The sequence below is a fragment of the Escherichia sp. E2586 genome (assembly GCF_005781105.1).
Taxonomy (GTDB): domain Bacteria; phylum Pseudomonadota; class Gammaproteobacteria; order Enterobacterales; family Enterobacteriaceae; genus Escherichia.
The window spans coordinates 1-112,138 of the sequence record NZ_VATN01000009.1 but is presented as its reverse complement, the minus strand read 5'-3'; the positions used below and the strand labels follow the sequence as shown (position 1 = coordinate 112,138).

Genomic DNA, 112,138 nt, shown 5'->3' with positions numbered 1-112,138 from the left:
TTCAGGCCCGATAAGCTTGCGTATCGGGCACTTTTTTTGACATGAAAATCCCCCAGAGCCAGGGGAGTTTCATTACGGCAGCGGCGTCGGTAACGGCGCTTTTTCCAGCGCGGCGGCACACTCTGCCGTCGGACGAGCCACGCGTTCCATCGTCATGCCATCATACTCAATAGTGTTACCGTCACGCTCAATCTCGTACAGCTCACGTTTCACAGTAACGTTAGTGAGAGAATCAGACATCAGCGTCAGCTTACCCGGTAACGCAATCACTCGCTGCCATTGACGGCAATCCAGGGTATCACCCTCTTTAGTGACAATCAGGCTACCAATCGCTTCCGGGCTGACCAGCGCACGTTGCGGCCCTTTGGTCTGCCAGTACCCTGCCAACCAGTCTGGCGCAGGGGTTTTTACAACATTATTATAGTTTTCGACTTCGGCACAGCCCGCCAACAACATGAGTGCGCCTGCAATTGCGAGTTTTTTCATCATTCGTCCTGCATGAGAAGAAAAGTGGATTGTGGCATTAAAGCCCTGACGCTGCCACCCTTTCCAGGCCCAAAGAGAAATTTGATCTAACTATTATTTTTGTGAATTATTGCCGCGCAAATAAATTCTCCTGATGTATGATTCGCGACTCTTGTTTAAACCTTCTGAGTTCAGAGGCTACATACATGTCATGGCAGCAATTCAAACAAGCCTGGTTGATTAAATTCTGGGCGCCAATCCCTGCGGTCATCGCGGCGGGCATTCTCTCCACTTACTATTTTGGCATTACCGGCACCTTTTGGGCAGTTACGGGTGAATTTACCCGCTGGGGCGGTCAGCTCCTGCAACTGTTTGGCGTCCATGCTGAAGAGTGGGGCTATTTTAAAATCATCCATCTGGAAGGATCGCCATTAACCCGCATTGACGGGATGATGATTCTCGGTATGTTCGGCGGCTGTTTTGCCGCGGCATTATGGGCCAACAACGTCAAACTACGCATGCCGCGTAGCCGTATCCGCATTATGCAGGCCATTATTGGCGGGATTATTGCTGGTTTTGGTGCGCGTCTGGCGATGGGCTGTAACCTGGCGGCGTTCTTTACCGGCATTCCTCAGTTCTCGCTGCACGCCTGGTTCTTTGCCATCGCCACCGCCATCGGCTCATGGTTTGGCGCGCGCTTTACCCTGCTGCCTGTCTTTCGTATCCCCGTGAAAATGCAGAAAGTCTCTGCCGCCTCACCGTTGACGCAGAAACCAGATCAGGCGCGGCGCCGTTTTCGTCTCGGGATGCTGGTCTTTTTCGGCATGCTTGGCTGGGCGCTGCTGACGGCGATGAACCAACCAAAGCTGGGGCTGGCGATGCTGTTTGGTGTCGGCTTTGGCTTGCTGATAGAACGTGCACAAATCTGCTTTACTTCGGCGTTCCGCGACATGTGGATCACCGGACGAACCCACATGGCGAAAGCGATCATTTTCGGTATGGCGGTTAGTGCCATCGGGATTTTCAGTTATGTACAGTTAGGCGTAGAACCTAAAATCATGTGGGCGGGTCCGAACGCGGTAATTGGTGGATTACTGTTTGGTTTTGGTATTGTGCTGGCGGGCGGCTGCGAAACGGGATGGATGTACCGCGCGGTGGAAGGCCAGGTGCATTACTGGTGGGTCGGTCTGGGCAACGTTATTGGCTCCACGATTTTGGCGTATTACTGGGATGATTTCGCCCCGGCACTGGCAACCGACTGGGACAAAATCAACCTGCTAAAAACTTTTGGTCCAATGGGCGGCCTGCTGGTGACATATTTACTATTGTTCGCTGCGCTGATGTTGATTATCGGTTGGGAAAAACGCTTCTTCCGCCGTGCGGCGCCGCAGACAGCTAAGGAGATCGCATGAAAAATATCGTTCCTGATTACCGTCTTGATATGGTGGGCGAGCCCTGCCCTTACCCGGCGGTTGCAACCCTTGAGGCGATGCCGCAGTTAAAAAAAGGCGAGATCCTCGAAGTGGTCAGCGATTGTCCACAGTCGATTAACAATATTCCGCTGGATGCGCGTAATCACGGCTATACGGTACTGGATATTCAGCAAGACGGGCCGACCATTCGTTATCTAATTCAGAAGTAATCTTTTCTCCCGCTGTTTCAGGCAGCGGGAGTCACTTGCTACGAATACTCCGTTGTCTATTTTCCGTACCGCAGTTGGATTATTATTGATTCACACAGACACAGCATTAAGTGATCGGACCAGATTGAAGGAATAACACCGATCATGCAAACTACTCTCCCTCACAACTGACGAGAGATTATTTCCCTGATGGATCAGGTTGCTAATTTTCAAAAGATGTTTGAGCAAGTGAGAACGGAGCTAAACTTTTCTTGGTTTTATGCTGAGTTAAAACGTCATCGTATTGCACATTATATTTATTATCTTGCCACAGATAACATCAGGATCGTCACGCACGATGACAATGTTTTGTTAATCAGAGGGAGCAGAAGTCTATTAAAAGTCAGTGCCATCAAGGATCCTGAGCAAGTCAAAAAAGCAGCCCGGACTCACATTTCAAGACAGTCAACATTTCGGGAATATTGTATAACGCTTGCAAAGGCTGGCGTTTTTCGGTGGGTTACTGACGTTGGTGATAATAAGCGTCGTTACTATTCTATCGATAATACACTCTTATATATTGAAGATGTCGAGAACAACAAACCACTCATTTAGCTGTTCTCGCCAGCTCAGCCCTGACAGTGACTGGTTATTAATAAAATTTTTTAAATGAACGGTTCTGAAATAGCGATTAACTAACGCCTTCATGTTCATGCCTGTGACCATGTATTTTTCGGTGACGACAAAGAAAGCCCTGGGGCGCACCAGATAACAGGCGGGGTGAATTATCAAGCATCATCGTTCACCGTAGAGCCCGCGGTGTGTCATACCCTATACACGCCCATCACTCGATGGGCATTCTGAAAGCAAGTTACTGCGAAGCGTTCTTCCAGCGATGGCTCCATACAATGGTGAGCGGTCATTTTTTACAAACAGAGCTGTGTCATAAGAAACATCTATTAGACAAAGATGTTTTCGCCTGTTGGTATGTTGTAATTAGACAACCAACAAGAAACAATCATGTTCACTGTCAAAACAGATGATCTCTCCCATCCTGCAGTACAAGAATTAGTGAATTACCATATTTCCGGTATGCAGGAACAATCTCCACCAGAAAGCATCCATGCTTTGGACGTACAAAAACTACGTGATCCGGCAGTGACATTCTGGTCAGCATGGGAAGGAGATCGACTCGCCGGAATTGGCGCGCTGAAGTTACTGGATGATGAACATGGCGAGTTGAAATCAATGCGTACTGCGCCAGACTTTTTACGTCGTGGCGTTGCAAATCTGATTTTACGGCATATTTTGCGGGTTGCACATGACAGACGCCTTCATCGCCTGAGTTTAGAAACAGGAACACATGCTGGATTTACGGCCTGCCATCAACTTTATCTCAAACATGGCTTCACTGCCTGCGAGCCCTTCGCTGATTATAAACCGGATCCAAATAGCCGTTTTATGACCTTGAACTTATATGAAAATCATCAATTGTCATGACTGGTAGCCCAACCAACTGCGGCAGGGAATGCTGATTATGTGTTTGCATTAACTAACCGCCGCCCCAGGTTTCGTAGGCCTTTTTTTGTTTTATCGCCTCAGTTACAAAACCTACACCTGCATGGACATCATTTCCTGGTACGCCGCCACCAGCTTATTACGCACCTGAATCCCCATTTGCATTGAAACTGAGGCTTTTTGCATATCGGCCATCACATCGTTTAGCGCTACGCCGGGTTCGCCGAGGGTGAATTTTTCTGCCTGGGTGCGGGCGGCGGTTTGCGTATCACTTATACGATCGAGCGCGGCATGAAGCTGTCCGGCAAAACTGATGCCAGGTTGTGGTAGTGATTCCTGCGCACGGGCACTCATCGCCGTAGCCTGTAACTGGCTGATAACCCCTTCAATCCCCTGTATGGCTGACATATTCATCTCCTGGACCATTTCTGGTAGCAGAGATTAACAGTAAGTCAATAAGATAAAGGCGTTAAATAACGATAAAAAACCGGGTTAATTGGCGCATAGAAAAAAATAAAACCACAAATAATGAGGCCGTCAATTTTTCGAGTTTGCTGACCCGGGAGTGCGTCTTGTTCCACTTTGCCAATAACGCCGTCTTTCATCTGCCGCGAGGTGCGCGATGAATACGACTGCAGCCCAGACAAAATCTCTTGAGTGGCTTAATCGCCTACGCGCGAATCCGAGAATCCCTTTGATTGTTGCTGGTTCCGCTGCAGTGGCAGTGATAGTCGCGTTAGTTCTATGGGCAAAAGCCCCTGATTACCGCACGTTATTCAGCAACCTTTCCGATCAGGATGGTGGCGCGATTGTCAGCCAACTGACGCAGATGAACATCCCTTACCGCTTTAGTGAAGCCAGTGGTGCAATTGAAGTTCCGGCGGATAAGGTTCACGAATTGCGTCTGCGTCTGGCGCAGCAAGGCTTACCTAAAGGCGGAGCGGTCGGCTTTGAGCTGCTCGATCAGGAAAAGTTTGGTATCAGCCAGTTCAGCGAACAGGTGAATTATCAGCGAGCGCTGGAAGGCGAACTTTCTCGTACCATCGAAACCATCGGCCCGGTAAAAGGGGCGCGCGTGCATCTGGCGATGCCGAAACCGTCTTTATTTGTCCGTGAGCAAAAATCCCCTTCCGCATCGGTAACGGTGAATTTATTGCCAGGACGAGCGCTGGATGAAGGGCAAATTAGCGCCGTTGTGCATCTGGTTTCCAGTGCAGTAGCTGGGCTGCCACCGGGTAACGTTACACTGGTGGATCAAGGTGGGCATCTGTTAACCCAGTCCAACACCAGCGGGCGCGATCTCAATGATGTTCAGTTGAAATATACCAGCGATGTCGAAGGCCGCATTCAGCGTCGTATTGAAGCAATTCTGTCGCCTATTGTCGGCAACGGCAATATTCATGCGCAAGTCACAGCGCAGCTGGATTTCGCCAGTAAAGAGCAAACAGAAGAGCAGTATCGCCCTAATGGCAATGAGTCGCAGGCGGCGCTTCGTTCCCGTCAACTGAATGAAAGCGAGCAGAGCGGTTCCGGTTATCCGGGCGGCGTGCCGGGGGCATTATCTAATCAACCCGCGCCCGCAAATAACGCGCCGATCAGTACGCCTCCGGCAAATCAAAACAATCGCCAGCAACAGACGAGCACCACCAGCAATAGTGGACCGCGCAGCACACAGCGTAATGAAACCAGCAACTACGAAGTCGATCGCACCATTCGTCATACCAAAATGAACGTCGGCGACGTGCAACGTCTGTCTGTCGCGGTAGTGGTGAATTACAAAACGCTGCCGGATGGCAAACCGTTGCCACTGAGCGCCGAACAGATGAAACAAATTGATGATCTGACCCGCGAGGCTATGGGCTTCACGGAAAAACGCGGTGATTCGCTCAATGTCGTCAACTCGCCGTTTACCAGTAGTGATGAAAGTGGTGGTGAGTTGCCGTTCTGGCAACAACAAGCGTTTATCGATCAGTTACTGGCTGCCGGACGCTGGTTGCTGGTGATACTGGTGGCGTGGCTGCTGTGGCGTAAAGCGGTGCGTCCGCAATTAATCCGCCGCGCTGAGGTGGTGAAAGCCGTTCAGCAACAGACACAAACTCGCCAGGAGACGGAAGATGCAGTGGAAGTACGCCTGAGCAAAGACGAACAACTGCAACAACGCCGCGCTAACCAACGTCTGGGGGCTGAGGTAATGAGCCAGCGCATCCGCGACATGTCTGATAACGATCCGCGCGTAGTGGCGCTGGTCATTCGCCAGTGGATAAATAACGATCATGAGTAACCTGACAGGCACCGATAAAAGCGTCATTCTGCTGATGACCATTGGCGAAGACCGGGCAGCAGAGGTATTCAAGCACCTGTCCCAACGAGAAGTGCAAACCCTGAGCGCGGCAATGGCGAACGTCTCGCAGATCTCCAACAAACAATTAACTGAAGTACTGGCAGAGTTTGAACAAGAAGCCGAACAGTTTGCCGCACTGAATATTAACGCCAATGATTATCTGCGTTCAGTGCTGGTCAAAGCGCTGGGCGAAGAGCGTGCCGCCAGCCTGCTGGAAGATATTCTCGAAACCCGCGACACTGCCAGCGGTATTGAAACGCTCAACTTTATGGAGCCACAGAGCGCCGCCGATCTGATTCGCGATGAACATCCACAGATTATCGCCACCATTCTGGTGCATCTGAAACGCGCTCAAGCCGCCGATATTCTGGCGTTGTTCGATGAACGTCTGCGCCACGACGTGATGCTACGTATCGCCACCTTTGGCGGCGTACAACCTGCTGCACTGGCTGAACTGACAGAAGTGCTGAATGGCCTGCTCGATGGCCAGAACCTCAAACGCAGCAAAATGGGCGGCGTGAGAACAGCAGCCGAAATTATCAACTTGATGAAAACTCAGCAGGAAGAAGCGGTTATTACCGCCGTACGTGAATTTGACGGCGAGCTGGCGCAGAAAATCATCGACGAGATGTTCCTGTTCGAAAATCTGGTGGATGTCGACGATCGCAGCATCCAGCGTCTGTTGCAGGAAGTGGATTCCGAATCGTTACTGATCGCGCTGAAAGGTGCAGAACAGCCACTGCGCGAGAAATTCCTGCGCAATATGTCGCAGCGTGCCGCCGATATACTGCGCGACGATCTCGCCAACCGTGGTCCGGTGCGTCTGTCGCAGGTGGAAAACGAACAAAAAGCGATTCTGCTGATTGTGCGCCGCCTTGCCGAAACCGGCGAGATGGTGATTGGCAGCGGCGAGGATACCTATGTCTGATAATCTGCCGTGGAAAACCTGGACACCGGACGATCTCGCGCCACCACAGGCGGAGTTTGTGCCACTGATGGAGCCAGAAGAAACCGTCACTGAAGAGGCCGAACCCAGCCTTGAGCAGCAACTGGCACAACTGCAAATGCAGGCCCACGAGCAAGGTTATCAGGCGGGGATTGCCGAAGGTCGCCAGCAAGGCCATGAACAAGGCTATCAGGAAGGTCTGGCTCAGGGGCTGGAACAAGGACTGGCACAAGCAAAATCCCAGCAAGCGCCGATTCATGCCCGGATGCAGCAACTGGTCAGCGAGTTTCAGACCACCCTTGACGCGCTGGATAGCGTGATTGCTTCACGCCTGATGCAGATGGCGCTGGAGGCAGCGCGTCAGGTGATCGGCCAGACGCCAACGGTGGACAACTCGGCACTGATCAAACAGATTCAACAGTTGTTGCAGCAAGAACCGCTATTCAGCGGCAAACCGCAGCTACGCGTGCACCCGGATGATCTGCAACGTGTTGATGAGATGCTCGGCGCAACCTTAAGTTTGCATGGCTGGCGCTTGCGCGGCGACCCGACCCTGCATCCTGGCGGTTGTAAAGTCTCCGCTGATGAAGGCGATCTCGACGCCAGTGTCGCCACCCGCTGGCAAGAACTCTGCCGTCTGGCAGCGCCAGGAGTGGTGTAATGACCACGCGGCTGACTCGCTGGCTAACCTCGCTGGATAACTTCGAAGCCAAAATGGCGCAGTTGCCTGCGGTGCGTCGCTACGGGCGATTAACCCGCGCCACCGGGCTGGTGCTGGAAGCCACCGGATTGCAACTGCCGCTCGGCGCAACCTGTGTCATTGAACGTCAGAACGGCACTGAAACGCACGAAGTGGAAAGCGAAGTGGTTGGCTTTAACGGTCAACGGCTGTTTTTAATGCCGCTGGAGGAAGTGGAAGGCGTGCTGCCCGGCGCGCGCGTTTACGCCAAAAATATCTCCGGCGACGGACTACAAAGCGGCAAGCAGCTACCGCTCGGTCCGGCGTTATTAGGTCGCGTTCTGGACGGCGGTGGTAAACCGCTCGATGGTCTTCCCTCCCCCGACACGACTGAAACAGGCGCCCTGATTACCCCGCCGTTTAACCCGTTGCAACGTACACCGATTGAGCATGTGCTGGATACGGGCGTGCGCCCAATTAATGCCCTGCTTACCGTTGGGCGCGGGCAGCGTATGGGGCTGTTTGCCGGATCTGGCGTTGGTAAAAGTGTGCTGCTGGGAATGATGGCACGCTACACCCGTGCCGATGTGATCGTCGTTGGTTTGATTGGTGAACGTGGGCGAGAAGTAAAAGATTTTATTGAAAATATTCTCGGTGCCGAAGGGCGTGCGCGCTCCGTGGTGATTGCCGCTCCGGCGGATGTTTCTCCGCTCCTGCGAATGCAGGGTGCCGCCTATGCCACGCGCATTGCCGAAGATTTTCGCGATCGTGGTCAGCATGTATTGCTGATTATGGACTCCCTCACCCGCTACGCGATGGCCCAGCGTGAGATTGCGCTGGCGATAGGCGAACCACCCGCCACCAAAGGTTATCCGCCGTCGGTATTCGCCAAATTACCGGCGCTGGTCGAACGTGCCGGAAACGGAATCAGCGGCGGCGGCTCGATTACCGCGTTTTATACCGTGCTCACCGAAGGCGATGACCAGCAGGATCCGATTGCCGACTCCGCGCGGGCGATCCTCGACGGTCACATTGTGCTTTCTCGTCGTCTGGCGGAAGCCGGGCACTATCCGGCAATTGATATTGAAGCCTCAATCAGCCGTGCAATGACGGCGTTGATCAGCGAGCAGCATTACGCGCGGGTACGCACATTCAAGCAGCTGTTGTCGAGTTTTCAACGTAACCGCGATCTGGTCAGCGTCGGCGCGTATGCCAAAGGCAGCGATCCAATGCTCGATAAAGCTATCGCCTTGTGGCCGCAGCTGGAGGGCTATTTGCAACAAGGCATTTTTGAACGCGCGGACTGGGAAGACTCTCTCCAGGGGCTGGAACGTATTTTTCCGACGGTGTGATTACGCAGGAGATAACAGCAGATGGCAGAACATGGCGCCCTGGCGACCCTGAAAGATCTGGCAGAAAAAGAGGTGGATAATGCGGCCCGCCTGCTGGGTGAAATGCGTCGCGGATGTCAGCAGGCGGAAGAACAACTCAAAATGCTGATCGATTATCAAAACGAATATCGCAGCAACCTGAACAACGACATGAGTGCAGGAATGACCAGTAATCGCTGGATCAACTACCAGCAGTTCATTCAGACGCTGGAAAAGGCCATTACCCAGCACCGCCAGCAGCTTAATCAGTGGACGCAGAAAGTTGACATTGCTCTGAACAGCTGGCGAGAAAAGAAACAACGTTTGCAGGCCTGGCAGACCCTCCAGGAACGGCAATCCACGGCGGCCCTGTTAGCAGAAAACCGCCTCGATCAGAAAAAGATGGACGAGTTCGCCCAGCGCGCCGCCATGAGGAAAACTGAATGATTCGTTTAGCGCCCTTGATTACCGCTGACGTTGACACATCCACATTGCCCGGTGCTAGCGCCACTGACACGGCACAGGATTTTCTTGCGTTGTTGAGCGGGGCATTAGCAGGAGATGCAGCACCAGGCAAAGCTTCGCCATTGCTTCAGGTTGCAGTGGATACCCCACACGCGCAAGGTAAAGAACGCGCCAGCGAAATTCTGGCCGGGGTATTGCCGTCTGATTTACACATCGCTACTGACGAAACGCTGGCTGAAATAACCGCAGCACGACCCGATACAACGCCGCTGACGACGGCTCTGGTTAATACGCTGGCAGCCATGCCAGAAAAGGAGACGGTCGCCGACGATAAAACGGATGACCTTAATGAAGATGCTGTCGCCAGCCTGAGCGCCCTTTTTGCTATGCTGCCCGGTTTTGACAATACCCCCAAAGTGACTGATGCGCCTGTCACAGCGTTACCGACGCAGAAGCAAGCACTCTCAACAAAACTGACTACCGCGCAACTCGCAACAGCACAACCTGACGACGCCCCTGGTGCGCCAGATCAGCCATTAACACCGCTGGTCGCTGAAGCCCAGAGTAAAGCGGAGATCATCAGCACGCCTTCACCTGTTACTACTGTCACCAGTCCGCTAATTACTCCGCACCAGACGCAGCCACTGCCCACCGTCGCAGCGCCTGTTTTGAGCGCACCGCTGGGTTCCCACGAATGGCAACAATCCTTAAGCCAGCATATTTCGCTGTTTACCCGCCAGGGGCAACAAAGTGCCGAACTGCGTTTGCATCCGCAAGATTTAGGCGAAGTGCAAATCTCCCTTAAGGTGGATGACAACCAGGCGCAAATTCAGATGGTTTCACCGCATCAGCACGTGCGCGCCGCTCTGGAAGCGGCTTTGCCGGTACTGCGCACACAACTGGCAGAAAGCGGAATTCAGTTGGGGCAGAGCAATATCAGCGGTGAGAGTTTTAGCGGTCAGCAGCAGGCAGCTTCCGAGCAACAACAAAGTCCACGCACAGCAGGCCATGAACGCCTGACAACCGAGGATGACGATGCATTGCCAGTTCCAACAACTCTTCAGAGAGTTTCATCGGGCAATGGTGGCGTCGATATTTTCGCCTAACGTCAGAGGTAGCACCTTAATCCGCGTCTTTTCCCCGCTTTGCCACACTTAAGACGCAGGATAATTAGCCGATAAGCAGTAGCGACACAGGAAGACCGCAACACATGACTGATTACGCGATAAGCAAGAAAAGCAGGCGATCGCTTTGGCTCCCGATCCTGGTATTCATCACTCTCGCGGCTTGTGCCAGCGCGGGTTACAGCTACTGGCATTCGCAACAAGTGACCGCTGGCGACAAAGCGCAGCAACACGTCGTGCTCTCACCTGTCTTCTATGCGCTAGACACTTTTACGGTCAATCTTGGCAATGCAGATCGCGTGCTTTATATCGGTATAACGCTGCGACTGAAAGATGAAGCCACCCGTTCGCGGTTGAGCGAGTATTTGCCGGAAGTCCGCAGTCGCTTGCTGTTACTGTTTTCGCGCCAGGATGCCGCCGTGCTGGCAACGGAAGAAGGCAAGCAACAACTGATTGCCGCAATTAAAGCCACACTTTCCCCCCCGCTTGTTGCCGGGCAACCGAAACAGGATGTCACCGACGTGCTGTATACCGCTTTTATTCTGCGATAACGACATGGGCGATAGTATTCTTTCTCAAGCTGAAATTGATGCGCTGTTGAATGGTGACAGCGAGGTCAAAGACGAACCGACGGCTAGTGTTAGCGGCGAAAGTGACATTCGTCCGTACGATCCTAATACCCAACGACGGGTTGTGCGCGAACGGTTACAGGCGCTGGAAATCATCAATGAACGTTTTGCCCGCCATTTTCGTATGGGGCTGTTCAACCTGCTGCGCCGTAGCCCGGACATTACCGTCGGGGCCATTCGCATTCAGCCGTACCATGAATTTGCCCGCAACCTGCCGGTGCCAACCAACCTGAACCTTATCCATCTGAAACCACTGCGCGGCACAGGGCTGGTGGTGTTTTCGCCGAGTCTGGTGTTTATCGCCGTGGATAACCTGTTTGGCGGCGATGGTCGCTTCCCTACCAAAGTAGAAGGTCGTGAGTTTACTCATACCGAACAGCGCGTCATCAACCGCATGTTGAAGCTGGCACTTGAAGGCTATAGCGACGCGTGGAAGGCGATTAATCCGCTGGAAGTCGAGTACGTGCGTTCCGAAATGCAGGTGAAATTTACCAATATCACCACCTCACCGAACGACATTGTGGTTAACACGCCGTTCCATGTGGAGATTGGCAATCTGACCGGCGAATTTAATATCTGCCTGCCATTCAGCATGATCGAGCCGCTGAGGGAATTGTTGGTTAACCCGCCGCTGGAAAACTCGCGTAATGAAGATCAGAACTGGCGCGATAACCTGGTGCGCCAGGTTCAGCATACACAGCTGGAGCTGGTTGCCAACTTTGCCGATATTTCGCTGCGCCTGTCGCAGATTTTAAAGCTGAAGCCCGGCGATGTCCTGCCGATAGAAAAACCCGATCGCATTATCGCCCATGTTGACGGCGTTCCGGTACTGACCAGCCAGTACGGCACCATCAACGGTCAGTATGCGTTACGGATAGAACATTTGATTAACCCGATTTTGAATTCTCTGAACGAGGAACAGCCCAAATGAGTGACTTGAATAATCCGGCCGATGACAACAACGGCGCAATGGACGATCTGTGGGCTGAAGCGTTAGGCGAACAAAAATCAACAAGCGGCAAAAGCGCGGCTGAAGCCGTGTTCCAGCAGCTTGGCGGCGGCGACGTCAGTGGAACATTGCAGGATATCGACCTGATTATGGATATTCCGGTTAAGCTGACCGTCGAACTGGGCCGCACACGAATGACCATCAAAGAGTTGTTGCGTCTGACGCAAGGGTCAGTCGTGGCGTTGGACGGTCTGGCGGGCGAACCACTGGATATTCTGATCAACGGTTATTTAATTGCTCAGGGCGAAGTTGTCGTAGTCGCTGATAAATATGGCGTGCGGATCACCGATATCATTACCCCGTCCGAGCGGATGCGCCGCCTGAGCCGTTAGTGATGAATAACCACGCTACTGTACAACCTTCCGCGCCGGTTTCTGCTGCTCCGCTCCTTCAGGTGAGCGGCGCGCTAATTGCCATTATTGTCCTGATCCTCGCTGCAGCCTGGCTGGTAAAAAGGCTGGGATTTGCTCCCAAACGTAATGGCACGAACGGACTGAAAGTCAGCGCTAGTGCCTCGTTGGGGACACGTGAACGGGTTGTGGTGGTCGATGTGGAAGATGCGCGACTGGTGCTCGGTGTTACTGCCGGGCAAATCAATCTGCTGCATAAACTTCCCCCTTCTGCGCCAACGGAAGCGTTACCTCAAGCCGATTTTCAGTCGGTCATGAAAAATTTTCTTAAGCGTGGCGGGAGAGCCTGATGCGTCGTCTCTTGTCTGTCGCACCGGCCCTTCTCTGGCTGCTTACTCCCCTCGCCTTTGCTCAACTGCCTGGCATCACCAGCCAGCCGCTGCCTGGCGGTGGACAAAGCTGGTCACTCCCAGTGCAGACGCTGGTGTTCATCACCTCGCTGACTTTTATTCCGGCAATTTTACTGATGATGACCAGCTTCACCCGCATCATCATTGTTTTTGGTTTATTGCGTAACGCACTGGGAACGCCCTCCGCGCCGCCCAACCAGGTTTTGCTGGGGCTGGCGCTGTTTTTGACCTTTTTTATTATGTCTCCGGTAATCGACAAAATTTATGTCGATGCGTACCAGCCATTCAGCGAAGAGAAAATTTCAATGCAGGAGGCACTGGAAAAAGGGGCGCAGCCACTGCGTGAGTTTATGCTGCGCCAGACCCGCGAGGCGGATTTAGGGTTGTTTGCCAGGCTGGCGAATACCGGCCCGTTGCAGGGACCTGAAGCAGTACCGATGCGCATTTTGCTCCCGGCCTACGTGACCAGCGAGTTGAAAACCGCCTTCCAGATAGGCTTCACGATTTTCATTCCGTTTTTGATTATCGACCTGGTTATTGCAAGTGTGTTGATGGCATTGGGGATGATGATGGTTCCCCCCGCGACCATTGCCCTGCCGTTTAAACTGATGTTGTTTGTACTGGTGGATGGCTGGCAATTGCTGGTCGGCTCGCTGGCACAAAGCTTTTACAGCTAGAGAGGCCAAATGACACCCGAATCGGTCATGATGATGGGGACAGAAGCGATGAAAGTCGCGCTGGCACTGGCTGCCCCGCTGTTGCTGGTGGCGCTGGTCACCGGTCTTATCATCAGCATTTTGCAGGCCGCCACGCAGATTAACGAAATGACGCTGTCGTTCATTCCGAAAATCATCGCCGTATTTATCGCCATTATTATTGCCGGACCGTGGATGCTCAACCTGTTGCTGGATTACGTTCGTACCTTATTCACTAACCTACCGTATATCATCGGGTAATCGATGTAATGTTGCAGGTAACAAGCGATCAATGGCTTTCCTGGTTAAGCCTGTATTTCTGGCCATTACTGCGCGTGCTGGCGCTGATCTCCACCGCGCCCATTTTGAGCGAACGCAGCGTGCCAAAACGGGTAAAACTGGGCCTCGCAATGATGATCACGTTCGCCATTGCTCCGGCAATACCCGCCAACGATGTGGCTATTTTTTCGTTCTATGCCCTATGGCTGGCGGTGCAGCAAATCCTGATTGGCATTGCTCTCGGCTTTACCATGCAATTTGCCTTCGCCGCTGTGCGCACCGCTGGCGAAATTATCGGTCTGCAAATGGGGCTGTCATTTGCGACGTTTGTCGATCCTGGCAGTCATCTCAATATGCCCGTCTTAGCGCGCATTATGGATATGCTGGCGCTACTGTTGTTCCTGACATTTAACGGTCATTTATGGCTGATTTCGTTGCTGGTCGATACATTTCACACTCTACCCATTGGTAGCGAACCGCTGAACAGCAATGCATTTCTGGCACTCACCAGGGCAGGGAGTTTAATTTTTCTTAACGGGTTGATGCTGGCGTTACCGCTCATTACCCTGTTGCTGACGCTGAATCTCGCATTAGGTTTACTGAATCGTATGGCCCCGCAATTATCAATCTTTGTTATTGGTTTTCCATTAACGTTGACTGTCGGCATCTCATTAATGGCGGCATTAATGCCGTTAATTGCTCCTTTTTGCGAACATTTATTTAGTGAAATTTTTAATTTGCTGGCAGATATTATCAGCGAATTACCTGTAATATGATTCCCTAATGTTTATCTTGTTATCCTAAGGATTATCCGAAAAATAATACCAGCGAACATCTTCCAGGATACTCCTGTGGCGAAATATTTGTTTTAACCTCACTCACATATCGCAACATTTACTTTACTTTAAGACAATTCCAGGCAAATTATACAACGCTTTACGGGATAGTAAGTCCGCCTGAAAAATCGCGAGAGTGGCGCATTAGGTGACCCATGTCGTTCCGTTTAGTCATGATGAAATATTCAGGTAAGGGGAATTATCGTTACGCATTGAGTGAGGGTATGCCATGTCAACGATTATTATGGATTTATGTAGTTACACCCGGCTGGGTTTGACCGGGTATCTGTTGAGTAGAGGGGTGAAAAAAAGAGAAATCAACGACATTGAAACCGTTGATGACCTTGCCATCGCTTGTGATTCACAGCACCCTTCAGTGGTGTTTATTAATGAGGACTGTTTTATCCACGATGCTTCTAACAGTCAACGTATCAAGTACATCATTAATCAACATCCCAATACGTTATTTATCGTTTTTATGGCAATTGCCAATGTTCATTTTGATGAATATCTATTGGTCAGAAAAAACTTATTGATCAGTTCCAAATCGATTAAGCCAGAATCTCTTGATGATATCCTTGGCGATATTCTGAAAAAAGAGACAACGATGGCCAGCATTTTAAATATGCCAACGTTATCATTAAGCCGGACCGAATCAAGTATGTTGCGAATGTGGATGGCTGGCCAGGGAACGATTCAAATATCCGACCAAATGAATATTAAAGCCAAGACCGTTTCATCGCATAAAGGCAATATTAAACGTAAGATCAAAACGCATAATAAACAGGTTATCTACCATGTCGTCCGACTGACGGATAATGTGACAAATGGTATTTTTGTTAACATGCGCTAAGGCATACTGACTGGTGGGATACCACCAGTCAGGCTGGCAGAAATTACTCGGCTTTCTCCACAAAGATACCATCCTGATGCCCTGCTTCATTAAAGAACCAGATGCCGAGCGGGTAGTCTTCCAGCGAAACCAGGTACATTGTGCCTTCACTAAACTCCTCAACTGCCAGTACCACGCCAGGACGACGCGGACCGCCATCCGTTTTGACTGTTACCCGATCATTCACCTTCATCGTTTTCCTCCTGTGGCTTTGTGCCAGTTTAGAACAATTTCGTTTTTCTGACAGCGCTGGGCGCGTGCGAGTGCTGATTTTCTCAACGGTCTATACTTAAGAAATGCCTGGCTGACATGACGTGTCGGCAGCAACATATAAGCAACGGTTGCGAGGAAAGATGATGAAAACCGCAAAAGAGTACAGCGATACCGCAAAACGTGAAGTCAGCGTCGATGTCGATGCCCTGCTGGCGGCGATCAATGAAATTAGCGAAAGCGAAGTTCATCGCAGCCAGAACGATTCGGAACACGTTAGCGTCGATGGCCGTGAATATCATACATGGCGTGAATTAGCCGATGCCTTTGAACTTGATATTCATGACTTTAGCGTCTCTGAAGTGAATCGCTAAATGCGTGATAAAAAAATCCCGACCCTTGTTGGGGTCGGGATCAAACTTGCTTAAGCAAGAAGCACTTAAAAAATTCGTTACACCAGGAAATCTGATGCGTTCATCACCTTATCCGCAATTTTTTAGGCTGACAAGAAAATATTCTTGATATGAATGATTAACGTCACTAATGAATGGAAGTGTGATCCGCGTCACCCCTTGGAGGCTATGGCGTTCACGTGATCGCTCCCAAAAAACGATTTTTTATTATTCGTGCTGTTTTAAGAAATATCCGGCAAAGGGAGTACTGCGCGATCATGCTTTCAATTCATCAACCGCTGCTGATTTTCACCGATCTTGATGGCACCCTGTTGGACAGTCATAGCTATGACTGGCAACCTGCCGCCTCCTGGTTAATCCGCCTGCGGGAAGCGGAGATCCCCGTGATCCTGTGTAGTAGTAAAACCTCGGCTGAAATGCTGTACCTGCAAAAGATGTTAGGTCTGCAAGGGTTGTCACTCATTGCAGAGAACGGCGCGGTGATCCAACTGGATCAACAATGGCAGGATTTGGACGATTTTCCGCGCATCATCTCGGGTATTGCTCATAGTGAGATCAGCCAGGTATTAAATACGCTGCGTGAGAAAGAACACTTCAAATTCACCACCTTTGATGACGTCGATGATACAACCATCGCTGAATGGACTGGCTTAAGCCGCAGCCAGGCCGCACTGACGCAGTTGCATGAGGCTTCGGTCACGCTTATCTGGCGCGACAGTGACGAGCGGATGGCACAATTTACCGCTCGCCTGAATGAACTGGGCTTGCAGTTTGTGCAAGGTGCGCGTTTCTGGCATGTGCTGGATGTCTCAGCCGGGAAAGATCAGGCAGCCAACTGGATCATTGAGGCATATCAGCAATCGCGTGGAAAACGTCCGACCACGCTTGGCTTAGGCGACGGCCCAAATGACGCACCATTACTGGAAGTGATGGATTATGCGGTGATCGTAAAAGGGCTAAACCGGGAAGGCGTGCATTTGCAAAATGAGGATCCGGCCCGTGTCTGGCGGACACAGCGAGAAGGACCGGAAGGCTGGCGCGAAGGGCTGGATCACTTTTTCACGGCCACTTAAGGGCTATCGCTCGCGCAGACCTGATTGCGCCCCGCTTGTTTTGCGAGATACAACCGCCGGTCGGCCAGAGACTGTAATTGCTCAAAATCATAATCGCCGGTTTCCTCGCTGCTACTCACCCCCAGCGAAGCACTGATGCGTAGGGTCGTGCTCTTGGCGATCAACATCTCTTTTTCATTCAGCTTCAGGCGAATACGTTCGGCCACTTCCGTTGCCTGCGCCAGGTTAGCGCCAGGCAGAATCACACAAAACTCCTCGCCGCCCACGCGGCCTGCAACGTCCTGTGAACGCAATGAACGACTGATTAATCCGGCAGCATGCGACAGCACACGATCGCCTGCCTGATGACCAAAGCGGTCATTAATCGCTTTAAAATGGTCAAGGTCGACCTGGATGACAGAAAACGGATGTTTGTGTATCTGACACAATTCGGCAAGCGGACGCGCTTTTTCGAACAATGCGCCACGGTTATACAAGCGCGTTAAGGTGTCATGCCACGCCTGCCACTGCAACGAGCTTTGCAGGACATACATATTGCTGACCATCTGGCGAATCACATACCAGGAGATAAGTAACATCGTCGTAAAGAGCGCCCACAGAAGGGTTAACGCAATGCTGATGCTGCCGAAATCACCACGCACACCTTCACTAAGCGTATGAATGCGCACTAATGCGCCGTCAAAATGGTCCAGTCGCTCCCAGCTAACATAGCGACTGTTCATCCTAATACCACCGCGCGTATCGTGTTCCATAGCCTGCGCCAGAGATGCCAGCTCTCGAGGATCAAAAAGGTCCTCCGCCGAGTGTTCCGGGTTAGATGAAGTCAATAATTTTAGTTTGCTGTCGTAGAGCTGGTATTCGCCATCCAGTTTTTTATCAATAGCGTTTTTTAGAAATTGCTGCATCGAGCGCACAGGGATACTCATTCCCAACACGCCATACCAGTAATTATTACTGTCGACCGGTACGCTTACGGTGACCTGCGGTTCAGTAACATTGTTATGGTCATGCTGAGAGGTAAACCAACGTACGCCACGTTGACGATTTTCTCGTTCTGATTGGCCGATAAACCAGGGTTGTGTGACAAATTCGTAGTAACGTGTAGGGATATTTCGGGTAAACAACGTCGGCTGCGTCGAAACGTAGAATCCGGCGCGTGAGACATACATTGCCTGTTCAACCATCGAAGTAGAGTTGTGCGCCAGTCGTAGTAAGTAGCCGACTTCCAGTGCGGCAGTAATTTCATTGTCGAGTAATTCATTTTCGCGAGAAAGCTGATTTCCCTCGCTCACTAACGCATCCGAGACACCGTTTACTGACAGAGTGCGTCGTCTGTTGAGTTCGATTTGCCAGGCGTGCTCGTCGCGATGTTGTTCAAACTCGACAACAGCGTTACGCATAGAGGTGAAATCCAGCGGCGCAACAAGGGCTTCACGCATTCCATTACGCAAAAAAATCAGTTTATCGACGTTATATTGCAATTGCTTGTCGAGCGCGTTGGCAACGTTTTCCAGATGATTACGCTGACTGGAGATATAGGCGTCTTCCAGCACCACGACTTCACGCCAGGTGAGCAAAGTGGAGAAGATCAACACCACGATAAAACACAGATTAACGACATGACCTGGCCCCAGGCGGCGCGCGAGTTTTTTTAGCCAGCTCTGGTTTTCCATTTTTGTCTCGTGCTGCACCCTGACGACTCCCAACCTGCTTTTTAATGATTCTGGCATAACCTGGCGATAGCGTACCGCCAAACAACGATAATTTTATAATGTTGGCATGATACGAGGCATCAGGCCTTCGATATTGACGCTGGCAGGACTGCCGGATGCGGCGTGAACGCCTTATCCGGCCTACTTTTGATTCTATCGCCAGATATCGATTATTTGTATAACCCAGGCATGATAAGACGCGACAGCGTCGCATCAGGCACTCCATACAGACGCTGGCACAACTGCCGGATGCGGCGTGAACGCCACATCCGGCCTGGTGTTAATTGCACATTTTCAAACTTCTTCCGACGAACAACTCCCCTCCCCCGGAACAAGCTCGGTTTCATGAAAAGCTTCCCGCTTGACCCCATAACCGTCATACCACCGGCACTCAACCATACCGCTGGAATACCCGGTGACAATCATCCGCGGGCCGCCCTCTTTTACCGTGACTTCCTCACTAACCATAAAGCTCATACTCGCCTCCTTTTTTCGAGTGAAACTTGTTCACCTTAGTCGAGGATGGCGAATTTTGCATAACAGCCAATGTGAATTTTAATGTGCCTGGCCGCGCATTTTCGCTACCACTTTCACTCCCAGCACCACGATGCCACCGATGATAAATCCAAGAATCAGATTTAAAACAGTCGGTAATATCATCGCCACCAGCGCGTTCTGCTGTCCGGCAAAATGTTCAATGGCATGATGCAGTGGCGCGATGCCATGCACCACAATGCCGCCACCAACCAGGAACATCGCCAGCGTGCCGACAACCGATAATGCTTTCATCAGCCAGGGCGCGATAATCAACAGCCCCTTACCCAACGCCTGCATCAACGTACTGGACTTTTCTGCCAGCCAGTAGCCCAGGTCATCAATCTTAACGATAATCCCCACCAGGCCATACACGCCAATCGTTACCACCAGAGCAATCCCTGAGAGCACCAGCACCTGATTAATCAGCGGCGCTTCCGCCACAATACCCAGCGTTATGGCGACAATTTCCGCAGACAAAATAAAATCGGTGCGAATGGCCCCTTTTATTTTGTCCTTTTCAAACTTGAGCGGGTCTTGCTCCGCCAGTTTTTCCAGACGCTGCTGACTCTGCGCCGGATCCTCTTTGTGTTTACGCGCCTCCAGCATATGTAGCACTTTCTCTACCCCTTCAAAGCAGAGAAACGCACCACCAATCATCAACAGTGGCGTAATTGCCCACGGGATAAATGCACTGATGATCAGCGCCAGCGGCACCAGAATCACTTTATTGATTAGCGATCCCTTCGCCACGCCCCAGACCACAGGAAGTTCCCGGTTGGCACGCACGCCTGAAACTTGTTGCGCGTTGAGCGACAAGTCATCCCCTAATACGCCGGCGGTTTTCTTCGCCGCCAGCTTGCCCATCACGGAGATATCGTCCAGCAAAGTGGCGATATCATCGAGCAACGTCAATAAACTACTCCCGGCCAAAAGCATTCCCTCTCATTTTTTCGTTGACGCGCTAAGTATGAAGCAAAATCGGCTTGCCTGATACTGTGCTTCACAGGTCAACATTTTTTTAACAATCAAGCACAATTATATCTCTCGCCAGCAGAATGATTTTCACGTTTACTATGAACCACCTTTTTATTTCCACCGTGAGGGATTATGCGTTTCCGCCAGTTGTTACCGCTTTTTGGCGCGCTGTTTGCGTTGTATATCATTTGGGGCTCGACCTATTTTGTCATTCGGATTGGCGTTGAAAGCTGGCCACCGTTAATGATGGCGGGAGTGCGATTTTTGGCAGCAGGTCTTTTATTGATGGCGTTTTTACTGCTGCGTGGGCACAAATTGCCGCCGCTGCGTCCCCTGCTCAACGCCGCGCTTATTGGCCTGTTACTGCTGGCTGTCGGTAACGGTATGGTGACGGTTGCCGAACATCAAAACGTCCCTTCCGGCATTGCCGCCGTGGTGGTGGCAACTGTGCCACTCTTTACTCTTTGCTTCAGCCGCCTGTTTGGCATTAAAACGCGCAAACTGGAATGGGTGGGTATCGCCATTGGGCTTGCCGGGATCATCATGCTCAATAGTGGCGGTAATTTAAGCGGTAACCCGTGGGGGGCAATGCTGATTTTAATCGGCTCAATTAGCTGGGCGTTTGGGTCGGTTTATGGCTCGCGCATTACCTTGCCGGTAGGGATGATGGCAGGCGCCATTGAGATGCTGGCAGCAGGCGTAGTGTTAATGATTGCGTCGATGATTGCGGGTGAAAAACTGACAGCAGTCCCTTCGCTTTCTGGTTTCCTTGCAGTCGGCTATCTGACGCTGTTTGGCTCGATTATCGCCATCAACGCTTATATGTATTTAATCCGCAATGTCAGTCCGGCTCTGGCCACCAGCTACGCCTATGTTAATCCCGTGGTCGCGGTATTGCTGGGTACGGGTCTGGGCGGCGAAACGCTGTCGAAGATTGAATGGCTGGCGCTAGGAGTGATTGTTTTCGCCGTGGTGCTGGTCACGTTGGGGAAATATCTCTTCCCGGCAAAACCCGTTGTCGCTCCCGTCATTCAGGATGCATCAAGCGAGTAAATGAATCCCCAGAGTGTCGATCTGCGCGCTGGCGCCCTCGCCGCAGATCCACTCTTCCAGACGCTCGGTAAGTGCCGCGTCCGTTAATTTCTCCCGCCCGCGTAACGCACATTCCCAGACAATCAACACACGCCAGCCGAGTTCCTGCAAACGACTGATATCGCGCCGATCGCGCTCGACATTTTTACCTATCTTCTCAAGCCAAAAATCTGTTCGCGTGGCGGGGACGTTAAACAGATAGCAATGGTGATGGTGCCAGAAGCAACCGTGGGCAAATATCACACAGCGAAATTCATCAAGGACAAAATCCGGACGTCCGGGAAGACTGGCTTCCTGAACACGAAACGCCAGCCCCTGCTCAGTTAACAGGCTGGCGAGACGTTTCTCGATTGCCGTATCGCGCGTGGCAATCGCGCGCATATTTTTGCTACGCGTGGCCTTATCGTGAACGTCGGCCATGTTGTGTTTCTCGCTGACGCAACGCCACCGCTTGTCTGATTTTTGGCTCGAGCAGTTTTGCCACCGCGGCAAAAACCGGTACTACCACCGAATTACCGAACTGACGATAGGCTTGCGTATCAGAAACCGGTATACGGAATTTTGCTTCTCCCGGCGCTTCAAAACCCATCAGGCGCGCGCATTCGCGAGGCGTTAATCTGCGTGGGCGATGTTGCTGATTCTGCGGATCGTCAAAGTCTTTCTCACCTGTCGCCATATCCCAGCCGCGATCGATTAAGATTTCCGCGCCGTCTTTATAATAACGGGCAGAAAGCGTGCGCGTGACACTTTGCGGATTGTTCGGATAAACCATCCCATAACCGAAGCCGTTACCGCGCGCCTGATGCTTTTTCGCATAGCGATAGAGATACTTCCATAGCACCGGCGTCAGGATATATTTCGCATCGACCATCGGGTCCAGCAACTGCGCCAGCGTCACTCGCTGCACCGGGAAACAATCGCTAATATCACGCAGGGTGAAATCTTCTTTCAGATTAAGATCGCGACGGAAGCCCACCAGCACGATGCGCTCGCGGTGCTGCGGTAGAAAATGTTTGCCATCGATGATTTTCGGATCGTCCGGGCCGTTATCTTCTGCGTCGGCAACGTCATAGCCCAGTTCGTCCAGCGTCTGCATGATGATGCGGAACGTTTTACCCTGGTCGTGGCTTTTCAGGTTCTTAACGTTTTCGAGCACAAAAATCGCCGGACGACGAGCGTCGATGATGCGCACCACATCAAAGAACAACGTCCCCTGGGTATCGCAGGCAAAACCGTGCGCCCGCCCAAGCGAGTTCTTTTTCGATACGCCAGCCAGTGAAAACGGCTGGCAAGGAAAACCGGCCAGTAAAACATCGTGTTCAGGAATGTGCTGACGGATATGTTCCGCCGCCGCGTCATCACTTACGCCCTCTTTATGGCTCAGGGTAATGTCGCGGATATCTTCATTAAAATGATGAGTCGCCGGGTCGCAATAATGGTTGGCTTTATAGGTGCGCACCGCATGTTTATTCCATTCACTGGTAAATACGCACTGACCGCCAATTGACTCAAAACCGCGACGGATACCACCAATCCCGGCAAAGAGATCGATAAAGCGAAACGCATAATGCGGATGATGTGCTGGCGGTTTGGGTAGCAACGTTTGCAGGTGGGCGAACTCATTTTCACTTAAACGGTGCCATACCGAATCATTCGCCAGCGCACGTTTTAAAATCGCCGCACTCCAGTGGTTCTCACCCACACCATTAAGTTGCGCCACCAGCGTTTTAACATCATAAATTTGCAGCAGTTTCTCCAGCATTGCCTGTGCGGCATTCCCGGTGCTGTATGAATCGGTTACTGAAATATTTTCCTGCATAGATTTAACCGGCCATATGAGATGGCCGACAGGTTAACATAATTACATCGGTTTAGGGCCACGCGCGCAGTCAGCTGGCGAAAACGCATCAATCACGTTGTGATCGATACCTTCATTCTCCCCCGCCAGTTCAGCACTAAGTTTGGCCATAAACTCCACCAGAAAACGGGCGTTGTGTTGCGCCAGTTGTTTACCTTTTGTGGTTTGCATCGTTTGGGGTAGTTTTAGCAGCTTGGTCTGGAAGTGGTCCAGCGCGTAACGTTTATCATCGAGCGGGCGATGCTGCGCGAACGGATCTTCGCCATCAAACAGCGCCACACCTAACGCGCCTGAAACCGCAAACACACGCGCCAGGCCAATCGCGCCTAAGGCTTCCAGCCGGTCCGCATCCTGCACGATTTTAGCTTCCGCCGTTAAGGGCGTAATTTGCGCACTGAAACTGTGTGCGGCAATGGCATGACAAACGGGCTCTATTTTCTCCGCTGGAAATTGCGCAAACTCTTCACATAGCAGGCGACGCGTCTCTTCTGCTGCCAGCATTGAAGATTGCTGCCGTTGCGGATGATTTTTCGCCAGACTCACGATATCGTGAAAATAACAGGCGGTTAAAATCACCAGCATGTCCACGTCTTCATCTACCGCCAGTTTTTGTGCCGTCGCCCAGACGCGGCGAAAATGACACAGGTCATGGGCCGCGTCCTGATACTGATGATGGCTCTTCAACCAGTTCTCGAATTGTGCCTGCCAGTGTTGTAAGTCCATATGCGCTCCGCGGCCAAAGAGTCGCAACCTTAGCAGTTTTTACTCATAGCGTCTGCTACGTACGGGGCGAGGTCGCGTGTACCAGGCAATGCCGCCTAACAACGCCCCGACCATGGCCATAAACAAAAACCCCACTAACGCGCCTAACCACTTTCCCGCAGTTGAACCTAAATCACTTTCAAATCCAGACACGGGGGCATCGGGGATGCGGCTCATTACCCAGATGTAACGCGCCATTACCCAGACAAAATAACCACACCAGGTATAGAAAGCCCATAAAGCCAGTTTGCCGCCAGGGCTACGAGAGAGTCTTTCTTCCATTGCTGTCGAACCATACTCCATTTTGAGATAACCCGGAAAATTCAGACTTATACTGTTATGTGATAAAAGTCACATTTTTCCACATCGGTCGAGCCAGTCAAGTCTCACTCATTTTTTGAACAAATATATGAATCTTAACCACTGACATTATGTGCAGAAAAAACAAGTCGGAAGGCATTTGTTTTTTGTTTGGGCATAATTGATTAATTCATATTTTGAATATATTGGCATTGAATACAATTATACCTTTTTTGTTTTCTGTGTCATGATGACTACGTTATTAGCCTTTTATCGTCTTGTTTATATTTTTTGGGCCGGCATGATGCCGGCTTTTTTTATGCGTTCATTAATGTGCAGTAGATCACACTCAGTCTTTAGTTCAACAATCATTGATGTAATCCATCCTTCCAAAAGAACAATAACCAATTGATATACAAATATAAATATGATGAATGCTTATGTCTGAAATTCATAATTATGAATTATATTAAATAGAATAGAAACATTTTGAAATCTTTTAAATACATTTGTTACATGTAATCTTTAAAATAAAATGAACTTCATAGAATAGTATCCAAATGTGCTTTTTTTTGGATAACGGCACTTATTGATATATTCATGAAGATTATAATCACAAGGGAATACATAATGAAAAGAAAAGTTCTGGCAATGCTGGTCCCGGCGTTATTAGTTGCTGGCGCAGCAAATGCGGCTGAAGTCTATAATAAAGATGGTAATAAACTGGATTTATACGGAAAAGTAGCAGGTCTGCACTACTTCTCTGATGACTCAGGCAGTGATGGCGACATGTCATATGCCCGTATCGGTTTCAAAGGTGAAACCCAGATCGTTGACCAGTTCACTGGCTATGGTCAGTGGGAGTTTAACATTGGCGCAAATGGCGCTGAGAGCGACAAGGGCAATACCGCAACTCGTCTGGCATTTGCAGGCTTAGGTTTCGGTCAGAACGGTACTTTCGACTATGGTCGTAACTACGGTGTCGTATATGACGTTGAAGCATGGACCGATATGCTGCCAGAATTTGGTGGCGATACCTACGCTGGTGCCGACAACTTCATGAACGGTCGTGCTAATGGTGTTGCAACCTACCGTAACAATGGTTTCTTTGGTCAGGTTGATGGCCTGAACTTTGCTCTGCAATATCAGAGTAATAATGAAAGCAGTGGACCATTCGGTCAGGAAGGTTCTGGTAAGGGACGTAGCATTACCAAAGAAAATGGTGATGGTTTCGGTATGTCAACTTCCTATGACTTCGACTTCGGTTTAAGTCTGGGTGCTGCATATTCTAACTCTGACCGTACCGATAACCAGGTTCACAAAGGTTTGCATGATACTCGTTACGGGGATCGCTTCGATGCAACTGCTGGCGGTCAAACAGCAGAAGCATGGACCGTTGGTGCAAAATACGACGCTAATAACGTTTACTTAGCAGCCATGTATGCTGAAACCCGTAACATGACTGGTTACGGTGATGCTGATGCTATCGCTAACAAAACCCAAAACTTCGAAGTTGTTGCTCAGTATCAGTTCGACTTCGGTCTGCGTCCGTCCATCGCTTACCTGCAATCAAAAGGTAAGGATTTAGGCGGTGTAAATAGTGATAACTTTGACAGCCAAGGTAATCATCATTACACCAACAAAGACCTGGTTAAATATGTTGATATCGGTATGACCTACTATTTCAACAAAAACATGTCCACCTATGTTGATTATAAAATCAACCTGCTGGACAACGGCGACGACTTCTACAAAGAAAACGGCATCGCGACCGACGATATCGTTGCTGTGGGCTTAGTCTACCAGTTCTAATCAGCCAACGCGCCGCGGCACGTAACTGTAAAACATAATATCGGCCTGAGTTCGTCCCTCATCGAACTCAGGCTTTTTTATATCCCACATCAAATCACCAACAGCGGCACGCTAAACTGCCGTAGCATGTCGATAAACCCTAATTCCTGCGTAGCTCCCAGCACAATAACATCAGCCAGTTGTTGTTCAGCAAGTTCCTTTATCCCTTCCGGAAGAGTGCCGAAATGAACATATGTATGAATAAATCCTTCAGGCAAAACCAGTTGTTCTGCTATATGAGCTAAACGGCACACAGCCTGCCCACGTAGACCTTCTTTAAAACGATGCATATCAGAAATATACCCACGCTCGAGAACTCTTAAATATTCCGGTATAAAGCCAAGTAAGTGAACATGTCCAGAAGAAACATTGGCGAAAAATTGCGCGTGCAAAAACGCTTGCTCTCTATCATCCCGAGAAAAAACATTCACCGGAATAACAATATTTCGGTACATAGGTATTCCCTGAAAAAATTCAATATAATCAACTGCACTTGAATTATTAGTGCATATTTCTAATACTATATTTAAGTCGTTTTTTTGGAAAAGTTATCGTTGCTGCCCCACTTTAGTCTCCAGGCCATTCCCTCTGACAAATTGTGCAAAGAGTACATCTGATGACAAGTAATTAATCATATCTGTCATCAGTTAAACCTTAATCTGGATCATCATTCTTTCGCGATAATCTCTCGTGCCAGACAGTTTTACGATTATTTTTTTGCTAATAATCTCATTTTCTTAACTTACACTCTCATAGCATGGCCCGGCGAGATTCTTCGCTTCAGCATTTACCTGTTTTAAGCAGGCCTCAGGCGAATCCTCCTATTGTAGGCACATCTGGCGCCGCTCTAAACTTCACGTGAGCACAAAAAATCACCACAATTAAAAATTGTGCTACCGTGAATCAATATCCTGATTTCTGAAAAATAGACTAAAATAAATTAACACCAATTACGACCACTTTACGCAATAAGGAGAAATCGGCATGATTAATATTCGACACAAGTGCAGCATAATCATCGCACATTCCCCCCTTGCATACCGCTTTCGATATATTGACTCCAATTTACCACCTGGTTAAAAATAGCAACCAGCTCAGTCGCGAATATAGTGACTAACCTACATAAGTAACAACAAGGAATACACTATGACTGTTCAACAAAGTAAGAATCCGCAAATCGATATGGCTGAAGATAATGCTTTCTTCCCGTCAGAATATTCGTTAGGCCAATATACCAGCCCGATTTCTGATCTTGATGGGGTAGACTATCCAAAATCGTATAGCGGAAAGCAAAAAATTCTGGTAATCGCCGCCGATGAACGCTATTTGCCAACTGATAATGGTAAGCTCTTCTCAACAGGAAACCATCCGATTGAAACGTTGCTGCCGTTATATCATCTGCATGCTGCTGGTTTCGAGTTCGAGGTTGCGACGCTTTCTGGCCTGATGACAAAATTTGAATATTGGGCTATGCCGCGTAAAGATGAAAAAGTGATGCCATTCTTTGAGCAGCACAAATCTCTGTTCCGCAATCCGAAAAAATTGGCAGATGTTGTTGCCAGCCTCAACGCAGACAGCGAGTACGCAGCAATCTTTGTTCCTGGCGGTCACGGTGCACTCATTGGTTTACCAGAAAGCAAAGACGTGGCTGCCGCTCTGCGGTGGGCAATCGAAAATGACCGTTTTGTTATCTCCCTTTGCCACGGTCCGGCAGCCTTTCTGGCGCTTCGCCACGGCGATAACCCATTAAATGGTTATTCAATTTGCGCATTCCCTGACGCTGCAGACAAACAAACACCAGAGATTGGCTACATGCCGGGTCATCTGACCTGGTACTTTGGTGAAGAACTGAAGAAAATGGGCATGAACATCGTCAATGATGATATTACCGGCCGGGTACACAAAGATCGTAAACTTTTAACCGGTGACAGTCCTTTCGCAGCAAATGCGTTAGGCAAACTGGCAGCACAGGAGATGCTGGCCGCATACGTAGGTTAATCGGCTGACACTTACTGTGGAATAAAAGTGGGGGTAACTCTCCCCCACTTAACAAACATGAAAACGACCACCTCCAATTACTGACGTTTTAACGCTTCCCTTCACTTTATGCACCCCAGACTGAAGAATGCGACACAAGCTGTTTTTAAACAAAATGATAATTCTCGAAAATGATTAACACATAAACAATAAATATATAGTATATTCCACGTTATTATTTATCGATTTTAGAAATCAATCATTTCTGTTAAACTTCACCACGTTTTAACCAGAATGGAAGCGAGGTTGGAAATGTCATTTGTATCATTTTTCAGACGTATTGCATTTGCGTATTATGATTATCGCTGCAAAAATACTGATATTGCAAAAAGTGAATTCGTAGTTATTCACATTCCCGATCAAATTGGGGATGCAATGGCTATTTACCCAATAATCCGATCGCTTGAAATGCATAAAATAAAACACTTATTAATTGTCACATCAACAATTAATAAATCTGTTTTTGATGCACTTCATCTGGAACAAACAAAATTAACATTGATCAGTATGACAATGCAGGATCATGCCAGTATTAAAGAAATAAAAAAATTAGCAAAAAACATCAATGAACAATATGGAACTCCTGATCTTTGTATTGAAGCAATGCGCAAGAAAAACCTGAAGACGATGCTATTTATTAGCCATTTACGAGCCAATACAAATTTACAGGTTGTGGGTTTAACAATGAAATGTTATTCACCGATATGTAAGTCAGCGTCGAAAATGGATCAGTCACTACGCGCCCCAGTACCGCTGACATGGGCCTTCATGATGCGAGAAGTAGGATTTCCGGCGCCCCCGCCCATATTTGAATTGCCCCTCAGCGAAATAGTGCTAAAAGAAGTACGTTGTGAGATGCATTCATTAGGTTCATATATTGCTCTTAATTTAGAAGGTAGCGTGCAAGAGAGAACATTTTCATTAACAATGGCACAAAAAATCATTGAGATGATTAAAATGCAATCAGATATGCCAATTGTCATTGTTCATGGTCCGAAAGGTTCGGAAACAGCCCTGGAACTAACCCGGCATTTTGATAACGTTTATCATTTGTCGTTATCACCTTCAATAATGCGGTCTGCAGCAATCATAAGAGATACCTTCCTTGCAATAACGCCAGACACATCTATTTTACACATGGCAAGTGCTTATAATGTTCCTGTCATCGCCGTGTATGCTGATTATAAGACTCGCTGGCCTGCCATGGCCGGCATTTCAGAGACGATTGTGGTAGGAAAGGCTATTGATCATCTAAATTTGGATGAATTCAGCAATACGCTGAAAAGGATTATCGCGAAAATTTCAGTCACAGCGTAATGAAAGCTCTAACAAAAATTCAAACACTAAAGCACGTTTGCAGAAAAGCAAAAAGCCCGCTCGAAAGCAGGCTTTTTTGAATTTGGCTCCTCTGACTGGACTCGAACCAGTGACATACGGATTAACAGTCCGCCGTTCTACCGACTGAACTACAGAGGAATCGTGAGAACGAGGCGAATATTACTTAGCAGCGCAGCGAGTGTCAACACTAAAATTCGTAAGTCATTTCAATCGGTTAATTAAGCAACAAAATTTATATTTAATGAACATTTGGTACTGAATTGGTGTCTCGCCCATTGGCATTTCGTAGCCGTTGTAATGGATCCTGCTTATAAAATTGGCAGAAACGTTGCCACAGCGAGGGGAAGCGTGGCGCAAAAAGTTCCGGTGCACTAAAAAAGTATTCGGAAAGTACGGCAAAACATTCTGCAGGGTCACTAGCAGCATAAGCATCGATGCTGGAGGCATTTTCGCCCACTAACTCAATTTCTTCCTGAATGTTATCCATCGCCGCATGAAGATCGTGTTCCCATCCAGCGACTTCACGCAAAGAAATGAAGGGAACCCCACTGGCGCGATCGCCATTTCGTGTATCCAGCTTATGTGCAACTTCGTGGATAATCAGATTAAAGCCCGAGGCATCGAAAGAATCTTGTATATCGAGCCAGTTCAGCACGATTGGGCCTTGCTGCCAGCTTTGTCCTGATTGAACGATACGTTGATTATGCACCAGCCCTATATCGTCTTCCCATTCATCGTCTACCACAAATGGCGCAGGGTAAATTAGCACTTCATGAAAACCATCCAACCATTCCAGTCCAAGCTCCAGAACAGGCAAGCAGAAAAGTAAGGCGATGCGACTACTTTTCAATGCATCAAGTTCAAATCCTTGCAGCGGGACCAGTCTTTTTTGCTGCAAAAAACGTTCGGCAAGAGTGACCAGTTTGCTTTGCTCCTGCTCTGTCAGACATGTCAAAAGAGGTATCGCCAGAGCTTCCTTCCATGGCAGCGTATCTTCATGATCTGTTTCTTGTACTTTCCAGGGCCACTTAATCATCGTTTTGCTCGCAAACTCGTCACTTGAACAAAATTGCACGGACAGGGACTGTTAAAATGCCAAATTTCCTGGCATCATGGCAACCATCTGAACGGAGAGATGCCGGAGCGGCTGAACGGACCGGTCTCGAAAACCGGAGTAGGGGCAACTCTACCGGGGGTTCAAATCCCCCTCTCTCCGCCAATCATTCAAGCAATTAGCTCGCCTGGTGTCAGTGACACAAATCCCATTAGGAAAATTCAAAAAAATCCATCAGAGAAAAATAGCATCAGCCGGGCATGCGTTGCGGCTTTAGCGTTCACATTTTTCTGTTCAACGCGGTTGTGATATGTAACTGCCCCCCTCCCGGCCCTTCATCCTCAGTTCCTGGCATAAAAACATTTGCAGATGCTTTCTGTCGCGGTAGTCTCATAAGGTTCGTTTATAGATCGACGGCAATGTGAGTTACCTTTTCCATACTAATTATAAAAAGACAGTACAAACAGGATCACTATGGACTCCACGCTCATCTCCACGCGTCCCGATGAAGGAACGCTTTCGTTAAGTCGCGCCCGACGCGCTGCGTTAGGCAGTTTCGCGGGTGCCGTCGTCGACTGGTATGATTTTTTACTCTATGGCATTACTGCCGCATTGGTGTTTAATCGCGAGTTTTTCCCGCAGGTAAGCCCGGCAATGGGAACGCTCGCTGCATTTGCTACCTTTGGTGTCGGTTTCCTTTTTCGTCCGCTCGGTGGTGTCATTTTCGGCCATTTCGGCGACCGACTGGGGCGTAAACGCATGTTGATGCTTACCGTCTGGATGATGGGCATCGCCACAGCATTGATCGGCATTCTCCCTTCGTTTTCAACTATTGGCTGGTGGGCACCAATTTTGCTGGTGATACTGCGAGCTATTCAGGGATTTGCTGTTGGCGGAGAATGGGGAGGCGCTGCGTTGCTGTCCGTTGAGAGCGCGCCAAAAAACAAAAAAGCCTTTTACAGTAGCGGCGTGCAGGTTGGTTACGGAGTAGGTCTACTCCTTTCAACCGGACTGGTTTCATTGATCAGTATGACGACAACTGACGAGCAATTTTTGAGCTGGGGTTGGCGCATTCCTTTCCTGTTTAGCATCGTACTGGTGCTGGGTGCATTGTGGGTGCGCAATGGCATGGAGGAGTCCGCTGAATTTGAACAACAGCTGCATAATCAAGCGGCGGTGCAAAAACGCATCCCGGTTATCGAAGCTCTGTTACGACATCCCGGTGCTTTCCTTAAGATTATTGCACTGCGACTGTGCGAGTTGCTGACGATGTATATCGTTACCGCCTTTGCACTCAACTATTCGACCCAGAATATGGGGCTGCCGCGCGAATTATTCCTCAATATTGGTTTGCTGGTGGGTGGATTAAGCTGCCTGACAATTCCCTGTTTTGCCTGGCTTGCCGATCGTTTTGGTCGCCGTAGGGTTTATATCAGCGGCTCAATAATCGGAACGTTAAGCGCATTTCCTTTTTTTATAGCGCTTGAGGCACAGTCCATTTTCTGGATCGTTTTCTTCTCCATTATGCTGGCGAACATTGCGCATGACATGGTGGTTTGCGTGCAACAGCCGATGTTCACCGAGATGTTTGGTGCCAGTTATCGCTACAGCGGCGCTGGCGTCGGATATCAGGTTGCCAGCGTGGTAGGCGGTGGATTTACACCTTTTATTGCTGCTGCTCTGATTACTTATTTTGCAGGAGACTGGCATAGCGTCGCCATTTATTTGCTGGCAGGCTGCCTGATTTCCGCAATAACTGCGTTGTTAATGAAAGACAATCAACACGCTTGATAGCCTGGCGAAGATCGTCCGATCTTCGCCTTACACTTTTGTTTCACATTCCTGTGACATACTATCGGAAATGCGGTAATTGTATGGAACAGGAGAGACGTATGAATAATAAGGGCTCCGGTCTGACCCCTGCTCAGGCACTGGATAAACTTGACGCGCTATATGAAAAATCTGTAGTCGCTTTACGCAACGCCATTGGCAAATATATTAAAAGTGGCGAACTGCCTGATGAAAACGCCCGAAAACACGGTCTTTTTGTCTATCCATCGCTGACCGTGACCTGGGACGGTAGCGCAACAAACCCTCCCAAAACACGCGCGTTTGGTCGTTTTACTCACGCTGGCAGCTACACGACCACCATCACCCGCCCTGCTCTCTTTCGTTCATATCTTAATGAACAATTAACTCTGCTGTACCAGGATTATGGTGCACATATTTCCGTGCAACCGTCAGAGCATGAAATTCCTTATCCCTATGTCATCGACGGCTCAGAGCTGACGCTTGATCGCTCAATGAGTGCCGGATTAACTCGTTATTTCCCGACAACCGAACTGGCACAAATTGGCGATGAAACGGCAGACGGCATTTATCATCCAACGGAATTCTCCCCGCTATCGCATTTTGATGCACGCCGGGTAGATTTTTCCCTAGCACGGTTACGCCATTATACGGGTACGCCAGTCGAACATTTTCAGCCGTTCGTCTTGTTTACCAACTACACACGTTATGTGGATGAATTCGTACGTTGGGGGTGCAGCCAGATCCTTGATCCTCATAGCCCCTACATTGCCCTTTCTTGTGCTGGCGGGAACTGGATCACCGCTGAAACCGAAGCACCGGAAGAAGCAATTTCCGACCTCGCATGGAAAAAACACCAGATGCCCGCATGGCATTTAATCACTACCGATGGTCAGGGTATTACTCTGGTTAATATTGGCGTGGGGCCGTCAAATGCCAAAACTATCTGCGATCATCTGGCGGTGCTGCGCCCGGATGTCTGGTTGATGATTGGTCACTGCGGAGGATTACGTGAAAGCCAGGCTATTGGAGATTACGTACTTGCGCATGCTTATTTACGCGATGACCACGTGCTTGATGCGGTTCTGCCTCCCGATATTCCTATTCCGAGCATTGCTGAAGTACAACGTGCACTTTATGACGCCACCAAACTCGTCAGCGGCAGGCCGGGTGAGGAAGTTAAACAGCGGCTACGCACTGGAACTGTAGTAACCACTGATGACAGGAACTGGGAGCTACGCTACTCAGCTTCTGCACTGCGTTTTAATTTAAGTCGGGCCGTGGCAATTGATATGGAAAGTGCCACCATTGCAGCACAAGGATATCGTTTCCGCGTACCATACGGGACGCTACTGTGTGTTTCAGATAAACCGTTGCATGGTGAGATTAAACTTCCCGGTCAGGCTAACCGTTTTTATGAAGGCGCAATTTCCGAGCACCTGCAAATTGGCATTCGGGCGATAGACTTGCTGCGCGCAGAAGGCGACCGACTGCATTCGCGTAAACTGCGGACCTTTAATGAACCACCGTTCCGATAATGAGTTCAGATCCTTTGCGTCAGGAAAAGATGTGAAGGATTTGATTAAGTAACAAAGCAAAAAGCCCGCTATAAAGCGGGCTTTTCAGAAATCTGGCTCCTCTGACTGGACTCGAACCAGTGACATACGGATTAACAGTCCGCCGTTCTACCGACTGAACTACAGAGGAATCGCGAGAACGGGGCGAATATTAACGATGCCCATCCACAATGTCAAAGCCTGTTTTTTAATTTTGAATTCGTTTGCTGAAATAATCTGCGCTTTGTCGTTTATTCCGACACATCTGGCTTTTTTTCATACTATTTATGCTCAGGACGAGGGTATTTCCATAGCCATCGCCCTGTCACCATTCGCCAGTAAAACAGCACCGCCCGCACGGCCCAGTCGGCAAACATCCCCATCCAAACGCCAACCACGCCCCAGCCAAGCATAATTCCCAGCACATAACCGACTACCACCCGGCATCCCCACATGCTCAGCATAGAAACCCACATGGCGTAGCGAGCATCTCGAGCACCTTTAAAACCAGCAGGTAGTACCCAGGAGGCGGACCAAATCGGCATAAATAAAGCATTCAACCAAATCAGAATCACAACGACATGTTTAACCTGCGGATCCTGGGTATAAAACGACGCCATAATCCCGGCAAAGGGGGCGGTTAACCAGGCTATTGCCGTTAATCCAATAGTGGACAGCCAGAAAACATGCCTCAATTGAATTTCTGCTTGTGCTATCTGCCCTACCCCCAACCTTCGACCCGTAATGATTGTAGAAGCAGATCCAAGTGCACTTCCTGGTAAATTGATAAGAGCTGCAATCGAAAAAGCGATAAAATTCCCGGCAATAACACTCGTCCCCATCCCGGCAACGAACATTTGTGTTAATAACCGGCCACTGGTAAATAATACGGATTCCACACTTGCAGGAATACCAATACCCATGACTTCCCAGATAATGCTGAAATTCAATGGCTTAAAATAGCTTTTTAACGAGATCCGTAGCGCAGGATTAAAACCAATCGCCAGAACCCACAAAATGGCGACTGCGCCAATATAACGGGAAATAGTTAATCCCAGTCCTGCCCCGACAAACCCTAACCCCTGCCAGGAGAAAAGACCGTAAATCAATATGCCGCTAATGATGATATTAAGGATATTCAAACTACCATTTATAAGAAGCGGTATTTTCGTATTCCCTGCGCCGCGAAGTGCTCCGCTGCCAATCAAGGTGATTGCCGCCGCAGGATAACTGATGACTGTCAGCTCCAGATAAGTCAGCGCCAGTGCTTTTACCTCCGGTGTGGCCTCACCTGCAACAAAATCGATAATTTGCTCACCAAAATGATGAATAAGCGCTGCCAACAGTACGGCAAACAATATCATGATCACTAATGACTGCCGTGTCGCTACCCTCGCTCGCCGTCGATCACGCTTACCGAGACTAAATGCCACAACGACTGTAGTACCAAGGTCGATAGCTGCAAAAAAAGCCATAATGACCATATTAAAACTGTCCGCCAACCCAACGCCTGCCATCGCATCTTTTCCCAGCCAACTGACCAGAAACGTGCTCAGTACGCCCATCAACAGGACACAGGCATTCTCCATAAAGATAGGAACAGCAAGCGGGGTTATCTCACGCCAGAACAACACCTTGTAGCTCTTACGTTTTGCGTGCCAGCGAGTGCCGTGAACAAACTGGCGTAAAGCTGAGGAGATATTCAAAACTGACCTTAATTGCAGAAAGTGAAACCACATTTCAAATAATGAGGGAGAATCAGCAAAGCTGCAAAGATTTTCGCCAGCAAATTGTCTGCAAATGCAACAAACTGTTGATAGAAACGGCAAACGGTTGAGAAATTTAAAAATCAGGTTTGACAAAAGATTTTTCGCCGTTAAGATGTGCCTCAACAGCGATTCCTCTGTAGTTCAGTCGGTAGAACGGCGGACTGTTAATCCGTATGTCACTGGTTCGAGTCCAGTCAGAGGAGCCAATTTAAGGAAAGCAGACGTTCACTGACGTCTGCTTTCTGCATTTATATCAACTGGTTATCCCCTTCTTCACGTTCACCCTCGTTCGTTAAAAACCGCTCGAATCCACACTACTTTGCTGGTAAAAATGCTGGTAAAGCTGGTTCGATTTGCGTTTTACCAGCACGCGGAGGGAACCGTCATGTCACTTACTGATACTAAAGTAAAAAATGCCAGACCAGCGGAAAAAGCCGTCAAGCTCACTGATGGATTTGGTCTCTACCTTCTTTTGCATCCCAATGGTTCAAAATACTGGCAGTTAGGCTATCGCTTCGATGGTAAACAGAAAGTGTTTTCCATTGGTGTTTACCCTGCGGTTTCTCTTGCTGATGCCAGACAACGACGTGATGAAGCAAAAAAGCTGCTTGCTCAGGGAATCGATCCTAACGCTAAAAAACAGGCTGATGAAAAAGCTCTGCAGGAAAAGCGGGATAAAACCCGTTCGTTCCGTGTCGTCGCCAGAAGCTGGTTTGCCACCAAAACAAAATGGTCTGAAGATTACGCCGATACGGTATGGAAGCGCCTTGAGACCTATGTATTCCCGGATATTGGTGACAGCAACGTTTCAGATCTGGATACGGGTGATCTGCTTGTTCCGGTAAAAAAAGCAGAAACGCTTGGCTATCTTGAAATTGCCATGCGGATCAAGCAATACATCACTGCCATCCTGCGTCACGCCGTCCAGCAAAAACTTATGCGCCATAATCCTGCTTACGATATGGAAGGTGCTGTGCAGAAACCAGAGACTGAGCACCGTCCCGCACTGGAGCTGGAAGAGATCCCCCTGCTACTTGAACGTATTGATGCCTACAAAGGCCGTGGACTTACCACACTGGCGATTAAACTCAATCTGTTGATTTTCATTCGTTCCAGTGAACTCCGCTATGCACGATGGTCAGAAATCGACTTCAACAGTAAGTTATGGGTGATACCAGAAAAGCGTGAAGTGATTGAGCGCGTCAAATATTCCACGCGTGGCGCAAAAATGAAACGCCAGCACTTTGTTCCCCTTTGCAGGCAGGCTCTTAAGATACTGAAAGAGATCCGTCAGCTTACCTATGAAGAAGGTAATGACGCCGGATTAATTTTTACTGGATGTTATGACTCATTCAAACCCATGAGTGAAAACACCATCAACAAGGCGCTGCGTAAGATGGGCTATGACACCACGCAGGACATCTGCGGTCATGGTTTCCGAACACTGGCATGTAGTGCTCTGATTGAATCAGGGCTATGGTCTAAAGATGCGGTAGAACTTCAGATGAGCCACAAGGAAAGCAACAGTGTGCGTGCTGCCTATACCCATAAGGCCAAACATCTTGAACAGAGAAGATTGATGTTACAGTGGTGGGCAGATTATCTTGATGCAAATCGGGATGGGATGGTCAGGCCGTTTGAGTTTGCTCAATAAAAGTAAACATGGTGGTCAAAGGTTGCTTCAACTTCAATGCGGCTAAAGATATTAGCCGCATTAATACTAAATCGCTAACAGTTCTGTTTTCCAGTATTCACTACCACTTTTATCACAGACATGTGAATATAATATCCTATCCATAATCCTAACAATTTCTTTAACATTATTTAGCTTATCAATAACAGTATCTTTTGAAAGATTAATTGAAGAATATGAATGGGCTAACTCCGTGCGGCTATCAGAGAAAGACTGGAGCATGAACTCATAATCTTTTTTACCTTTCGCAGTCATTGCTTTTAATATATCTTTGATACCAAATCTATTAAAAAGAAGTTTGATATTTTTTTTGGAAGGATATTTTTTATCCATTATCAGCTGTTTTGGGACAATAACAGGCTTTACAGGAGAATTAGGTGACGATAACGCCTGAAGTTTATCCTTACACTTATTTAAGTCACTCATCATTATTGACTCAGAACCATGAGAAACGTAATTTATAAAATTTTTCTCTTGGTTTTTGAATAAAGAAAACAAGATAATTTCATCAGGTAGATGCGAAAGGCATCCGTTATTTTGGTTCAGCATGTCAATCCAATCTTCCAAAACATCTTTAATATAATCTTCGAATGCAGCAGAAACTCGAAATATCGCGTTATTATAAACACTATGTATAATATCTGTTCTTAATTCTTTTATTTTTGAAACATAACGAACCTGTTCAAGCAAATTGGAATGAATCTGCTCGAATTGTTTTCTAGATGCGCTTTTAATATATGCCATCAGTTGAAATACCGTTCAATGAAATTTTTCATTGTGCTAATACGATAATGAACCGATTGCGTCGCCGAAGTGCCAGAAGTAATCGACTCATTAAAACGCTCCTCTGATGTTATTCTTTGAAACTCTATTAAGAAATCCTTAAGTTTTGTTGCATCAAGTTCGTTTATCATATCCTGATTAAATTTTGATACCATAAACCCGACAATTAGAGCATCAAATAAAGCAGAATTGAAATTTCTTACTTGAGGCTCTAAGTTTTCATTTAGAATTCTAAATGCTTTTTTACCAAACAATTTATTAATACAGTTTAATGCACCAAGAAATCTACTACGCCACTCCAAGGCAACATCAGGTTCAATATTTTGTTTTTCAGAACTAAAATCATTAAGGAATTTCTTTAATGGTTTTTTATATGGTGTCACAGAATATGAAAGTGCGAATGCTCTCAATATGAGTTCATTATTCTTCATTCGTGTGTCATTTTTAATTCCTGTTAAGTCTCTCCATACTTTCTCCTCACTTATTTCGTCAATCATAGTAAATAATGGACCATGATAAACTCCATGACGTACCTCCTGAGGATTTAATTGTACTGCACCTGTATTTATTCTTTCAAAAACATCAATTTTAATTTGAGGGTGAGTTTCTTTTAATATGGTTATGCATCTCAATGTGCGATTTAAAATATGCCTACGGAATCTCGCGTCCAGTGATGAAAACGAATTCCCCTCCAATTCTGGATATGCTGTCAATCCCTGTAATTCAAAACCATCCTCAATAAATAGTTTAATTGAAGTCAACCGTTGATTACCATCAATAACAGATAAACTCTCATCTTTCTCTTGGTTTAAATAAATAACAGGGATAGGACACTGGATTATTAAAGACTCAATTAATCTTGATGCCTGCCCTCTACTCCAAACATATTTCCTTTGAAAATCAGGAATAAACACAGTACCATTTTTCAAATAGTCGACGAGTGTTGATATTGAAAAATCGTAAGTCTCGGTATGCAATCGACGCTGCTCAGGGGGAATATCAACGATAGAAATATCATCATCATCAAATATTGGGAAAAGTTTATCCGCAAGTTTTTTGGCATCATTAACAGACATAATAGAACCTCATAAAAATAATTTTAATATATATTACATTAATGATCATTAATAATAAACACCATCAGTAAAAGATAAAAATTACCCGTAAACTATAAATGCGCTTATCATTGCATATGTTATATATATCACAATAACAATAAGTATTTCAATACCTTAGATTACCTTCTACATGCGAAATTCTGATGTTGATAAAAAGTAATGTTAAAGAATACCAAGGAATGTGCCAACTCTGTATCAAGTGTGACGAATGCCATTGAAAGGGCCAAGGAACTATCAGGACTCGTCGTATCACGATTAAAATCCGAAGGCATGTATGCGGTTGGTAATGTGGATGGTTTATACCTTCGCATCCGAAATCAGTCCCGTGCATGGGTTCTTTGCGTGGCTATGGGAACCCGAATCAACAATCTCGGTAGAACAGTTCCAAGACGTTTGAATATGGGGCTTGGCCCTTACCCGGAAGTCTCCTTAGCCGAAGCGCGTGACAAAGCGCGTGAGCTACGTAAACAAATCCGTAATGGTATTAATCCCCTTCAAGAAAAACACGAACAAAAAGCCCGGCAGGAAATACTGGCCCGGAAGAAAAAGACCTTTGCCGAATGTTGTGAAGAAGTGCTGGAGGTCAAAGACAGTGAGATGAAGAACAAAAAACATCTCGCGCAATGGCGTTCCACACTGGAAACCTATGCCTACCCTTTCATTGGCAAAAAGGCCGTTAGTGAAATCACCAAAGTCGATCTTCTGGCAATACTGGAACCTATCTGGTTAACCAAGAATGAAACTGCCAGTCGTCTACGTGGACGTATTGAAACAGTGATCGATTACGCCAAGGCCAAAGAATACTTTGAAGGTGATAATCCTGCCGCATGGAAAGGTATGCTGAAACCTCTGTTGCCTCAGCCAAGTAAAGTTCAGATCACCAAACACCATGCGGCCCTTCCCTATAACCAGATCGGCTCTTTTATGAAAGAACTACGTGAACGAAGCGGCGTTTCTCCTCGTGCGCTTGAGTTTGCCATACTGACCGCAGCACGCTCAGGTGAAATTCGTGGTGCCGAGTGGTCAGAGATCGATCTTGAAGGTAAAACGTGGACCATACCTGCAAGCCGAATGAAAGCAGCGAAGGAGCATCGAGTTCCTCTGTCTGATGCTGCTGTTGCCTTGTTAAAAGCTTTACCACGCTTTAAGGGTATCAGTTTTGTATTCCCTGCCACTCGGAAGGGACAACTCTCGGATACGGCTTTACTGGCAGTCCTAAAGCGAATGGGATATACCGATTTAACACAGCATGGGTTTAGATCGACATTCCGTGATTGGGCTGGTGAAACGACCAACTATCCGCGTGAGGTAATTGAACATGCGTTAGCTCACCAGTTGGCAGATAAGGCAGAGGCTGCGTATCAACGTGGGACGTTATGGCCTAAGCGGGTGGCGTTGATGGATGAGTGGTCGGGGTTTTGTCTTGCCAATGTTTAGCGGTCTGATTGAAAACATGATCAACAAGGCGCTGCGTAAGATGGGCTATGACACCACGCAGGATATTTGCGGTCATGGTTTCCGCACACTGGCATGTAGTGCTCTGATTGAATCAGGGCTATGGTCTGAAGATGCGGTGGAACTCCAGATGAACCACAAGGAAAGCAACAGTGTTCGTGCTGCCTATACACATAAGGCCAAACATCTTGAGCAGCGAAGGTTGATGCTACAATGGTAGGCAGATTTTCTTGATGCTAACTGGGATGGGATGGTCAGGCCGTTTGAGTTTGCTCAGAAACAATAATCGCCTTCCAGCAAGCAGACAATCGCAGTAAATAAAAAACGCAGGGAGGTTTTACTCTCCCTGTTACTTATCACTTACGCCCTTTGTTTGATTGTGCCAAAACAGAGGCTGCAAGTTGCTTCGTTAACTTGCTGGAACGTGGATTATCAAGAGCTGATGATGCCTTATGCTCCATTTGCCCACTTGTCTGGTTTGATGTCCCACGTTGCGAAAGCGCAGAACCAGCGAGGCTTTTCTGGATGGCAGAAGCATTAGGATTAGCCAGCGTTTTTGCAGCAGTAGAAGCCACATTTTCAGAAGTCTGTTTTACGTTTTTACTCATGAAACGAATCCCCAAGAAGTTATGAATATCCCTTATGTAGTACTTACATTCCTAAAGAAACACCACATACAGTGGCATCAACAGATTTTATAATCCTTTGTTTTCCTAAAAACAAGTCTAAAACTGTATAAAAACACAGTTATGATATAGTCTATTGTTTTTAATGAATAAAAATAACTAATCGCGTTTAACGAAGAGAAACTAAAAGTTAGCCACTGCTATGAAAAAGAGCTCTTGACAGCAAATAACTTTCAGAAATCTATAGCGATCTTCATCTTGAGAGAGGCTTGTACTTAACCCGCAAAAGGTATAGGTATATAATTATTATCAGCTTATACCAAATGGTTATCAATGATAGGAATAAAAATGATTTTAGTTATAACATCTAGCTTTGATAAAACAATTGATTACATAGTAAAAAAACATAGCATTAACAATTTTTACAGGTTAGATGTTGATAATTTCTCTGAATATAAATTTTCTTACACTAAAAAAGGATTCAGTATTGTTAATAAAAATAATAATGAATTGCTCGAGAGTGAATGCAGATCCATCTATTATAGAAAACCAACTCCTGAGAATATTATCAATAAAATTGATTCAAAATATCATAATCATTGCTTTCGAGAAGTATTCGCTTTTGTTGAAGGGATTGCTGAGTCGTTTACTGGAAAATGCTTATCCAAGCCATCAATTATAAAAAGAGCAGATAACAAAGTATTGCAAGCAAAAACTGCAATTGATATTGGATTCACAATTCCTGATTTTATATTGACAAATAATTTCGATTGTTTCAAAAACACTTTGACAATCAATAGCATTGTCAAACCGTTATCAAGTGGATTGATAGAAAATCAGAAAGAAAAGGAATTTGTTCAAACAAATATGGTTGACATGAATAAAAACACAGAAACATTAAAATATTGTCCAGCTTATTTTCAATCGTATACAAAAAAAGAATTCGAGGTGAGATCAACATTCATAAATGGTAAAGATTATTCGGTAAAAATAATATCTAAAAATAAAATTGACTGGAGAAAAGACAATAACGAAATATTCTATTCAACAATAAAAATGCCTGATACTATAAAAGAAAAATGTCTGAGGTATATGTCAGTCATGAATATTTCTTTTGGATGTTTTGATTTTATAGTTTTTGATGGTGAATGGTTCTTCTTAGAGATGAATGCAAATGGTCAATGGGCATGGCTAGAAAATGAAACGAATATTAATGTGTCAAGTGAGTTAGTGAGGTTTTTAAATGAAGTATAATTTCATTTACTTTATTATAAAATTATTAAACTTTTCATTATTATTCCACACATCATTAGATGAGAATTTTGATACTATTGAAAAAAGAAATGTTATTAATTCTACGTCATTAAGAGTATCTTTATTATGTTTTCCTGTGGGGAGTAAAATAATATATTTATTAACTTTCAATAAAAAATCAAACCGTATTTTGGATAAATCTAACTTCCAGTTTTTTACGAGCATACACTATGATACACTTTGCCCAAGAATATCGGGCACAAAAATTGAAGAATATGTCATGGCGTATAGTCAATATATTAAATCAATTCTACCTAAAAGAAGGAAGGAACAAGAAGATTTTTTAAAGCAGCGCCTTTCCGAAAATAACGATAGTTTATCTAATCTTCAAAGTAAGATAACACATTATACTACTATCACTATTGCCCTCACAGGGGCAGTGGTTTATCTACAAACCATTCTACCATCCGCAAATACAAATTTTGCAATAAGATTTATTTCCTATTATTTATTTTTTATATTGCTTGTTGATATAATTAATTTATTTCTTTTTCTAAGAAAAGGAATGATGGTAAGTAGTTTTTCTCAATCAAGTTTTAAATCATTAAAATTTGATAACAGTAATTATGCCTTAACGAAGGCTATATATCGTGACTGGATAGCAAGAAAAGATGACGTCAGATATTTTGCAGGTATAGTTAGAAATGCCGAAAAATATCTATACAGATCGATTTTAGTTGGAATCACGCTATACATGTTTTCCATTTCACTGCAATATTATAGCGATAATCCAGTGAATGAAATCATATTCACGCCGTCAGGCATGTTTTTAGCTGTAAATTAAAAGGATATAATATGAAACCGTATACTATGCTCTATAGTGAATCTTTCGAAATAAACGCATCAACAATTTCAAGTAAAACAAACTCTACCGTAAAAACATTTACCACAGAACCTAATGATGAAGATTATCTCAACACTTGGACAACGCATACAAGAGTCATAGAGAACCAAGATGAGGATTACAGTTTAGCCCCCAGCAACTGTGAAAGAAAATACGAAATATCTAATGAAAAGCAGTCTGCTATGGATACATTTTTTACAGAATCTATTGAAAATAATGATGATGATTTTATAGTATGTAGAACATTTGTAACAAATGTCGTTGAATCAGGTGATGATGATTTCTATTTTAACTAAATAGATTCTGGTGAAACAAACGCCTTAATTATAAAGGGCCTTCTTGGCCCTTTTAATTTACCATGACATATGATAATGGCAATTATCACCATTTAAATAAAATGGACAGAAACATTATCTACACGCATATAACCTTCTTATATTACTATAACAGTGCTCGTTCTTACTACCACTACAACGTCGTTCATCGTATTCAGCGATTAAAGTTCCAGATATATAACCAAACTGAGGACTATACGTTGATCCCGGGCAGGCACATGTCCCAGTGTCACTATTCGGTATAACGCATTTATAACCAGAGATTTGATCTGTTATTGTGATAAAAATACCTTTCAGACCATCACCACTTGCTGTCTGCCATTTACCACTGACACACGATAACATCCTACCCGCACTGTCTCGCCCCACCAGACCATTAGGCGTACATTTCGCATTTAACGTTGCCTGACCATTCAAATGAAGATATTCACCTGCTTTGATTCTGCCTGTTGATTCAATTGTTCCGTTGGATTTTATCGTTCCGGCAGTAAGATTACCTGAAGCATAAATATTACCCGCATTATTCATGTAAGCTTTAACTGTTTTCCCGGTTCCTACACCAACAGTCCCTGACGCATATAAATCATAGGTGCGAACACCGCCAGCCCAGCCAGCAGGCAGATCGTTTGGATTAAGTCCATTCGTCGCGATACGACTACCAAACTTCGCCAGACCTGTTGTTGAAAGCGTGTTCAGATAGGTATCGGATTTTACCCTCAGATTGTTGTTGATATTTACAGGACCATTAAGGGTCGAGGTTCCACCCACACTCAGATCTGATGCAACAGACGCATTACCCGTTGTCTTAAGTGCTCCCGTTGTTGTTGTTCCTGATGCCGTCATATCTTTGATGTTTTTGATGCTCTTACCACCAAGATTCAGATCACCCGTCATCGGCAACGTCCCATCACGGCGCAGGTAAACAGAATACATTGAAGAGTTATACCCCACGCGGTAAGCCAGCAATCCACCACCCGTGATGTTATTGTAGCTGTTAGAGTTCTCACTCCACTGACCACCATAACCAGAAGCGATCTTGGTGCTTCTGCTCATACCACCATCAACACCTGCCGCCTGAACCGCTTTACCTAACAGGTCATAACGAATACGACCACCTTCTTCCCACGGGCTGGCGGTTGTTATAAGGCCATTAATCACGTAATTAGGCGCGGTTCCTGAACGCTTTAACACAATTTTGTAAGATGCTTTTTGCGCGTTAGTTCCTGTATAGCCTACAGGCAACAAACCTTCATTAATTAACGTCTGGTAAGTGATTTCACAGCCATTAGACGTACAGGTTCTTGGCCCCGGATCGCTGCTTTGATTATTGGATGATGACAGTGTGGATATCTTGTCATAGCGAATACTGATATAGCGGTTAACCGCTTCACCAAGCTGTTTAATCTGTGTTCCGACATTATCAGCCAATACCGCTTCCTGATCGTTTCTCATATCCTGAAACTTCATAAAAGCAATAAGCGTTCCAATACCTAACACAATAGTCACTTCCAGTAAGGTAAATCCTTTTTTCTTTATCATAATTATCTCCCTGTTTTAGCAATAAGAAAGAAAAGGGCCTGCGCCCTCTTCATTAAATAGACGTGAAAACTAATGTATTACTTGTGGCATTCGTACATGCTGCTGCCGTAGCTGCCACATCGAGTGTTCCTCCTGCGGCTTTAACAACCTTGGTTCCTACCGTAGTAATATAAAAATTACCGGCTGCCGCTGTCGCAATCTTCACACATTCCGCTGCTGGCACATTATCGTATGTGATAGTGAAAGAAGAGCCCGCTGCTGATGACGGACCTGTAGCTGTAGCCGCCAGCGTCACATTACCTTTAAAGGCATTGATGGGTTTAGCTGCCGTTCCTGACCCACTTAACATATTGTCAGGGAAGATTTTTGCCTGAACAGCCACAGTATTTGTCAGGCCAGTAAAGCTTGATGCCGACGTGTATAACGCTTTAACACCTGCCTGTATGGTGGCAATGTTATTGGATTCTGCCTGCGCTCTTTGTGAAGCCTGAACCTTGGGATAAACGATAAAAGCCGCTACCACTAATGCAGCAATGATGCCCAAAACAAGTAATAGTTCGAGTAGTGAGAAACCTTTCTTGCTTTTTCTTTTGTTATTTAATAAAACCATTATTATCTCCTTTTTTGTTTTAATGATACCTCCTGTTATAACGCTTCTCTCATATCTGGCAATAGAAATAGCAAGATATATTTAACTCTATCTGACAGACGGATGAATTAAAAAAGGCAAAGATTTCTCTTTGCCTTCCGGGAGATTTAAAAACAACATTTGTTATCACTACTACTGTTATTATTACTTCCTCATGGGATATTTATCATATCTGATAAAAAAGTAATAATAACGTTCACTACATAAAGATAAAAATTAACAGATTACTGGTCGAACAGAACGCATGACTGAAAAGGAAAAAATATTAATAAAGGATTATCCTGCGTTCTGTTCTTTTATATAGATAACAGATAATAATTAGATATCAATACCTGAAGCAAAATAAATTTAGTTTTTTTATTTTTGTCTTCCATCCATTTGTGCGAGAAACTTCCTGCCTGCTTTTATATGCGTTATTTTTTCAATGTCATTCAGGTCAGATGCTGAAAGCAAAATCCCCATAACGAGTTCTTTATCCACCTGTTCGATATCGCAATGCATAGCTTTAGCCACTTCCGCGCCAAGAATAATCTTTAGCCTTGTTTCAACTTTCTTTCGTTCTGATTTTTCCAGAGACTTAAGACGGTTAAGTTCAAGCTGAGCAAAAGCGACCTTTTGCTTTAATGTTTTTTCTGTTCTTGGTCTTTTTATATCATCATCCATAGTTATCACCTCTTGCTGTTTACACGTATTTAATTATCACAAGGAGAAATAATGTCAAATTTACACAATTTTGTTAGAGTGAATGATTCTGATACATTTCTTTATAAATATGTGCAACGCATATGATAGTAATCACTAACTTAAAATACCTCGCACTCTCCGCGTTACTTATTTTTGCGCATTCGTGATTTTATTTTCACCTGTTGATTTTTAACTCTATTTTCCAATCTCAACCTGTGAATTGTGCAACACATAACACTCCCTGTTTTATTAGCTTTTTTCTTCAATTAAAGCTGTCCCGCCTTACGGCGGGAATAATTAATACTTCTTTTTCCCTTACGGGCCTTTTCTTTACTCTTTTTGTCCTACGGACGTGAAACCTACACCTTTAATCCAGTTTGCGCCGCTTATTCCGGCGTATTATTTTACAACCATACATATATTTCGTATTAATTAATAAGAGGAGCATTTTACATTGGTTTATTTTTTTAAAGACAATGCCCACCTATACACTGCTACGCAATGTGTGGGGTCTACCGACGGTTGCCTGCCGCAGGCTAAAAGCAAAACCAAGGTCAACCCCGAAGTTTTTCTGGCGAAAAACTAACAGCAGCATTTTTATTTGAGGTTATATTTTTAATGGCGATTTTTCATCTGGATTTTAAAATTGTGAAACGAAGCGAGGGCATGACTTCCGTTGCGAAAGCTGCCTATCATGCCCGTACACGTATTACAGATGATCGCATTGGCGAAACATTTGATTTCAGCCACAGAACAGATCTTCATGGTCATATTATATTAGCCCCTGTTTCCACACCTGCTCATATTATTGAAAGCTCCCCAGCACTCTGGAATGAAGTTGAAAGAGTGGAACGCCAGAACAACGGGCAAACAGCCCGTTATTTTGATGTCGCTATTCCCGTAGAACTCAACAACGATGATAAGAAAAAATTGGTTGCCGAATACTGTCAGAAGAACTTTGTTGATAAAGGAATGATTGCTGATATCGCATTTCATGACTTGGATAGTAAGAATCCCCATGCTCACATCATGTTAACTCTGAAAACCATTGGTCCCGAAGGCTTCGGTAAAAAAGACAGAAGCTGGAATGATAAGAAGATAATGATCCAATGGCGTGAGTCATGGGCCACGATGTCAAACAGCTACCTTGAAGCCGCAGGCAGTGAAGAACGTATCGATCACCGTTCTCTCAGAACGCAATGTGCCGATGCCCTTGCTCAAGCAGAAGAAGCATTCAGTGTTGAAGAGAAAGCATTCTGGCTTGCCAAAGCAACGGAAACAAACCGCCCGGCAATGCAGCGTGTTCATCGTGCTAAATGGAATAACACCGAGTCTCAGGAACAACGAGCTGCTGAACAAGCTCAACGCGATCATCAAATTAAAGAAGCAAAAAAGGTCTACACCACATTCAGTGAGCTACCACTGGAAATCGTGGTTGATTTCAGAAGCTTTACGATTACACATCTTGCTGAACCCGAAGAGATTGTTCTTCAAGACTACCCGGCAACAGGAGAACAGCAGCCGATTGTGGCAACAGCAACTACAAGCAGAAGACCAGCAGCAAAATCTTACCGTGATCCTAATAAAGTTAGTAAAGTAAATGTTTCAGGGAAGAAATCCCCTGTTCTGGTTGTTCCTGAACCAAATACATCCACTAAACTGAAAACCCCTTCTTCTCGAAAAACCAGAGCGAAAAAACGCGTTCCTATTAAAACCAAAAGCAGAAAGGTTCAGCCGCGTCAGAGTGGTTTGTTTAAGCGTTTTACTTTGTTAGTCATCGGTTTATTCAAAGAAAGATTTGTATGGGCTAAAAGGAAACCCGATACCACTGATGCTGACCATGATAAGCGTATCGCAGAAAACTATATCTATGATGAAGTGTTGGGTATCAATGTTCCACGCTCGGAGTTTGAAAAACGCGCTAAATTTAACAATGACCAAAAATCACCAGAAGCAGAGTTCTGTGGAAATGTATCAGATAATGACAAGACCGTTCGTTTTCCAAGTCGTCAGAAAAACGAAAAGAATAACGTTAATAGTGATATGCCTTTTACTCCCCCCACAAATGGGAACGACAATAATAATTCACCACGGCTGAGACCTTCGAGTTATCGATCTAATAAATAATGTAATTGCTCATTTATACAAACATGTAAAAAATACTGACCATTAAGAATTGCCTTGCATTATCCCTTCAATTATTTATTAAGTTTGCTTTTACAGTTTTCATATTCAACATCTAAAATGGCCGATACACTTTTAGATGAATTACCTAATGGTTTTAACTTTGAATACAAAAACCTTAATTTCTTAATATCTCTAACTTTTCTTATTTGCCTTATTGATTTTATTGCATCCTTTTTATCAACACCAGCTATAATCTGATTAGCTTGCTTTATATACTCTGCATGATTTTTATCACCTTGCTGCTTTAATGTATTTATTAATCCTCTAATTTTAAAATACATCGTAAGAACATCCATAACACTTTCCTTTTCAATCACTTTTTTCTTCAAATTAAAAAGACACATCCTTATATTATCTTTTCTTTTTTGTGTTGGCCTAAGCTCTTTGATTACCTTTACACCATGTACGATTTTGGACTGACCATTTCTCAAAATTTTTGATTTCTTTCTATTTAATCTAATTCCACTTTTGAGCGCCATTGACAAAATCATTGTTTTTATTTTTGAAATATCTTCATTATTAACTCCCGATTCGAAACTAATAGTTATGTCATCGACATATCTCGTATAATTTCCACCTAATTTTCTGACTTCCTCACTGATAAGAGCCTCTTCTTCTAAAAATATTAAGTTGGCAATGTCCGTACTTAATTTAGTTCCTTGAACAAGTGAGCCTTCAAGTGTTGATAGATTGGCTATTAATGAAGAAACTTCAGGAGAGAAATTCATGTAATATTGAAATGCTTTAGCTATCAACTCTTCTTTTATAGAAGGAAAGAAATCCTTCATATCTTCTTGAATGATAATTGATTTATTACGATGAGATATACAATCATCTATATAGCTGACGCCTTTCCTACCGCCAGTAATATACTCCGGAAGTGATATCTTCGAAAAAATACGCTGTTTTATAAACTCATGTATCTTTAATAACTCACCAACTACTTTATACGTCGTTCTTTTTTTACCTTTTCTGATTACCGGTACCGTTTTGAAAAAACTTTTTTTGTTTTTTAAAAGATAAGTGAGCCTCCATTCATTTGTTTCCAGAATTTTGAATAGAGACTCTAAATTAGCAAGTGGTCTATTTGAATAATTCCAATTCTTATACATTAACTAATGAATCCATTATAGCTTTTTTGAGCATGTTATTGATGTCAGAAAACTCATCATTTGTCTCTTCACTTTCAGAAAGAAGGATGATGAGATTTAGAGGGATATGTAGCGCTAATGATATTTTTTCTAGCGCTGAAATAGTAGGATCTCTTTGATTGTTCTCTATACGAGATAGATAAGATTTCGTTAAATCCGTTCTATCTGATAGTTCTTGTAAGGTGAGCTTACGTGCTTCACGGCATAGTTTAATGGTTGAACCAATATCTAACATAGTGCACCTCAGATAATGGGATTGACATGGCTGGCTGCTCGTTCAGAAAATGAAGATGGATACATAACAAATCTCCTTAGTAGGTAGATATTAATGAAAATCAGAATCACCGCTAAGAAGTTTAATTAAAGCAAAGATCTTAGCGATATAAGAAAGATAATCTAAGGCTCTGTGGCCTTTAGAATTCTCCTCGATTCTCTTTTCAAGGGTCAGAATCGCATCATCCAGTTCTTTCAAAGAGCTATTGTCTACAGTGTGTTTGCTCTTTTCACGCACTTGGCGCAAAGTGTCTAAAACATCTTTCATAAAATCCTCTCATTTTAACAACACGATGCAACTTGCATCCCCGCCAAAATGTCTTGTGGATCGTGTTGCACACCGTAGACAAAGCCAGCCAACACCCATCCAACACAACTGATTGGATACCCCGCCATTTCAGCATTAAACAATGCCGTATCGTAGATATACGATTGCAATATACATTTCGCATTAAGTTACGATCACAATGAAGAGGGACATGGGCCACGTCTCGTATTGGAGAAATGGTTGACTGAAAGTTTCACTCAGTCCTTTACCGATCCTAGAGGTTTTTAAAGAGCAAAGACAAACGAGTTCGTTCGTCCATAATTAAATGATAGCCAGTTGTTGCCTGACAGGCAACACACTCATTTATTCTATTTTGAAATATAAAATATTTTTTTATGCAAAAAAACCATATCCAGATTCGCAGACATGGTTTCTTTGCATTTACATTAAAAGAGGTTTTACATCCTTCTTCTGAACACAACATTATCAGAGAAAATTGCCTTACCAGCGACAAACCCAATAGCTGCAATGATTGGTAGGCTGATAGTAGCCCCGGCCATGCCTGTTGACATACCAATGATAATAGACAGACCAAAAGCCAACAACAAAACAACAGCAGCATACCAGCCGGGATAAGTGCCATATAACACCGTCGCTAAACAGCCTGTACAGACGTGAACCCCACGCTGACTCTCTTTGAAGCAAAACGGGCATTTGATGGTATTGTTTTCCATGATGGCGTCCTTAATTGGCTTTCCAGCCATTACTGGTTTTAACAAGATTCATGGCACTATCAGCAGGTTCATTCATTCCTTTGACGCTGGTGAACGCTTTTTTGTCAATCCAGCCCGGAACATCAACCAGCTTCCACGTATAGGTCACGCGAACTACTTTCTGATTACCCTTTCCCGGCTCAGTCCATTCCTTAATCTCGTCAACAGCACGACGACCAACACAGGCACCGTCTCTTGTGCTCCAGACTTTGGCTTTTTTGCCTTCCTCTGTTATCCCTAATACGTTCGAGTCATAGCCCTGTTCAAAAACCATCAGGCCCTGCTCAATAAAACCGTCGAGGATCACTGAATTCGTTCCTGTGCCAGTCGAATCAAGTCGTGGCTTGGCAAGACGGATGGGGAAACTGGTGTTATTGTTATCCAGCGAGAAGCAGTATTTGTCCTGCCCAATCTTGGCATTGATCGCTTTCTCAAAATCACCTTTCTCACCACATCCCGCCAGTGCCAGAGCTGCGCCAGCAACGAGTAAAATCTTCTTCATCTGCTTATCCATCCTGATAATCAAAGTGCCTAAATTTTTGACCTAATCCGGTCAGGGCTAGAGTTGTTGCGGGATCCGGCTGATATCACATGGAAAAACCACCGCTTAACCAATTGATAGGATTCAATTCTTTTAGCGTCTCGTCATATCGTTTAAAACGATCAAAAACAATCTTGTGATAGTTATTAACTATCATAAATAGATATTCGATCGATTATAACAATTAATTGCCGATCGATATCGCACATTCAATCGTTATAACCTATTAATAACTCATTATCGATCTTTTATATCGATCATAATTTCAAGTTCTGATAGCCTTGCAACGCCGAGACCGATGCCATGAGTTTGGTGTCGTAGAACGTATAAAACGAAGCAAAGCTCTGTGAGCGGGTTCAGTCTCTTTAACTCATTTACATGGAGGAAGTAGGAGTGGAAGCAACAGGTATCGTGTTTTTAGTGGTGCTCTTCGTTATCATCATGGCAGTAGTAGATATACAAAAGAAAAAGCACTACAACAGCTTCACGGAAGTTCTGGACGGCGACATTCTTTCGTATGAATGCCAACAGACAGGTATTGTTATTGATACTCAAAAATATACTGTCCGTATTTTCAATAAAGATAGCACATATACCTTTGATCAAATTCGAGAAATAAATTATACGCTTTCAGAAGGTGGTAAGTTTTATGGCAATGGAATATTACGATGTATGAATAATGCGGCTATTGCTAACTGGAGAGAACAACTTTCAGCAAACAAACGGTCTGGTCTAAATATTTTAACCGATGATATTAAAAATCCCATGTGGAAAGTTAATGTTCCCCTGAAAAATAAAAGCACCTCAAACCACGAACTTTGCGAGCGATGGATGCTGGTATTTAAAAAGTATGTTTTCTAACCTCTCCCTTTTATCTAATTATGGAACAAAATGAAAAAATTATTACTTGCTATTTTTATCATATTACCACTTGGTGGTTGTACCGTTCATGGTAATAAATCCCTAACAGATGAAAATCATCAGACGGTTAAAGTTAAAATCGTCAAGGGAAAAACAACCCAACAAGAAATTCTTGCTGCCTTTGGAGAGCCTCAGACACGCGCTACGAATGATGGACAGGAGATGTGGAACTACTCAAGTATGACGGGAGAAAGCCAACTATCTAACTACATACCGGGCCTTGCTCTGTTGACCAATAGCAGCACAGCACACATTAAATCACTGGATATCTGGTTTAAGGGTGATGTTGTGGAACGTTATAATTTTAGTCAGACAGCCAGTAAAATTACACGAGGTATGATTGATTAGTGGTTTCATTTGATTTTTATGAAAACTAACTTCATGAGTAAGATCATTTCCCAAGGAAGTGATCTTACTCTATATGATTAGATTATATTCTTTCTAACACTCAATACTTTTTCAACATAATCAGTTTCGAATCTACTAACAGATGCAGTCCCATAAAAGAATTCATTATTATAAATCATTCGATGCTTAGCTACAGCATCAAGAATAAACCTAAAACTAAATTGCCTCTCGATATCCATCATCCCACTATAAAACATATCAAGTGAAGGCATCCAATCGTATAGGTAACGACATTCATCAAGCACCAACATATCCATATACATATTGGTGTCTTTTGCTTTGTATTTCCATCTCAGTGTTTTTTCCATATTTACATGATAAGGTACGGATAACTGTCTGAATAAAACCTCTTTAATTTGATGAAACAAAAAAAGATCACAAAATGGATAAACTTTTTGATACCAATTTATTTTATTGAGATTTCGCAGAGAATCACTATAGAAATTATTCTCTGTACGCCCTTCATTTAATAGAAAGTGCATGTTAGAAATATTTTTTATTAAATCATGAGCATTACCATTAGCACTCATTTGCGATAAAAAAGACTGAGCATAATCGTTAAAATCATCATCGCAATAAATATCTTGATAGTAATTTTTATCTTTATTATTGTATTTTTTATCTATTGATGCAATTGTCCAAAGGATTGGAAATAGCCCTGAATCAACTATAATATCCCCACCATTCCCATTACTATCAAAATGAAATAAATCATTTACGCTTTTAGTTAGATCGTTGTAATTAGAAATTTTAAACATATTTTTATATAAAGAATGCGATGAGGTGAAATTATCATATGGAGAGATCACCGAAATCAGATCAACTAATAATCTCGTTATATACTGCCCATAGAAATCTTCAATTTCACATTCAACTTTTTTATGCCACTCATCAAGGCTATAACCTTCAGAAATTGCACCATCAGTACAGTTCCATTCAGGATTATTACTCTCCAGTGTTGATTTTGGATAGAGATAACTCGCAACTAAATTTACGATATTTTTATGTTCATTCGCGTTTTGTTCTTTTGACGGTAGACTTACATTTGTTATCATAACACCAAGAGGTGAAAGTGCATGATATTTTAATATTGATGTTATTGCCTTTAATGTTTTCTGACCAGCTTTCTTACTCGGCAATGGCCCACAGAAATCAAGATATATAAGATCAAATTTCTGCGGTGACACCGCAAAAAAATCCCCAATATTAGCTTTAATTAATTTTATAAACGGAAATTTTGAAGAAAGTGCTGAAATGACAGCCTCATTATATATTTTAGCATCACTTTCAAATGCCCAAATATTTTCTGGCAAAAGCCCCATATCAGTCATTTCAGTTAAATCATTTTCAGGGTTAGGCCCAGATAAATATGCGACTTTAATACTACGTGCAGTCCTATCCTGAATCACTGAATCATAGAATTCCTCCCACCGAATTATTGTTTCCTCCGATAACTCATCAACAATAAATGCACGTGGATCACTCTCGTCTTTCCTATAAAACGCTTTAACTTTTCGAATATAGTCTTTAGGAGCTAAAGTCGAGTCTTTTCTACGCAAAGTAAGCGCCTCAATCGCAGCTTTTAAAACACTTTTACGAGCTATATTTTTATTTTCTTCTTTATACATTATTAAATTCCACTCTATGATTTAGCATTCACATTTTAGTAAAAATATCAACTAAGGTATAATCTGAATAGACTCAGACATTTTAATGTTGCCAATGCGTATGGGCAACCCACCTTCTTGCTGGCATAACTTCTTAATGGATTGCCACTCCGCTTTTTCAGACTCCATGTGAGCAGCGAGCGAATCAAATGCACCGTCGGCTACGACGATGGTAGGTTCTTCATCTGTTTCATTGCCAGTCGGCACCTCATTGGATTTTTCAGCACGTTCTTGTTCCAGTTCAGCCAGACTCGCTTTCAGCTCATCAAGACTGCTGGCGGCGTCTTTTGGTGCATAGAAGAACAGCCCGCTAATGAAGATGGCTTCCATAACCTCACTGAAAGAAAACGAGGTATCGCCATAAACGAAGCAACTGTGCTTGGAACTCTTCACACCCGATACGTTTTTCTTCAGCAAACCGTCTTTCGGTGAAGTCATCAATGTCTGTTTGCTATAGAGGATTACAGGGAGATTCTTTATCTCGTGAACATCACCACTGATGCTCCAGCGTTCTTTATCACCTTTATTAAAGCCAGAAGCCTCACAGCCACTTTCAATCTCAAATTCATCGGTCAGAACGCGTTCCCGGTTTAAATAGTCAGAAAAATCCTCACCATCCTGCATCTCCTGACGTTTATAAGCGCGGTAAACCATGCTACGGCGATCAATCCCAATCCATTCAATATCCCATGTCGTTGGCCCGGACAGTTTTCTTACCTCATCTATATAAGCACCAACATCTCTGTCCAGATAAGCTGCTAACAAAGCCTTCCATGGTTCTATTGCCAGAAAGATACTTACCAGCGTTGTTCCTTCTTCAATCAGAACGGTATGGTGGAAGAACCGGAGAAGAAAGAACGGATCGGTATTGGCTATGACGTTCTGGATGGATAGCAATGGAACGGCAGCGGTTTCATCGTAATTGGATTGAAACCGTAGTATTGCATCGGAACAAAAATTAACTTACCTTCCATCGCTCATCCTCCTCCTGTAGTTATCAGACTAAATATTTTACCAGATCATAGGTTGTTATCGCATTTTGATTTTTACTGATTCATATTCGTTGATGTGATCATTAAAAGTGCTTATTGCTTTGGGCAATGACCTGTTAAGTAATCCATTAACTTCTTGTGATGCTTTTCCGTTTCTGACTACCACGATATATCCAAGAGTTAGATCTTGTCTTATCATCGGATTTAATGGTTCTATGCCTATGCTAATCCCCGTGTTTTTATATTTAGCAACCGGATATCCAAGTGAACTATGGATAACAATATTACCGCTATCTGCAAGCCTTGATAACATTCTGTCGCTGTATATCGTTTTTCTTAAATCCTCTAAAACAGGAATATACTGTTTATCCATACTTCCTGTTAAAGCTGTAGGCAAGTAGATTTTTGTTTTTATTTTTCTCATGATATTTTCCTGTTATTGTTTTTATTTAATACCATGCAACTAATCGTAATATCAAAAATATTTATTATGCTTTTATAGATGTTTTATAACATCTGTGATTTTATAGTTTCTTCACTCATCTGTGTGAGTTCTGAAACCAAACGGATATAAATATTTTTCACCCTGTCTTTATCACAACGACTTACAGACTCTGATAACAGATAATGGTCATAGTTATTGACACAAATGCTGTTGCCGTTTTCAAGAGTTAATTTCAATCCAAGTTCTGTATCTTCTACTGTGTTTACAATACAGATCATAAATGGTATTTTGTCATGTGGATGGAAGAGTGTGATCATTTTGATATTATTCATTATATTTTCCTTTTTTTATTTATTACTGTTTAATACTCTATCGCAAGTGTAAAAATAAAATATATTTTCATTTATTAATGATTTTACTTCTTATTATTAAACTTCTTTTTGAAAAGATTTTTATCTCTGTGCTTATGCACGGCTACGCCCTAAAACTGACATTTTGTATTTTATTTTACTACTATGAGCTAATAAGCGAATGTATTCGCTCATAGTCAGATCTATTTTTCTTTTAACTTTTAATTCGGATCCTATGTTTAAACATAGCATTCCCCCTCTGACATATAGCATTTGCTCTTAAATGTATAGGAAAACTATATCTTTAGTAGCAGCACTTCGTGATTGTTGGCAACAATCACTCTGCTGTGAGGAGCTTGTCTCCGATAATGATGGATTTATCCAAAAAAAGATCGCGTCGAAGACGCATATAAAGCAAAAGGAATATTAATTAAGCTCTCACAATAAAAAGCAGCGGTTCGTGATTGTTCCACACAATCACTTCGCTGTAATAGCATAGTCGAAAAAATAAAACAGATAACACCACTGGTGCCATTTTCATAAGGCACCAATCAACCAAAAAGAAGAACTGTTTTCTATATTTCATCCTTTTAAACGTCATCCAAAGCTTCGCTATTTGAATAATGAAGAAGAAAAATGCTCTCAAGTCAGCTATAGCTTAAAACAAAGTACGCACTCTCGGGAGTTAAAGTCCCGAATCCCGGTACTTAAGATGATAATCATTATCAATAATAAAAAACAATACAGCTTCTATTTTTACTTATTTCAGAACTTGAAGTTTTTAGTAACCAAACTTCAAGTATTATTATTTTTATAAAAACTGCACTTAAAATATTGACTAACTAAAAATAGTACGTTATCTACTTTATATAAAAATAATAAGAGGACAAGTTCTATGTTAGATAATAAAATAAAGAAATCAAGAAGAGGTCTCCCACGTCATACTAAAAATCCATTTCTTAATGATACAAGTCTACATACAAAAACTGGTGTCAGACGTATTACTACAGGAAAAGATCGATTAGCATTAGTTAATGAAAATACTGGAGAGCAAGTTGGTAATGGTGGTTTCTATCAGTCTATGGAAGTAGACAAGACACAGTTCGTAAAGCTTTATGTGGATGGCGTATCAGCTATTGAGGGGTTATCCTCATCCGGTAAGAAAGTATTTAAGATACTGTATCTTGCTATTAGAGATAATAAAGATACAGATACGATATTGATGTCATTCGATATTGTTGATCAAGAGATTGTAAAAATATCAAGAACGACATATTTCAAAGGGATGAAAGAACTTGCTGACAAGAAATTTATTGCTGAGACCATGATACAGAACTATTATTTTATTAATCCAGACTATATGTTTAATGGTGATCGCTTAACCTTCATGAAAACTTATTACTTGAAGGATAAAAATACAAAAACCAAAAAGAAAATAGAAGATAACAAAAATTAGTTGCCGATAGAAAAAATAGTGGTTCCGAATGGTATTCTTCCTCAAACTGAGACTATCTGAAAACTGCTCTACAAGAAAAAACAGGAAGTAAACCATCTTTTTCTTTTAAAGTGCTATATACAAATCAATTTTATATGCGATTGATTTTTGAACAAAACACATGTATAATAGGAAGAGTGTAAGATTTTATTGAGAAGGAGATAAATGATGGATATTGAAGAACTGACAAAAAAGGTGAAAGAAAGAGCGGCTAAGCGAACTGATGAAGAGCGGTTCAAATTATTAGTCGACGCTAAAATACTGACTAAAAATGGCACTTTTAACTCTCGTTTCTTTTCAAAAGAAACGGTTAAAAAAAGCAAAGAAATCAAGCTGGCAGCCGGTTAAATGTATTCATCTAAACCTACTTTTGTTTATGGATTTCACGGTATAGATAAACGGGCTGCCTTACGTATTCTTCTACAAAAAGACAACTTTATACATAGTAATAACTCATATGACTGGCTTGGTAATGGTGTTTATTTCTGGGAAAACAACTATGCAAGAACTATTCAATATGCCGAAGAAGACAAAAAAAGGAAAAACTCTAAAGTTAAAACACCTTTCGTATTGGGTGCTGTAATAGACCTTGGTCATTGCCTCGATCTCTTGGATCAGAAATATATTGACTTCCTCAAGGTAGCTTACGATGACATGATTTCTTCTTTAATCGCATCAGGTAGTCCGATTCCGCAAAATGCTGCCTTTGGTAAGAGTGATTTTGATTTCATGCGACGTGAACTTGATTGTGCAGTAATACGTTATGCCTGTAATATTGCCAAGGAGGCAGGAATGCCTTTTGATTCTGTTCGTGCTGCATTTCTTGAAGGTAATCCTTTATATGACGGTGCGAAATTTTATGAAAAAAATCATATTCAAATCGCCGTAATAAATCCTGATTGTATTAAAGGTATTTTCTTGCCAAGAGAGAAACATCGCTAATTTGACACCTGAACCATATCTCGTAATATAAATATATCCACTATTTTATTTCCGAGGTATTGTTTATGAGAAAAGTAAAAACAGACAACAGTGATTTAATCGAATACGTAAATACAGTCAAAGAACTAAAAAATCATATTTCGATAGAAGAATACAGAAATGAATATCGCAAACTACGTTCCGATGAAATACCATTGATTAAGGCGCAAAAATTTAAATCTGCACATACCGAACTTCGCAGACTTGAAAAAAAGAGAGAATCTCTTATTGAATACTTTATTGACGAGTTAAATCCCATCAGCAGTTCAAAAGCTAACACATCAGCCAAATCATCAGGTAATCTCGATTTATTTAACGAACGCGTGTTATACCGTAAGGCCATTTCAGATAAGAGTGATGAAGAAATAGTAGCCTTAGTCATAAAACAACGCACAGAAGCCGCTGTTGAGTTCCAGCGTTCAATTGAACAGAGTCTTGAGCAACTATCTCGTATCTCGTCAGAGTTCGAACCATCAAACCAAAAGCGCAGGAAAATGTCTCTTTAAAACGCCCCTATGCTATTCGTGTGAAATGGGATGTATTAGATTGCTTAAACGATAATGTTTACTATATTATTTACTGACTGTTTTTTTGATTTTTCCAACAGCACCGTAAGCATTATTTTTATTAATCGCCCATTTTAAAACACCGGATGACATACTATGAGTGAAGCTCTTAAGGCACTGAACAATATTCGTACACTTCGCGCACAGGCTCGTGAAACAGATCTGGCAACTCTGGAAGAGATGCTGGAAAAACTCACCACAATCGTTGAAGAACGCCGTGAGGAAGAAAATTCAGCACGTAAAGAACAAGAAGAACGTCAGGCTAAACTGGAAGCCTTCCGCCAGAAACTGTTAGAAGACGGTATCGATCCTACAGAACTACTCGCTTCAGTTGGTTCATCCCAGCCTAAAGCCAAATCAACTCGTGCTCCTCGTCCTGCTAAATACAAATATACAGATGAAAACGGTAATGAGCAGACTTGGACGGGTCAGGGCCGTACTCCTAAAGCGATCGCTGCTGCTATCGAAGCTGGTAAAACGCTGGATGACTTCGCGCTCTGATCACAAATAAAGCCGTCAATATAATTTGGCGGTTTTAAAAATATTACTTGATGGAAAAGCGTCTGGACTGAAAAGAACTTAAACTAAATGTAATCTGACAGATATATATAAATAACCGATAACTGTCAGATCTGGTTTGAGCTAATACAGATTAGTTCATCTATGGATTCATAAATTCATTTACGTTTCAATTCAGTGGGAAGGAATTTATCAATTTCCTCATCAGAGAAAGTCATATCTTCAAGTTCCTTCAGCGCCTTTTGAGCCATTGAATATGCCTTGTAATTCGTGGATGGTGCTCCCATATAAATTGCAGAAAGTTCATTCATCAGAGCATCTCTTTCGTGGAGAATTTCCTCTATACTTTTAGTTTGCATTTTCAAGTCAGTAAGCAGAGATAAATATCTCTCCCTAATTAACCACATATCTCCAGCAGCTTGTCTGTGCTTTTGAGCTATAGTTCCTAAATCATAATCCTTCAAATATGAATTTAGAAAGAGAAGTATAGCGGAAAGTATTGACCCAATGATAGCACCTATTTTAGCATCACCCACTACAGTGGTTATAAAACTACCGGTAGTTATTGCTAAAAGAACTAGCTGTAAATTTTTCATGCAGCTTAGTTTGTTTTGAAGAATATCTGCACATTTCTCATGAGTTTTATGTGTGTAAACGACCCTTCCATAGCACTCTCTTAATTGCCCTTCTAATATATTTTTGTCCATCTGACTCACCATTATGATATGTTAGGTTAATGTTAGTTTAACACTAACCTAACATAAAGTGGGACTAATTATGTATAGGTACGTCGATTCTATCTCTTGCTACGACTTGGTTGCCATAAATAACATAACATTCAACAAAATGAGGTCCTGAGAAATCTGCGGTCTCGAAACGCTCAGAACCTCCTTCATCGTCTAAAATTTCACCTCTAAAATTTCCTCGGCGCTCAGCTTCATCACCTACATTTTTTATTTTCCATTTAATCTTATATGGGTGAGATATATTATTTATCTCATCAACATAGAATCTTAACTTGCGATTTGTGCTAATATCATGCCCTTCGCCAAGAAGATTTGAAAGAAGAGCTTCCAATAAATTATTCTTTCTAATCTCACATTCTATCGAAACATGACCATATAAATTCATCTCATATTGATCTTCAATAAACTGTTCAGATACATTGACATTACTGAGTGATTTTGTCGTATAATTTGGAAAAGGCCTGCCAAAAACTTTCTTCCAAGCTAAGTTTCTTGAGTTTTCACTTGTAGCAGATAAAGCTTCTTCACAATATTCTTTTGTTAATTTTGCTACTTTATTAAATGATTTTTTTACGCTCACTTTTGAGCGACTACCGGGAGCATAATAAAATACTCGATCACCTTCATTCTCTAAGAAAGTGAAAAAATCAAGCGAAAGTTGATCATAACTTTTGAAACTCTTATCATCATATTCAGTTAGATTAGAGAAAAAATTATAACACAGTGTATCAATTAAGAATCCACTTATCTCAACTTCATGACGAGCTTTCCACGCTCGAATCATTTTAGATAGACGTCTCAGATGTCCCTTCCTATCATCATTCAGTGCCCTAAAAGACGACATTTCGGCCCTAGGGTTACATACCTTCCACGATCCACCATCATGTGTATCCGGGTATGTAAAAGTTCCATCTTCATTACTGAATACAGGAACTACTTCAACCTCTTGATTCTTAAATTTAACAACAACAACTTGCCCATCACCGCGAATATCCGTATTTTTGAAAATTTTCTTGATTTCTGTTTTCACAACCTGTAATAAATACGATTGTCGATCTCGGAATCTTGGCCATGAAGTTGCAGGTAGAAAGTAAAGCATATCAAGATCAGAGATCCCCCGAATCCCTGTGAAGCGCCCATAGGAACCAACCTGTAGTGAATTGGCTGTCTTAGAATCTAAGTTATAAAAGTATTGGTTCAAAGCCTTAGTTATACGGCCATACCTTTTACTAATCTGGCCTGCATTATCTATTTTTATATTGTCGAGGAGTGTCTTAAAGTCAGTTGCAGTGCTCATGTAATATCCTTGTTAAGGTCATCAATTACATATGCTTCCATAAAAGAGATTATCAATGTGTCATACGCTAATTTTCCATTAAAAAATGATCTCAATCAAATTTATAGTTACAAATAGAGTGCCCTGACCAGTTCTCAGGCATTGGTTCAACCTTCGAACAGCAGCAAAACAAGTCTCTCCACAGAACAGCACCTTAATCGTCCGATTATCAGCCCCATGAAGGGGCCAATAGACGTCAGTACATATCAACATAATGACTCCGCCAGAACGGTGTAATGCATTTTGGCTAATGCCTGCTTTACCTCTTTAAAATCCACCTCAGACAGTTTTTAAGTAGCATTCTTTTTCCATGCTTTTTTCAGAAGATGTTTCTCAGCATTTCTCATCGCCAGATCGATTAGCCTACTGACAAACTCATGATCCATTACATGCGTTATAATCATATTACTGGTTATTTTATCCTTTGAGTTAAAAAGCTCCGCGTAGATATGCAATGACACAACATAAAAGATTTCAGTGTTTTTATTTTTAAATGTATTCATTTTTATTTCCTCTTTAGTTTAATATTGGAATAGCAAAATATTTGTATAAGTATTAGCGATATACACACTTATAGACAATCCAAAGCTGACGAAGGTGTTGCTTTACCTTACAGTGGCTTACTTCTCCATAAATCCGATTCCTTTTGCCTTCTTCAGTGTCATCATAAAAATGATATCTCGTTTTTTTAATGATACTTTCCATAATGTCATTCATATTGTATTTATTGTTGATAAAATAATAAAAATCATCTGGTGCATTCCTTCGCAATCCGTCCATATAGCTCCTGAAATAATATTCGGCTTGTTCAATAAACTGTTTTGTCGTAATAAGTTCTATCTTCATAATCTTCTCCATTATTGTTTAGGATAATAATATTCCCTGTGCGAACAGTTATCTGTTCGACACGAGATCTTGTTTCTTTTTTTTATGCAGCGTTCTGGCGTGAGTTTCGAATAGTCGCGTCAATCCATTCATCAATCTCACTTTCAATGAATGCCACCGCTCTTATCCCTGTTTTCACCTGCGATGGAAACCGTCCGGCCTTAATCAGTTCGTAAATCCACGTTTTACCAAATCCGGTGCGTTTTATTACTTCTGGCAAACGGATAAACGTTGTCTTTGCTTTTATTTCACTTTTAACCATATTTATCTCCTGTGTTATTTGATGGAGATAATTGTAGGGAGATCGCTTGTGAAAAACTAGGTTGGTTCACCAGCCCTGAACCAGAGGGATGTTCAGGACCAGTGAATTCAGGGGATGTTTATAGGATATGAATACAGGGGAAGTTCAGGATTAGTGGATGTCCCTTGTTTTCTTTTTTGTTTCTGGTTTGTCATTCATTGCAATGACATCAAGAATAGGCGAGTTTTTCACCAGATTGTTTTTTATGAAAAAATCATTCAATGACTTGAAATAATTGTCATTGCTTAAAAAACCGTGAGCAAGCGGATAATCAGTGTCTTTGATTTGCTCGCTACCTCTGGCATAACGCATATCGGGGTGTAGGATACCAGCCAATACAGGGTATTTGATTTTCTGGTTGTTGAGCTGTTCCCAAGCGATGAGGTCCATCAGAGGGATAATCTTGTAATCGAGTATCTTCTGGAATGTTTTATGACCAAACCGGAAATCTTTTTCCGGTGGTTTAGGCACTTTCAGGTGCTTTTGCCACTGACTGATAAGCACTTTCAGGTGTTCAGCCAGATCGTCACTGCTGGCTTCTTCCAAGTCAATTTCAATCAGCATCTTGTTCGCAGGGTTCAGACCTCCCTGTTTCAGGTATTCAGAGATGTAATCCGAACTCACTGAAACATTTTCTTCTGGAGGCGAATTCTCCAGCCGATACATTGCCCGTCCATAGTTAAACAGTGAATTCCTTGTCATTGGCCTGACAGCATAGCTATGAGACAGCATGTGGCTTTCAGAGATCCATTTATCCTCCAGCAAGACCCTACCAGAGTGGATCATCGCATCATGGTGAATAACGGCATTACGATGCTTATCGTCCAGTGTTTCCCATTGCTGTCTGGCTTTATAGACAAACATGCGCCTTTCCAGCTCTGCATAAATTTGTTCCAGAGTGAGGTCTTTCAACGCATCATAACGGCTAACATCAAACCATTTGCTTAATGCTTCCACTATCTCTGCGACATGCATTCTTTTGGTCATTCTTTTCCCTAAAAATGTTGATATTCATTACATTGACGTTAACGCATCCGGCAGCATAGAGAAAGGGAATAATGATAACTGGCGGTCTCAGCATTGGTCATAGAGTGTTCTTCTGTCTTTAGTTATCTTTCCGGGGGTAAACATATCGGGTAATAGCAGTAATCTGTTGAATCAGCGATTGAAGATTTGTAGCAGAACAGGGAGTTCGTTCAGTGAGGTTCAGTGAAGTGTGTTGTCATAACCAATTGATAATAATTGACTTTATGGTGATATGGCATTAAAAATGCTGGTAAATATGATGGTAAAAACAGACGCCATTTTTTGAAAGCCACTAACAGCAGGAGATACAGATGAAGTTCGAGTCCAGTCAGAGGAGCCAAATTTCTGAAAAGCCCGCTTTATAGCGGGCTTTTTGCTATATCTGATAATCAATTTCCTCTTCACTATTTTCCATCACCTGTCGCTTAATATCCTCAACCGACAGTCCTGCATTGCACAGTTCCAGAAAACGCCAGACATAGTTACGCTGTAATTGTCCTCGTTTTAGTCCCAACCAGACGGTATTAGCATCGAAAAGATGGCGCGTTTCCAGACGAATTAAATTCTCTTCCTCTCGTTCGCCACTGGATTGTTCTGCTACTAATCCAATCCCCAGGCCAAGGGCTACGTAGGTTTTGATAACATCAGAATCCTGCGCACTCAATACAATATCTGCCAGCAAACCTTTGCGGACAAATGCGTCATCAATCCGCGAGCGACCAGTAATCCCCTGTCGGTAAGTGATCAACGGCCACTTCGCTATTGATTCCAGCGTCAATGGCGTAATTTTTGTTAAGGGATGATTATCTGGAACGAGCAAACTATGATGCCAACGAAACCATGGGAAGGCGACGAGTTGCGGATCATTGCTCAGACGCTCACTGGCGATGCCAATATCGGCCCCGCCATTTTGCAGCAACGTCGCAATTTCCTGTGGTGTTCCCTGGATAAGCTCAAGCCGCACTTCCGGGAAAAGTTCGCGAAAGGCTTTAATGACCTTTGGCAAGCTGTAGCGTGCCTGAGTATGCGTCGTTGCGATAGTGAGAACGCCAGATATATTGTTGGTAAAGAGATCGGCAAGTCGACGAACATTACTGGCTTCATTCAGAATGCGTTCTGCAATTACCAGCAATGCTTTGCCCGGTTCAGTCATACCAAGCAGTCGTTTGCCTCGACGAACGAATATTTCTATACCAAGCTCATCCTCCAGCTCTCGAATATGACGGCTGACACCTGACTGTGAGGTAAAAAGCATATTCGCAACCTCTGTCAGGTTGTAATCCTGACGTGCAGCCTCGCGGATTATCTTTAGTTGTTGGAAATTCACGGTAAACTCCGGGCAGATCAGACATTCCGCTATTGTTAAAGTCTAACGCCCGGCATAACAAATAATAAAAACCCGCATCTTATTCCATCCAGATATAACGTTTAGCTAACCAATTGCCATTGTCTTTTTTCCATGACTGGAGGAGTGATCACTGACAATAACAGCTCTTTCACTGCTTGTGCCTGTGGCGACAGTTTTGCTCTGGCAGGTAAATTTAATGACAAAGAGAGACTCATTGACGGTGTGGTAATACGTGACATCCATCCGTTAACTGCGTCACATAACGAGCGCGCGGCTGATTCGGGTAACACTGCAACCCCCATGCCGCTGGCAATCGCTGCGGTAAGCGTGGCGATAGACTCAATTTCACCGATGACTTTTGCCGTGAGTCGCCGTAAAGAAAAAGCCTCATCAACGCGGAGTCTTACGGCACTGTAATCGCTGGGAAGAAAGAGATTCATTTGCGCTATAGCATTAACATCAACGCTTTGCCCTGGAAAATCCTGAGTTCCGACAAGAAAAAGATCTTCTTTTAACAAAGCCTGGCTGGATACACCTGCCACAGGGGAATGCTCGTAAATTATCGCCATATCAAGCTGGCTATTTATAAGTTTATCATTAAGAACAGCGCCGCTGTTTTCATGTAGATAGATAATCACTTCCGGAAATTCGGCTCGTACCGCCTGTAATAAGGGCATGGTGATAGACGACGCGGCGGTTCCTGGCGCAAAGCCAATTGAGACTTGACCCGATAATGTCTGACCTACGTTATGAACTGCCAGTTGGGCCTGTTCACACTGACGTAAAATTGCCCGCGCATGGGTATAGAGAATTTTTCCGGCATCTGTTGGAGTAACGCCACGTTTAGTGCGAATCAAAAGTTGTTGATCCAGCTCGCCTTCCAGTGTGGCGACCTGCTGACTGAGCGCAGGCTGCGCGATATGTAACACTTCAGCAGCCTGGGTCAGGCTACCAATGTCTACAATTTTTACGAAGTATTTCAGGCGTCTGAAGTTCATGTTGCCTCCGGTTTTTAAAAATCGGCCCAAGTGCCGGTATTACTCACAACCAGATTGCAAGATGCTTGCCAGTTTAAGTTTGGCACTAATGCGAAAGCTAATCGCCTGTCAAATAAGAGATTATGATTGTTTTGTCCTTTCGTTCGGGTTACAGAACGAGCGTTCATTGCCCCATAAAAGGATGGCATGCACTACAATGGAACATTACAAAAAAGATTGAATGTTCATCGCTTTGTCGAAATTGCCAGCAAACGAACAAAAAAATGCATTTCCCCCTTTGACATCGCGGAACGCTGCCATTAATATGCGCCCCGTTCACACGATTCCTCTGTAGTTCAGTCGGTAGAACGGCGGACTGTTAATCCGTATGTCACTGGTTCGAGTCCAGTCAGAGGAGCCAAATTCAAAAAAGCCTGCTTTCAAGCAGGCTTTTTGCTTTCTACGTAACAACTATTTTAAAACATCTGTCTCGCCCCAGAATTAATTTGCACTGGTATTCCTGAACGACGCTGCAAAGCTGCGTTTGCGCGATTTACATCAACTTCTTGTCCGTTGATAAACGCCTGCAATGAAGGTGTTACCGGCAATGGCACTTTTCTGTCGGACTCATATTCCGCCCGATTGCGCGATAACGGTTCATGAACTTCCAGCCACTTTGAGCCATCCAGTTCCGTTGTGTATTTCACCGGCTGATCAATAATTTGTACACGAGTACCTACAGGCACATTATCAAACAGATATTTGATATCGTCATTGCGCAGACGAATACAGCCCTGACTTACCCGGAGCCCAATACCAAAATTGGCATTGGTACCGTGGATGGCATACAACCTGCCAATATAAATCGCGTACAGCCCCATAGGATTATCGGGACCCGCAGGGACAAATGCTGGCAGGCTCTCCCCTCGTTTCGCATATTCGCGCCGAGTGTTAGGAGTTGGCGTCCAGGTTGGAGCTTCTTGTTTACGTTCAACGGTAGTCACCCAATTGCGCGGTGTTTCGCGCCCGGCCTGACCGATACCGATAGGAAAGACCTCCACAGTATTACTGTCTGGCGGGTAGTAATAAAGACGCATCTCAGCGACGTTAACCACAATCCCTTTACGAACAGTGGCGGGCAAAATCAGTTGCTGCGGAATGGTGAGTTGCGAGCCAGACTTCGGCAAGAAAACATCAGCGCCCGGATTCGCTTCCAGCATATTACTCAGACCTTGCCCATACTGTGCAGCAAAGGTTTCCAGCGGCTGGGTATTGTGATCAGGAACCGTTATTGTCAGTGGTTGCCCGACTAAACGGCTACCCTCTGGAGGGAGTGGATAAGTTACCGCCAGACTATTATGGCTGGCAAAAAGCAGAACAAATGAACAAAGAATATTTACACGACGCATCATGTCCCTTTCCTAAGTCGCGAAAGCTATCCGATAATTATAGCTTTTATCTGACTTTTCGTTTTTAACTGTTCAATTCAGAAGTCGTCTTCCCCGGTAGAACAATATTACTGGCGGCAAGTTCTCCCATGTTGCTGTATATCGCGCAGGCGGCTTCGATGATGGGCATCGCCAGCGCTGCGCCACTCCCCTCACCTAAACGCATTTCCATATTGAGATAAGGCTCCAGCCCCAAATGTGACAGCGCTATACGCGCCCCTTTTTCTGCCGACAGGTGAGAAGGAATGAGATACGGTTTGATTGCAGGACACATCCGGCAGGCGGCAAGTGCAGCGGCGTAAGAAAGAAATCCATCCAGCAACACGGGTAAACCGCAGGAAGCGGCACCTAACATTACGCCAGCCATTCCGACCAAATCAAACCCACCGACTTTGGCCAGCACATCAATACCATCCAGTGGATTCGGTTGATTCAATGTTATTGCCCGACGAACAACATCAACTTTATGCGCCAGTTTATCTGTCGGCAGGTTTGCACCAATACCGACCACTTCTTCAGGATCGCGTCCAGTAATCGCACTGACTATCGCCGCTGCCGGTGTGGTATTTGCCATCCCCAGTTCCCCCACACCAAACAGCGTGACGCCATTTCTCGCTAACTCGCGCGTATATTGTATGACGTCCAAAAGCAACTCTTCAGCCTGACAGGGGCTCATTGCCGGACCCGAGGCAATGTTACCGCTACCTCGTGCGACACGCATGTTAATAAGCCCAGGGATAGGCTCAACGGTATCAATCCCAACATCAATCACGTGAACTTTAGCGCCCGCTAGTGCTGCCAGCACACACACACCAGTTGTTCCACGTGTCATATTTTCAGCCTGGATGGCTGTCACTGCTTTCGGAGAAATAGCGACACCTTCATCCCAGACGCCATGATCGGCACACATAACCAGCACTGCTTTTTGGCCCACATGAGGCACACCATTCAGTCCCGGCATTCCTGCCAGTTGTACGGCAAGCGCCTCCAGTCTTCCCAGACTACCGACAGGTTTGAGTAACCCATCAATATACCGTTGGGTACGCGACATAGCGGCAGGATCAATGGCAGGGATCGTATTCAATAATTCGGCGAGTGTTTGCATGTAGCGTCTCTTCGGTAATCAGTCTTATAGCAGTGCCAGCAGGAAGACCAGTTCACCAAGTTCTATGGCTGCTCCTAGCGTATCGCCGGTTTGCCCGCCCAGAGTCCGTTTGAGAAGCTGGCCGAGGATGAAAATCGCCACCATCGTCACCACCATAGCAGCCACACCATGCATACCCGGCAATAATACGGCAGCAAAAATAGCGGCTAAACCGAGGGTGACATAGGTTTGTCGCCCGTCAATTTTGCCAATGAACACATTACCAAGCCCTTCTTCCCGGGCATAACAATGACGATACATCAACAATGCGGCAGTCCCACGGCTAACCGCACATGCAGCCGCCAGCGATGCAAGGATCGGTTCGCCACGCAGTGCCAACTCGCTTAGCACCAGAATCTTTGCCAGAACCACAAAAATCAGCGCCAGACCACCGTGGGTACCCAAACGGCTATCACGCATGATTTCCAACATGCGATCGCGGCTACGTGCAGAAAATACGCCATCACAGGTATCTGCGAGGCCGTCCAGGTGGAATCCCCCTGTCATCAGCGCCAGCACCAGCACGCTAAACAGTGCCGCCAGCGGTATGCCACACCATGCCTGCAACGCCATGAAGACCAGTCCACTAATGGCGCCAAGCAATAAACCAATTAAGGGAAAAGCAATGATACCGCGAGAATAATGCTCGAAATCCAGCCCCTGGGACCAACGACGCGGTACAGGCAGACGCGTAATAAAAGAGAGCATCGCCCAAAATAATTTACTCATTTGATTTTTACTCCAATACCCGAAACCACCAGCCATACTTCATCTGCCGCAGCGGCCAGCTGCTGATTTACCCGCCCGGCAATATCACGAAAATGTCGCGCCAGACGATTCTCCGGCACAATCCCCATGCCCACTTCATTGGTCACTAATACGACCTTTGCAGTACAACGTTGACAGGCGGCAATCAACGACTGAATCTCACCGTTAATCGCCTGCTCCATCGCGTCATAATCCCATTTTTCAGGATCTTTATCGCCGCTATATTCAAACAAAAGATTAGTCACCATTGTTGTAATGCATTCCAGCAATACGGCAGCCTGCGGGTTAATGTCTGCGTTAATTAACTCATCAAGATTTTGCCAGCGTTCCACCGTGTGCCAGTGCGCCGGGCGGCCTTGCCGATGGTGTTCAATCCGTGCGGCCATCTCATCATCAAAAATTTGCGAAGTAGCGATATACAGGACCTGTGGAGTGTCCCCAATAAGCGCCTCGGCGTGCCGGCTCTTCCCGCTCCGTGCGCCCCCCGTCACCAAAATCATCATACGGACTCCCGGTTCAATTGTATGATGGTATTCATTGACCAGAGCAATGGATGTTCCACTGTTACTGACCGTAATAACATTTCTTCGATTAATACTGCGCGTATTAAAAATAAAAATCCAGCATTCTCAATCCATTACGAATGGGGGAGGCATTGTGAAATAGCCCAATTCTCCTGCGTTAACGACCGACAAAATGTGTCATTAGCAACGGTTTCTCTGAATTGACACATTTCATTCAGATAATGGATTAACGCTACAGCCCCACCAGCCGTGCCATTCAGCAAACGAGCATTGTGCTCTGCTATTAAGATTACCGTCACGCCATCAGGCAGAGGGAGCCTTTCTGGGATGAGTGTCCCGCTTTCAGCAATCAATAACAGCACTGAATAATCGCTATACGCATCTGATAATGATTGTTCTGGCCCACCGTTAAAAGGCAGGAAACCTTGCTGCCAATCCTCACCGACAAAACAGGTAATAGGCAACATTTCAGCCAGATGTTTAGCGAGTTCAATATCGCCAGATGAGAGGCAAAAAAGAGCTATCGATTCAGGTTTTATCGTTTTCATGACCACCACCCTCCGCTTAGTTTCCTGTAATAACGGTCAGGTTGATATGCCACAAAAAAAGATTGCCACACCATAAGTGCAGCCCTGGTGCCTGTCGACACGACGATGAATGAAATAAATGCTGCCGCCATCCCCTGATCCTTTCAGGGTGGTAGGGGTATAAAGACGCGCCAGTGCTCAACCGGGCGCTTCCAGACAACCCACTTCCCACCGAAGTTGTTGGTATTAACTGACAGGCTGGTCTTCTGGCTTAGCGTCATCCTCCCCCGACCTTCCCGATCTCACGATCAGTGGCATTTTCGGGGTTGTCAGCATCACAGCAGCGGGGGCTGCGAGGGATTTCCACCCTCTTCCCAGGCACAAATGTGCCAAACATGTCAGCGTATGTTATGAGCCGATTTCAATTTTCCCATAACACGTAAATGAATTATTACTGCCAGGATATATTTAATCATCCCTCATTTTTTACATTGAATTTATGCCGTTTCCGCAGCCGTATTTTCGCTAATTTGCTGACGGTAAACCTGCGGCGTTACCTGATAGGTCTGTCGAAAAACTTTGCAAAAATAACTTGTTTGAGAGAAGCCTAAATTACGCGCAATGCTGGCAATGCTCCAGTCACTATGGCACAGCAACTCACGGGCGCTGGCCATGCGTTGTTGGTTTACCCACGCATTAAAACCAATTCCATGATATTTCTTAAACAATTTACTGAAATAATAAGGGCTTAGATAAACATGCGAGGCAACATCCTCCAGGCGTAAATCGTCTGATAAATGCGCATCAATATAGCGCAATGCTTTTTTCATTTTATTATCGTGGGGATTAGACGCACGGGTCTGACGAACTGAATCCGAATGAGGTTTACTCTCTTTAATAACGACAAAATTGAGTTGCTTTTTGAGGCAATTTTCCACAATCAACTTCAACAAATCAGCAGAGGCCATAACTCGCGAGTAATCCATCTCCGGGACTTTGCGAAATTCATTAAGTAATTCGGGATCTGCTTGCCAACGATCATCGACATTCAGAATATCGATCAAATCGACATCACCATTACGCAGGCGGACTTGTCCACACAACACAAAGCCGACTAAATGCCCGGCAATCACCAAAGGAATAGAGAAATCGGTTAATCCTGCATGGCAACGGTAAATACAAGGTTGATCGGATTTAGAAGCTTCCAGGCCTCCACAACGATCGCTCATACGGCAGCGAGTGCTAAGCTGTGGATGTTGCCTCATCATCTGACAAAACGGGGTGAAGTTAAAAAGTTCGGAAATTTCATCACCGTGGATATTGACCACGACAACCGCAAGGCTGGTCGCCTGCGCAAAATCCTGCGCGATTTTATTAATGAGTTCTGAATTAAGTGTCGCCGCAGAAATCATGATAAAACCTCCCAGTTAATTTATTGTTATTGTAAAAAACAATTGTTTTACATTTAATCTTCACATCATCCCTGATGATTTACTGACGAGAAGCACAAAGGACAATAACAAAAGCCTCCATGAAGCGGGAGACTTTTTAATAAGTTCGGAAAGCAGATCACAAACAGTAAAAAAATAAACGTTTATAACCGCCAGATTATTTCGCTATTCGCGGATATCTTTAGGCGTAACACTATTGACAGGTAAATTTTGTGCAATGAGAAAGCGATAAATCGCCGCACCAACGCAGGCACCAATGACCGGGGAAATAATGGGTACAATAAAATAAGGAATATTGCGTCCGCCAGTCATCGCTATTTCTCCCCAACCCGCAAGCCAGGTGAAAATTTTTGGCCCAAAATCACGCGCTGGATTCATGGCAAAACCGGTTAATGGTCCAGTAGAAGCACCAATAACAGCAACCAGAATACCAATCAGTAAAGGTGCAAGAGGCCCCTTCGGTACACCGTTGCCGTCATCGGTCAACGCCATAATCAATCCCATCAACATAGACGTGATGACTATTTCAACCATTGCCGCCTGCCATACATTTATTGCCGCTGCCGGGTAAGTACTGAAGATACTGGCGAGTTGTAAACTTTCTGCACTTCCACGAACCATATTGTGGGCAGATTCAAAATCGGTAAACAAATTGCTGTATAAAAAATATGCCAGAACCGCACCACCAAAGGCACCCGCTAATTGCGCCACACAAAATGGCAGCACTTTACGGGCTGGGAAAGAGGCAAACAACCATAGAGCAATCGTAACCGCTGGGTTGAGATGAGCGCCGGAAATTCCTGCCGTAAGATAAACAGCAAGTGAAATACCTAACCCCCAAATAATACAAATCTCCCACAGCCCCAGACTTGCCCCGGCAAGTTTGAGGGCACACAAACAACCAATGCCAAAAAAGAGGAACAGTCCGGTGCCCAAAAACTCGGCAACGCATTGCGCCTTGAGTGAATCATTCATAGTGACACCTTTTTTACAAAGTTTTTCTTTATCAGCCAACAGAATTGCTGATTGTTGTGTATATCGAGGGCAACTATAAAAATTGCTCTGCGGAAAATATTGCCAACATGCATGACAGACTCGTGGAAAAATCGTGCTGACATAGCAAATTATTGTCATTGCAGAAGCATGCAACACAGCGTTAATCAGTGTTGAAAGTAATAATTACCGCCAAACTTTCACAATAAAAAATTGTCATCATGACATGATAAAATTTAAATAAATATCACAGTTCCTTTCCGCGAACCAAACCCAACGAAATATTATTCGCGATTAAACCCTTCAGCCAACGCAATTAATTCACATTGAAAGACCCACAAAACAACCAATAAATTAATAACATATAGTATATAAAAGCAATTTTATAATATTTGTCCTCTATTTATTTTTCTCATTGGCCGATTAAGTCAGCCATTCTTTTTCCTCGCTTTTTTTTATAGTCATATCGTCAAAAAATCCAGGCGAGGTCTTTATGCAACAAGAAGCGTTAGGAATGGTAGAAACCAAAGGCTTAACTGCCGCCATAGAGGCCGCAGACGCCATGGTGAAGTCGGCAAATGTATTGCTGGTTGGCTACGAAAAAATAGGTTCCGGGCTGGTGACCGTCATCGTTCGTGGTGATGTCGGGGCTGTAAAAGCGGCAACAGACGCAGGTGCCGCCGCCGCGCGTAACGTCGGTGAAGTAAAAGCCGTACACGTTATTCCCCGCCCACATACCGATGTCGAAAAAATCTTACCAAAGGGAATTAACCCATGAGTAGCAATGAACTGGTCGAACAGATCATGGCGCAGGTCATCGCTCGCGTAGCGACGCCAGAGCATGAGGTTCTCCCGGAAACCACTCATCAAACACGAGAGACGGCTATGGCAGAAAAAAGCTGCACGTTAACGGAATTTGTTGGCACCGCTATTGGCGACACTGTAGGTCTGGTCATTGCGAACGTTGATAGCGCCCTGTTGGACGCGATGAAACTTGAAAAACGCTATCGCTCCATTGGCATTCTGGGTGCACGTATTGGCGCAGGTCCACACATTATGGCCGCTGATGAAGCGGTAAAAGCTACGAACACTGAAGTTATTAGCATTGAACTTCCTCGAGATACCAAAGGCGGTGCCGGACACGGCTCATTAATCCTCTTAGGTGGCAACGATGTTTCCGACGTGAAACGCGGTATTGAAGTTGCCCTGAAAGAACTCGATCGGACCTTTGGCGATGTCTATGCCAACGAAGCCGGGCATCTTGAACTGCAATATACCGCCCGCGCCAGCTATGCACTGGAAAAAGCGTTTGGTGCACCACTGGGACGGGCTTGCGGCGTTATTGTCGGCGCTCCAGCCGCTGTGGGTGTTCTGATGGCCGACACCGCGCTGAAGTCCGCCAATGTGGACGTGGTGGCATACAGCTCGCCTGCTCATGGCACCAGCTACAGCAATGAAGTCATTCTGATTATCTCGGGTGACTCCGGCGCAGTCCGTCAGGCGGTCATCTCCGCACGCGAAATCGGTAAAACCGTACTTTCGACTCTCGGCGATACACCGAAAAACGATCGCCCTTCCTACATCTGAATTCCCTGAGGCTGATTCATGAGATCGAAAAGATTTGAAGCACTGGCCAAACGCCCGGTCAACCAGGACGGTTTCGTTAAAGAGTGGATTGAAGAAGGCTTCATTGCGATGGAAAGCCCGAACGATCCAAAACCGTCAATCAAAATTGTTAACGGCGTCGTCACCGAGCTGGATGGAAAACCCGCCAGCCAGTTTGACCTGATCGACCACTTTATCGCCCGTTACGGCATCAATCTCGCGCGCGCCGAAGAAGTCATCGCGATGGATTCGGTCAAACTTGCCAATATGCTGTGCGATCCGAATGTCAAACGTAGCGATATCGTTCCCATTACCACAGCAATGACGCCCGCCAAAATCGTCGAAGTGGTTTCGCAGATGAACGTGGTAGAGATGATGATGGCGATGCAGAAAATGCGCGCCCGTCGAACACCATCACAACAGGCTCACGTCACCAACGTCAAAGATAACCCGGTACAAATTGCCGCCGACGCAGCCGAAGGCGCATGGCGCGGGTTTGATGAACAGGAAACCACCGTTGCCGTTGCTCGCTATGCGCCGTTCAACGCCATCGCTCTGCTGGTAGGTTCACAGGTAGGGCGCCCGGGCGTCTTGACCCAGTGTTCACTGGAAGAAGCCACCGAACTGAAACTCGGTATGTTAGGCCACACCTGTTACGCCGAAACGATTTCTGTTTACGGCACGGAACCTGTTTTCACCGATGGCGATGATACCCCGTGGTCAAAAGGATTTCTCGCGTCATCTTATGCATCTCGCGGCTTAAAAATGCGCTTTACTTCCGGCTCCGGCTCTGAAGTACAGATGGGTTACGCGGAAGGCAAATCAATGCTTTATCTCGAGGCTCGTTGCATTTACATCACCAAAGCCGCAGGCGTACAGGGGCTGCAGAATGGTTCCGTAAGCTGCATCGGTGTTCCATCAGCTGTGCCGTCAGGCATCCGCGCAGTGTTGGCGGAAAACCTAATTTGCTCATCGCTGGATCTGGAATGTGCCTCCAGTAATGACCAGACCTTTACCCACTCAGATATGCGCCGTACCGCGCGTTTCCTGATGCAGTTTCTGCCGGGTACTGACTTTATCTCTTCCGGTTTTTCCGCTGTGCCGAACTACGACAACATGTTTGCCGGTTCAAACGAAGACGCCGAAGACTTCGATGATTACAACGTCATTCAGCGTGACCTGAAGGTTGATGGCGGTCTGCGACCGGTGCGCGAAGAAGATGTTGTCGCTATCCGCAATAAAGCCGCACGCGCCTTACAGGCTGTCTTTGCCGGTATGGGGTTACCCCTTATTACCGATGAAGAAGTCGAAGCGGCGACCTATGCCCACGGTTCGAAAGATATGCCAGAGCGCAACATTGTAGAAGACATCAAGTTCGCCCAGGAAATTATCAATAAAAACCGTAACAGCCTGGAAGTGGTGAAAGCCTTGGCGCAAGGCGGTTTTACCGATGTCGCTCAGGACATGCTCAACATGCAAAAAGCGAAACTGACCGGCGATTATCTCCATACCTCAGCCATTATCGTCGATGACGGACAAGTGCTCTCTGCGGTCAATGACGTCAATGATTACGCCGGACCGGCTACAGGTTATCGCCTGCAAGGGGAACGCTGGGAAGAGATCAAAAATATTCCCGGTGCACTTGATCCCAACGAAATTGACTAAGGGTGAGAAATGGAAATTAACGAAAAATTACTGCGTCAGATTATCGAAGACGTGCTGGCAGAAATGCAAACCAGCGACAAGTCCGTTTCATTTCGCGCACCTGTCGCCGCAACAGTCTCTTCCGCGCCGGATACCGGAAATTTTTTAACTGAAATTGGCGAAGCCCAACAAGGCACTCAGCAGGATGAAGTCATTATTGCTGTAGGCCCGGCATTTGGCCTGGCGCAGACCGTCAATATTATCGGTATTCCGCATAAAAACATCTTGCGTGAAGTGATTGCCGGTATTGAAGAAGAAGGCATTAAAGCGCGTGTCATTCGTTGTTTTAAATCGTCCGATGTCGCATTCGTAGCAGTCGAAGGCGATCGCCTTAGTGGTTCCGGCATTGCTATTGGTATTCAGTCAAAAGGCACCACGGTTATCCACCAGCAGGGGCTTCCCCCTTTGTCTAACCTGGAACTTTTCCCGCAAGCGCCTTTGTTGACGCTGGAAACTTATCGCCAGATTGGTAAAAACGCCGCGCGTTATGCGAAGCGTGAGTCTCCACAACCAGTTCCGACCCTCAACGATCAAATGGCGCGGCCTAAATACCAGGCCAAATCAGCCATTTTGCATATCAAAGAGACGAAGTACGTGGTCACTGGCAAAAAACCGCAAGAACTGCGCGTGACGTTTTAACAAAGGAAACCTTCATGAATACCGATGCAATTGAGTCGATGGTCAGGGACGTGTTGAACCGCATGAACAGTCTACAGGATGCAGCTCCTGTTTCTGCGACACCCAACGCGTCAATACAGAACGCCAAAGTGACGGATTATCCGCTGGCAAATAAACATCCGGAATGGGTTAAAACGGCGACCAATAAAACGCTCGACGATTTCACTCTGGAGAATGTACTCAGCGATAAAGTCACCGCCCAGGACATGCGCATAACCCCTGAAACATTGCGTATTCAGGCCGCGATTGCCAGAGATGCGGGTCGCGATCGTCTGGCGATGAATTTTGAACGCGCTGCCGAGCTTACCTCAGTGCCGGATGATCGCATCCTTGAAATCTATAATGCATTACGCCCTTATCGTTCAACTAAGCAAGAACTCATTGCCATTGCTGACGATCTTGAACGTCGTTATCAGGCCAAAATTTGCGCTGCATTTGTCCGCGAAGCTGCAGAACTCTATGTCGAGCGTAAAAAACTGAAAGGCGACGATTAAGGACGAACTATGCGATATATAGCAGGCATTGATATCGGCAATTCATCTACAGAAGTTGCTCTGGCGACGCTCAGTACGTCTGGAGAATTGTCATTCGTGAGCAGCGCCCTTGCGGAAACCACCGGAATTAAAGGTACGTTGCGTAACGTATATGGCATTCAGGAGGCGCTCGCACAGGCAACGAAAAAAGTCGGCATCAATGTCAGCGATATTTCGCTTATTCGTATCAACGAAGCAACTCCTGTCATTGGCGATGTGGCGATGGAAACCATTACGGAAACCATCATCACCGAGTCAACCATGATTGGTCACAACCCAAAAACGCCAGGCGGAGTGGGACTGGGCGTGGGGCTCACCATCACTCCACAAGAGTTGTTAACACGTCCGGCGGATACACCGTACATTTTGGTCGTGTCATCGGCATTTGATTTTGCCGATATCGCGACCATGATAAACGCCTCCGTGCGTGCCGGATATCAACTGACTGGCGTTATTCTGCAACGTGATGATGGCGTGCTTGTCAGTAACCGCCTGGAAATCCCTTTACCCATTGTTGATGAAGTCCTCTACATCGATCGTATTCCGCTCGGCATGCTAGCCGCGATTGAAGTCGCCGTTCCCGGGAAGGTTATCGAAACCCTGTCTAATCCGTATGGGATTGCCACTGTTTTCGCCCTCAATGCTGAAGAGACTAAAAATATCGTTCCTGTTGCACGAGCACTCATAGGCAACCGTTCTGCAGTAGTGGTGAAAACACCTTCTGGCGACGTTAAAGCCCGTTCGATACCCGCCGGAAACATCGAGCTGCTTTCTGCCGGACGTACAATACGAGTTGATGTTGCTGCTGGTGCCGATGCCATTATGAAAGCGGTCGGCGAGTGCTCAAAACTGGAAAACGTAATGGGAGAACCGGGCACCAACATCGGCGGTATGCTGGAACATGTTCGCCAGACTATGGCGGAACTGACCAATAAACCCAGCCACGAAATTTTTATTCAGGATTTACTGGCGATAGATACCTCTGTTCCCGTCAGCGTAACCGGTGGGCTGGCTGGTGAATTTTCACTGGAACAGGCAGTGGGTATCGCTTCAATGGTGAAATCCGACCGACTGCAAATGGCGATGATCGCCAGTGAAATTAAGCAAAAACTGCATGTTGATGTTCAGGTCGGAGGCGCTGAAGCAGAAGCTGCAATTCAGGGAGCCTTGACTACCCCAGGAACCACACGCCCTCTGGCAATTCTGGACTTAGGCGCAGGTTCTACCGATGCCTCCATCATCAATCAGAAAGGGGAAATGATAGCCACTCACCTTGCGGGAGCGGGCGACATGGTGACGATGATTATTGCCAGGGAACTGGGCTTAAATGATCGTTATCTGGCAGAAGAAATCAAAAAATACCCGTTGGCAAAAGTAGAAAGCCTGTTCCATTTACGCCATGAAGACGGCAGCGTTCAGTTCTTCCCTACTCCGCTGTCCCCTCATGTATTTGCCCGCGTTTGTGTGGTGAAACCTGACGAACTGGTGCCTATTCCCGGCGATTTAACACTGGAAAAAGTACGTGCTGTTCGCCGCAGTGCGAAAGAGCGCGTCTTCGTCACCAATGCCCTGCGCGCGCTACGTCAGGTAAGTCCAGGCGGAAATATTCGCGATATTCCGTTCGTCGTTCTGGTCGGCGGTTCTTCGCTGGATTTCGAAGTACCGCAGTTAGTCACCGATGCATTGGCGCATTATCGATTGGTCGCCGGACGGGGGAATATCCGTGGTAGTGAAGGCCCGCGCAATGCGGTAGCTACCGGGCTACTGATTTCCTGGCACAGGGAGTTGGCTCATGGAAAGTAAAGAACATACGCCCGCTATTGTCGTTACGGAAATAGGTGACTGTATCAGTACATGGAATGAGGTGCTTCTTGGCATTGAAGAGGAAGGTATCCCCTTTCGCATTCAACATATCCCGTCAGGTGAAGTCATCGATAGCGCCTGGCAGGCTGCTCGTCAGTCCCCCCTGTTGGTTGGCATAGCCTGCGACCGGGAAAAGCTGATTGTGCATTACAAAAACTTACCGGCATCAGCGCCACTGTTTACGCTGATGTATCAACAAGATAACCATGCCCGGCGCAGCATCGGCAATAACGCTGCCCGCCTGGTAAAAGGCATTCCCTTCAGGGAATGCCACTCATAATCCACAGGAGAAACGCTGTATGAACAACGCACTAGGACTGGTTGAAACAAAAGGATTAGTTGGCGCAATTGAAGCCGCAGATGCCATGGTTAAATCCGCCAACGTGCAACTGGTTGGCTATGAAAAGATTGGTTCGGGTCTGATTACGGTGATGGTCCGTGGCGATGTTGGCGCAGTAAAAGCCGCCGTTGATGCAGGAAGCGCCGCCGCAAGCGCCGTTGGCGAAGTGAAATCCTGCCATGTCATCCCGCGGCCACACAGCGATGTTGAGGCCATTTTACCTAAATCTGCATAACCCCATTCGCTAAGGAGCACAGCGTGAAGCAATCACTGGGATTACTTGAAGTCAGTGGTCTGGCACTCGCCATCAGTTGCGCAGATGCTATGGCAAAAGCCGCGTCCATCACGCTGGTTGGCCTTGAGAAGACCAATGGCTCAGGCTGGACGCTCATTAAAATCACCGGTGACGTCGCCTCGGTTAATGCGGCGATCGCGACGGGTGCCAGTTTCGCCGAACAGCGAAATGGCCTCGTCGCACACAAAGTAATTGCCCGCCCGGGTGAGGGAATACTGCCCCGCCCAACAGAAACAATGAATATGACGGTGGCAGTAAGCGAAACGCCAGCAACAGTCGCCCCCCCAGAGATTATCAGCTGTAATTTGTGTCTTGATCCCGCGTGTCAACGGCAAAAAGGTGAGCCACGTTCACTTTGTCTGCACTCTGATAAGCGAGGGGAGTAGCAATGGATAAACAAACCTTGCAGGAGACTGTTAGCCAGGTTCTGGATGAAATGCGCGAGCGCCCTATCCCTCTGGGCATTTCCAGTCGTCATATTCATCTTTCAACGGCGGATTATGTGCGCCTTTTTCCTGAACAAGCGATCAGCGAGAAAAAGTCATTACTGCAACCTGGTCAATTCGCTGCTGAACAGGTTGTTACGCTGGTGGGTCCAAAAGGCAAATTACACAACGTTCGCTTGTTAGGGCCACTACGTAACTCAAGCCAGGTGGAGATTTCCCGGACTGACGCCAGAACATTAGGGATCACCGCCCCGCTACGTATGTCTGGCGATCTCAGCGGCACACCGGGGATTCGTCTGATAAGCCCGTTTGCAGAGCTGGAAATCGCTTCTGGCGTTATTGTCGCACAACGGCACATTCATATGTCTTTGCTTGATGCCCTGATTTATGGCGTTACACATGGCGATAAAGTGGCGGTCGCCATTGAAGGTGATAAACGACGACTGATATTCGATAACGTTGCTGTTCGCGTCTCACCAGATATGCGCCTTGAAATGCATATTGATACCGACGAGGCCAACGCCGCAGGCGCTGATAATCCAGCCGTTTTTGCCACGCTGGTGTCGTTGCCATGAATAACAAACTGATGCAACACATTGTTGAAGAAGTGATTTTTCGCCTGAAACAACGTGCGGGGAAAACACTCGCGCTGACGGTTTCGCAACTGCGAGAAGCCAGCGTTAACGAAATAGTTCATCAGTATGCTTCGTTACAAATTCGATTCGTCGATTTACCGTTGCTGCGACAACTTGCGGAGAACGAAACGTCAGATCGAGCGGTAATCCACATTCACGAGGCGTTAGCCTGGGGAATACACATTCAATTGTCGTTGCAGAGTCATTTCCTGAACACCATCAAATTGAAGTCTCTCGCCCATCTACCGCTAACCTGGTGCGACGAACAAGGACAACCAATCTACCTTCATCGTGGTCAACTTTTAAGTTATGCCGACGTAGTGCAGTTATGCGCAGGGATAGTGGTGTTGCAACGGAAATGTTGTGTGACCGCACTTGCGCGTGAAGCGGCAATGACCCGAAACATTCAATTAATCAGGCAGGAGTAACCCATGCATCTGGCTCGAGTCACAGGCGCGGTGGTATCCACGCAAAAATCACCATCCCTGGTCGGGAAAAAACTGCTGCTGGTTCGCCGGGTCAGTGCTGACGGCGAACTGCCTCTCACGCCATTAACCGGTGACGAAGTTGCCGTTGATTCAGTCGGTGCAGGCGTCGGTGAGTTGGTACTCCTCAGCAGCGGCTCCAGCGCCAGACATGTTTTTAGCGGCCCTAACGAAGCCATCGACCTGGCAGTGGTCGGCATTGTTGATACGATTTCGCGCTAAGGAGTTGAAAGATGGCGATTTATACCCGCACAGGTGATTCAGGAAGTACGTCTCTATTTACCGGACAACGCGTGAGTAAAACTCATCTACGCGTCGAAGCCTACGGCACACTGGATGAACTGAACGCGACACTCAGTCTGTGTTATTGCGCCACTGCCATCGAAAGCCATCGCATATTACTGGAAGCCATTCAGCAACAGATATTTTGGTTTAGCGCCGAACTCGCCAGTGAAAGCGAGCAGCCATCAGCGCAGCAGCGTTACATCAGTACGGAAGAAATTGCCGCACTTGAAAAAGCGATCGATAGCGCAATGAGCGCTGTTCCTCCAGTTCACTGTTTCATTCTGCCAGGACGTTGTGAAGCCGCGAGCCGCATGCATTTCGCCCGCACCGTGGCCCGGAGAGCTGAAAGACGTCTGGTTGAACTGACAACGGAAGCCTCCGTCCGCCATGTTTTGCTGCACTATATTAACCGGCTTTCCGATTGCCTGTATGCCCTCGCCCGCGTGGAAGACAACGTTGCTCATCAGAACCTGATGATTCAGGAAATCACAAAACGTTATCACGCAGCCAACCACATTCCAGCATTGAAGGAACGCACGATGTCGCTCACTTTTCAGGATCTTCATCAGCTCATTCGTAGCGCGGCAATGCGCGCGGATGAACTGCATATTCCCGTTGTCATCAGCATTGTTGATGCCAACGGGACAGAAAGTGTTACCTGGCGGATGCCTGATGCACTTCTGGTCAGCAGTGAACTGGCACCGAAAAAAGCCTGGACCGCCGTGGCGATGAAAACGGCAACACACAAGCTTACGGATACCGTGCAACCGGGTGCGCCGCTTTACGGACTCGAAAGCCATATGCAAGGCAAAGTCGTCACTTTTGGTGGCGGCTTCCCCCTCTGGCGTGACGGAATATTGCTTGGAGGGCTTGGGATTAGTGGTGGTAGCGTTGAACAAGACATGGATATTGCCCAAAGCGCAATGACGGCAATTAACGTGGGAGAAAACCAATGAATAACTCTGAATTAGAAACACTGATCCGCAATATTCTGCGCGAGCAGCTAGCACCCACGACATCACAAACGCAAAGAAACGGTATTTTCCAGACTGTCGATGAAGCTATCAGCGCTGCACACCAGGCCTTTTTGCGTTTTCAACAGTGTCCTCTTAAAACCCGCAGCGCCATTATCAGCGCTATTCGCGAAGAATTAACGCCCCGTCTTACAGAATTGGCGGAAGAGAGCGCTAACGAAACGGGAATGGGAAATAAAGAAGATAAGTACTTAAAAAACAAAGCGGCACTCGATAACACACCTGGAATTGAAGATTTAACCACCACCGCACTGACCGGTGATGGTGGCATGGTTTTGTTTGAATACCCCCCCTTTGGAGTTATTGGCTCGGTCACGCCAAGTACCAATCCCACGGAAACCATCATTAACAACAGCATCAGCATGCTGGCAGCTGGTAATAGCGTCTACTTCAGTCCTCACCCAGGAGCCCAAAACGTCTCGCTGAAATTGATCGCCATAGTCGAAGACATCGCGTTTCGCTGTAGTGGCATTCATAACCTGATCGTTACTGTATCTGAACCGACCTTTGCCGCAACCGAACAGATGATGGTGCACCCTAAAATCAGCGTTCTGGCGATTACCGGCGGTCCGGGTATCGTCGCCATGGGAATGAAAAGTGGCAAAAAAGTGATTGGTGCCGGTGCGGGTAATCCCCCCTGCATCGTCGATGAAACGGCAGATATTGTGAAAGCTGCCGAAGATATCATCAACGGAGCCTCGTTTGATTACAACCTGCCGTGTATCGCTGAAAAAAGCCTGATCGTCGTGACCTCAGTGGCTGATTATTTAATTCAACAGATGCAAAGTTTTGGCGCCCTTCTTCTTAGCCATGAACAAACTGAAAAATTGCGTGCTGTTTGCCTGCCAGACGGCGTCGCCAACAAAAAACTGGTCGGCAAAAGTCCATCAACCTTGCTCGAGGCCGCAGGCCTCCCTTTGCCGGTAAAAGCGCCGCGCTTACTGATTGCCGTTGTTGACGCCGATGATAGCTGGGTTACCAGCGAACAACTCATGCCAATGCTACCCATTGTGAAGGTCAACGATTTTGATAGCGCCCTCACACTGGCGCTGAATGTAGAAGACAGTTTGCATCACACCGCAATTATGCACTCGCAGAACATCTCACGGCTCAACCTTGCCGCGCGCGTTATGCAAACCTCTATCTTTGTCAAAAATGGCCCCTCCTGGGCTGGTATTGGCGTCGGTGGCGAAGGTTTTACGACCTTCACCATTGCTACACCGACCGGAGAAGGGACAACGTCAGCCCGGACTTTTGCCCGCTCACGACGCTGTGTGTTAACCAGCGGCTTTTCCATTCGCTAGAGAAACGGAAATGAATACTTTTTCACTGCAGACGCGTTTATACAGCGGACCGGGAAGTCTCAAAGTGCTTAGTCGTTTCACCAATAAGCACATCTGGATTATTTGCGACGCTTTTTTGGCACGCTCACCGCTGATTGATACATTGCGCCAGGCGCTGCCCGACAGTAATCGTCTCAGTATTTTTAGCGAAATAACGCCCGATCCAACTATCCAGACAGTGGTAAAAGGCATCTCTCAGATGCAAACTTTGCGCCCGGATGTGGTTATCGGTTTTGGCGGCGGCTCTGCACTGGACGCCGCAAAAGCAATTGTCTGGTTTAGTCGCCAGTGTGCTATCGAAATTGAAACCTGCGTAGCCATCCCCACCACCAGCGGCACTGGTTCAGAAGTGACCAGCGCCTGTGTCATCAGCGATCCTGAGAAGGGGATTAAATATCCCCTTTTCGATAATGCACTTTATCCGGATATCGCAGTCCTCGATCCCTCGCTGGTCGTCAGCGTGCCACCCGCAATAACGGCCAATACCGGAATGGATGTTTTAACCCATGCGCTTGAAGCCTATGTTTCTCCCCGCGCCAGTGACTTCACGGATGCACTGGTCGAAAAAACCGTGCAAATTGTTTTTCAATACCTGCCCACTGCAGTGAAGAAAGGCAATTGTATTGCCACCCGAGGTAAAATGCATAATGCCTCTACACTTGCAGGAATGGCCTTTAGCCAGGCGGGGCTTGGGTTAAATCATGCGATTGCCCATCAACTCGGTGGGCAGTTTCATTTGCCCCACGGTCTGGCGAATGCGCTCCTGCTGACGTCAGTTATTCGTTTTAATGCTGGCGATCCTCGCGCCGCCAAACGCTACGCCCGGCTGGCTAAAACGTGTCATTTATGCCCGGACAATGCCAATGACACCGCAAGCCTGAATGCACTCATTCAACATATTGAACAGCTCAAAAAAGCGTGTTCAATACCGACTCTCGCCAATGCGCTGAAAGAGAAAAAAGCAGAATGGTCACCACGTATTCCCGATATGGTTCAGGCGGCGCTGGCGGATGCTACATTGCGTACCAATCCACGTGTGGCTGATGCCAATGCTATTGCAGAACTGCTTGAGGTGTTGTTATGAACGTCGAGTTAACCTCCTGTGACAGTCAAACAATCCGCGAGCGAGTACAAGCAGCAGGCGTTGTTGGTGCTGGTGGGGCTGGCTTTCCGACACATATCAAGCTACAAGCACGTGTTGATACGTTCCTGGTGAATGCGGCGGAATGCGAACCCATGTTGAAAGTGGACCAGCAGTTAATGGCGCAGCAAGCCAGCCGCCTGCTTCGCGGTGTTCACTATGCAATGAAAGCCACCGGGGCCAGTAGCGGAATCATCGCGCTGAAAGAAAAGTATCAACTGGCAATAAACGCCCTCACACCATTACTACCGCCTGATATCCGCCTGCATATTTTGCCCGACGTTTACCCCGCAGGAGACGAAGTGCTGACCATCTGGATGGCAACAGGTCGCCGCGTTCCACCAGCCGCGTTGCCCGTTAGCGTCGGCGTAGTCGTCAATAACGTCCAGACTGTGCTGAATATTGCCAGAGCTGTTGAGCAGCAGTATCCGGTAACGCGCCGCACGCTAACCGTTAATGGTGCAGTTGCTAAACCCGTAACGGTGACCGTTCCCATCGGGATCTCTTTACGCGAGGTACTGGCGCTGGCGGGAGGCGCAACGGTAGATAATCCTGGTTTTATCAATGGCGGTCCGATGATGGGGAGTTTGATCACATCGCTCGATACGCCAGTCAGCAAAACCACTGGCGGCCTGCTGGTTTTACCCAACTCTCATTCACTGCTCCAACGTCGAATGCAGGATGACCGTAGCGTACTTGCCGTCGCGAAAACCGTTTGTGAACAATGCCGCTTATGTACCGATCTCTGCCCACGCCATTTAATTGGTCACGAACTATCACCACATTTGTTAGTACGTGCAGTTAACTACCAACAGCTCGCTACGCCGCAACTGTTACTGACAGCGCTCACCTGTTCGGAGTGCAACGTCTGCGCCAGCGTTGCCTGCCCGGTAGGTATTTCACCCATGCGCATAAACCGCCTGCTTAAGCAGGAATTACGCGCCAAAAATCTCCGCTACGAAGGTGCATTAAATCCTGAGGATGTCATGGCAAATTATCGGCTGATTCCAGTAAAACGGCTGGTGGCAAGATTGGGATTAGCCACGTGGTATCAGGACGCGCCATTGTCTGAACAGGTGCCTCAGCCCGAAAGAGTGACGCTATTGTTACGCCAGCACATCGGTGCCAGCGCAATTCCATGTGTACAAAAAGGCGATTGCGTCGTTCGTGGACAATGCGTGGGGCAAATTCCACACGGCACATTAGGTGCCCCTGTTCATGCCAGTATTGATGGCATGGTCAGCGATGTGACAGAAAACGCGATTACGATAGTGAGAGGTTAACCATGTCGAAAGCGGTAGGTATTTTAGAACTTAGTAGTATCGCGAAAGGGATGGAAACCGGCGATGCCATGCTGAAAAGCGCCAGCGTTGAATTACTGGTCAGCAAAACGCTTTGCCCCGGTAAATTTCTGCTGATGCTCGGAGGCGATGTCGGTGCAGTACAGCAGGCCATCAGCAGCGGCGCTTCCCTTGCAAGTGAAATGCTGGTCGACAGTCTGCTCCTTCCTAATATTCATCCCTCTATCCTGCCCGCAATCAGCGGTCTGAACCATGTTGACCAGCGACGGGCTGTCGGTGTAGTCGAAACCTGGAGTGTAGCGGCCTGCATTGACGCTGCCGATTGTGCAGTGAAAGCGGCAAACGTCACGCTCGTAAGGGTACATATGGCCTTTGGTATTGGCGGTAAATGCTACATGGTAGTGGCAGGCGATATTTCTGATGTTAATAACGCGGTATCTGTCGCCAGCGAACGAGCGGGGGAAAAAGGTTTGTTGGTCTATCGCTCGGTAATTGCCCGTCCGCATGAAGCCATGTGGCGTCAGATGGTGGAGGGATAATGTCAACTCAGCACACGACTGAACGAATGATTCAGGAATATGTCCCCGGTAAACAGGTCACGTTGGCACATGTTATTGCCAATCCTGGAAAGGATCTGTTTAAAAAATTAGGCTTACCGGACACCGTTTCCGCTATTGGCATTCTGACGATTACCCCCAGCGAAGCATCTATCATCGCATGTGATATCGCTACAAAATCAGGCGCTGTAGAGATTGGTTTTCTTGATCGTTTTACCGGTGCCGTAGTGCTGACTGGCGATGTTTCTGCTATCGAATATGCACTTAGCCAGGTTACCCGCACACTGGGCGAAATGATGCACTTTACCGCCTGCCCCATTACGCGGACCTGACACTATGCGACGCATGATGCTCATTGGCCCCAGCCAGTGCGGAAAAACATCACTCACGCAATGCCTGCGCGGAGAGAATATTCAGTATCAGAAAACGCAGGCAATCGTCTGGTCACCGGCCACCATTGACACTCCCGGGGAATACCTCGAAAACCGCAGTCTTTACAGTGCGCTGCTGGTCAGCGCCTGTGAAGCAGACATTATCGCGCTGGTGCTTAATGCGGACGCGCCGTGGTCCCCTTTTTCGCCAGGCTTTACCACGTCAATGAATCGCCCGGTCATTGGGGTAGTCACCAAAGTGGATTTAGCCAGTGAAGAACAGATATCTTTGGTGAAATGCTGGCTACGGGAAGCTGGAGCACGAAAGGTGTTAGTGACCAGTGCGGTAAATAACATCGGGATTGCAGAACTTCTTGCCTTATTGCATACAGAAGAAGGCTGTCGTTAAGCCAGAAATTTCAATATGTTATGAGATGGGTATGATGACTTACAACAGTGAGAAAAGAATCAATGAACAATGAGGATTGCCCGGCAATCCTCATTGAATAAAGTAGAAATTACTTCGCTTCGCCGTTTTTCATTTCGCCCATAGCTTTCAGCTTTTTGGAGATATCGCGGCGTTCTTTGGAGAGCTCAGCATTTTTGATGATGTAATCATCAACACGATCTTCATAGTCGCCTTTCATGCTGGCGATGATGCCCTGAATTGCTTCAACGCTCATACCAGGTTTGATGTAGTCGCTCAGGTTGTCGAGCAGCAGGACGCGTTTCTGGTTGTCACGGATCTTTTTCTCAACGTCCTGGATTTCACGTTGCAGCTTGTTCTTACGGCGGAACAGACGAACAAATTCCAGCACGTCCTGGAATGAAGGCTTGGTAGTTTCCATTTTTATACCCCTGATAATGTGAGAGTCGGATTCGTTTAAGCAACCGCTATTCGTTAGGGCCAACATTACTCATAGCTGCCGCAGATGACAATGCTTTTATCCCTGTTCACTATCATACCCTTTATCCTTGCTGAATCGAAGCAGCAGCAATTTGATTCTGAAGGTCGGAATTTATTTGCGTAAAGCCCGACAAATCAGATTTGACAGCAACTCCAGTTGATGCGCCGTTTCCATGTTTAGCCATACATAGCCATAAATCGGCGTCTCAACGACTTTCAGATCATGATGATTAGCGAGCAACTGGCGCAACTCTTCCACAGCATCGTTCAGTTTTTCTGTATTAGCAAAAACCGGCTGTGGATTGCCTTCGTAAAGGGCATGAACAAGAGTCAGCACTATTTGCTGCATCATTTGCTGCGTGTCGCGCAGTTTTTGCGCATTCAGTAGCACAAAATGACTGGGCCTCGTGGCCCAGTAAGCATTGATTTGTAGCTCCAGCATACAAACCAGATTACGGTTAATCGTCTGGATACCTTCATATATCGATTTTGGAATACGGGTTTCTTTGCTGGCGGGTGCAATCAGCCCACGCATTTTCACGGCATCGGTCAGGAGTTTTTGTAGATGGCTTTCCAGACGTGGGCGTTCGAGTAAGTTTGGTGAGAATGCTGATTGATAGACCCGATTATATTCGGTCAGACTTTTCGCCAGTTGAATGCGCCAGTGGATGAACGCCCGTTGTGGCCAGATACCGGTAAACAACATTGCCAGTAAAGAGCCGAGGATCACATCGCCGCTTCGCCATAATGCCGTATCAATTTCACCTGTCGGGGAACCAACAACAATCGCCAGCGTCACACCAATCAATAAGCCTTGATAAGGTTTCTTGCCCAGCGCCAACCAGCCGCAAAGGAACATGGCTGCTGCACACCAGATTAACATCAACGGTAAAGAGATTAACTCCAGTTGCAGAGCGATAAGACCTAAAATCGACCCCAACACCGTACCGCCAATACGTTCGAATGCTCGAGGGACGACGTTACCCCAAAACGAGATAGGCCCCATGATCACCACCATAGTGACCAGTGGCCAGGTGCTTTCCGGGATAGTAAACAGGCGAATAATGAGAAAAGTCAGCAGGAATGCTAGTGCGACGCGAGTACCATGCACGATACGGTAATGACGGTACACACGAATTTCAAACGGACTAAGGCACTTATCAGCTCGCACGCTGGAACTCCGTAAAATAAGGATGAAGTTAACTCAGAACGATTACCGCGGCCAGACACTAAACCAAGTGTCCAGCCGACTTACAAAAAGTAATCAGGAACATTCCCGAAGGGATTATCAGAAGTCTGAAGGTCAATTTTACCCTTTTACATGACGAAAAACAGCGAAGCAATCAGGTTAACACCCTGTTGTTGCACCAGCATTAACCCATTTTCGGCTGCACTGCGACATACATTTCAATATCCCAATAGCCGTCTTCTGCTCCGTTATTAAGATAAACTTCGAAACAGGGCTTAGGTGACATCTGATAAGCACTGTCTTGCAAGAGAGTATTAAAAAACTGATACCATGGCGTAGAAAAATCATCGCTTTCTACGCGGGCAACGGCAACCGCATATTGCCCACCGGAGATTTCCGTCAGGATCACGCCTTCACTGTTTTCCGGTAGAGTGAAGTTGTTCTCCAGGGAAACCACCGTGTCGCAACGTAACTTTTCGGCGGGTGTTTCATCTGGGTTATCGTAATAGACGGCAATCCATTCCTTAGGCACAACTTTTTTGTTGTCTACCCACATCATCAACTGCTCAAAACCTTTCTTCACCGTTTGTTCCCACGGGCCAACGAGATGGAAACCTGCAACGGTACGTTTATCTTCCTGCTTAATCTCGTAGTTCATGACGCCTCCACACACTGTTTTTTTGTACAGTGTATTTTGCAATGTAAATACCACAAGGAATGAGTGTTGATTATGCGAGCAGACTCGCACTCCTGCCAGTCGGCGCTAAATAAAGGTCAGGATTTATGGTGGAAATAATCGCTCAACCTGGAAAACATACCGCCTTCACCGACAGATTCCAGGGTAACCAATGGCCAGTGCGCAACCAATTTATCGCGGTCGTACAGCTCAATTTCCCCTACCCGCTTGTGAGCAGCAATTGGCGCAGTTAGTTCTTTACCATCAAGGGTATATTTTGCTTTGATATTAGGGATCTCCGCTTTCGGCAGCACCATCCAGAATTCTTGTTCCGTTCCCAGTGCGATGTTTTCTTTATCACCATACCAGATGCGCTCCGTACCGACCTTTTTCCCACGGTGCAAAATTTGCACCGTAGTAAAGTTTTGTTGCCCCCAACGCAGTAATTTTCTAGCCTCTTCTTCACGACCTTTTGCGCTGTCAGCCCCCATTACCACTGCAATGAGACGACGTTGCCCATCCACCGCCGAAGCAATGAGATTAAACCCGGCCCCGGATGTATGCCCGGTTTTCAGGCCGTCAACGTTCATGGTTTTATCCCACAATAGCCCGTTTCGGTTTTGCTGGGTGATGCCGTTCCAGGTAAGGCTTTTTTCGCTGTACATATGGTAAAACTCAGGTTCGCCGTGGATGATGGCGCGAGAAAGCACGGCTAAATCATAGGCTGAGCTATGCTGGCCCGGCGCATCCAGACCGTGAACCGTTTCAAAATGGGTATCCTGTAAATGCAACTTTTCAGCGTAATTGTTCATCATTGTGACGAACTGCCGTTGCCCCCCGGCAATATAATCCGCAAGCGCCACACAGGCGTCATTGCCGGAATCCACAATTAATCCACGGCTTAAATCACGTACCGATACGCGATCGCCCTCTTTCAAAAACATCAGTGAAGAGCCGACAAAAACAGGATTATCTTTCGCCCACGCATCGCGTCCCACAGTGACAATATCGTCTGGTGTTATGCGATGGCTATCGATAGCGCGATCGACGACATAGCCCGTCATTAGCTTAGTCAGGCTGGCAGGGTTACGTTGTTGGTGCTCATTACCCGCCGTGAGGATCTGTCCGGTTGTGTAATCCATCAAAACCCATGATCCCGCATGAATCTCCGGAGGTTGGGGTGAAAAGGGAATATTTTCCGCCGCAAAACCAGACGATAAATTAAAAACGAACAAAGAAGCAGCAATAATAAGACGGCGTTTCAACAGCAAATCCTCAGGTGTTTCCAATAGCTGTTCTTTTTACGGAAATCCTGATGAACTGGCTGGAATAAAGTGCAAGAAAATGTGACATTTATCTCATTTTAATCTGACATTATCTGTTTTCACACGCAGCCAAAATATCGCTCTAAAGCTGATTAGCACGGTGATATTTGATACTCTGGCATACAACAGAAATAACGGATTTAACCTAACGATGAATGACGGTAAGCAACAATCTACCTTTTTGTTTCATGATTACGAAACCTTTGGCACGCACCCCGCGTTAGATCGCCCTGCGCAGTTTGCCGCCATTCGCACTGATAGCGAATTCAATATTATCGGCGAACCTGAAGTCTTTTACTGTAAGCCTGCGGACGATTATTTACCCCAGCCAGGGGCGGTGTTAATTACCGGCATCACTCCACAGGAAGCGCGTGCAAAAGGGGAAAACGAAGCTGCCTTTGCCGCCCGTATTCACTCGCTTTTTACCGTACCGAAGACCTGTATTCTTGGTTACAACAATGTGCGTTTTGACGACGAAGTTACGCGCAATGTCTTTTATCGTAATTTTTACGATCCCTATGCCTGGAGTTGGCAACATGATAACTCTCGCTGGGATCTGCTTGACGTGATGCGTGCCTGTTATGCCCTGCGCCCGGAGGGGATTAACTGGCCTGAAAATGAAGATGGTTTACCGAGCTTTCGACTTGAACATTTAACCAAAGCTAATGGTATTGAACATAGCAACGCCCACGATGCGATGGCCGATGTGTACGCCACTATTGCGATGGCGAAGTTGGTGAAAACACGTCAACCACGGCTGTTTGATTATCTCTTTACCCATCGTAATAAGCACAAACTGACGGCGTTGATTGATGTGCCGCAGATGAAACCGCTGGTACATGTTTCCGGTATGTTTGGCGCATGGCGCGGCAATACCAGCTGGGTGGCGCCACTGGCGTGGCATCCGGAAAATCGCAATGCCGTGATTATGGTGGATTTGGCGGGAGATATCTCGCCACTCCTGGAGCTGGACAGCGACACGCTGCGCGAGCGTCTGTATACCGCAAAGGCCGATCTGGGCGATAACGCCGCAGTCCCGGTTAAGCTGGTGCATATCAATAAATGCCCGGTGCTGGCGCAGGCGAATACGCTGCGCCCGGAAGATGCCGACAGGTTGGGAATTAATCGTCAGCATTGTCTCGATAACCTGAAAATTCTGCGTGAACACCCGCAAGTGCGTGAAAAAGTGGTTGCGATATTTGCTGAAGCCGAACCATTTACACCTTCAGATAACATCGATGCACAGCTCTATAATGGCTTTTTCAGTGACGCCGATCGCGCCGCAATGAAAATTGTCCTGGAAACCGAGCCGCGTAATTTACCGGCACTGGATATCACCTTTGTCGATAAACGTATTGAGAAACTGTTATTCAATTATCGGGCGCGTAACTTCCCCGGGACGCTGGATTACGCCGAGCAGCAACGCTGGCTGGAGCACCGCCGTCAGGTCTTCACAGCAGAATTTTTGCAAGGTTATGCTGATGAATTACAGATGCTGGCACAACAATATGCCGATGACAAAGAGAAAGTAGCGCTGTTAAAAGCGCTTTGGCAGTACGCAGAAGAGATCGTCTGAAACAAAAAAGCCGGAGCGATATAAACTCCGGCTTTTTTAGATTTACCGGATGATTATGTCATCCGGCTTTAAAGATTATGCAACGTCTTCGTACTGCGGAACCGGGTTGCGGAAGCTCTTAGTCACGCAAGCCAAGTAAATCAGACCGATAGCCGCCCAGATCAGACCCAGAACCATTGAGCTTTCTTCCAGGTTAACCCACAGCGCACCTACAGTCAGCGCACCACACATCGGCAGGAACAGATACTGGAAGTGATCTTTCAGCGTCTTGTTACGCTTCTCACGGATCCAGAACTGCGAGATAACCGACAGGTTAACGAAGGTGAACGCCACCAGCGCACCAAAGTTAATCAGCGCCGTTGCCATTACCAGGTCAAAGTTGATTGCCAGCAGAGCAATCGCGCCAACCAGGATAATGTTCATCGCCGGAGTACGCCATTTCGGGTGTACATAACCGAAGAAGCTTTTCGGGAACACGCCGTCACGACCCATTACGTACATCAGACGCGCTACGCCTGCGTGCGCCGCCATGCCGGACGCCAGTACGGTAATGGTGGAGAAGATCAGCGCGCCAACCTGGAACGCTTTGCCCGCAACGTACAGCATGATTTCAGGCTGTGACGCATCCGGATCTTTAAAGCGAGAGATATCCGGGAAGTACAGTTGCAGGAAGTAAGTTGCAAAGATGAAGATCATGCCGCCAATCAGCGCGGTCAGGAAAATCGCACGCGGGATCACGCGCTCTGCATCTTTGGTTTCTTCCGACAAGTTGCTGATGCCGTCAAAGCCGGTAAAGGAGAAACACAGAATCGTCGCACCGGTAATCATCGGGATGACATGTGCATCACCGGACCAGAACGGACGCGTGCTCGCCAGCGTACCAGCGCCTTCACCTTCAAATACGCCATACACAACCATGCCCAGAATCACCGCGATCAGCACTACCTGCAACACCACGATTACAGTGTTGAAGTTCGCTACGGATTTCAGACTACGCAGGTTAAAGGCGGTCATAAAGGCCACCAGCGCCACCACAAACATCCACGATGGGATGGAAGGCACCAGAGCTTCAAAATAGATTTTCGCCAGCAGAATGTTGATCATCGGCGCGAACAGGTAGTCGAGCAGAGAAGACCAACCCACCATAAAGCCGACAGTCGGGCTAATGGATTTCTGGGCGTAAGTGTATGCAGAGCCAGCAGAAGGATAGCGGCGAACCAGCTTCCCGTAGCTCAGAGCCGTAAACAGGATCGCAATCAATGCGAACGCATAGGCTGTCGGCACATGACCATCCGTGAGGCCTGAAACGATACCAAAAGTATCAAACAGCGTCATCGGCTGCATATAGGCAAGACCCATCATTACAACCGGAACTAACGTAAGCGTTTTACGCAATTCCACGCGAGAGGTGTTTGGAGTAACGTTATGCGACATGGTCATTCTCCTTTACGGTGATAACCGTCGCGTAAGCAAAAAATTGCCCCATTTTTTTGGATTCCTCAGCGACAACAACTGTCGATTTTTAGTAAATATCTATCCGGTACGAAGCCCGGCCTCTTGGTATGAATGATTGGTTTGAAGCAAAAAATAACCGACGCGGATGAAACGTCGGTTTTTAGTCATTTTTTGACAGCGGCGCATTGTGCCTAAATGGGGGGTAAATGACAAGAGAATGAGAGGCTTGTCATATAATTTTTTATTTAAATGGCTGATTTTCCGTCATCATATTTTGCATAAACACCAGCAATAGCACTATTTGCTAAAATCTCATCACGCCACCACGCACTGGCAAGCCCTGCGGTTTGTTCATTCCAGCCAATCCATACGGGTTCAAAGAGGGATTGCGCAACCACTTTCTTCTCAATTAACGCGCCACTATCAAGAAAGCGTTGCGCCAGATAGCGCGGTAAATAACCGCAACCAAGACCGCTGATTTGTAATTCCAGTTTGGTTTTAAAATCAAATACGGTAATGGCCTCTTGTTCGTCGAGAAGTTGTGATGCCGTAGATGCGCCAGCCTGCGCGGTATCACCCACGATAATCGCCCGATAGCGTTTAATGATACGGCGATTTAACGGTTCCTCTTCCAGAGCTAACGGATGATGAGGAGCAATCGCGAAAACTTGTTCCAGACAGCCCAACCGAGAGAAACCATATTCGCTGGAAGATGGTGGTTCATGCATCGCGCCAACAATAATATCCGCTCGCCCCTGAGTCAGGGCATCCCAGGAACCGCCCAGAACGCCATTGATAAACTTCAGACGCGTGACGCTGTGATGTTGATAAAAGGCTTCAATGAGTGGCGCAAGCAGTGAAAAGGGAAAGGTATCATCAACCCCGATTACCAGATCGTTTTCCCAACCTTCATGGAGTTTGATCGCCTGCTTTTCCAGTTCATGCACAGCATGGAGAATTTCCCGCCCCTTCTCCAGCAACATTTTTCCGGTGCGGGTAAACTTAGCGCGGTGACCACTACGATCAAGCAATTGAATATTAAGGTCGCTTTCCAGCTTGTGAACAGTGTAACTGAGGGCAGATGGCGTCTTATACAGTTTGGCTGACGCCGCCGCAAAACTACCCTCTTTTTCTAAGGCATCAAGGATCATCAACACGTCCAGCAGTGGTTTCATACACGCCCCCTTGCGGTGTATGCGGCATTCTGCTGGCGTGATGCTTTACTCCAGCGGCATTACCAGTGGATCGGGATACTGGTATTCAAATCCCAATTCATTACAGATCCGGCTGCCATCAATAATTTTACCTTTGCCGCTGTCCAGGCTATTCCTGAACTGCGGAGGTTCCAGTCCCAGTAAACGGGCCATCTGTGGATAGAAAACATTACGCGCAGGGTGAGCTGGCGCACATATATTATAGATGTGCCCGCCTTTAGGTGCCTGTAACAACAGAGTGATAGCGCCAATAACATCTTCCAGGTGGACTAAATTGACGCCGTGTTCTCCATCCGGCGCAGTTTTTCCGGCAAAGAAACGGCCGGGATGACGCCCAGGCCCGACCAGACCAGCAAGACGCAAAATATCAACCGAAGTACCGGGTAAATTGTGCAGCCAGTCTTCCAGCTCTTTTAACACTCGTCCACTATGGGTCAGCGGATTACGCGGAGTGTTTTCTTTCACTGTGCCTTGCGCATCACCGTAAACAGACGTTGAACTGGTAAAAATAATGCGGGGAATGTGATAAGCCAGCGCACTATCCACCAGCTCCTGTACCGCTTGTAAATAGAACTCATCTCCGGGGCCGCTACGACGTGCCGGAAGCGTAATCACCAGCGCATCGGCATCCATCAGGGCATCCAGATCGTCAGAGTCGCAAACTAAATCGGGCTCCATGCGAAGCAGATAGCTATCAATCCCACTCATTTGGGCCGCTTCTACGCCATCTTGTGTAGTTTTACTCCCGGTGACTTGCCAGCCTCGTGCTGAAAGTGACATCGCCAGCGGCATGCCTAACCACCCTAACCCGACAATTGCGACCTTTTTCATCCGTTTTCTCCTGATACACCTTAGATCTATAAGGCTACGCCAGCGTATCAAAACTGACAATTCATTCTATGAATGAATCTCTTCAATAATGATAACGACATGCTGCAATGAGCAGTGAATCGTCAGTAACCGCGCATACCAGACGGTGCTCCTCTGTAATGCGTCGGAACCAGAAGCCTGACAAATTATGTTTCAGGGGTTCTGGCTTCCCCTTACCTTCAAATGGCGTTCTGCGGGTATCTTTGATAAGTTCATTGATCTTTTTAACAATTAGCTTATCTGTTTCCTGCCAGTACAGATAATCATCCCCCTGATTCCTCAGACCCGATTAGTTTCACTCGATAATGTCCTTTTCCGTTCCTTTGCCTGATTTCAGGCTATCAATTGAGTCCATCAATCTCCGGGCGTTAGCGGGGGAACGCAGTAGATAAGCCGTTTCTTCCAGCGAGTTGTATTCTTCGAGTGACATCAGAACACAAGCCTCTCCATTCTGACGAGTAATAAGGATCGGGGCATGATCTTCAACGGCTTTCATCATTGTTGCCGACAAATTCTGACGCGCTTCGCTGTAGCTAATTGTACGCATGTCAATCTCCTCTTTTGTACAGTTCATTGTGCAATGATGAGTGGCAATAAACTATTTATTAATTAGCCAGTAGCTCAAAGCATTGTCAGCGAGACGAAAAATCCAGGCTTCGCTATTTTTGGTGCCGTCAGGTTAGAGGACAGTCCTCTTAGCCCCCTCCTTTCCCCGCTCATTCATTAAACAAATCCATCGACATAAAATATATAAAAAAGCCCTTGCTTTCTAACGTGAAAGTGGTTTAGGTTAAAAGACATCAGTTGAATAAACATTCACAGAGACTTTTATGACACGCGTTCAATTTAAACACCACCATCATCACCATCATCCTGACTAGTCTTTCAGGCGATGTGTGCTGGAAGACATTCAGATCTTCCAGTGGTGCATGAACGCATGAGAAAGCCCCCGGAAGATCACCTTCCGGGGGCTTTTTTATTGCGCGGCTGATAACGGTTCAGACAGGTATAAAGAGGAAAAAGAAAATGACAGACAACACTCGTTTACGCATAGCTATGCAGAAATCAGGACGTTTAAGTGATGACTCACGCGAATTGCTGGCGCGCTGTGGCATAAAAATTAATCTTCACACTCAGCGCCTGATCGCAATGGCTGAAAACATGCCGATTGATATTCTGCGCGTGCGTGACGACGACATTCCCGGTCTGGTAATGGACGGCGTGGTAGACCTTGGGATTATCGGCGAAAACGTGCTGGAAGAAGAACTGCTTAACCGCCGCGCCCAGGGTGAAGATCCACGCTACTTTACCCTGCGTCGTCTCGATTTCGGAGGCTGCCGCCTTTCGCTGGCAACGCCGGTTGATGAAGCCTGGGACGGCCCGCTCTCCTTAAACGGTAAACGTATCGCCACCTCTTATCCTCACCTGCTCAAGCGTTATCTCGACCAGAAAGGTATCTCTTTTAAATCCTGCTTACTGAACGGTTCTGTCGAAGTTGCGCCGCGTGCCGGACTGGCGGATGCGATTTGCGATCTGGTTTCCACCGGTGCCACGCTGGAAGCCAACGGCCTGCGCGAAGTAGAAGTTATCTACCGCTCGAAAGCCTGCCTGATCCAGCGCGATGGCGAAATGGAAGAATCCAAACAGCAACTGATCGACAAACTGCTGACCCGTATTCAGGGTGTGATCCAGGCGCGCGAATCAAAATACATCATGATGCATGCACCGACCGAGCGTCTGGATGACGTCATCGCCCTGCTGCCAGGTGCCGAACGCCCAACTATTCTGCCGCTGGCGGGTGATCAACAGCGCGTCGCCATGCACATGGTCAGCAGCGAAACCCTGTTCTGGGAAACCATGGAAAAACTGAAAGCGCTGGGTGCCAGTTCGATTCTGGTCCTGCCCATTGAGAAGATGATGGAGTGATCGCCATGAGCTTTAACACAATCATTGACTGGAATAGCTGTACTGCGGAACAACAACGCCAGTTGTTAATGCGCCCGGCGATCTCCGCTTCTGAAAGCATTACCCGCACTGTTAACGATATTCTCGATAACGTGAAAGCACGCGGCGATGACGCCCTGCGTGAATACAGCGCGAAGTTTGATAAAACCACGGTTACCGCGCTGAAGGTGTCTGCTGAGGAGATCACCGCCGCCAGCGAACGCCTGAGCGACGAGCTAAAACAGGCGATGGCGGTGGCAGTAAAGAATATTGAAACCTTCCACACTGCGCAAAAACTGCCGCCGGTAGATGTCGAAACTCAGCCAGGCGTGCGTTGCCAGCAGGTAACGCGTCCGGTAGCTTCGGTTGGTTTATATATTCCTGGCGGTTCCGCCCCGCTCTTCTCAACGGTATTAATGCTGGCGACTCCGGCGCGTATTGCAGGCTGTAAAAAAGTGGTGCTGTGCTCACCGCCGCCGATTGCCGATGAGATCCTTTACGCGGCGCAGCTGTGCGGCGTGCAGGATGTGTTTAACGTCGGTGGCGCACAGGCCATTGCCGCACTGGCGTTTGGCACAGAATCCGTGCCCAAAGTAGACAAAATCTTCGGGCCAGGTAACGCCTTTGTCACCGAGGCAAAACGCCAGGTAAGCCAGCGTTTGGACGGTGCGGCGATCGATATGCCCGCAGGCCCGTCGGAAGTGCTGGTGATTGCCGACAGCGGTGCTACGCCGGATTTCGTGGCTTCTGATTTGCTTTCTCAGGCTGAACACGGCCCGGACTCACAGGTGATTTTACTGACGCCTGACGCCGATATGGCGCATCAAGTTGCCGAGGCTGTCGAACGCCAGCTGGCGGAACTGCCGAGAGCTGAAACCGCCCGTCAGGCACTGAGCGCCAGCCGCCTGATTGTGACCAACGATTTAGCGCAGTGCGTAGAGATCTCCAACCTCTACGGCCCGGAGCACCTGATCATTCAGACCCGCAACGCCCGCGAACTGGTCGATGGCATCACCAGCGCCGGTTCGGTATTTCTTGGTGACTGGTCACCGGAATCGGCAGGTGATTACGCCTCCGGCACCAACCATGTACTGCCGACTTACGGTTACACCGCCACCTGTTCCAGCCTCGGCCTTGCGGATTTTCAAAAGCGCATGACCGTGCAGGAACTGTCGAAAGAAGGCTTTTCCGCGCTGGCTTCGACCATTGAAACACTGGCCGCCGCCGAGCGTCTGACCGCCCACAAAAATGCCGTTACTTTGCGTGTTAACGCCCTTAAGGAGCAAGCATGAGCACCGTGACTATTACCGATTTAGCGCGTGAAAACGTCCGCAACCTGACGCCGTATCAGTCGGCGCGTCGTCTGGGCGGTAACGGCGACGTCTGGCTGAACGCCAACGAATACCCCACAGCCGTGGAGTTTCAGCTTACTCAGCAAACGCTCAACCGCTACCCGGAATGTCAGCCGAAAGCGGTGATTGAAAATTACGCGCAGTATGCAGGCGTAAAACCGGAGCAGGTGCTGGTCAGCCGTGGCGCGGACGAAGGTATTGAACTGCTGATTCGCGCTTTTTGCGAACCGGGCAAAGACGCCATCCTCTACTGCCCACCAACGTACGGCATGTACAGCGTCAGCGCCGAAACCATTGGCGTTGAGTGCCGCACAGTGCCAACGCTGGACAACTGGCAACTGGACTTACAGGGCATTTCCGACAAGCTGGACGGCGTAAAAGTGGTTTATGTTTGCAGCCCCAACAACCCGACCGGGCAACTGATCAATCCGCAGGATTTTCGCACCCTGCTGGAGCTAACGCGCGGTAAAGCCATTGTGGTTGCCGATGAGGCCTATATCGAGTTTTGCCCGAAGGCATCGCTGGCTAGCTGGCTGGCGGAATATCCGCACCTGGCTATTTTGCGCACACTGTCGAAAGCTTTTGCTCTGGCGGGCCTTCGTTGCGGATTTACGCTGGCAAACGAAGAAGTCATCAACCTGCTGATGAAAGTGATCGCCCCCTACCCGCTCTCGACGCCAGTTGCCGACATTGCGGCCCAGGCGTTAAGCCCGCAGGGAATCGTCGCCATGCGCGAACGAGTGGCGCAAATTATTGCTGAACGTGAATACCTGATTGCCGCACTGAAAGAGATCCCCTGCGTGGAGCAGGTTTTCGACTCTGAAACCAACTACATTCTGGCGCGCTTTAAAGCCTCCAGCGCAGTGTTTAAATCTTTGTGGGATCAGGGCATTATCTTACGTGATCAGAATAAACAACCCTCTTTAAGCGGCTGCCTGCGAATTACCGTCGGAACCCGTGAAGAAAGCCAGCGCGTCATTGACGCCTTACGTGCGGAGCAAGTTTGATGAGTCAGAAGTATCTTTTTATCGATCGCGATGGAACCCTGATTAGCGAACCGCCGAGTGATTTTCAGGTGGACCGTTTTGACAAACTCGCCTTTGAACCGGGCGTGATCCCGGAGCTGCTGAAGCTGCAAAAAGCGGACTACAAGCTGGTGATGATCACTAATCAGGATGGTCTGGGAACACAAAGTTTCCCGCAGGCAGATTTCGATGGCCCGCACAACCTGATGATGCAGATCTTCACCTCGCAAGGCGTGCAGTTTGATGAAGTGCTGATTTGTCCGCACCTGCCCGCAGATGAGTGCGACTGCCGTAAACCGAAAGTAAAACTGGTGGAGCGTTATCTGGCTGAGCAAGCGATGGATCGCGCCAACAGTTATGTGATTGGCGATCGCGCGACCGATATTCAACTCGCGGAAAACATGGGTATTACTGGTTTACGCTACGACCGCGAAACTCTGAACTGGCCGATGATTGGCGAACAGCTCACTAAACGCGACCGTTACGCTCATGTGGTGCGTAACACCAAAGAGACGCAAATTGACGTCCAGGTGTGGCTGGATCGTGAAGGTGGCAGCAAGATTAATACCGGCGTTGGCTTCTTTGATCACATGCTGGATCAGATCGCCACCCACGGCGGTTTCCGCATGGAAATCAACGTCAAAGGCGACCTCTATATCGACGATCACCACACCGTCGAAGATACCGGCCTGGCGCTGGGCGAAGCGTTAAAAATTGCTCTTGGCGACAAACGCGGTATTTGCCGCTTTGGTTTTGTGCTGCCCATGGATGAATGCCTTGCCCGCTGCGCGCTGGATATCTCTGGTCGCCCGCACCTGGAATATAAAGCTGAATTTACCTACCAGCGCGTAGGCGATCTCAGCACCGAAATGATCGAGCACTTTTTCCGTTCGCTCTCTTACACCATGGGCGTGACCCTGCACCTGAAAACCAAAGGTAAAAACGATCACCACCGTGTAGAGAGCCTGTTCAAAGCCTTTGGTCGCACCCTGCGCCAGGCCATCCGCGTGGAAGGCGACACCCTGCCCTCGTCGAAAGGAGTGCTGTAATGAACGTGGTGATCCTTGATACCGGCTGCGCCAACCTGAACTCGGTGAAATCAGCCATTGCGCGCCACGGTTATGAACCCAAAGTCAGCCGTGACCCGGACGTAGTGTTGCTGGCCGATAAACTGTTTTTACCCGGCGTTGGCACTGCGCAAGCGGCGATGGATCAGGTACGTGAGCGCGAGCTGTTTGATCTCATCAAAGCCTGTACCCAACCGGTGCTGGGCATCTGCTTAGGGATGCAACTGCTGGGGCGACGCAGCGAAGAGAGCAACGGCGTCGATTTGCTGGGCATCATCGACGAAGATGTACCGAAAATGACCGACTTTGGTCTGCCACTGCCGCATATGGGCTGGAACCGCGTTTACCCGCGGGCAGGCAACCGCCTGTTTCAGGGGATTGAAGACGGCGCGTACTTTTACTTTGTTCACAGCTACGCAATGCCGATCAATCCGTGGACCATCGCCCAGTGCAATTATGGCGAACCATTCACCGCAGCGGTACAAAAAGATAACTTCTATGGCGTGCAGTTCCACCCGGAGCGTTCTGGTGCCGCTGGCGCTAAGTTGCTGAAAAACTTCCTGGAGATGTGATGATTATTCCGGCATTAGATTTAATCGACGGCACCGTGGTGCGTCTCCATCAGGGCGATTACGGCAAACAGCGCGATTACGGTAACGACCCGCTGCCGCGTTTACAGGATTACGCTGCACAAGGTGCCGAAGTGCTGCATCTGGTGGATCTGACTGGGGCAAAAGATCCGGCTAAACGACAAATTTCTCTGATTAAAACGCTGGTCGCAGGCGTTAACGTCCCTGTGCAGGTTGGCGGCGGCGTGCGTAGCGAAGAAGATGTGGCGACGTTACTGGAAGCAGGCGTTGCGCGCGTGGTGGTCGGCTCCACCGCAGTGAAATCACCAGAAATGGTGAAAGGCTGGTTTGAACGCTTCGGTGCGGATGCGTTAGTGCTGGCGCTGGATGTACGCATTGACGAGCAAGGCAACAAGCAGGTGGCGGTTAGCGGCTGGCAAGAGAACTCGGGCGTTTCGCTGGAACAACTGGTGGAAACCTATCTGCCCGTCGGCCTGAAACATGTGCTGTGTACCGATATCTCGCGCGACGGCACGCTGGCAGGTTCTAACGTCTCTTTATATGAGGAAGTCTGCGCCAGATATCCGCAGGTGGCATTTCAGTCCTCCGGCGGCATTGGCGACATTGATGATGTCGCTGCCCTGCGTGGTACTGGCGTACGCGGCGTAATAGTTGGTCGGGCATTACTGGAAGGTAAATTCACCGTGAAGGAGGCCATCGCATGCTGGCAAAACGCATAATCCCATGTCTCGACGTTCGTGATGGTCAGGTGGTGAAAGGCGTACAGTTTCGTAACCATGAAATCATTGGCGATATCGTGCCGCTGGCAAAACGCTACGCCGAAGAAGGTGCGGACGAGCTAGTGTTCTACGATATCACCGCCTCCAGCGATGGACGTGTGGTAGATAAAAGCTGGGTATCTCGCGTGGCGGAAGTGATCGACATTCCGTTCTGTGTGGCGGGTGGGATTAAGTCTCTGGAAGATGCTGCGAAAATTCTTTCCTTTGGCGCGGATAAAATCTCTATCAACTCCCCTGCGCTGGCGGACCCGACGTTAATTACTCGCCTGGCCGATCGCTTTGGCGTGCAGTGTATTGTGGTCGGCATTGATACCTGGTACGACGCCGAAACCAGTAAATATCATGTGAATCAATATACCGGCGATGAAAGCCGCACCCGCGTCACTCAGTGGGAAACGCTCGACTGGGTACAGGAAGTGCAAAAACGCGGTGCCGGAGAAATCGTCCTCAACATGATGAATCAGGACGGCGTGCGTAACGGTTACGACCTCGAGCAACTGAAAAAAGTGCGTGAAGTCTGTCACGTTCCGCTGATTGCCTCCGGTGGCGCGGGCACTATGGAGCACTTCCTTGAAGCCTTCCGCGATGCCGACGTTGACGGCGCGCTGGCGGCTTCCGTATTCCACAAACAAATAATCAATATTGGTGAATTAAAAGCGTACCTGGCAACACAGGGCGTGGAGATCAGGATATGTTAACAGAACAACAACGTCGCGAACTGGACTGGGAAAAAACCGACGGGCTGATGCCGGTGATTGTGCAACACGCGGTATCCGGCGAAGTGTTAATGCTGGGCTACATGAATCCGCAAGCGCTGGACAAAACCATCGAAAGCGGCAAAGTCACCTTCTTCTCGCGCACTAAACAGCGACTGTGGACCAAAGGTGAAACGTCCGGCAATTTCCTCAACGTAGTAAATATTGCGCCGGACTGCGACAACGACACATTGCTGGTGCTGGCGAATCCCATCGGCCCAACCTGCCACAAAGGCACCAGCAGCTGCTTCGGAGATACCGCTCACCAGTGGCTGTTCCTTTATCAGCTGGAACAACTGCTCGCCGAACGCAAATCTGCCGACCCGGAAACCTCTTACACTGCCAAACTATATGCCAGCGGCACCAAGCGCATTGCGCAGAAAGTGGGCGAAGAAGGCGTGGAAACCGCACTGGCAGCGACGGTACATGACCGCTTTGAGCTGACCAACGAGGCATCGGACTTGATGTATCACCTGCTGGTGCTGTTGCAGGATCAGGATCTGGACTTAACGACGGTAATTGAGAACCTGCGTAAACGGCATCAGTGAGTTGCAGGCTGACCGGATGTGATGTTGTTGTCGCATCCTGAGCCATTGCCCGATGCGCAAGCTTATCAGGCCTACTATTCGCTCTGCACACGTAGGCTGGATAAGATGCGCCAGCATCGCATCCGGCAACAAAAAAGGCAAGGTGTCACCACCCTGCCCTTTTTATTTAAAGCTGAAAAGACTATTTCGCGTTGTAATTACGCAGCGCATTACGCCCCAGCACAATTCCCGCGCCAACCATGCCGCCCAGCAGTACTGCCAGAATCAAGGTAATTGCTTTCTTCGGGCTATCGCGACGAATTGGCAGTGTGGGTTTCATAACGTAACGGTAGGCATGAATATCAAGATCATCAACCTTCAGACTTTCGATATCCAGCAGGTTTTGACGAGTCTGATAATAGTTTGGCGAGAACACAAGCGGACGAGTCGCTTCGTGCTTAATCATCGACTCCAGTGCTTCGCTACCTAACAAAAGCAACGTGTCCTGAGTAATATTTTCACCAGTCTGCTGAATCTGCGGCTTTATTACCTGCGCCTGATTCGCATACTGCAACGCTTCCTGAATCTGGCGGATACGCAGCGTTTTTTGCTCCTGAGCCACCACTTCCTGAGTTTTCAGGGAGTCCTGCAAGGTTTTCATACCCAAAGCGATATTATCCTTCAGGTCCTTTTCCAGCTCTTCATTCACTTGGTCATCAACCTGTTGAATGTATTCAGCCAGCTTTTTCTGTGCATCCGCTGCAGTGTGCCCGACATAAGAAACAGCTAACGGTAACGGCTGGTTTTTAACAGCAGGTTCGATAGTCAGTTTTTCGCGTTCTTCCTGATTATCCAGCGTTTCCGCTAATGCAGAGAAAGCAGAACTGAAGCGACCAATTAACGCCTCCTGTAAATCAGCTACTTTTGGCGCAGCCTGGCCATAAATTACATTCATGGCGTTGTTATAGCCGGCAATTTGCCCCACATCAGGTTGAGTGACAATGGCTGTTGATGTCCATTGCTCTTTCGCTACTGCCAGGTATCCAATAGCCAACACGATAGCCACAATGACTGTGGCGATAATGGTCATCTTCCCGCGCCACAGTTGTACCAGTAAATCAATTAAATCAATCTGTTCCGGGTCATTGTTGTGCCCAGAAATATTATTATTTTCAACTCTCATCATTACCCTAACAGACGGAAAATTTCAGGTCGCCATAGTTTAGCGATAATCAGTATGAATGCCATAGGATAAACAATAAATATAATGAATTATTACATGAACATCGATACCAACTACCGCCAAAAATCATCTGATTACAGATAGTTAGTCGCTACCGAAAAGATCGCGGGTGTAGACCTTGTCTGCTGCATCTTTAAGCTCTTCTGACATTCGATTAGAGATGATGACATCAGCCTGTTGCTTAAACGTCGCGAGATCACGTTCCAGTCGTGAATTGAAAAACATTTCTTCCTTCATAACCGGTTCATAGATAATCACTTCTACCCCCTTAGCTTTGATACGCTTCATGATCCCCTGAATGGAAGACGCACGGAAGTTATCTGAACCGCTCTTCATAATTAGGCGATATATCCCTACGACTTTGGGTTTACGTGACAAGATAGCATCGGCAATAAAGTCTTTGCGGGTGCGATTAGCTTCAACGATGGCAGAAATGATGTTGTTTGGCACAGACTGGTAATTTGCCAGAAGCTGCTTGGTATCTTTCGGCAAACAGTAACCACCGTAACCAAATGATGGATTGTTGTAATGATTGCCGATACGCGGATCAAGACAAACACCTTCAATGATTTGACGGGTGTTCAATCCCAGGCTTTCTGCATAACTGTCCAACTCGTTAAAGTACGCCACGCGCATGGCGAGGTAAGTATTGGCAAAAAGTTTAATGGCCTCTGCTTCTGTTGAATCAGTAAACAGAGTCGGGATATTTTGCTTAACCGCCCCTTCCTGTAATAACGCGGCAAACCGCTGTGCACGTTCAGAACGTTCGCCTATCACAATACGGGAAGGATGAAGGTTATCGTAAAGGGCTTTGCCTTCTCGGAGGAATTCAGGGGAGAAGATAATGTTCTCAGTCTTGAATTTTTTTTGCATCGCGGCCGTAAAACCTACAGGAACCGTAGACTTAATAATCATTACTGCATGAGGGTTTATTTCCGTAACATCTTTAATTACTGATTCTACGCTAGATGTATTGAAATAATTGGTTTTAGGATCATAGTCGGTCGGGGTTGCGATGATTACATAATCAGCATTCCGGTAGGCTTCTTTTTTATCTAACGTGGCATTAAAACGTATTTTGTCTGATTGCAAAAACTGCTCAATTTCTTTATCAACAATAGGAGATATCCGATCATTCAGCATTGCAACGCGAGTTGGTAAAATATCTAATGCTACAACGTTATGATTTTGTGCGATTAATAGCCCATTAGACAGGCCAACATAACCGGTTCCGGAAATGGTGATTTTCATTTCATGCTCTCAGAATTAACTTAACTATGAATCATGATGTTTTAGCACCCTGATAAGAGTTAAAAGTTTTAACGCCACGATGATGTCTGGTCAACGAAACGAAAAACATTTCAGATTTTCTTTATAAGAATAGCTGCTATTTATTAAGTTAGTATTAAGCAATGAAATTAAATCAATAAGATTGATAGTAAAAAAAAAGCCCGGCGATAAATGCCGGGCCTTAGTTTAATACTGATTAAATCAGATTAATCCAGCCATTCGGTGTGGAATACACCTTCTTTATCAATGCGCTTATAGGTATGCGCACCGAAATAGTCACGCTGCGCCTGGATCAAGTTTGCAGGCAGTACTGCGGCACGATAGCTGTCATAGTAAGCAACCGCTGCAGAGAAGGTAGGTACTGGAATACCGTTCAGCACCGCATAAGCAACAACATCACGCAGAGCTTGCTGGTAATCGTCGGCAATTTTCTTAAAGTACGGGGCTAACAGCAGGTTAGCAATCTTCGGATTTTCGGCGTAAGCATCCGTGATTTTCTGCAGGAACTGAGCACGAATGATACAACCGGCACGGAAGATCTTCGCGATTTCACCATAATTCAGATCCCAGCTGTACTCTTCAGACGCCGCACGTAGCTGCGAGAAGCCCTGCGCGTAAGAAACAATCTTACCCAGATAAAGCGCACGGCGAACTTTTTCGATGAATTCAGCTTTATCACCTGCTGGCTGCGCTTGCGGACCCGACAGTACTTTAGACGCGGCTACGCGCTGATCTTTCAGGGAAGAGATATAACGAGCAAACACAGACTCAGTAATCAGCGACAGCGGTTCGCCGAGATCCAGCGCGCTCTGACTGGTCCATTTACCCGTACCTTTGTTCGCTGCTTCATCCAGGATCACATCAACCAGGTAATTACCGTCTTCATCTTTCTTGGTGAAGATGTCTTTAGTGATGTCGATCAGGTAGCTGCTCAGTTCACCGTTATTCCACTCGGTAAAGGTTTGTGCCAGTTCTTCGTTAGATAGATTCAGACCACCTTTCAGCAGAGAATAGGCTTCAGCAATCAGTTGCATATCACCGTATTCAATACCGTTGTGAACCATCTTCACATAGTGACCTGCGCCATCGGCACCAATATAGGTAACGCACGGTTCTCCATCTTCAGCCACGGCGGCGATTTTGGTCAGGATAGGTGCAACCAGTTCATAGGCTTCTTTCTGCCCACCAGGCATGATAGAAGGTCCTTTCAGCGCGCCCTCTTCACCACCGGAAACACCCGTACCGATGAAGTTAAAGCCTTCTGCAGAAAGCTCGCGGTTACGACGAATGGTGTCCTGGAAGAAGGTATTACCACCATCAATGATGATATCGCCTTTATCGAGATATGGTTTCAGGGAATCAATAGCAGCATCCGTGCCTGCACCTGCTTTCACCATTAACAGGATGCGACGAGGCGTTTCAAGAGATTCAACGAACTCTTTCACCGTATAGTAAGGAACCAGTTTCTTGCCTGGATTTTCGGCAATCACTTCTTCCGTCTTTTCACGAGAACGGTTGAAAATAGAGACGGTATAACCACGGCTTTCGATGTTGAGCGCAAGGTTGCGTCCCATCACTGCCATACCGACGACGCCGATCTGTTGCTTTGACATTGTTTACTCCTGTCAGGGGTGGTCACCGCGGGTTGCGGCTTATTGAAGATAAAGAATAGCTTAATTTATATCTTCTTTTACAGTCATATATTTCCTAATTAGGAAATTGCTTGTAACTTGTACAGCTTTATATTTAACCACTAATGTTATAAAAAAGTTCGGCTAATTTTATTAATTCATTATTACTATTATTTTGAATTAGTTCAACATGATTTTCTTTGCTTGTATTGAAATAATCGCTGCCAATAGCAGAAAGATGTGAGAATGGTGATGTGCACATCTTATCAAGAAGAGAACACCCCAAAAAATAATTCATTGAATACTGAATCCCTAACATGTGCAATATTGTTGGCGCGAAACTTAAAGAATTTTTACCTCCTGCATCTAAAACTTCAGGCGCAATATCTTTCCCAATGACCAGAAATGGTATCTTGTCCACAAAAAAACGAGAATCGCTATTAAATGATTTCTTATATTCTGTCGAAGGAAATGTAGAATGATCCGATGTTATTATCAACAACGTATTGCCATAAAATGAACTGCGCCGAAAAAAGTCAACGAACTGCCCCAACTGAAAATCATAGTTATAGAATTTATTGTAGAGTGGGTTGCTACCATCAAAATATTTTTCATTTGGACTATCTTGACCATGATGAGTACCAGATGGGTACACACCAATAAAGAAGTGTTCGTTTTTATTTTCTTGAGAACGTAAAAAATATTTCAGTGCATTAAATGTTTGCTTATCAGTCATTCTGTCGCGTTGATAACCAATAAAATCCCCCATACCAAGAACTTTATCAAAATTAAGCGTTTTCAACATAGTGTTAAGTGGGCTATTTTTTTCTGTAGACGCTATAAAATAACTTTTATAGCCATACTCTTTCAATATATCCGGTAAAGATGTTTGACGATGAAGATAAATATTATTAATTTCTGAGTTAGATAATTGTGCAATACCAGTACCAGTATCAGTTAACCCATCACGAAATTGATAGCCAGAAGTTAACTGGCCTCTTAAACCTCTAAAGGTTGCTGCTGTATGGTTATAATAATTTTTAAAACTTAGCGCTTCAGTAGATAACTTATCTAAATTAGGAGTAATAGAAAATGCGTCAGTTTTTGAATTACCAATAATCTCCGATGAAAATCCCTCAGCAAAGATTACAATAACATTACGCCCTTTGAAGTTGTTGTTATTCTGTATAGGGTTAATAAAAACACTTGTTTTTAAAAAAGATTTCCCGGCATCACCAATCTTCTCACTAGGCTTAAAGGTTTGCTGTAAATAGTACAATTTTGCTGTTTCATAAAAAGAATATACCGGCCCCGCACTTATGAAAGAACACACAAGCAATAATACTATACAAAAAAGATTAAATTTATAATATTTAATACGTTCGACTAGAGCGCCAGAAGGCATCGTAACGAATGAAATTATAACAAATAAAATAAAAATGGAAAAAACCTTGATTATCTCGCCAATGCCTAGCGATCCAACTTCTGCGGCATTCGACAAGGCAAGAGGCATCAAATATTGCCCTGAGCTAAATAGCGATGCTGCCTGCACACCTAAAATGGAGAGATAAATTCCCCACAAGATATTGCTTATGGACTTTCTTTTTATTAGAAGTATTGCCAGACTTGTAAGTGTGTATTCAATAGTAAATAAAAAGACACAGTCTGTCCTTCCAGAGTAAAGTAAAATACTCAAGAAGATACAGAAAGGTGGTATTATTTTAATTATATTTGTAAAGTTCATGTCAAATTAAACCATATTATTTAATAATCATAATGCTATTCATTTAATATTCTGTCACTGAGCAAGGAAGGACTGGTAAAGCCCACTCCCCGCCAGGAGTGACGCCAGGTAGTTTCTGTCCATGCCTGCTTTTTGCATTTTACGTCTTAACCCTACCCTGAATACCTGATCACCCGTTAAAATATTAATAGCGATGTGTCTTATCCCTAAAAATAATTCTGCTGCGTTTCCTCTTCTTATTTTGAAGTCGTCTTCATTCATTACCATATCCAAGCACCACTGAAGGTTATTCTCCAGGGCAAGATTACGAAAGCCCGCTCCCCGCAAGGACTGACGC

Annotated in this window: 124 protein-coding genes, 5 tRNA genes, 3 pseudogenes, 1 riboswitch and 1 other annotated feature; of the genes and pseudogenes, 72 read left to right on the top strand and 60 right to left on the bottom strand. The window is 46.2% G+C overall.

The window, feature by feature from the left end; genetic code table 11:
- Nucleotides 1–72: 72 nt before the first annotated feature.
- Nucleotides 73–486: a lipoprotein YedD gene (yedD, locus tag FEK50_RS10400; protein ID WP_064529329.1), complete on the bottom strand. Its 414-nt coding sequence runs from the start codon at nt 484–486 to the stop codon at nt 73–75.
- A gap of 185 nt (nt 487–671) precedes the next feature.
- Here yedD and yedE point away from each other — a divergent pair, with 185 nt between their 5' ends.
- The 4 genes from yedE to FEK50_RS10380 all read left to right on the top strand — a co-directional run bounded on the left by yedE (nt 672) and on the right by FEK50_RS10380 (nt 3,586).
- The gene (yedE, locus tag FEK50_RS10395) at nt 672–1,877 is read left to right on the top strand and encodes a selenium metabolism membrane protein YedE/FdhT (protein WP_130208577.1); all 1,206 of its coding nucleotides are present in this window, start codon (nt 672–674) and stop codon (nt 1,875–1,877) included.
- Complete coding sequence (yedF, locus tag FEK50_RS10390; RefSeq protein WP_000790504.1) at nt 1,874–2,107, top strand: sulfurtransferase-like selenium metabolism protein YedF; 234 nt, start codon at nt 1,874–1,876, stop codon at nt 2,105–2,107. The genes yedE and yedF overlap by 4 nt, the downstream gene beginning before the upstream one ends.
- A 189-nt stretch (nt 2,108–2,296) precedes the next feature.
- The gene (locus FEK50_RS10385) at nt 2,297–2,701 is read left to right on the top strand and encodes a DUF1398 domain-containing protein (RefSeq protein ID WP_130208579.1); all 405 of its coding nucleotides are present in this window, start codon (nt 2,297–2,299) and stop codon (nt 2,699–2,701) included.
- Nucleotides 2,702–3,106: 405 nt separating this feature from the next.
- On the top strand, nt 3,107–3,586 hold the full coding sequence (locus FEK50_RS10380; RefSeq protein WP_131161105.1) for a GNAT family N-acetyltransferase: 480 nt from the start codon (nt 3,107–3,109) through the stop codon (nt 3,584–3,586).
- Nucleotides 3,587–3,697: 111 nt separating this feature from the next.
- On the opposite strand, the gene fliE is transcribed toward FEK50_RS10380, so the two are convergent.
- Nucleotides 3,698–4,012 carry a flagellar hook-basal body complex protein FliE gene (gene fliE, locus FEK50_RS10375; RefSeq protein ID WP_130208583.1) on the bottom strand — a complete coding sequence of 105 codons (315 nt, stop codon included), beginning with the start codon at nt 4,010–4,012 and terminating at the stop codon, nt 3,698–3,700.
- A gap of 214 nt (nt 4,013–4,226) precedes the next feature.
- Between fliE and fliF the strand changes: the two genes are divergently transcribed.
- The 14 genes from fliF to rcsA all read left to right on the top strand — a co-directional run bounded on the left by fliF (nt 4,227) and on the right by rcsA (nt 15,590).
- On the top strand, nt 4,227–5,885 hold the full coding sequence (gene fliF, locus FEK50_RS10370) for a flagellar basal-body MS-ring/collar protein FliF (protein ID WP_131161104.1): 1,659 nt from the start codon (nt 4,227–4,229) through the stop codon (nt 5,883–5,885).
- On the top strand, nt 5,878–6,873 hold the full coding sequence (gene fliG, locus FEK50_RS10365; RefSeq protein WP_032184453.1) for a flagellar motor switch protein FliG: 996 nt from the start codon (nt 5,878–5,880) through the stop codon (nt 6,871–6,873). Before fliF ends, fliG begins: the two co-directional genes overlap by 8 nt.
- Nucleotides 6,866–7,552, top strand: a complete 687-nt coding sequence (gene fliH / locus FEK50_RS10360; RefSeq protein WP_130216477.1) for a flagellar assembly protein FliH — start codon at nt 6,866–6,868, stop codon at nt 7,550–7,552. Before fliG ends, fliH begins: the two co-directional genes overlap by 8 nt.
- The gene (fliI, locus tag FEK50_RS10355; RefSeq protein WP_131161103.1) at nt 7,552–8,922 is read left to right on the top strand and encodes a flagellar protein export ATPase FliI; all 1,371 of its coding nucleotides are present in this window, start codon (nt 7,552–7,554) and stop codon (nt 8,920–8,922) included. The genes fliH and fliI overlap by 1 nt, the downstream gene beginning before the upstream one ends.
- Nucleotides 8,923–8,943: 21 nt before the next feature.
- Nucleotides 8,944–9,387 (top strand): flagellar export protein FliJ, encoded by a 444-nt coding sequence (gene fliJ / locus FEK50_RS10350; RefSeq protein ID WP_130208591.1) that lies wholly within the window; start codon nt 8,944–8,946, stop codon nt 9,385–9,387.
- Complete coding sequence (locus FEK50_RS10345; RefSeq protein WP_130208593.1) at nt 9,384–10,511, top strand: flagellar hook-length control protein FliK; 1,128 nt, start codon at nt 9,384–9,386, stop codon at nt 10,509–10,511. Before fliJ ends, FEK50_RS10345 begins: the two co-directional genes overlap by 4 nt.
- A gap of 104 nt (nt 10,512–10,615) precedes the next feature.
- Complete coding sequence (gene fliL, locus FEK50_RS10340; RefSeq protein ID WP_130208595.1) at nt 10,616–11,080, top strand: flagellar basal body-associated protein FliL; 465 nt, start codon at nt 10,616–10,618, stop codon at nt 11,078–11,080.
- A 4-nt stretch (nt 11,081–11,084) separates the two neighbouring features.
- Nucleotides 11,085–12,089, top strand: a complete 1,005-nt coding sequence (gene fliM / locus FEK50_RS10335) for a flagellar motor switch protein FliM (protein WP_131161102.1) — start codon at nt 11,085–11,087, stop codon at nt 12,087–12,089.
- Nucleotides 12,086–12,499, top strand: coding sequence for a flagellar motor switch protein FliN (fliN, locus tag FEK50_RS10330; protein WP_130208597.1), 414 nt, complete (start codon nt 12,086–12,088; stop codon nt 12,497–12,499). The genes fliM and fliN overlap by 4 nt, the downstream gene beginning before the upstream one ends.
- A 2-nt stretch (nt 12,500–12,501) precedes the next feature.
- The gene (gene fliO, locus FEK50_RS10325; RefSeq protein WP_131161207.1) at nt 12,502–12,867 is read left to right on the top strand and encodes a flagellar biosynthetic protein FliO; all 366 of its coding nucleotides are present in this window, start codon (nt 12,502–12,504) and stop codon (nt 12,865–12,867) included.
- Nucleotides 12,867–13,604, top strand: coding sequence for a flagellar type III secretion system pore protein FliP (gene fliP / locus FEK50_RS10320; protein ID WP_130208599.1), 738 nt, complete (start codon nt 12,867–12,869; stop codon nt 13,602–13,604). The genes fliO and fliP overlap by 1 nt, the downstream gene beginning before the upstream one ends.
- Nucleotides 13,605–13,613: 9 nt before the next feature.
- A complete protein-coding gene (gene fliQ / locus FEK50_RS10315; RefSeq protein WP_000187358.1) occupies nt 13,614–13,883 on the top strand; it encodes a flagellar biosynthesis protein FliQ in 270 nt (89 codons plus the stop codon).
- 8 nt (nt 13,884–13,891) lie between these two features.
- Entirely contained in the window at nt 13,892–14,677 is a 786-nt protein-coding gene (gene fliR / locus FEK50_RS10310) for a flagellar biosynthetic protein FliR (protein ID WP_130208601.1), read from the top strand.
- Nucleotides 14,678–14,966: 289 nt separating this feature from the next.
- A complete protein-coding gene (rcsA, locus tag FEK50_RS10305) occupies nt 14,967–15,590 on the top strand; it encodes a transcriptional regulator RcsA (RefSeq protein WP_130216461.1) in 624 nt (207 codons plus the stop codon).
- A gap of 43 nt (nt 15,591–15,633) precedes the next feature.
- On the opposite strand, the gene dsrB is transcribed toward rcsA, so the two are convergent.
- Nucleotides 15,634–15,822: a protein DsrB gene (gene dsrB / locus FEK50_RS10300; RefSeq protein WP_000867217.1), complete on the bottom strand. Its 189-nt coding sequence runs from the start codon at nt 15,820–15,822 to the stop codon at nt 15,634–15,636.
- A 163-nt stretch (nt 15,823–15,985) separates the two neighbouring features.
- Here dsrB and yodD point away from each other — a divergent pair, with 163 nt between their 5' ends.
- Both yodD and FEK50_RS10290 read left to right on the top strand, forming a co-directional pair.
- Nucleotides 15,986–16,213: a peroxide/acid resistance protein YodD gene (yodD, locus tag FEK50_RS10295; protein ID WP_000844800.1), complete on the top strand. Its 228-nt coding sequence runs from the start codon at nt 15,986–15,988 to the stop codon at nt 16,211–16,213.
- Between the two features lie 296 nt (nt 16,214–16,509).
- On the top strand, nt 16,510–17,325 hold the full coding sequence (locus tag FEK50_RS10290; RefSeq protein WP_131161101.1) for a mannosyl-3-phosphoglycerate phosphatase-related protein: 816 nt from the start codon (nt 16,510–16,512) through the stop codon (nt 17,323–17,325).
- On the opposite strand, the gene dgcQ is transcribed toward FEK50_RS10290, so the two are convergent.
- From dgcQ to FEK50_RS10275, 3 genes are all read right to left on the bottom strand, one after another.
- A complete protein-coding gene (dgcQ, locus tag FEK50_RS10285) occupies nt 17,322–19,016 on the bottom strand; it encodes a cellulose biosynthesis regulator diguanylate cyclase DgcQ (protein ID WP_130259945.1) in 1,695 nt (564 codons plus the stop codon). The genes FEK50_RS10290 and dgcQ overlap by 4 nt on opposite strands.
- Before the next feature lie 315 nt (nt 19,017–19,331).
- Nucleotides 19,332–19,514: a DUF2158 domain-containing protein gene (locus tag FEK50_RS10280; protein ID WP_130208609.1), complete on the bottom strand. Its 183-nt coding sequence runs from the start codon at nt 19,512–19,514 to the stop codon at nt 19,332–19,334.
- A gap of 78 nt (nt 19,515–19,592) precedes the next feature.
- The gene (locus FEK50_RS10275; RefSeq protein WP_130216453.1) at nt 19,593–20,510 is read right to left on the bottom strand and encodes a DUF808 domain-containing protein; all 918 of its coding nucleotides are present in this window, start codon (nt 20,508–20,510) and stop codon (nt 19,593–19,595) included.
- 171 nt (nt 20,511–20,681) lie between these two features.
- Between FEK50_RS10275 and yedA the strand changes: the two genes are divergently transcribed.
- Nucleotides 20,682–21,602 (top strand): drug/metabolite exporter YedA, encoded by a 921-nt coding sequence (yedA, locus tag FEK50_RS10270; protein WP_130259947.1) that lies wholly within the window; start codon nt 20,682–20,684, stop codon nt 21,600–21,602.
- On the opposite strand, the gene vsr is transcribed toward yedA, so the two are convergent.
- From vsr to drpB, 4 genes are read right to left on the bottom strand one after another with little or no spacing between them, the layout of a single operon-like run.
- Nucleotides 21,591–22,061 (bottom strand): VSPR family DNA mismatch endonuclease, encoded by a 471-nt coding sequence (vsr, locus tag FEK50_RS10265; RefSeq protein ID WP_130259948.1) that lies wholly within the window; start codon nt 22,059–22,061, stop codon nt 21,591–21,593. The two genes, yedA and vsr, sit on opposite strands and share 12 nt — an antisense overlap.
- Nucleotides 22,042–23,460 (bottom strand): DNA-cytosine methyltransferase, encoded by a 1,419-nt coding sequence (gene dcm / locus FEK50_RS10260; RefSeq protein WP_131161100.1) that lies wholly within the window; start codon nt 23,458–23,460, stop codon nt 22,042–22,044. The genes vsr and dcm overlap by 20 nt, the downstream gene beginning before the upstream one ends.
- Nucleotides 23,461–23,502: 42 nt before the next feature.
- Nucleotides 23,503–24,222 carry a phosphohydrolase gene (locus FEK50_RS10255; RefSeq protein ID WP_130259950.1) on the bottom strand — a complete coding sequence of 240 codons (720 nt, stop codon included), beginning with the start codon at nt 24,220–24,222 and terminating at the stop codon, nt 23,503–23,505.
- A gap of 39 nt (nt 24,223–24,261) precedes the next feature.
- The gene (drpB, locus tag FEK50_RS10250) at nt 24,262–24,543 is read right to left on the bottom strand and encodes a cell division protein DrpB (RefSeq protein WP_246769576.1); all 282 of its coding nucleotides are present in this window, start codon (nt 24,541–24,543) and stop codon (nt 24,262–24,264) included.
- Between the two features lie 648 nt (nt 24,544–25,191).
- On the opposite strand from drpB, the gene ompC reads away from it, so the two are divergent.
- Nucleotides 25,192–26,373 (top strand): porin OmpC, encoded by a 1,182-nt coding sequence (gene ompC, locus FEK50_RS10245; RefSeq protein WP_130208623.1) that lies wholly within the window; start codon nt 25,192–25,194, stop codon nt 26,371–26,373.
- Nucleotides 26,374–26,462: 89 nt separating this feature from the next.
- Here the strand turns inward: ompC and FEK50_RS10240 are convergent, their stop codons facing one another.
- Entirely contained in the window at nt 26,463–26,867 is a 405-nt protein-coding gene (locus FEK50_RS10240) for a universal stress protein (RefSeq protein ID WP_130208625.1), read from the bottom strand.
- Nucleotides 26,868–27,558: 691 nt separating this feature from the next.
- Here FEK50_RS10240 and hchA point away from each other — a divergent pair.
- Nucleotides 27,559–28,410 carry a glyoxalase III HchA gene (gene hchA, locus FEK50_RS10235; protein ID WP_131161099.1) on the top strand — a complete coding sequence of 284 codons (852 nt, stop codon included), beginning with the start codon at nt 27,559–27,561 and terminating at the stop codon, nt 28,408–28,410.
- A gap of 291 nt (nt 28,411–28,701) precedes the next feature.
- Entirely contained in the window at nt 28,702–29,766 is a 1,065-nt protein-coding gene (locus FEK50_RS10230; RefSeq protein ID WP_131161206.1) for a glycosyltransferase family 9 protein, read from the top strand.
- An 83-nt stretch (nt 29,767–29,849) separates the two neighbouring features.
- Here the strand turns inward: FEK50_RS10230 and FEK50_RS10225 are convergent.
- Both FEK50_RS10225 and mtfA read right to left on the bottom strand, forming a co-directional pair.
- A tRNA-Asn gene (locus FEK50_RS10225) sits at nt 29,850–29,925 on the bottom strand.
- A gap of 100 nt (nt 29,926–30,025) precedes the next feature.
- The gene (mtfA, locus tag FEK50_RS10220) at nt 30,026–30,823 is read right to left on the bottom strand and encodes a DgsA anti-repressor MtfA (protein WP_130259958.1); all 798 of its coding nucleotides are present in this window, start codon (nt 30,821–30,823) and stop codon (nt 30,026–30,028) included.
- Nucleotides 30,824–30,916: 93 nt separating this feature from the next.
- Between mtfA and FEK50_RS10215 the strand changes: the two genes are divergently transcribed.
- The 3 genes from FEK50_RS10215 to amn all read left to right on the top strand — a co-directional run bounded on the left by FEK50_RS10215 (nt 30,917) and on the right by amn (nt 34,188).
- Nucleotides 30,917–31,006, top strand: a tRNA-Ser gene (locus FEK50_RS10215).
- Between the two features lie 309 nt (nt 31,007–31,315).
- Nucleotides 31,316–32,632, top strand: a complete 1,317-nt coding sequence (gene shiA, locus FEK50_RS10210) for a shikimate transporter (protein ID WP_131161098.1) — start codon at nt 31,316–31,318, stop codon at nt 32,630–32,632.
- Between the two features lie 101 nt (nt 32,633–32,733).
- Complete coding sequence (amn, locus tag FEK50_RS10205; protein WP_130208633.1) at nt 32,734–34,188, top strand: AMP nucleosidase; 1,455 nt, start codon at nt 32,734–32,736, stop codon at nt 34,186–34,188.
- A 93-nt stretch (nt 34,189–34,281) separates the two neighbouring features.
- On the opposite strand, the gene FEK50_RS10200 is transcribed toward amn, so the two are convergent.
- A tRNA-Asn gene (locus FEK50_RS10200) sits at nt 34,282–34,357 on the bottom strand.
- Nucleotides 34,358–34,487: 130 nt separating this feature from the next.
- The gene (gene yeeO / locus FEK50_RS10195) at nt 34,488–35,945 is read right to left on the bottom strand and encodes a toxic metabolite efflux MATE transporter YeeO (protein WP_305138062.1); all 1,458 of its coding nucleotides are present in this window, start codon (nt 35,943–35,945) and stop codon (nt 34,488–34,490) included.
- A gap of 160 nt (nt 35,946–36,105) precedes the next feature.
- Between yeeO and FEK50_RS10190 the strand changes: the two genes are divergently transcribed.
- Together FEK50_RS10190 and FEK50_RS10185 are read left to right on the top strand one after the other, a co-directional pair.
- Nucleotides 36,106–36,181: transfer RNA gene (locus FEK50_RS10190), tRNA-Asn, on the top strand.
- 179 nt (nt 36,182–36,360) lie between these two features.
- Nucleotides 36,361–37,629, top strand: a complete 1,269-nt coding sequence (locus FEK50_RS10185; protein ID WP_001339738.1) for an integrase arm-type DNA-binding domain-containing protein — start codon at nt 36,361–36,363, stop codon at nt 37,627–37,629.
- A gap of 66 nt (nt 37,630–37,695) precedes the next feature.
- Here the strand turns inward: FEK50_RS10185 and FEK50_RS24180 are convergent, their stop codons facing one another.
- Nucleotides 37,696–38,412, bottom strand: a complete 717-nt coding sequence (locus FEK50_RS24180; RefSeq protein WP_000323418.1) for a HEPN domain-containing protein — start codon at nt 38,410–38,412, stop codon at nt 37,696–37,698.
- A complete protein-coding gene (locus FEK50_RS10170; RefSeq protein WP_000115572.1) occupies nt 38,412–39,527 on the bottom strand; it encodes a DUF262 domain-containing protein in 1,116 nt (371 codons plus the stop codon). Before FEK50_RS10170 ends, FEK50_RS24180 begins: the two co-directional genes overlap by 1 nt.
- Nucleotides 39,528–39,728: 201 nt before the next feature.
- Here FEK50_RS10170 and FEK50_RS10165 point away from each other — a divergent pair, with 201 nt between their 5' ends.
- A complete protein-coding gene (locus tag FEK50_RS10165) occupies nt 39,729–41,006 on the top strand; it encodes a site-specific integrase (protein WP_001408804.1) in 1,278 nt (425 codons plus the stop codon).
- A 10-nt stretch (nt 41,007–41,016) separates the two neighbouring features.
- Nucleotides 41,017–41,310, top strand: a pseudogene (locus FEK50_RS10160) (tyrosine-type recombinase/integrase); the annotation flags it as partial.
- 70 nt (nt 41,311–41,380) lie between these two features.
- Here FEK50_RS10160 and FEK50_RS10155 read toward each other — a convergent pair.
- Nucleotides 41,381–41,632, bottom strand: coding sequence for a hypothetical protein (locus FEK50_RS10155; protein ID WP_000042269.1), 252 nt, complete (start codon nt 41,630–41,632; stop codon nt 41,381–41,383).
- A gap of 366 nt (nt 41,633–41,998) precedes the next feature.
- On the opposite strand from FEK50_RS10155, the gene FEK50_RS10150 reads away from it, so the two are divergent.
- Genes FEK50_RS10150 through FEK50_RS10140 form a run of 3 tightly spaced genes read left to right on the top strand, consistent with a single transcriptional unit; the run spans nt 41,999 to nt 44,104 of the window.
- Nucleotides 41,999–42,904: an MvdC/MvdD family ATP grasp protein gene (locus FEK50_RS10150; protein ID WP_012578934.1), complete on the top strand. Its 906-nt coding sequence runs from the start codon at nt 41,999–42,001 to the stop codon at nt 42,902–42,904.
- A complete protein-coding gene (locus tag FEK50_RS10145; RefSeq protein WP_028127163.1) occupies nt 42,894–43,748 on the top strand; it encodes a hypothetical protein in 855 nt (284 codons plus the stop codon). Before FEK50_RS10150 ends, FEK50_RS10145 begins: the two co-directional genes overlap by 11 nt.
- A gap of 11 nt (nt 43,749–43,759) precedes the next feature.
- Nucleotides 43,760–44,104 carry a hypothetical protein gene (locus FEK50_RS10140; RefSeq protein WP_000806208.1) on the top strand — a complete coding sequence of 115 codons (345 nt, stop codon included), beginning with the start codon at nt 43,760–43,762 and terminating at the stop codon, nt 44,102–44,104.
- A 114-nt stretch (nt 44,105–44,218) separates the two neighbouring features.
- Here FEK50_RS10140 and pilV read toward each other — a convergent pair whose 3' ends face one another.
- The 3 genes from pilV to FEK50_RS10125 all read right to left on the bottom strand — a co-directional run bounded on the left by pilV (nt 44,219) and on the right by FEK50_RS10125 (nt 46,994).
- The gene (gene pilV, locus FEK50_RS10135; protein ID WP_131161096.1) at nt 44,219–45,682 is read right to left on the bottom strand and encodes a shufflon system plasmid conjugative transfer pilus tip adhesin PilV; all 1,464 of its coding nucleotides are present in this window, start codon (nt 45,680–45,682) and stop codon (nt 44,219–44,221) included.
- A gap of 52 nt (nt 45,683–45,734) precedes the next feature.
- Nucleotides 45,735–46,292: a type 4 pilus major pilin gene (locus FEK50_RS10130; protein ID WP_000243502.1), complete on the bottom strand. Its 558-nt coding sequence runs from the start codon at nt 46,290–46,292 to the stop codon at nt 45,735–45,737.
- Between the two features lie 396 nt (nt 46,293–46,688).
- Nucleotides 46,689–46,994 (bottom strand): conjugal transfer protein TraD, encoded by a 306-nt coding sequence (locus FEK50_RS10125; protein WP_131161095.1) that lies wholly within the window; start codon nt 46,992–46,994, stop codon nt 46,689–46,691.
- A 639-nt stretch (nt 46,995–47,633) separates the two neighbouring features.
- Between FEK50_RS10125 and mobQ the strand changes: the two genes are divergently transcribed.
- Nucleotides 47,634–49,142: a MobQ family relaxase gene (mobQ, locus tag FEK50_RS10120; protein ID WP_131161094.1), complete on the top strand. Its 1,509-nt coding sequence runs from the start codon at nt 47,634–47,636 to the stop codon at nt 49,140–49,142.
- A gap of 71 nt (nt 49,143–49,213) precedes the next feature.
- On the opposite strand, the gene FEK50_RS10115 is transcribed toward mobQ, so the two are convergent.
- The 5 genes from FEK50_RS10115 to FEK50_RS10095 form a co-directional block, all read right to left on the bottom strand.
- Nucleotides 49,214–50,314, bottom strand: a complete 1,101-nt coding sequence (locus FEK50_RS10115; RefSeq protein ID WP_131161093.1) for a reverse transcriptase family protein — start codon at nt 50,312–50,314, stop codon at nt 49,214–49,216.
- Nucleotides 50,307–50,588: a helix-turn-helix transcriptional regulator gene (locus tag FEK50_RS10110; protein ID WP_021531384.1), complete on the bottom strand. Its 282-nt coding sequence runs from the start codon at nt 50,586–50,588 to the stop codon at nt 50,307–50,309. The genes FEK50_RS10115 and FEK50_RS10110 overlap by 8 nt, the downstream gene beginning before the upstream one ends.
- Nucleotides 50,589–50,678: 90 nt before the next feature.
- On the bottom strand, nt 50,679–50,894 hold the full coding sequence (locus FEK50_RS10105; RefSeq protein ID WP_021531385.1) for a hypothetical protein: 216 nt from the start codon (nt 50,892–50,894) through the stop codon (nt 50,679–50,681).
- A 458-nt stretch (nt 50,895–51,352) separates the two neighbouring features.
- Nucleotides 51,353–51,628 (bottom strand): hypothetical protein, encoded by a 276-nt coding sequence (locus FEK50_RS10100; protein ID WP_131161092.1) that lies wholly within the window; start codon nt 51,626–51,628, stop codon nt 51,353–51,355.
- A 10-nt stretch (nt 51,629–51,638) separates the two neighbouring features.
- Nucleotides 51,639–52,169: a lipoprotein gene (locus tag FEK50_RS10095; RefSeq protein ID WP_131161091.1), complete on the bottom strand. Its 531-nt coding sequence runs from the start codon at nt 52,167–52,169 to the stop codon at nt 51,639–51,641.
- Between the two features lie 432 nt (nt 52,170–52,601).
- On the opposite strand from FEK50_RS10095, the gene FEK50_RS10090 reads away from it, so the two are divergent.
- Both FEK50_RS10090 and FEK50_RS10085 read left to right on the top strand, forming a co-directional pair.
- Complete coding sequence (locus FEK50_RS10090) at nt 52,602–53,069, top strand: DUF4755 domain-containing protein (protein ID WP_131161090.1); 468 nt, start codon at nt 52,602–52,604, stop codon at nt 53,067–53,069.
- 30 nt (nt 53,070–53,099) lie between these two features.
- Entirely contained in the window at nt 53,100–53,477 is a 378-nt protein-coding gene (locus FEK50_RS10085; RefSeq protein ID WP_131161089.1) for a hypothetical protein, read from the top strand.
- Nucleotides 53,478–53,554: 77 nt separating this feature from the next.
- Here FEK50_RS10085 and FEK50_RS10080 read toward each other — a convergent pair whose 3' ends face one another.
- The 4 genes from FEK50_RS10080 to FEK50_RS10065 form a co-directional block, all read right to left on the bottom strand.
- Nucleotides 53,555–55,165: a class I SAM-dependent methyltransferase gene (locus FEK50_RS10080; protein ID WP_131161088.1), complete on the bottom strand. Its 1,611-nt coding sequence runs from the start codon at nt 55,163–55,165 to the stop codon at nt 53,555–53,557.
- A gap of 51 nt (nt 55,166–55,216) precedes the next feature.
- Nucleotides 55,217–56,146, bottom strand: a complete 930-nt coding sequence (locus tag FEK50_RS10075; RefSeq protein ID WP_240780245.1) for a hypothetical protein — start codon at nt 56,144–56,146, stop codon at nt 55,217–55,219.
- Between the two features lie 87 nt (nt 56,147–56,233).
- Nucleotides 56,234–56,620 (bottom strand): hypothetical protein, encoded by a 387-nt coding sequence (locus FEK50_RS10070; RefSeq protein WP_131161087.1) that lies wholly within the window; start codon nt 56,618–56,620, stop codon nt 56,234–56,236.
- A gap of 83 nt (nt 56,621–56,703) precedes the next feature.
- Nucleotides 56,704–56,973: a hypothetical protein gene (locus FEK50_RS10065; RefSeq protein WP_131161086.1), complete on the bottom strand. Its 270-nt coding sequence runs from the start codon at nt 56,971–56,973 to the stop codon at nt 56,704–56,706.
- A gap of 913 nt (nt 56,974–57,886) precedes the next feature.
- On the opposite strand from FEK50_RS10065, the gene FEK50_RS10060 reads away from it, so the two are divergent.
- The 5 genes from FEK50_RS10060 to FEK50_RS10040 all read left to right on the top strand — a co-directional run bounded on the left by FEK50_RS10060 (nt 57,887) and on the right by FEK50_RS10040 (nt 60,534).
- Entirely contained in the window at nt 57,887–58,447 is a 561-nt protein-coding gene (locus FEK50_RS10060) for a replication/maintenance protein RepL (protein ID WP_001607575.1), read from the top strand.
- A 204-nt stretch (nt 58,448–58,651) separates the two neighbouring features.
- Nucleotides 58,652–58,834 carry a hypothetical protein gene (locus FEK50_RS10055; protein ID WP_240780244.1) on the top strand — a complete coding sequence of 61 codons (183 nt, stop codon included), beginning with the start codon at nt 58,652–58,654 and terminating at the stop codon, nt 58,832–58,834.
- Nucleotides 58,835–59,428 carry a hypothetical protein gene (locus tag FEK50_RS10050; protein ID WP_131161085.1) on the top strand — a complete coding sequence of 198 codons (594 nt, stop codon included), beginning with the start codon at nt 58,835–58,837 and terminating at the stop codon, nt 59,426–59,428.
- A gap of 65 nt (nt 59,429–59,493) precedes the next feature.
- Nucleotides 59,494–59,973 (top strand): DUF4756 family protein, encoded by a 480-nt coding sequence (locus FEK50_RS10045; RefSeq protein WP_131161084.1) that lies wholly within the window; start codon nt 59,494–59,496, stop codon nt 59,971–59,973.
- Nucleotides 59,974–60,129: 156 nt separating this feature from the next.
- Complete coding sequence (locus tag FEK50_RS10040; RefSeq protein ID WP_131161083.1) at nt 60,130–60,534, top strand: H-NS family nucleoid-associated regulatory protein; 405 nt, start codon at nt 60,130–60,132, stop codon at nt 60,532–60,534.
- 176 nt (nt 60,535–60,710) lie between these two features.
- On the opposite strand, the gene FEK50_RS10035 is transcribed toward FEK50_RS10040, so the two are convergent.
- The 8 genes from FEK50_RS10035 to nac all read right to left on the bottom strand — a co-directional run bounded on the left by FEK50_RS10035 (nt 60,711) and on the right by nac (nt 67,192).
- Complete coding sequence (locus FEK50_RS10035) at nt 60,711–61,259, bottom strand: SLATT domain-containing protein (protein WP_049025424.1); 549 nt, start codon at nt 61,257–61,259, stop codon at nt 60,711–60,713.
- Nucleotides 61,260–61,323: 64 nt separating this feature from the next.
- Entirely contained in the window at nt 61,324–62,595 is a 1,272-nt protein-coding gene (locus tag FEK50_RS10030; RefSeq protein WP_085048580.1) for a nucleotidyltransferase, read from the bottom strand.
- A 329-nt stretch (nt 62,596–62,924) separates the two neighbouring features.
- The gene (locus FEK50_RS10025) at nt 62,925–63,137 is read right to left on the bottom strand and encodes a hypothetical protein (RefSeq protein ID WP_240780243.1); all 213 of its coding nucleotides are present in this window, start codon (nt 63,135–63,137) and stop codon (nt 62,925–62,927) included.
- A gap of 52 nt (nt 63,138–63,189) precedes the next feature.
- Nucleotides 63,190–63,480 carry a hypothetical protein gene (locus FEK50_RS10020; RefSeq protein ID WP_106918462.1) on the bottom strand — a complete coding sequence of 97 codons (291 nt, stop codon included), beginning with the start codon at nt 63,478–63,480 and terminating at the stop codon, nt 63,190–63,192.
- Nucleotides 63,481–63,562: 82 nt separating this feature from the next.
- Nucleotides 63,563–63,781: an AlpA family transcriptional regulator gene (locus tag FEK50_RS10015; RefSeq protein ID WP_131161082.1), complete on the bottom strand. Its 219-nt coding sequence runs from the start codon at nt 63,779–63,781 to the stop codon at nt 63,563–63,565.
- A gap of 150 nt (nt 63,782–63,931) precedes the next feature.
- Nucleotides 63,932–64,807, bottom strand: coding sequence for a DUF6387 family protein (locus tag FEK50_RS10010; RefSeq protein ID WP_131161081.1), 876 nt, complete (start codon nt 64,805–64,807; stop codon nt 63,932–63,934).
- 415 nt (nt 64,808–65,222) lie between these two features.
- Nucleotides 65,223–66,173, bottom strand: coding sequence for an HTH-type transcriptional regulator Cbl (gene cbl, locus FEK50_RS10005; protein WP_131161080.1), 951 nt, complete (start codon nt 66,171–66,173; stop codon nt 65,223–65,225).
- Nucleotides 66,174–66,274: 101 nt separating this feature from the next.
- Nucleotides 66,275–67,192 (bottom strand): nitrogen assimilation transcriptional regulator NAC, encoded by a 918-nt coding sequence (gene nac, locus FEK50_RS10000; protein WP_130208639.1) that lies wholly within the window; start codon nt 67,190–67,192, stop codon nt 66,275–66,277.
- Between the two features lie 324 nt (nt 67,193–67,516).
- Between nac and FEK50_RS09995 the strand changes: the two genes are divergently transcribed.
- Nucleotides 67,517–67,592, top strand: a tRNA-Asn gene (locus FEK50_RS09995).
- Nucleotides 67,593–67,647: 55 nt separating this feature from the next.
- On the opposite strand, the gene ldtA is transcribed toward FEK50_RS09995, so the two are convergent.
- The 7 genes from ldtA to pduF form a co-directional block, all read right to left on the bottom strand.
- Complete coding sequence (gene ldtA, locus FEK50_RS09990; RefSeq protein WP_131161079.1) at nt 67,648–68,583, bottom strand: L,D-transpeptidase; 936 nt, start codon at nt 68,581–68,583, stop codon at nt 67,648–67,650.
- 61 nt (nt 68,584–68,644) lie between these two features.
- Nucleotides 68,645–69,724 carry a nicotinate-nucleotide--dimethylbenzimidazole phosphoribosyltransferase gene (gene cobT, locus FEK50_RS09985; RefSeq protein WP_131161078.1) on the bottom strand — a complete coding sequence of 360 codons (1,080 nt, stop codon included), beginning with the start codon at nt 69,722–69,724 and terminating at the stop codon, nt 68,645–68,647.
- A 24-nt stretch (nt 69,725–69,748) separates the two neighbouring features.
- On the bottom strand, nt 69,749–70,492 hold the full coding sequence (cobS, locus tag FEK50_RS09980) for an adenosylcobinamide-GDP ribazoletransferase (protein WP_131161077.1): 744 nt from the start codon (nt 70,490–70,492) through the stop codon (nt 69,749–69,751).
- Nucleotides 70,489–71,034 (bottom strand): bifunctional adenosylcobinamide kinase/adenosylcobinamide-phosphate guanylyltransferase, encoded by a 546-nt coding sequence (gene cobU, locus FEK50_RS09975; protein ID WP_131161076.1) that lies wholly within the window; start codon nt 71,032–71,034, stop codon nt 70,489–70,491. Before cobU ends, cobS begins: the two co-directional genes overlap by 4 nt.
- 134 nt (nt 71,035–71,168) lie before the next feature.
- A complete protein-coding gene (locus FEK50_RS09970; RefSeq protein WP_131161075.1) occupies nt 71,169–71,603 on the bottom strand; it encodes a cobalamin biosynthesis protein in 435 nt (144 codons plus the stop codon).
- 217 nt (nt 71,604–71,820) lie between these two features.
- Nucleotides 71,821–71,996: riboswitch (cobalamin riboswitch) on the bottom strand.
- Between the two features lie 83 nt (nt 71,997–72,079).
- Nucleotides 72,080–72,994, bottom strand: coding sequence for a regulatory protein PocR (gene pocR, locus FEK50_RS09965; protein ID WP_131161074.1), 915 nt, complete (start codon nt 72,992–72,994; stop codon nt 72,080–72,082).
- A 204-nt stretch (nt 72,995–73,198) separates the two neighbouring features.
- Complete coding sequence (gene pduF, locus FEK50_RS09960; protein ID WP_131161204.1) at nt 73,199–74,008, bottom strand: propanediol diffusion facilitator PduF; 810 nt, start codon at nt 74,006–74,008, stop codon at nt 73,199–73,201.
- A gap of 511 nt (nt 74,009–74,519) precedes the next feature.
- On the opposite strand from pduF, the gene pduA reads away from it, so the two are divergent.
- From pduA to FEK50_RS09865, 19 genes are read left to right on the top strand one after another with little or no spacing between them, the layout of a single operon-like run.
- Complete coding sequence (pduA, locus tag FEK50_RS09955) at nt 74,520–74,804, top strand: propanediol utilization microcompartment protein PduA (protein WP_001183614.1); 285 nt, start codon at nt 74,520–74,522, stop codon at nt 74,802–74,804.
- Nucleotides 74,801–75,613: a propanediol utilization microcompartment protein PduB gene (gene pduB / locus FEK50_RS09950; protein ID WP_064529394.1), complete on the top strand. Its 813-nt coding sequence runs from the start codon at nt 74,801–74,803 to the stop codon at nt 75,611–75,613. Before pduA ends, pduB begins: the two co-directional genes overlap by 4 nt.
- 18 nt (nt 75,614–75,631) lie before the next feature.
- Nucleotides 75,632–77,296 carry a propanediol dehydratase large subunit PduC gene (gene pduC / locus FEK50_RS09945; RefSeq protein WP_130208655.1) on the top strand — a complete coding sequence of 555 codons (1,665 nt, stop codon included), beginning with the start codon at nt 75,632–75,634 and terminating at the stop codon, nt 77,294–77,296.
- A gap of 9 nt (nt 77,297–77,305) precedes the next feature.
- Nucleotides 77,306–77,974: a propanediol/glycerol family dehydratase medium subunit gene (locus FEK50_RS09940; RefSeq protein ID WP_130208657.1), complete on the top strand. Its 669-nt coding sequence runs from the start codon at nt 77,306–77,308 to the stop codon at nt 77,972–77,974.
- A gap of 14 nt (nt 77,975–77,988) precedes the next feature.
- Nucleotides 77,989–78,507, top strand: a complete 519-nt coding sequence (gene pduE, locus FEK50_RS09935) for a propanediol dehydratase small subunit PduE (protein ID WP_131161073.1) — start codon at nt 77,989–77,991, stop codon at nt 78,505–78,507.
- A 9-nt stretch (nt 78,508–78,516) separates the two neighbouring features.
- Nucleotides 78,517–80,349 (top strand): diol dehydratase reactivase subunit alpha, encoded by a 1,833-nt coding sequence (locus FEK50_RS09930; RefSeq protein WP_131161072.1) that lies wholly within the window; start codon nt 78,517–78,519, stop codon nt 80,347–80,349.
- Nucleotides 80,339–80,689, top strand: a complete 351-nt coding sequence (locus FEK50_RS09925; RefSeq protein WP_000444000.1) for a glycerol dehydratase reactivase beta/small subunit family protein — start codon at nt 80,339–80,341, stop codon at nt 80,687–80,689. Before FEK50_RS09930 ends, FEK50_RS09925 begins: the two co-directional genes overlap by 11 nt.
- Nucleotides 80,690–80,708: 19 nt before the next feature.
- The gene (gene pduJ, locus FEK50_RS09920; protein ID WP_001057752.1) at nt 80,709–80,984 is read left to right on the top strand and encodes a propanediol utilization microcompartment protein PduJ; all 276 of its coding nucleotides are present in this window, start codon (nt 80,709–80,711) and stop codon (nt 80,982–80,984) included.
- A gap of 23 nt (nt 80,985–81,007) precedes the next feature.
- The gene (locus tag FEK50_RS09915) at nt 81,008–81,430 is read left to right on the top strand and encodes a BMC domain-containing protein (RefSeq protein ID WP_165488980.1); all 423 of its coding nucleotides are present in this window, start codon (nt 81,008–81,010) and stop codon (nt 81,428–81,430) included.
- A gap of 2 nt (nt 81,431–81,432) precedes the next feature.
- Nucleotides 81,433–82,065 carry a phosphate propanoyltransferase gene (locus FEK50_RS09910; protein ID WP_131161070.1) on the top strand — a complete coding sequence of 211 codons (633 nt, stop codon included), beginning with the start codon at nt 81,433–81,435 and terminating at the stop codon, nt 82,063–82,065.
- The gene (gene pduM / locus FEK50_RS09905) at nt 82,062–82,553 is read left to right on the top strand and encodes a microcompartment protein PduM (protein WP_131161069.1); all 492 of its coding nucleotides are present in this window, start codon (nt 82,062–82,064) and stop codon (nt 82,551–82,553) included. Before FEK50_RS09910 ends, pduM begins: the two co-directional genes overlap by 4 nt.
- A 3-nt stretch (nt 82,554–82,556) precedes the next feature.
- Nucleotides 82,557–82,832 (top strand): EutN/CcmL family microcompartment protein, encoded by a 276-nt coding sequence (locus tag FEK50_RS09900; RefSeq protein WP_130208669.1) that lies wholly within the window; start codon nt 82,557–82,559, stop codon nt 82,830–82,832.
- Between the two features lie 11 nt (nt 82,833–82,843).
- Entirely contained in the window at nt 82,844–83,851 is a 1,008-nt protein-coding gene (pduO, locus tag FEK50_RS09895) for a two-domain cob(I)yrinic acid a,c-diamide adenosyltransferase PduO (RefSeq protein WP_130259973.1), read from the top strand.
- Nucleotides 83,848–85,233, top strand: a complete 1,386-nt coding sequence (gene pduP, locus FEK50_RS09890; protein WP_131161068.1) for a CoA-acylating propionaldehyde dehydrogenase PduP — start codon at nt 83,848–83,850, stop codon at nt 85,231–85,233. The genes pduO and pduP overlap by 4 nt, the downstream gene beginning before the upstream one ends.
- 10 nt (nt 85,234–85,243) lie before the next feature.
- Nucleotides 85,244–86,356 carry a 1-propanol dehydrogenase PduQ gene (locus FEK50_RS09885; RefSeq protein WP_131161067.1) on the top strand — a complete coding sequence of 371 codons (1,113 nt, stop codon included), beginning with the start codon at nt 85,244–85,246 and terminating at the stop codon, nt 86,354–86,356.
- Nucleotides 86,353–87,696 (top strand): 4Fe-4S dicluster domain-containing protein, encoded by a 1,344-nt coding sequence (locus FEK50_RS09880; RefSeq protein ID WP_131161066.1) that lies wholly within the window; start codon nt 86,353–86,355, stop codon nt 87,694–87,696. The genes FEK50_RS09885 and FEK50_RS09880 overlap by 4 nt, the downstream gene beginning before the upstream one ends.
- A 2-nt stretch (nt 87,697–87,698) precedes the next feature.
- Nucleotides 87,699–88,253, top strand: coding sequence for a propanediol utilization microcompartment protein PduT (gene pduT, locus FEK50_RS09875; protein WP_131161065.1), 555 nt, complete (start codon nt 87,699–87,701; stop codon nt 88,251–88,253).
- Nucleotides 88,253–88,603 (top strand): propanediol utilization microcompartment protein PduU, encoded by a 351-nt coding sequence (gene pduU, locus FEK50_RS09870; RefSeq protein WP_130259978.1) that lies wholly within the window; start codon nt 88,253–88,255, stop codon nt 88,601–88,603. Before pduT ends, pduU begins: the two co-directional genes overlap by 1 nt.
- Before the next feature lie 4 nt (nt 88,604–88,607).
- Complete coding sequence (locus FEK50_RS09865) at nt 88,608–89,051, top strand: EutP/PduV family microcompartment system protein (RefSeq protein WP_131161064.1); 444 nt, start codon at nt 88,608–88,610, stop codon at nt 89,049–89,051.
- A gap of 109 nt (nt 89,052–89,160) precedes the next feature.
- On the opposite strand, the gene FEK50_RS09860 is transcribed toward FEK50_RS09865, so the two are convergent.
- From FEK50_RS09860 to dacD, 4 genes are all read right to left on the bottom strand, one after another.
- Nucleotides 89,161–89,490, bottom strand: a complete 330-nt coding sequence (locus FEK50_RS09860) for a DUF496 family protein (RefSeq protein ID WP_000450409.1) — start codon at nt 89,488–89,490, stop codon at nt 89,161–89,163.
- 171 nt (nt 89,491–89,661) lie between these two features.
- On the bottom strand, nt 89,662–90,720 hold the full coding sequence (locus FEK50_RS09855; RefSeq protein ID WP_130216385.1) for an FUSC family protein: 1,059 nt from the start codon (nt 90,718–90,720) through the stop codon (nt 89,662–89,664).
- A 202-nt stretch (nt 90,721–90,922) separates the two neighbouring features.
- A complete protein-coding gene (gene sbmC, locus FEK50_RS09850; protein WP_131161063.1) occupies nt 90,923–91,396 on the bottom strand; it encodes a DNA gyrase inhibitor SbmC in 474 nt (157 codons plus the stop codon).
- A 116-nt stretch (nt 91,397–91,512) separates the two neighbouring features.
- Nucleotides 91,513–92,679 carry a serine-type D-Ala-D-Ala carboxypeptidase DacD gene (gene dacD / locus FEK50_RS09845; RefSeq protein WP_131161062.1) on the bottom strand — a complete coding sequence of 389 codons (1,167 nt, stop codon included), beginning with the start codon at nt 92,677–92,679 and terminating at the stop codon, nt 91,513–91,515.
- A 211-nt stretch (nt 92,680–92,890) separates the two neighbouring features.
- Here dacD and sbcB point away from each other — a divergent pair, with 211 nt between their 5' ends.
- On the top strand, nt 92,891–94,315 hold the full coding sequence (gene sbcB, locus FEK50_RS09840) for an exodeoxyribonuclease I (RefSeq protein WP_131161061.1): 1,425 nt from the start codon (nt 92,891–92,893) through the stop codon (nt 94,313–94,315).
- 75 nt (nt 94,316–94,390) lie between these two features.
- Here sbcB and plaP read toward each other — a convergent pair whose 3' ends face one another.
- The 6 genes and pseudogenes from plaP to yefM form a co-directional block, all read right to left on the bottom strand.
- A complete protein-coding gene (gene plaP / locus FEK50_RS09835) occupies nt 94,391–95,749 on the bottom strand; it encodes a putrescine/proton symporter PlaP (protein ID WP_000019197.1) in 1,359 nt (452 codons plus the stop codon).
- A complete protein-coding gene (gene yoeI, locus FEK50_RS09830) occupies nt 95,739–95,801 on the bottom strand; it encodes a membrane protein YoeI (protein ID WP_010723108.1) in 63 nt (20 codons plus the stop codon). Before yoeI ends, plaP begins: the two co-directional genes overlap by 11 nt.
- A 214-nt stretch (nt 95,802–96,015) precedes the next feature.
- Nucleotides 96,016–96,945, bottom strand: a complete 930-nt coding sequence (locus tag FEK50_RS09825; RefSeq protein ID WP_131161060.1) for a LysR substrate-binding domain-containing protein — start codon at nt 96,943–96,945, stop codon at nt 96,016–96,018.
- A 45-nt stretch (nt 96,946–96,990) separates the two neighbouring features.
- Entirely contained in the window at nt 96,991–97,815 is an 825-nt protein-coding gene (locus FEK50_RS09820) for an SDR family oxidoreductase (RefSeq protein WP_130208695.1), read from the bottom strand.
- A gap of 82 nt (nt 97,816–97,897) precedes the next feature.
- Nucleotides 97,898–98,153: pseudogene (gene yoeB, locus FEK50_RS09815) on the bottom strand (type II toxin-antitoxin system mRNA interferase toxin YoeB).
- Entirely contained in the window at nt 98,150–98,401 is a 252-nt protein-coding gene (gene yefM, locus FEK50_RS09810; protein WP_001259255.1) for a YoeB-YefM toxin-antitoxin system antitoxin YefM, read from the bottom strand. Before yefM ends, yoeB begins: the two are co-directional and overlap by 4 nt.
- Before the next feature lie 283 nt (nt 98,402–98,684).
- Between yefM and hisL the strand changes: the two genes are divergently transcribed.
- From hisL to hisIE, 9 genes are all read left to right on the top strand, one after another.
- Entirely contained in the window at nt 98,685–98,735 is a 51-nt protein-coding gene (hisL, locus tag FEK50_RS09805) for a his operon leader peptide (protein ID WP_001364200.1), read from the top strand.
- Nucleotides 98,711–98,834 (top strand) — a sequence feature (His leader region). It overlaps the preceding gene by 25 nt.
- Before the next feature lie 46 nt (nt 98,835–98,880).
- Nucleotides 98,881–99,780, top strand: a complete 900-nt coding sequence (gene hisG / locus FEK50_RS09800) for an ATP phosphoribosyltransferase (protein WP_000131780.1) — start codon at nt 98,881–98,883, stop codon at nt 99,778–99,780.
- Nucleotides 99,781–99,785: 5 nt separating this feature from the next.
- The gene (gene hisD, locus FEK50_RS09795) at nt 99,786–101,090 is read left to right on the top strand and encodes a histidinol dehydrogenase (protein ID WP_131161059.1); all 1,305 of its coding nucleotides are present in this window, start codon (nt 99,786–99,788) and stop codon (nt 101,088–101,090) included.
- Entirely contained in the window at nt 101,087–102,157 is a 1,071-nt protein-coding gene (gene hisC / locus FEK50_RS09790; protein ID WP_131161058.1) for a histidinol-phosphate transaminase, read from the top strand. Before hisD ends, hisC begins: the two co-directional genes overlap by 4 nt.
- Complete coding sequence (gene hisB, locus FEK50_RS09785) at nt 102,157–103,224, top strand: bifunctional histidinol-phosphatase/imidazoleglycerol-phosphate dehydratase HisB (protein WP_131161057.1); 1,068 nt, start codon at nt 102,157–102,159, stop codon at nt 103,222–103,224. Before hisC ends, hisB begins: the two co-directional genes overlap by 1 nt.
- Complete coding sequence (gene hisH / locus FEK50_RS09780) at nt 103,224–103,814, top strand: imidazole glycerol phosphate synthase subunit HisH (protein WP_131161056.1); 591 nt, start codon at nt 103,224–103,226, stop codon at nt 103,812–103,814. Before hisB ends, hisH begins: the two co-directional genes overlap by 1 nt.
- Nucleotides 103,814–104,551: a 1-(5-phosphoribosyl)-5-[(5-phosphoribosylamino)methylideneamino]imidazole-4-carboxamide isomerase gene (hisA, locus tag FEK50_RS09775; RefSeq protein ID WP_131161055.1), complete on the top strand. Its 738-nt coding sequence runs from the start codon at nt 103,814–103,816 to the stop codon at nt 104,549–104,551. The genes hisH and hisA overlap by 1 nt, the downstream gene beginning before the upstream one ends.
- Nucleotides 104,533–105,309, top strand: coding sequence for an imidazole glycerol phosphate synthase subunit HisF (hisF, locus tag FEK50_RS09770; RefSeq protein ID WP_131161054.1), 777 nt, complete (start codon nt 104,533–104,535; stop codon nt 105,307–105,309). The genes hisA and hisF overlap by 19 nt, the downstream gene beginning before the upstream one ends.
- Entirely contained in the window at nt 105,303–105,914 is a 612-nt protein-coding gene (gene hisIE, locus FEK50_RS09765) for a bifunctional phosphoribosyl-AMP cyclohydrolase/phosphoribosyl-ATP diphosphatase HisIE (protein ID WP_072650398.1), read from the top strand. The genes hisF and hisIE overlap by 7 nt, the downstream gene beginning before the upstream one ends.
- A gap of 181 nt (nt 105,915–106,095) precedes the next feature.
- Here the strand turns inward: hisIE and wzzB are convergent, their stop codons facing one another.
- The 5 genes and pseudogenes from wzzB to FEK50_RS09740 form a co-directional block, all read right to left on the bottom strand.
- Complete coding sequence (gene wzzB, locus FEK50_RS09760) at nt 106,096–107,076, bottom strand: LPS O-antigen chain length determinant protein WzzB (protein WP_131161202.1); 981 nt, start codon at nt 107,074–107,076, stop codon at nt 106,096–106,098.
- Between the two features lie 144 nt (nt 107,077–107,220).
- Nucleotides 107,221–108,387 (bottom strand): UDP-glucose 6-dehydrogenase, encoded by a 1,167-nt coding sequence (gene ugd, locus FEK50_RS09755; RefSeq protein WP_130208709.1) that lies wholly within the window; start codon nt 108,385–108,387, stop codon nt 107,221–107,223.
- 245 nt (nt 108,388–108,632) lie between these two features.
- On the bottom strand, nt 108,633–110,039 hold the full coding sequence (gndA, locus tag FEK50_RS09750; protein ID WP_131161053.1) for an NADP-dependent phosphogluconate dehydrogenase: 1,407 nt from the start codon (nt 110,037–110,039) through the stop codon (nt 108,633–108,635).
- Nucleotides 110,040–110,172: 133 nt separating this feature from the next.
- On the bottom strand, nt 110,173–111,801 hold the full coding sequence (locus FEK50_RS09745; protein ID WP_240780242.1) for a sulfatase-like hydrolase/transferase: 1,629 nt from the start codon (nt 111,799–111,801) through the stop codon (nt 110,173–110,175).
- Between the two features lie 54 nt (nt 111,802–111,855).
- Nucleotides 111,856–112,138 (bottom strand): annotated as a pseudogene (locus tag FEK50_RS09740) (hypothetical protein); the annotation flags it as partial.

Bases quoted from the DNA above. Each gene is read 5' to 3' on its own strand.
- mtfA (WP_130259958.1), bottom strand. From the start codon at position 30,823: ATGATTAAGTGGCCCTGGAAAGTACAAGAAACAGATCATGAAGATACG.
- hisD (WP_131161059.1), top strand. From the start codon at position 99,786: ATGAGCTTTAACACAATCATTGACTGGAATAGCTGTACTGCGGAACAA.
- amn (WP_130208633.1), top strand. From the start codon at position 32,734: ATGAATAATAAGGGCTCCGGTCTGACCCCTGCTCAGGCACTGGATAAA.
- hisH (WP_131161056.1), top strand. From the start codon at position 103,224: ATGAACGTGGTGATCCTTGATACCGGCTGCGCCAACCTGAACTCGGTG.
- FEK50_RS09880 (WP_131161066.1), top strand. From the start codon at position 86,353: ATGAACGTCGAGTTAACCTCCTGTGACAGTCAAACAATCCGCGAGCGA.
- FEK50_RS10240 (WP_130208625.1), bottom strand. From the start codon at position 26,867: ATGTACCGAAATATTGTTATTCCGGTGAATGTTTTTTCTCGGGATGAT.
- fliE (WP_130208583.1), bottom strand. From the start codon at position 4,012: ATGTCAGCCATACAGGGGATTGAAGGGGTTATCAGCCAGTTACAGGCT.
- vsr (WP_130259948.1), bottom strand. From the start codon at position 22,061: ATGGCCGACGTTCACGATAAGGCCACGCGTAGCAAAAATATGCGCGCG.
- FEK50_RS09930 (WP_131161072.1), top strand. From the start codon at position 78,517: ATGCGATATATAGCAGGCATTGATATCGGCAATTCATCTACAGAAGTT.
- fliO (WP_131161207.1), top strand. From the start codon at position 12,502: ATGAATAACCACGCTACTGTACAACCTTCCGCGCCGGTTTCTGCTGCT.
- FEK50_RS10280 (WP_130208609.1), bottom strand. From the start codon at position 19,514: ATGAGCTTTATGGTTAGTGAGGAAGTCACGGTAAAAGAGGGCGGCCCG.
- hisB (WP_131161057.1), top strand. From the start codon at position 102,157: ATGAGTCAGAAGTATCTTTTTATCGATCGCGATGGAACCCTGATTAGC.
- pduT (WP_131161065.1), top strand. From the start codon at position 87,699: ATGTCGAAAGCGGTAGGTATTTTAGAACTTAGTAGTATCGCGAAAGGG.
- FEK50_RS09900 (WP_130208669.1), top strand. From the start codon at position 82,557: ATGCATCTGGCTCGAGTCACAGGCGCGGTGGTATCCACGCAAAAATCA.
- FEK50_RS09825 (WP_131161060.1), bottom strand. From the start codon at position 96,945: ATGAAACCACTGCTGGACGTGTTGATGATCCTTGATGCCTTAGAAAAA.
- FEK50_RS10345 (WP_130208593.1), top strand. From the start codon at position 9,384: ATGATTCGTTTAGCGCCCTTGATTACCGCTGACGTTGACACATCCACA.
- FEK50_RS10060 (WP_001607575.1), top strand. From the start codon at position 57,887: ATGTTAGATAATAAAATAAAGAAATCAAGAAGAGGTCTCCCACGTCAT.
- sbmC (WP_131161063.1), bottom strand. From the start codon at position 91,396: ATGAACTACGAGATTAAGCAGGAAGATAAACGTACCGTTGCAGGTTTC.
- FEK50_RS10145 (WP_028127163.1), top strand. From the start codon at position 42,894: ATGAAGTATAATTTCATTTACTTTATTATAAAATTATTAAACTTTTCA.
- FEK50_RS10080 (WP_131161088.1), bottom strand. From the start codon at position 55,165: ATGTATAAAGAAGAAAATAAAAATATAGCTCGTAAAAGTGTTTTAAAA.
- fliJ (WP_130208591.1), top strand. From the start codon at position 8,944: ATGGCAGAACATGGCGCCCTGGCGACCCTGAAAGATCTGGCAGAAAAA.
- yedF (WP_000790504.1), top strand. From the start codon at position 1,874: ATGAAAAATATCGTTCCTGATTACCGTCTTGATATGGTGGGCGAGCCC.
- FEK50_RS09910 (WP_131161070.1), top strand. From the start codon at position 81,433: ATGGATAAACAAACCTTGCAGGAGACTGTTAGCCAGGTTCTGGATGAA.
- FEK50_RS09820 (WP_130208695.1), bottom strand. From the start codon at position 97,815: ATGAAAAAGGTCGCAATTGTCGGGTTAGGGTGGTTAGGCATGCCGCTG.
- FEK50_RS09865 (WP_131161064.1), top strand. From the start codon at position 88,608: ATGCGACGCATGATGCTCATTGGCCCCAGCCAGTGCGGAAAAACATCA.
- FEK50_RS10020 (WP_106918462.1), bottom strand. From the start codon at position 63,480: ATGAAGATAGAACTTATTACGACAAAACAGTTTATTGAACAAGCCGAA.
- FEK50_RS10040 (WP_131161083.1), top strand. From the start codon at position 60,130: ATGAGTGAAGCTCTTAAGGCACTGAACAATATTCGTACACTTCGCGCA.
- yedD (WP_064529329.1), bottom strand. From the start codon at position 486: ATGAAAAAACTCGCAATTGCAGGCGCACTCATGTTGTTGGCGGGCTGT.
- FEK50_RS09745 (WP_240780242.1), bottom strand. From the start codon at position 111,801: ATGAACTTTACAAATATAATTAAAATAATACCACCTTTCTGTATCTTC.
- cobT (WP_131161078.1), bottom strand. From the start codon at position 69,724: ATGCAAACACTCGCCGAATTATTGAATACGATCCCTGCCATTGATCCT.
- fliP (WP_130208599.1), top strand. From the start codon at position 12,867: ATGCGTCGTCTCTTGTCTGTCGCACCGGCCCTTCTCTGGCTGCTTACT.
- pduB (WP_064529394.1), top strand. From the start codon at position 74,801: ATGAGTAGCAATGAACTGGTCGAACAGATCATGGCGCAGGTCATCGCT.
- hisIE (WP_072650398.1), top strand. From the start codon at position 105,303: ATGTTAACAGAACAACAACGTCGCGAACTGGACTGGGAAAAAACCGAC.
- FEK50_RS24180 (WP_000323418.1), bottom strand. From the start codon at position 38,412: ATGGCATATATTAAAAGCGCATCTAGAAAACAATTCGAGCAGATTCAT.
- FEK50_RS10155 (WP_000042269.1), bottom strand. From the start codon at position 41,632: ATGAGTAAAAACGTAAAACAGACTTCTGAAAATGTGGCTTCTACTGCT.
- FEK50_RS10100 (WP_131161092.1), bottom strand. From the start codon at position 51,628: ATGGAAAACAATACCATCAAATGCCCGTTTTGCTTCAAAGAGAGTCAG.
- FEK50_RS10165 (WP_001408804.1), top strand. From the start codon at position 39,729: ATGTTAAAGAATACCAAGGAATGTGCCAACTCTGTATCAAGTGTGACG.
- FEK50_RS10385 (WP_130208579.1), top strand. From the start codon at position 2,297: ATGGATCAGGTTGCTAATTTTCAAAAGATGTTTGAGCAAGTGAGAACG.
- pduU (WP_130259978.1), top strand. From the start codon at position 88,253: ATGTCAACTCAGCACACGACTGAACGAATGATTCAGGAATATGTCCCC.
- FEK50_RS10030 (WP_085048580.1), bottom strand. From the start codon at position 62,595: ATGAGCACTGCAACTGACTTTAAGACACTCCTCGACAATATAAAAATA.
- ugd (WP_130208709.1), bottom strand. From the start codon at position 108,387: ATGAAAATCACCATTTCCGGAACCGGTTATGTTGGCCTGTCTAATGGG.
- rcsA (WP_130216461.1), top strand. From the start codon at position 14,967: ATGTCAACGATTATTATGGATTTATGTAGTTACACCCGGCTGGGTTTG.
- dcm (WP_131161100.1), bottom strand. From the start codon at position 23,460: ATGCAGGAAAATATTTCAGTAACCGATTCATACAGCACCGGGAATGCC.
- pduF (WP_131161204.1), bottom strand. From the start codon at position 74,008: ATGAATGATTCACTCAAGGCGCAATGCGTTGCCGAGTTTTTGGGCACC.
- hisF (WP_131161054.1), top strand. From the start codon at position 104,533: ATGCTGGCAAAACGCATAATCCCATGTCTCGACGTTCGTGATGGTCAG.
- FEK50_RS10110 (WP_021531384.1), bottom strand. From the start codon at position 50,588: ATGTTAGATATTGGTTCAACCATTAAACTATGCCGTGAAGCACGTAAG.
- hisG (WP_000131780.1), top strand. From the start codon at position 98,881: ATGACAGACAACACTCGTTTACGCATAGCTATGCAGAAATCAGGACGT.
- FEK50_RS10275 (WP_130216453.1), bottom strand. From the start codon at position 20,510: ATGCTTTTGGCCGGGAGTAGTTTATTGACGTTGCTCGATGATATCGCC.
- gndA (WP_131161053.1), bottom strand. From the start codon at position 110,039: ATGTCAAAGCAACAGATCGGCGTCGTCGGTATGGCAGTGATGGGACGC.
- pduE (WP_131161073.1), top strand. From the start codon at position 77,989: ATGAATACCGATGCAATTGAGTCGATGGTCAGGGACGTGTTGAACCGC.
- mobQ (WP_131161094.1), top strand. From the start codon at position 47,634: ATGGCGATTTTTCATCTGGATTTTAAAATTGTGAAACGAAGCGAGGGC.
- fliM (WP_131161102.1), top strand. From the start codon at position 11,085: ATGGGCGATAGTATTCTTTCTCAAGCTGAAATTGATGCGCTGTTGAAT.
- FEK50_RS10065 (WP_131161086.1), bottom strand. From the start codon at position 56,973: ATGAATAATATCAAAATGATCACACTCTTCCATCCACATGACAAAATA.
- FEK50_RS10380 (WP_131161105.1), top strand. From the start codon at position 3,107: ATGTTCACTGTCAAAACAGATGATCTCTCCCATCCTGCAGTACAAGAA.
- wzzB (WP_131161202.1), bottom strand. From the start codon at position 107,076: ATGAGAGTTGAAAATAATAATATTTCTGGGCACAACAATGACCCGGAA.
- FEK50_RS09860 (WP_000450409.1), bottom strand. From the start codon at position 89,490: ATGGAAACTACCAAGCCTTCATTCCAGGACGTGCTGGAATTTGTTCGT.
- fliL (WP_130208595.1), top strand. From the start codon at position 10,616: ATGACTGATTACGCGATAAGCAAGAAAAGCAGGCGATCGCTTTGGCTC.
- FEK50_RS10290 (WP_131161101.1), top strand. From the start codon at position 16,510: ATGCTTTCAATTCATCAACCGCTGCTGATTTTCACCGATCTTGATGGC.
- pocR (WP_131161074.1), bottom strand. From the start codon at position 72,994: ATGATTTCTGCGGCGACACTTAATTCAGAACTCATTAATAAAATCGCG.
- FEK50_RS10255 (WP_130259950.1), bottom strand. From the start codon at position 24,222: ATGGACTTACAACACTGGCAGGCACAATTCGAGAACTGGTTGAAGAGC.
- fliF (WP_131161104.1), top strand. From the start codon at position 4,227: ATGAATACGACTGCAGCCCAGACAAAATCTCTTGAGTGGCTTAATCGC.
- FEK50_RS10025 (WP_240780243.1), bottom strand. From the start codon at position 63,137: ATGAATACATTTAAAAATAAAAACACTGAAATCTTTTATGTTGTGTCA.
- yeeO (WP_305138062.1), bottom strand. From the start codon at position 35,945: ATGTGGTTTCACTTTCTGCAATTAAGGTCAGTTTTGAATATCTCCTCA.
- FEK50_RS10050 (WP_131161085.1), top strand. From the start codon at position 58,835: ATGTATTCATCTAAACCTACTTTTGTTTATGGATTTCACGGTATAGAT.
- pduP (WP_131161068.1), top strand. From the start codon at position 83,848: ATGAATAACTCTGAATTAGAAACACTGATCCGCAATATTCTGCGCGAG.
- pduO (WP_130259973.1), top strand. From the start codon at position 82,844: ATGGCGATTTATACCCGCACAGGTGATTCAGGAAGTACGTCTCTATTT.
- FEK50_RS09940 (WP_130208657.1), top strand. From the start codon at position 77,306: ATGGAAATTAACGAAAAATTACTGCGTCAGATTATCGAAGACGTGCTG.
- FEK50_RS10045 (WP_131161084.1), top strand. From the start codon at position 59,494: ATGAGAAAAGTAAAAACAGACAACAGTGATTTAATCGAATACGTAAAT.
- FEK50_RS10035 (WP_049025424.1), bottom strand. From the start codon at position 61,259: ATGGACAAAAATATATTAGAAGGGCAATTAAGAGAGTGCTATGGAAGG.
- hchA (WP_131161099.1), top strand. From the start codon at position 27,559: ATGACTGTTCAACAAAGTAAGAATCCGCAAATCGATATGGCTGAAGAT.
- shiA (WP_131161098.1), top strand. From the start codon at position 31,316: ATGGACTCCACGCTCATCTCCACGCGTCCCGATGAAGGAACGCTTTCG.
- FEK50_RS09970 (WP_131161075.1), bottom strand. From the start codon at position 71,603: ATGAAAACGATAAAACCTGAATCGATAGCTCTTTTTTGCCTCTCATCT.
- yedE (WP_130208577.1), top strand. From the start codon at position 672: ATGTCATGGCAGCAATTCAAACAAGCCTGGTTGATTAAATTCTGGGCG.
- FEK50_RS09925 (WP_000444000.1), top strand. From the start codon at position 80,339: ATGGAAAGTAAAGAACATACGCCCGCTATTGTCGTTACGGAAATAGGT.
- FEK50_RS10055 (WP_240780244.1), top strand. From the start codon at position 58,652: ATGATGGATATTGAAGAACTGACAAAAAAGGTGAAAGAAAGAGCGGCT.
- dsrB (WP_000867217.1), bottom strand. From the start codon at position 15,822: ATGAAGGTGAATGATCGGGTAACAGTCAAAACGGATGGCGGTCCGCGT.
- fliG (WP_032184453.1), top strand. From the start codon at position 5,878: ATGAGTAACCTGACAGGCACCGATAAAAGCGTCATTCTGCTGATGACC.
- FEK50_RS10230 (WP_131161206.1), top strand. From the start codon at position 28,702: ATGTCATTTGTATCATTTTTCAGACGTATTGCATTTGCGTATTATGAT.
- FEK50_RS10070 (WP_131161087.1), bottom strand. From the start codon at position 56,620: ATGAGAAAAATAAAAACAAAAATCTACTTGCCTACAGCTTTAACAGGA.
- ompC (WP_130208623.1), top strand. From the start codon at position 25,192: ATGAAAAGAAAAGTTCTGGCAATGCTGGTCCCGGCGTTATTAGTTGCT.
- hisC (WP_131161058.1), top strand. From the start codon at position 101,087: ATGAGCACCGTGACTATTACCGATTTAGCGCGTGAAAACGTCCGCAAC.
- fliI (WP_131161103.1), top strand. From the start codon at position 7,552: ATGACCACGCGGCTGACTCGCTGGCTAACCTCGCTGGATAACTTCGAA.
- sbcB (WP_131161061.1), top strand. From the start codon at position 92,891: ATGAATGACGGTAAGCAACAATCTACCTTTTTGTTTCATGATTACGAA.
- pduM (WP_131161069.1), top strand. From the start codon at position 82,062: ATGAATAACAAACTGATGCAACACATTGTTGAAGAAGTGATTTTTCGC.
- ldtA (WP_131161079.1), bottom strand. From the start codon at position 68,583: ATGATGCGTCGTGTAAATATTCTTTGTTCATTTGTTCTGCTTTTTGCC.
- pduC (WP_130208655.1), top strand. From the start codon at position 75,632: ATGAGATCGAAAAGATTTGAAGCACTGGCCAAACGCCCGGTCAACCAG.
- FEK50_RS10085 (WP_131161089.1), top strand. From the start codon at position 53,100: ATGAAAAAATTATTACTTGCTATTTTTATCATATTACCACTTGGTGGT.
- FEK50_RS10105 (WP_021531385.1), bottom strand. From the start codon at position 50,894: ATGAAAGATGTTTTAGACACTTTGCGCCAAGTGCGTGAAAAGAGCAAA.
- fliH (WP_130216477.1), top strand. From the start codon at position 6,866: ATGTCTGATAATCTGCCGTGGAAAACCTGGACACCGGACGATCTCGCG.
- FEK50_RS10115 (WP_131161093.1), bottom strand. From the start codon at position 50,314: ATGTATAAGAATTGGAATTATTCAAATAGACCACTTGCTAATTTAGAG.
- hisA (WP_131161055.1), top strand. From the start codon at position 103,814: ATGATTATTCCGGCATTAGATTTAATCGACGGCACCGTGGTGCGTCTC.
- nac (WP_130208639.1), bottom strand. From the start codon at position 67,192: ATGAACTTCAGACGCCTGAAATACTTCGTAAAAATTGTAGACATTGGT.
- yodD (WP_000844800.1), top strand. From the start codon at position 15,986: ATGAAAACCGCAAAAGAGTACAGCGATACCGCAAAACGTGAAGTCAGC.
- FEK50_RS09885 (WP_131161067.1), top strand. From the start codon at position 85,244: ATGAATACTTTTTCACTGCAGACGCGTTTATACAGCGGACCGGGAAGT.
- FEK50_RS10095 (WP_131161091.1), bottom strand. From the start codon at position 52,169: ATGAAGAAGATTTTACTCGTTGCTGGCGCAGCTCTGGCACTGGCGGGA.
- fliR (WP_130208601.1), top strand. From the start codon at position 13,892: ATGTTGCAGGTAACAAGCGATCAATGGCTTTCCTGGTTAAGCCTGTAT.
- cobS (WP_131161077.1), bottom strand. From the start codon at position 70,492: ATGAGTAAATTATTTTGGGCGATGCTCTCTTTTATTACGCGTCTGCCT.
- FEK50_RS10125 (WP_131161095.1), bottom strand. From the start codon at position 46,994: ATGGATGATGATATAAAAAGACCAAGAACAGAAAAAACATTAAAGCAA.
- FEK50_RS10010 (WP_131161081.1), bottom strand. From the start codon at position 64,807: ATGACCAAAAGAATGCATGTCGCAGAGATAGTGGAAGCATTAAGCAAA.
- pilV (WP_131161096.1), bottom strand. From the start codon at position 45,682: ATGATAAAGAAAAAAGGATTTACCTTACTGGAAGTGACTATTGTGTTA.
- yedA (WP_130259947.1), top strand. From the start codon at position 20,682: ATGCGTTTCCGCCAGTTGTTACCGCTTTTTGGCGCGCTGTTTGCGTTG.
- drpB (WP_246769576.1), bottom strand. From the start codon at position 24,543: ATGGAAGAAAGACTCTCTCGTAGCCCTGGCGGCAAACTGGCTTTATGG.
- FEK50_RS10170 (WP_000115572.1), bottom strand. From the start codon at position 39,527: ATGTCTGTTAATGATGCCAAAAAACTTGCGGATAAACTTTTCCCAATA.
- FEK50_RS10150 (WP_012578934.1), top strand. From the start codon at position 41,999: ATGATTTTAGTTATAACATCTAGCTTTGATAAAACAATTGATTACATA.
- fliN (WP_130208597.1), top strand. From the start codon at position 12,086: ATGAGTGACTTGAATAATCCGGCCGATGACAACAACGGCGCAATGGAC.
- yefM (WP_001259255.1), bottom strand. From the start codon at position 98,401: ATGCGTACAATTAGCTACAGCGAAGCGCGTCAGAATTTGTCGGCAACA.
- FEK50_RS10185 (WP_001339738.1), top strand. From the start codon at position 36,361: ATGTCACTTACTGATACTAAAGTAAAAAATGCCAGACCAGCGGAAAAA.
- FEK50_RS10140 (WP_000806208.1), top strand. From the start codon at position 43,760: ATGAAACCGTATACTATGCTCTATAGTGAATCTTTCGAAATAAACGCA.
- FEK50_RS10130 (WP_000243502.1), bottom strand. From the start codon at position 46,292: ATGGTTTTATTAAATAACAAAAGAAAAAGCAAGAAAGGTTTCTCACTA.
- cobU (WP_131161076.1), bottom strand. From the start codon at position 71,034: ATGATGATTTTGGTGACGGGGGGCGCACGGAGCGGGAAGAGCCGGCAC.
- plaP (WP_000019197.1), bottom strand. From the start codon at position 95,749: ATGTCGCATAACGTTACTCCAAACACCTCTCGCGTGGAATTGCGTAAA.
- pduJ (WP_001057752.1), top strand. From the start codon at position 80,709: ATGAACAACGCACTAGGACTGGTTGAAACAAAAGGATTAGTTGGCGCA.
- fliQ (WP_000187358.1), top strand. From the start codon at position 13,614: ATGACACCCGAATCGGTCATGATGATGGGGACAGAAGCGATGAAAGTC.
- pduA (WP_001183614.1), top strand. From the start codon at position 74,520: ATGCAACAAGAAGCGTTAGGAATGGTAGAAACCAAAGGCTTAACTGCC.
- FEK50_RS10015 (WP_131161082.1), bottom strand. From the start codon at position 63,781: ATGGTTAAAAGTGAAATAAAAGCAAAGACAACGTTTATCCGTTTGCCA.